We start from the raw sequence: 114,424 nt of genomic DNA on the forward strand, positions 1-114,424 counted from the left end.
CGATCACCGTACTTGTTGTGCCAGGCCATCCACTCATCGGTGTAGACCTTGGACGGGGAGCCCCCGGAGGTGATGTACGTGTACTTTTTTGTCGGCTCTGGAGGAATCGAGTCCAGTTCCATCTGATACCGGCCGTGCGTTTCGGCGAGAATCGTGTGATTGGCCTCGTCGCGCACCTCCGATGGCAGCCCGTTCAGGGCACCGATTGTGTCAGGGTGGACAGCGAGGTACGCCGAGCGTTCCTCTTCACTGAGCGAATTCCACCACTCCGCATTCTGCTTCGGGGTGCCATGTTTCGGCGGTTCCGTGATGGAGTGAAGGTAGTTGTCTGCGGCCTTGACGACGCCTCGCGTGTCCGATTGGGCATCCACCCAGTCCCGGTCGGAGACCGTCATGTCGTCGTCTGCCACAAGGGCCTGCACCTTGGGAGCCCACTTCGTGTCGGCTTCCGTTGCTTCCTTCAACGCCTCGGCAATGCGGTCCGCGCACTCCTGTGCCAGGCGGTAGTGCGGATTGGGATCGAAGTTGGCCGCCTGCCGATTGAGTCCCTGGGCAGTGGGGTCGGTCTCGCCGGTCGCCTTGCCGCCAGGGGCGGGCGAAGGGGCGTCTCCCTTAGTGCCGGCCGGGTAGCTGACGGAGCCGTCGGAGTTCACCGTGAGCTGGCTGGCCTCCGCATCAGAGACCGCCGCGTCCAGCTTCCTCTTGGCCGCCTCGATGTCATACGCGAACCCATTGAGAGCGGCGCTGATCAGCCCGCATTCAGTCTGTGTGTAGTGGAAGTTCTCCACCAGCTTCTGGATGTGTTCGACCGCGGTGGTCGCGGCCGCACCCTTGAGCGTCTGATGCATGCCGGGGACGACGCGATTGGTCAGGTCGTCCATGGAAGCGCCAGCTCGGTCGCTCATCGCTCTGTAGCCGTCCGCAGCATCTGCGAATTCGGACGGCTTGAGCTTGCGCAGTGTCGCGAGGTCCATGGCTGCCGATCACCGGCTCCCCGAGTCGCCGCCGACGGCGGGCGTGTCCTTGTACTTGCTCTGGACCTTCTCGAACGCGGCCCTGACCTCGTCGTCGGTCAGCAGAAGATCGTGGCCCGTCTGATTCAGAACCCTTCTCAGCGCCCCGCATTTCTCGCTGAGGTCATGCGCATAACGTGCCCACGACGTGTGCACCTTGCTTTGCGCCGTCGCGGTCAGAAAGCCTTCGGTCTCGCCAAGGCCTTTCTGTCCGTCGTTCAACCGGGACAGCGCCTTGCCGAGCCCTTCGCGCTGGTCGCCAACGCCCTCGCCGGCCTTCGCCCAAGCGGCCTTGGTCGACTTCAGTCCGCCGGTGACGTCATTGTGGACGGGCCCGTAGCCTCCATCCGGCGAGGCGCTGTTGAGCTGCATGTGGGCCGGGCCACCGCGCGCTGCAGCCTCGGCTTTGAGCTGTTCCCACTCATCCCACGCCATGCGCGGTCTCCTCCCCGTGGCCCCGGTCTCCCGCCGGGAAGCTCCTCGCTGACGTTGCTGGTGCACACGTTACGAGATGATTGTTCTGTGTCTCGACCGTGTGACTACTCAAATCCGCGCCTGAGTATCTTTACCTAGCCCCGGTCAGGCCGAGCCCGACGCGCGGCTGGATTGTGCGCGTCTCATTCCGGTCGCCCGAATCCGTGCTGTTCCGAAGAGCCCGCGCTGTTCGGACCGTAGTTAGGCGGCTGCGGAATCTGCGGATTCGCATAGGCAACTTGGCTTGAAGTGTCTGGAGTGACCTATGAGGCCGCCGCTGCCCGTCGCCGTCGGCGAGTGAGAACGAGTGCCGCCCCAGCGCCTACGAGCACGACTACTCCGATGCCCAGGCCGATCCACAACGGTGTGCCGCTGTCTTCCTTCGCCGAACTCGCCGACGCACTCTGACCTGATTCCCCGCTTGCGCCCTTGGGAGCGGCAGGTGCGGTAGATGGAGTGCGCTCGCCTGTATAGGCAAGGTCGGGGAGCGGGTACTCGTCCGCGGGACCGGGATCACCCGGGTTGGTCAAAGCGACGCGGGGTCGCACGATCCCGTAGCCGATGGCGTCGGTTCGCTTGGAGCCGTCGACCGGGGCGCCAATGGTGTTGAGCATGACGCGCAGCACCTGGTTGTTGGTCCATTCCGGATGGGCGGACCAGATCAGTGCGGCACTGGCTGATGCAAGGGCGGTGGCATCGCTGGTGCCGTGCGAGTCACACAGGCCCGACTTGGCGACGCAGGCCGCAACCATCTCCTCCCCTGGAGCAGCCACGTCGACCTGTGGACCGTACGTCGACTCGTCTGTCTTGCGAAGGTCCTTGCCTACCGCTGCCACGCCGACCACTCCGGGAGTTGCTGCCGGGTACTGCACTTCGTTGCCGTCTGCCCCGCTGTTGCCGACGGCGGCGAAGATCAACGCCCCCTTGCCCAGGGCGTATTTCACAGCCTCGGCCAACTGCGGGGTGCCCACGGGCGAGCCCTGGGAGATGTTGATGACCTTGGCGCCCTGATCAGCCGCGTACCGGATCGCCTCGGCGGCGGCCTTGTTGAACCGCTTGTCTCCCTCGGCCTGGCTGGTCACGCCGGAGCGGGGCAGCCGGACAGGGAGAATCTCCGCGCCGGGGGCGAGGCCGTAGGCTCCGTTGCCGCCAGCGCGAGCGCCTGTTCCGGAGATCAGGCTGGCCATGATCGTGCCGTGACCGTCGTAGTCGCTCTGCTCATCGCCTTGTTCATCCGGAGCGAGGTTCCTTCCGTGCAGTACGCGGCCGTGCAAGTCGGGGTGGAGTGCCTTGACCCCTGTATCGATCACGGCCACGGTGACGCCCTTGCCGGTGCTGGTCTGCCACATCTGATCGGCCTTCATGGCATCCAGAAACCATTCCTGCTCGCGCACCGACTCCGCGTGCGCCGGGGTGCCAGCGGCTCCTACCAGCAGTAGTCCCAGAGCAGTGGCTACCGCTGCTGATCTGCGACGTGAGCGCGCGCGGGTGGTGAGCATAAGAGATCGGTCCGTTTTCTCCGAAGGGTCAGTCGATGGTCGGTGGAACGATACGACGCCGGTCCGGCAGCCAGGTCTCCTCGTCCTCGGAGGCACGGCCCGGGCGGTCGTTCCTGCGCTTGTCCTGCCGCCTGAGTGATGCTTGCGACGCAGGTGAGGCTGCGGGGTTGGCGGTGCGGGAATTGGCCGGGCGACTCGCCTCGGACGGCGTTCCGCCCGCGATTCCATCGCGCGAGGGCGTCGCGCTGCCAGGCACGGCACGGCCCACGACACCGGACCGCCGGGGCTGCGAAGGGTTCGACCCGACAACACCGCCGTTCTGCGCAGGGGAGCGCCGACCAGCGGAGGCTCCCTGCTGAGGCCCCAGCGGCCTCTGGCGCATGGCGGGTTGACCTGCACCCGTGGTCCTGCCCAGTGGGGTACGCGCGGTGCCCCCTTCGGCCCCGACGACAGTCCCCCGGTAGGACGTTGTCGGAGGCGTGCGTCCCCCCGAGGGGAGAGCGGGGCGACCTCCATAGATCCCGCTGGAGCTGCCCGGCGCGCGCCCGGGCATGGCCCCCGCGGGACCGCGCCCCGAGACCGGGGACGGGCGCCCTTGCACGTACCCGTTGCCGCCGGGCGCTCCTCGGCCGGACGTAGGCTCAGCCGTCGAGCCGAATTGCCGTCCGGTGACCGGATTCCTACCCGGAGCTGTCGCACCGGTCGCGGGCGTCCTCGTGGCGCCGCTTCCGAATCCACTGCGACCGCCGAGTCCCGTAGTCGTTGGCGGAAATGGCACCACTGGAGCCGACATACCGCCCGGGGCTGGGACGGAAACTGGAGGCGTGCTGCTCGTGGCACCTCGTGCGGGCTGGGCGGATTCGGGCAAAGTCGCTACGGAATCGACGTCCATGCGCGCGGGCAGGTTCGCGTCCGGGACCACTGGGGGCGCGGAAGCTCCAGTGGCGGCGTGGGACGAGGACAAGCTGCCTGAAGACTGTGCAGGGGTTTCGGCCGGGCCCACTGGGTGGCCTGCTCCTGAACTCGCGGGAGCTGTGACTCTCCTTGCGGGGAAGGCCTTTTCGGTGGCACTGCCGTGCGGCTTCGCTACCTCGGGCACGATCGCGTCCGGCGGCGGCGGAACCTTCGGCGGCTTCAACGCCGTCAGCCGCTCCGCCGACTGCTGGTATGCCTGACCCAGCTTGGTCATCTCGTCGGCCGCCTGCTGGCGCACGGCTTCCTTCTGCGCGGTCGCCTTGGCAAGGACGTCCGCCGCATCAGGGTCGTTCGGGGCAGACTTCGCCGCATCGATATTGGCCTGCGCGCCACTGTCATCACGCGGGATGGACGACTTCGTACGGGCAATCGCGTCGGCGGCGTGGGAGAGGGAGTTCCCCGAGTCAGCGCTGTAGTCGGCGATGCGCAGCGTGGCGTTGGCCAAGTCCCCGCCCCAGGCGCGGAAGGAGTCGGCACCCTGCCCCTTCCACTCCACATACTGCGGGCGGGTCTTCAGCTCTTCCGCGATCTTCTCGATCTCCTTGGCCGCGGCCAGGAGCTTGTCCGCGCCCGCCTGAACGATGGCGGGGTTGGCCCTGTCGAGCCAGGCCAGCATCTCCTCGTGGGACATGTCGGCGAACGGGTCGTTGCCCATCAGATCGCTCCCGCTGTCTCGCCGCCCGAGTCCTCCGGCGTCGGCTGCGCGTTCTGCCCGCGTTGCTCGTCGGCGGACTGGTGCTTGGGCAGATCGGGGACGTACTTCCCGCCGAAGTTCTTCGTCGTCTCCGCGGAAATGACGTGCAGCCGGTCGCGCACGTCCGCGTCCACGTTCTCGTAACCCTTGTGCGAGGCGAGCACCGCGAGGCCCATGCCCTCGATGGAGTCAGAGAGCAGCTTGGACAGCTTCTCCAACTCGCCGATCACCTTCTCGTGCGCGTTACCCATCGCATCGGCTGCACTCCAGGCACCCGCGCCACCCCCGAAGTGCGTACGCGTGGGCTGATCCGTGCCGACTTGGTGGGCGCTGGCCGGTGACTCTTTGAGGTCTCGGATGAGCTCAGCGATGCGCTTCTGGAACTTCGTGAACGACGAAAGCTCCGTCATCACGTCCGCGGCGGCATCCTTGGCCGATTCGAAGACGCCCGACACCCACGAGCCGCTGTCCCCCGTGGCCACATGCCCTCCCTCAAACACATCTGCGGCGCTACAGCCAACTACCGTGACATTAGTAGCGAACCGCCGACGATGCCTGAGTAGGCATACCTAGGCCACGCCCAAGCACTGGGATTGGTGTGAAGCGAGCGGTTCCGGCGCGCGCACTCCCCTGCCTTCGCCTTCGCGCACCCGCGCCATCCGCGCACAACAACCGAGAGGCGCCCGGAGCCTGCACTCCGAGCGCCTCTCGCCCGCCGCCTAAACCCACTCCACTGCAGAGACGACTTTCTTGGCTTCCCGAGGAGCCGGGAGCGACCCTCGTCTCGCTGGGCGCTGCCCGTGTCCACGCTCCCTCGTCCCGAGCGCCCGGGGGACCTGCACGCGCTCCGCCTCGGTCATGGCCGCACGTCGCTCAGCCATCCCCCGGACGGCAGCGCCACCACTACGGCTTCTTGACGCTGAGCGGCAGGAGCTTCTTGCCGGTCGGGCCGATCTGGATGCTGGTGTCCATCTGCGGGCAGACGCCGCAGTCGAAGCACGGCGTCCAGCGGCAGTCCTCGACCTCGGTCTCGTCGAGCGAGTCCTGCCAGTCCTCCCAGAGCCAGTCCTTGTCGAGACCGGAGTCCAGGTGGTCCCAGGGCAGGACCTCCTCGTACGTCCGCTCCCGGGTGGTGTACCAGTCGACGTCCACGCCGTACTCGGGCAGCGTCTTCTCGGCGGCGGTCATCCAGCGGTCGTAGCTGAAGTGCTCGCGCCAGCCGTCGAAACGGCCGCCGGACTCGTAGACCGCGCGGATGACGGACCCGACGCGGCGGTCGCCGCGTGAGAGCAGACCCTCGACGATGCCGGGCTTGCCGTCGTGGTAGCGGAAGCCGATGGAGCGGCCGTACTTCTTGTCGCCGCGGATCTTGTCGCGGAGCTTGGCCAGCCGGGCGTCGGTCTCCTCGGCGCCGAGCTGCGGGGCCCACTGGAACGGCGTGTGCGGCTTGGGCACGAAGCCGCCGATGGAGACGGTGCAGCGGATGTCGTTCTGGCCGGAGACCTCGCGGCCCTTGGCGATCACATTGACCGCCATGTCGCCGATCTGGAGGACGTCCTCGTCGGTCTCGGTGGGCAGACCGCACATGAAGTACAGCTTCACCTGGCGCCAGCCGTTGCCGTACGCGGTGGCGACGGTACGGATGAGGTCCTCTTCCGAGACCATCTTGTTGATGACCTTGCGCATCCGCTCGGAGCCGCCCTCGGGGGCGAAGGTGAGCCCGGAGCGGCGGCCGTTGCGGGTCAGCTCGTTGGCCAGGTCCACATTGAACGCGTCGACGCGGGTGGAGGGCAGCGAGAGGCCGATCTTGTCCTCGGTGTACCGGTCGGCGAGGCCCTTGGCGATGTCGCCGATCTCGGAGTGGTCCGCGGAGGAGAGCGAGAGCAGGCCGACCTCTTCGAAGCCGGTCGCCTTGAGACCCTTCTCGACCATCTCGCCGATGCCGGTGATGCTTCGCTCCCGCACGGGGCGCGTGATCATGCCGGCCTGGCAGAAACGGCAGCCGCGGGTGCAGCCGCGGAAGATCTCGACGGACATCCGCTCGTGGACGGTCTCGGCGAGGGGCACGAGGGGCTGCTTCGGGTACGGCCACTCGTCGAGGTCCATCACGGTGTGCTTGGACACCCGCCACGGCACGCCCGACTTGTTGGGTACGACACGGCCGATGCGCCCGTCCGGGAGGTACTCGACGTCGTAGAAGCCCGGGACGTAGACGCCGCCGGTCTTCGCGAGCCGGAACAGCACCTCTTCGCGGCCGCCGGGGCGGCCCTCGGCCTTCCAGGCGCGGATGATCTCGGTGATCTCCAGGACGGCCTGCTCGCCGTCGCCGATGACCGCGCAGTCGATGAACTCCGCGATGGGCTCGGGGTTGAACGCCGCATGGCCGCCGGCCAGCACGATCGGGTCGTCGACGGTGCGGTCCGCGGCGTTCAGCGGGATGCCCGCGAGGTCCAGGGCGGTGAGCATGTTGGTGTAGCCGAGCTCGGTGGAGAAGCTCAGCCCGAAGACGTCGAACGCCTTGACCGGGCGGTGGCTGTCCACGGTGAACTGCGGGACCTGGTGCTCGCGCATCAGCTCTTCGAGGTCCGGCCACACGCTGTAGGTGCGCTCGGCGAGGACGCCCTGGCGCTCGTTGAGCACCTCGTACAGGATCATGACGCCCTGGTTGGGCAGTCCGACCTCGTACGCGTCCGGGTACATCAGCGCCCAGCGGACGTCGCATTCGTCCCACGGCTTGACGGTGGAGTTCAGCTCACCGCCGACGTACTGGATGGGCTTCTGCACATGCGGGAGCAGAGCTTCGAGCTGTGGGAAGACCGAATCGACAGACATCGCGAACTTTCGAGAGCCGGCAAGGGTGACCATCAAGCGTACCCCGGTGCTCAGCCTTCCAGCGCCGCCCGCAACCGCGGCCGCGACGCCCGCTTCCACACCTTTGGCAGCTCCCGTTCCCCGGCGGCGGCACTCGCCTCCTCCCGCCCGTACAGCAGTCCCCAGGTGAACGCCGACTCCCCCGCCGCGTGTGCCTGGACGGCCAGGGTGCGCAGGGCGTCGCGGGCCACCACGCTGTCCTGGTGGTCGCCGAGGAGGGTCTGGAGGGCCTTCATCCGTTCGGCGAACCGCTTGGCCGGCTTCCCGAGCGCGGACCGGGCCGCCTCCGCCGCGTAGCGGGCGCGCTTGGCCGCCTTGCGGGCGTCGTGCATGGCGAGATTCCGGTCCTCGCCGGGCGGGAGTTCCAGGGCGCGGCCGACGCGGGCCGCGAGGCGCTCGTACTCCTTCAGTACGGCGCGGGGCAGTGCGCGGTCGGGGGCGCTGGACGCGGCGGGCAGCAGCGGCGGGGCGTCCAGCAGGGCGTCGAGGCTGTCCAGGAGTGCCAGGTACCGCGTTCCGTCGAGTACGCCGACGGTCCGGCTCCGGGAGCCGCCCCGGCCGGCCACCGACCAGATCTGGAGCCTGCTGCGGACGGGGCCGAGCATCAGGGTGCGGGGCACGTCGTCGAAGCGGGCGCGCAGCCGGGCGTCGAGGACTTCCTGGTCACGGTCGATACCGAGCTCGGCGGCCAGCCACTTCAGCTCGTCGCCGACCGGGTCGGTGACGCCACGATCGAGGATCTTCCGGAAGGTCCGCAGCGCGCTGCGGAGTCTGCGGGTGGCGACCCGCATCTGGTGCACGGAGTCGGGGAGGTCACGGCGTACGGCGGGGTCGAGGGCGACGATCGCCTCGGTCTGGTGGCGGATGTACGTGAGGACGTGGTCGCCCGCGGTGGGGGGCGCCCCCTTCCGGCCGGGGGCCTTCTTCGGCTTCGGCGCGGTCTCGGCGAGCGCCCTGGCCAGTTTGGACGGGGCGGCGGACGGGCGGACTCCGGCCTTGCGCAGCCTCCGCTCGACGGCGTCGAGGAAGGCGGGATCGCCGTCGTCGGCGAGTTCGACCTCGATCTCCGTCCAGGCGGCCGTACCGCTGCCGCCGGTCAGCCGTTCGGCCCGCACGGTGTCGGTGCTGACCTCGGCGAGCAGCGCGTCCTCGGCGTCGAGGAGGTGGTGGACGTCGCGGGCGGAGCGCAGCCGGACGACGGGGACGAGCTCCCTGTCCCGGACCCGGGAGCGGAGCAGCCCGGCGAGGGAGGGCGGCAGGGTGTCGGAGAGCGGTTCGCGCAGCTCGTCCCGGATGCCGGAGGCGACCGGGAATTTGAGGTGCCACCCGGCGTCGCTCCCGCCGGTGCGGCGGCGCAGGGTGAGGGAGTCCGCCGCGAGCCGGAGGCCCTCGGTGTCGTAGTAGACGGCGTCGAGTTCGGTGACGCCGCGGTGGTCGACGGCCGAGACCCCGGCCACCCGGCTCAGGTCGGGGAGCCGGGTTTCCGCGGTGGCTTCGTACTTCCGCTCGATCTCACGCTTCGAGTCCGCCATGAACCGAATCTAGACGTGTTGTACGCGAATGGGCAGTGCTCACGCATCGGCTCACGCGCTTATCGGCCGTTGCACCCTGATCGACTGGAGCAGTCCGACGGCCACCCAGACGGCGAACATCGAGGATCCTCCGTACGACACGAACGGCAGTGGCAGCCCGGCGACCGGCATGATGCCGAGCGTCATCCCGATGTTCTCGAAGGCCTGGAAGGCGAACCACGCGATGATTCCGGCGGCGACGATCGTGCCGTACAGCTCGGTCGTCTCGCGGGCGATCCGGCAGGCGCGCCACAGGACGATGCCGAGCAGGACGAGGATCAGCCCGGCGCCGAGGAAGCCGAGCTCCTCGCCGGCGACGGTGAAGACGAAGTCGGTCTGCTGCTCGGGGACGAACTGGCCGGTGGTCTGGGTGCCGTGGAAGAGGCCTGTTCCGGTGAGGCCGCCGGAGCCGATCGCGATGCGGGCCTGGTTGGTGTTGTAGCCGACGCCCGCCGGGTCGAGCGCGGGGTTGGCGAAGGCGGCGAAGCGGGCGATCTGGTACTCGTCGAGCAGGCCGAGCTGCCAGACCGCGATCGCGCCGGCCACGCCCGCGCCGAGCAGGCCGAAGATCCAGCGGTTCGACGCGCCGGAGGCGAGGAGCACGCCGAGCACGATGACGGCCATGACCATCACGGAGCCGAGGTCCGGCATCCCCATGACGACCGCCATCGGCACGGCCGCCAGGCCCAGCGCCTTGGCGACGGTCCGGTGGTCGGGGTGGAGCTGGTCGCCCGCGTCGACGCGCTCGGCGAGCAGCATCGCCATGATCAGGATGATGGTGATCTTGGTGAACTCGGACGGCTGGAGCGAGAAGCCGCCACCGATGACGATCCAGGCGTGGGCTCCGTTGATGGTGGCGCCGAGCGGGGTGAGGACCGCCAGTACGAGGATCACCGAGAGGCCGTAGAGGATCGGGACGGCGCCGCGCAGGGTGCGGTGGCCGAGCCAGATCGTGCCGATCATCAGAGCGAAGCCGATGCCGGTGTTCAGGACGTGCCGGAAGAGGAAGTAGTACGGGTCGCCGTGGGTGAGCGAGTCGCGGCCCCGGGTCGCCGAGTAGACCAGCAGCGAGCCGATGAAGGAGAGCGCGATCGCGGACCCCAGCAGCGGCCAGTCGAGTTTGCGCACGACGGAGCCGCGGGCGATGAGTTTGCCCCAGGCCGAGCGCTCGGGGGCGTACCGGGAGACGGAGAAGCCGGCCATCAGTCGCGCCTCCCCAGGACCGCGGCGAGGGTCTGCTCCTCGGGGGTCTTCTGCGAGGCGGGGTTGTACGGCTTGATCTCCGGGGCGTCGATCGTGCCGTCCTGCTGGATCTTCGGCAGGGACTTCTGCGGGGTGGGCAGCAGCGCCTTCTTCAGGTCCTGCTTGCCGGAGTCGTCGAGGCCGTAGAGGGCGTCGTAGATGTTGCGCACGGCGGGCCCGGACGCACCGGAACCCGTGCCGCCCTGAGAGATCGTCATGACGACCGAGTAGTCCTTGGTGTACGTGGCGAACCAGGAGGTCGTCTGCTTGCCGTAGACCTCGGCCGTACCCGTCTTGGCGTGCATCGGGATCTTGCCCTGCGGCCAGCCGCCGAATCGCCAGGCGGCGGTGCCGCGGGTCGCGACGCCCGCCAGCGCCTCCTCCATCTGCTTCAGGGTCTTGGCGCTGGCCGGCAGCTTGCCGTGCGAATGGGGCTCGACCATGCGGACGTTCTTGCCGTCGGGGCTGATGATCGCCTTGCCGACGGTCGGGTCGTAGAGCGTGCCGCCGTTGCTGATCGCGGCGTAGATGGTCGCCATCTGGATCGGGGTGACGAGGGTGTCGCCCTGGCCGATGGAGTAGTTGATCGCGTCATAGGCGTGCAGCTTCATGCCCTCGAGGCAGTTCTCATGGGCGAGCACGGTGCCGAAGTCCTTCTTCTTGGGCCATTGCTTGCCCTGTTCGCACCAGGCGTCCTTGTTGGCCTTCCAGAAGTCCTTCTTCCACTGGCGGTCGGGGACGCGGCCGGTGACCTCGTTGGGGAGGTCGATGCCGGTCTCCTTGCCGAGACCGAACTGGTGGGCGGTCTTGAAGAACCAGTCCTTGGCGTTCTTCTTGGGCTTCAGCCCGCCGTCCTTCTGCCACTGCTGGTGGCCGAGGGCGTAGAAGACGGTGTCGCAGGAGACCTCGAGCGCCTGGCCCAGGGTGATCGGGCCGTGGCTCTGCGATTCGAAGTTCATGTAGGTCTGGCCGTCGGCGGTGTACGAACTGCCGCAGTTGTAGTGACCGTCGAACGGGTAGCCCGCCTTGACGGAGGCCGCGGTCGAGACGACCTTGAAGATCGACCCCGGTGCGGCCTGGCCCTGGATGGCCCGGTTGAGCAGCGGATAGTTGGACTTCTTGCTGGTCATCCGGGCGTAGTCCTTGCCCGAGATGCCGCCGACCCAGGCGTTGGGGTCGTAGTCGGGGTTGGACGCCATCGCGACGACCCGGCCGGTCTTGGCCTCCATGACGACGACGGCGCCGGAGTCGGCCTTGTAGTTCTCGCCGGTGTTCTTGTCGAACGACTGACGGGCCGTCTTCATGGCCTCGTTGAGCTCGTACTCGGCGACGGCCTGGACTCGGGCGTCGATGGAGGTGATGACGCTGGAGCCGGGCTCCGCCTCGTCGTTCTTCGCCTGGCCGATGACCCGGCCGAGGTTGTCGACCTCGTAGCGGGTGACACCGGCCTTGCCGCGCAGTTCCTTGTCGTAGGTGCGCTCCAGGCCGGAGCGGCCGACCTGGTCGGAACGGAGGTACGGCGAGTCGGTGTCCTGGGCCTTGATGATCTCTTTGTCAGTGACGGGCGAGAGATAGCCGAGGACTTGGGCGGTGTTGGCCTTGCCGGGTGCGGCGTAGCGGCGTACGGCGGTGGGTTCGGCGGTGATGCCGGGGAAGTCCTCGGCGCGTTCACGGATCGTGAGGGCCTGCTGGGTGGTGGCCTCGTCGGTGACCGGGATCGGCTGGTACGGCGAACCGTTCCAGCAGGGCTGCGGGGTCTTCGCGTCGCAGAGCCGGACCTTGTCGAAAACTTCCTGGGGCTTCATGCCGAGGACACCGGCGAGCCGGGTCAGGACGCTCTTGCCGTCGTCCTTCGCCTTCAACAGCTCGGTGCGGCTGGCGGAGACGACCAGTCGGGTCTCGTTGTCGGCGAGCGGCACGCCGCGCGCGTCAAGGATGGAGCCGCGGACGGCGGGCTGGACGACCTGCTGGACGTGGTTGTTCCTCGCCTCGTCGCTGTACTCCTTGCCGTTGCGGATCTGGAGGTACCAGAGGCGCCCGCCGAGGGTGAGCAGCAGGGAGAGGACGAGGACCTGGATGACGACGAGTCGGATCTGGACCCGCTGGGTCCGGCCGGTCTCGGGGATGTTGCTCACGGGGCGCCCCCGGTGGTGGTCGGGCCGGAGGTGCGGGGGTTGTCCCCGCTGTGGTGCGGCCTCACAGTCGCTTGACTCCCTTGATCCGTCCGGCGCGTGCCGCGCGGTTTCGGGAGGCCTTGGCGCGCAGTCCGCCGCGCTGGCCGCCGATCCGCAGTCCGGTGCCGGAGGCCAGCCAGCCAGCGGCGACGTCGCCGCTGGACGCGTCGGCGACCGGATCGTTCACCGTGCGTCTGGCGATCGCCATGATCAGCGGCACGACGAACGGTGCGAGGAGCAGGTCGTAGACGGCGGCGGTGAACAGCAGGCTGCCCAGGCCCACGTGACGGGCCGCCGTGTCTCCGACGAGCGCGCCGACGAGCGCGTACAGCAGGGTCGAGCCGATCGCCGCGGCGACGACCCCGACCATCGGGACGGCCGCCGACTTGAGCGGCCCGGTCTCCGGCTTGGCCAGTCCGGCGAAATAGCCGATGACGCACAGGACCAGCGCGTAGCGCCCGGCGGCGTGGTCGGCGGGCGGCGCCAGGTCCGCGAGGAGTCCCGCGCCGAAGCCGATGAGGGCGCCGCTGACATGCCCGTACACGAAGGCGAGAGAGAGGACGACGAGGAGGAGCAGGTCGGGCACGGCGCCGGGGAGCTGGAGCCGGGCGAGGACGGAGACCTGGACGACGAGGGCGACGACGACCAGGAAGACGGAGAGCAGAGTCCGGTTCAAGCGCATGGGGATCAGCTCTACCTCTGCTCGTTTACCGCGGTGTCGGCGTTCGGACTGCTGCTGGGGTCCGGGCTCTCGTGGATGTTCCCGACGACGTTGCCTCCGGTGTCGACGATGTCGCCGTTGGGAGAGATCGTCACGGTGACGGTCGGGGTGGGCTTGGGCTTGGCGGGTTTGGCGGGCGCCTTGGGCAGGACCATGTCGCGGGGGTCCTCGCGCGGCGCCTGCACGACGACGCCGACGATGTCGAGCTTGGTGAACCCGACGTACGGACGGACGTAGACGGTACGGGTCAGGCCACCGCCGGACGGGTCGACGCGGACGACCTCGCCCACCGGGACGCCGGGCACGAACGGCTTGTCCTTGCTGGAACCGAAGGTGACCAGGCGGTCGCCCTTCTTCACCGTGGCCTTGCCGTTGAGGAACTGGACGGACAGCGGCTGGGAGCCCTGGCCGGTGGCGAAGCCCAGTTCGTCGGTCTTCTCCATACGGGTGCCGACGGTGAAGTCGGGGTCGTTGGCCAGGAGCACCGTGGCGGTGTCCGGGCCGACGGTGGTGACCCGGCCGACCAGTCCGTCGCCGTTGATGACGGTCATGTCGCGCTTGATGCCGTCGTCGGAGCCGGCGTCGATGGTGACCGTCCAGGAGAAGCCCTGGGCCGCTCCTATGGCGACGACCTCGGCGGCCTTGATGCCGTACTGTCCGGCGGCCGACTTCTTCAGCATCCGGTCCAGCTCGCGCACCCGGTTGCGGTTCTGGTCGTCGCTGCCGAGCTTCGTCTTCAGCGCGGTGTTCTGCTGCTCCAGTTCAGCGATCCGGTTGTGCCGGGTGCCGGAGTCGCGTACCGCTCCTATGGCGTTGCCCACCGGGTCGACGGCTGCCGCCACGCCGTTCTCGACCGGCCCGAAGACCGTGGCGGCGGCCCGCCGGGCGCCGTCCACCGGTGACTCCTCGCCGCCCCGGATGTCCACCGTGATCAATGCGAATGCGATGGCGATCAGCAGCACCAGGAGCAGCCGGCTCTCTCGTGTGTCCCTCACGTGCGGCGGCCGTGCCTTCCTCGTCGGAATGTTCGTGCCTGTATATCAACGATCGACCGTACGGAGCGGCAGCGGTCCGCGCAGCAGACCACTGTGTTGTCCGTCCGCGGGCCGGGCCCGCCGTCTACCGGCGGGGCTGGGCGTCCAGCACCTGCTGGAGTGCCTCGAACTCCTCGACGCACTTGCCGGATCCGAGCGCCACCGAGTCCAGCGGGTCCTCGGCGATGTGGATCGGCATGCCGGTCTCACGGCGCAGCCGCTCGTCCAGCCCGCGCAGCAGCGCACCGCCGCCGGTGAGGACGATGCCGCGGTCCATGACGTCGCCGGAGAGCTCCGGCGGGCACTTGTCGAGCGTGGTCTTCACGGCGTCGACGATCGCGTTGACCGGCTCCTCGATGGCCTTGCGGACCTCGCCGGCCGAGATGACCACGGTCTTGGGCAGCCCGGAGACCAGGTCGCGGCCGCGGATCTCGGTGTGCTCGTCCTTGTCCAGGTCGTACGCCGAGCCGATCGTGATCTTGATCTGTTCGGCGGAGCGCTCACCGAGAAGGAGCGAGTACTCCTTCTTGATGTGCTGGATGATCGCGTTGTCCAGTTCGTCACCGGCGACCCGGATCGACTGGGCGGTGACGATTCCGCCGAGCGAGATGACCGCGACCTCGGTGGTGCCGCCGCCGATGTCGACGACCATGTTGCCGGTGGCCTCGTGAACCGGCAGTCCGGAGCCGATGGCCGCCGCCATGGGCTCCTCGATGATGTGCACCTGGCGCGCGCCGGCCTGCGTCGACGCCTCGATGACGGCGCGTCGCTCGACGCCGGTGATGCCGGAGGGCACGCAGACGACGACCCGCGGGCGGGCCAGGTAGCGGCGCTTGTGAATCTTCAGGATGAAGTAGCGGAGCATCCGCTCGGTGATCTCGAAGTCGGCGATCACGCCGTCCTTCAGGGGCCGTACGGCAACGATGTTGCCCGGTGTACGCCCGATCATCTTCTTGGCCTCGGAGCCGACCGCCAGGATGCCGCCGGTGTTGGTGTTGATGGCCACGACGGACGGCTCGTTCAGAACGATGCCGCGCCCCCTGACGTACACCAGCGTGTTGGCAGTCCCGAGGTCGATAGCCATGTCACGGCCGATGAACGACATTGAGTTCCCCTTGTTCCCCATGAGGATGCGTCGGGCCTTCCGAGAAAGCGATGATGGCTTGTTCTGGTCGGCGAGCTGAGCGCTGCGGGCGTGGAAGATTCCATCGTAGTGCCGTGTGCACGGACACTGCGCGAGGGTCCTTCGCCTTTGTAGGCGGAACGGGTGGCCGTTCCACTCATGGTGACGTTACGTCGGAGTGATGCGTTCCCGCGATCCGGGACCCTATGCCGAAGGGCGACCGAATTAATTCGGTCGCCCCAGGTCATGAGCGCTGTTCGGCTGATCCGAAGTCAGAAGAGTCCCGGAAAGAAAAGCTTCAGTTCCCGCTCTGCGGACTCCTCGGAGTCCGAGGCGTGGATGAGGTTCTCGCGGGTGATCGTGCCGAAGTCACCACGGATGGAGCCGGGCGCGGCGGCGATCGGGTCGGTGGGGCCGGCCAGCGTACGGATGCCCTCGATGACCCGCTCGCCCTCGGCGACCAGCGCCACGACCGGGCCGGACTGCATGAACTCGACGAGCGGCTCGTAGAACGGGCGGCCGACGTGCTCGGCGTAGTGCTGCTCCAGCGTGGCGCGGTCGAGGGTGCGCAGCTCCAGCGCGGTGATCCGCCAGTCGGCCTTGCGCTCGATCCGCCCGACGATCTCGCCGACCAGTCCGCGCCGGACCGCGTCGGGCTTGAGCAGGACGAGGGTGCGCTGGGTCATGGTGTGCGGCTCCTTGCAGGCATGCGGGTGCGGTGAAGCGAGGCTACAGGGGTACGGGAACGGGCCTGCGGCCGGGTTTGGCCGCGGGGCGCGGGATCAGCCACCGGCCGGGGCCTCGGCGGCCTCCTCCGCGGCCGCCCAGCGGGCCTTCGCCTCGTCGATCTTGCGGCCGTAGTGCACCGAGGCCCACCACAGGGCGCCGAAGATCAGGCCGAGGATGAACATCATCGGGACGACGAAGCCGCTCAGCACCAGGGCGATCTGCAGCGCCCAGCCGAGCTGTATCCCGCCGGGGCGGGTGATCATCCCGCAGAGCAGTACGGAGAGCAGCATGCCGATGCCGCACACCGTCCAGACCGTGGTGTTCGAGAGGTCGTCGGACTTCATCGCGACGAGTCCGGCGAAGCCGATCACGAAGAACTCGCCGATCAGCGTCGATGCACAGAGCGTACGCACGTCGGTCAGTGCCTTCCCAGGAGCAGTCGGGCCTCGCCGACCGTGATCACGGAACCGGTCACCAGGACGCCGGCGCCCGCGTACTCGTCCTCTTCCTCGGCGAGGGTGATCGCCGCCTCCAGCGCGTCGTCGAGGCGCGGCTCGACCTGGACGCGGTCGCCGCCGAAGACCTCGACCGCGACGGCGGCCAGTTCGTCGGCGTCCATCGCGCGGCCGCTGGAGTTCTGGGTGATGACGACCTCGGCGAAGATCGGCTCGAAGGCTTCGAGGAGCCCCTTGACGTCCTTGTCGTCGCTGGCGCCGACCACACCGATCAGCCGGGAGAAGCCGAACGCCTCGGAGAGCCCGTCAGCGGTGGCGCGGGCGCCCGCCGGGTTGTGGGCCGCGTCCAGGACGACGGTCGGGCTGGAGCGGACCACTTCGAGACGGCCCGGCGAGACCACCGAGGCGAAGGCCTGGCGGACCGTGTCGATGTCGAGCGCACCGGGCTGCTCGGCGCCGATCCCGAAGAACGCCTCCACGGCGCAGAGGGCCACCGCCGCGTTGTGCGCCTGGTGGGCGCCGTACAGCGGGAGGAAGACCTCCGAGTACTCGCCGCCGAGGCCGCGCAGCGTCAGCAACTGGCCGCCGACGGCGATCTCGCGGGAGACGACGCCGAACTCCATGCCTTCGCGGGCGACCGTGGCGTCGACCTCGACGGCCTTCTTCAGCATGACCTGCGCGGCGTCGACGGGCTGCTGCGCCAGGATGACCGTGGCGTCCTGCTTGATGATCCCGGCCTTCTCGCCGGCGATCTCGGCGGGCGTACTACCGAGCCGGTCGGTGTGGTCCAGCGAGATGGGGGTGACGACGGCGACCGAGGCGTCGATGACGTTCGTCGCGTCCCAGCTGCCGCCCATGCCGACCTCCACGACGGCGACGTCGACCGGCGCGTCGGCGAACGCCGCGTACGCCATGCCCGTCAGCACCTCGAAGAAGGAGAGCCGGTAGGGCTGCTGGGCGTCGACCATTTCCACGTACGGCTTGATGTCCTGGTACGCCTCGATGAACCGCTCGGGGTCCATCGGCGAGCCGTCCAGGCTGATCCGCTCGGTGATCGACTGGACGTGCGGCGAGGTGTAACGGCCGGTCCGCAGGTCGAAGGCGCCGAGCAGGGCTTCGATCATGCGGGCCGTGCTCGTCTTGCCGTTGGTCCCGGTGATGTGGATCGAGGGGTAGGCGCGCTGCGGTTCGCCGAGCACGTCCATCAGCGCGGCGATGCGCGTGACGGACGGCTCCAGCTTGGTCTCGCCCCAGCGCCCTGCGAGCTCCTGCTCCACGGCACGCAACGCCTTGTCCACCTCGGGATCGGCGGGGCGGGCGGGGGCGTCCTGACCCTGCGGCGGCCCCGAGCGGGTGCGCAGCGTGCGGCTCCCGGCCTCGATCACCGCCAGGTCGGGGTCGCGCTGGGTCGCTTCGTCGACGATCTCCGCGAAGGTGTCGTCGGGATCGGAGGCGTCGTGCCGGTCGGAAGGGCGGGGCTCACTCACGAGGCCAGTCTACGGATGAGCACGGACATCGTGCGCAGCGCCCGGTGACACCGGAGTCCGGCTTCGGGCGCGGGACGGGCGAAGCCCCCGTATCTCCCGGCAGCGGGGGTACGGGGGCCTCGCCGTCAGCGGGTGATCAGCCCTTCGGCAGGTTCGCCAGCTGGTTGGTGATCCGCTCGATGTCCGCCTCGGCCTTGGCGAGCCGGCCGCGGATCTTGTCGACCACGTTGTCCGGGGCCTTGCCGAGGAACGCCTCGTTGGAGAGCTTGCCGTTGGCCTGGGCCTTCTCCTTCTCGGCGGCGCCCAGGTCCTTCGTCAGGCGCTTGCGCTCGGCCGCGACGTCGATCGTGCCGGACAGGTCGAGGGCGACCGTGGCCCCGGCGACCGGCAGCGACGCGGTGGCGTGGAAGCCGTCGCCGGCCGGCTGCAGGCGCAGCACCTGGCGGATGGCCGCCTCGTGCGGGGCGAGCGCGGTGCCGGTCAGGCCGAGCTCGGCCGGGACCTTCTGACCGGGCTGCAGGCCCTGGTCGGAGCGGAACCGGCGGACCTCGGTGACGACCTGTTGGACGAGCGCGATCTCCTGCTCGGCGGCGTCGTCGCGGAAGCCGCCCGGGGCATCGGCCCCGGGAACGGACACAGCGGCCGGCCAGTCGGCGATGACGACGGACTCCTTGCCGGTGAGCGTGGTCCAGAGCGTCTCGGTGACGAACGGGACGACCGGGTGCAGCAGACGCAGCATCACATCGAGGACCTCGCCGAGGACCCGGCCGGAGACCTTGGCCTGCTCACCGCCGGCGAAGAACGTGGTCTTGGACAGCTCGACGTACCAGTCGAAGACCTCGTCCCACGCGAAGTGGTAGAGCGCCTCGCTGAGCTTGGCGAACTGGAAGTCGTCGTAGAACGCGTCGACTTCGGCGACCGTCTTGTTGAGCCGCGACAGGATCCACCGGTCGGTCACCGACAACTGCTCGGCGGGCGGCAGTTCACCCTCGACGGTGGCGCCGTTCATCAGCGCGAACCGCGTCGCGTTCCAGATCTTGTTGGCGAAGTTCCGGGAGCCCTGGACCCAGTCCTCGCCGATCGGGACGTCGACACCCGGGTTGGCGCCGCGTGCCAGCGTGAAGCGCAGCGCGTCGGAGCCGTACTTGTCCATCCAGTCCAGCGGGTTGACGACGTTGCCGAAGGACTTCGACATCTTCTTGCCGTGCTCGTCGCGGACCATGCCGTGCAGGACGATGGTGTGGAACGGCGGGACGCCGTCGTTGACGTACAGGCCGAACATCATCATCCGGGCGACCCAGAAGAAGAGGATGTCGTAGCCGGTGACCAGGACGGAGTTCGGGTAGAACTTCGCGAGGCTGTCGGTCCGCTCCGGCCAGCCGAGCGTGGAGAACGGCCACAGGCCGGAGGAGAACCAGGTGTCCAGGACGTCGTGGTCCTGCGTCCAGCCCTCGCCCGTGGGGGCCTCGTCGTCCGGTCCGACGCAGACGACCTCGCCGTTCGGGCCGTACCAGACGGGGATGCGGTGACCCCACCAGAGCTGGCGCGAGATCGTCCAGTCGTGGAGGTTGTCGACCCAGTCGAAGTAGCGCTTCTCCATCTCCTGCGGGTGGATCTTGACCTTGCCGTCGCGGACGGCGTCACCGGCCGCCTTGGCGAGCGGGGCGACCTTGACCCACCACTGGAGCGACAGCCGCGGCTCGACGGTGGTCTTGCAGCGCGAGCAGTGGCCGACGGAGTGGATGTACGGGCGCTTCTCGGTGACGATCCGGCCCTCGGCGCGCAGTGCGCCGACGATCGCGGACCGGGCCTCCAGGCGGTCGAGTCCCTCGAACGGGCCGGGGACGGTGATGACGGCGCGCTCGTCCATGACCGTGAGGAACGGCAGGTCGTGGCGCTTGCCGATCTCGAAGTCGTTCGGGTCGTGGGCGGGCGTGACCTTCACGGCACCGGTGCCGAACTCCGGGTCGACGTGGTGGTCGGCGACGACGGGGATCGTACGGTCGGTCAGCGGCAGCTTGATCTGCCTGCCGACGAGGTGCTTGTAGCGCTCGTCGTCGGGGTGGACGGCGACCGCGGTGTCACCGAGCATCGTCTCGGCGCGGGTCGTGGCGACGACGATGGTGTCGTCGCCCTCCCCGTACGTCATGGAGACGAGCTCGCCGTCGTCGTCCTGGTACTCGACCTCGATGTCCGAGATCGCGGTCAGGCAGCGCGGGCACCAGTTGATGATGCGCTCGGCGCGGTAGATCAGCCCGTCGTCGTACATCTGCTTGAAGACGGTCTGGACGGCGGTGGACAGACCCTCGTCCATGGTGAAGCGCTCACGGGACCAGGCGACGCCCTCGCCGAGGCGGCGCATCTGTCCGGAGATCTGGCCGCCGGACTCGTTCTTCCACTGCCAGACGCGCTCGACGAACGCCTCGCGGCCCAGGTCGTGGCGGGACTTGCCCTCCTTGCCGAGCTCGCGCTCGACGACGTTCTGGGTGGCGATGCCGGCGTGGTCCATGCCGGGCTGGTACAGCGCCTCGAAGCCCTGCATGCGCTTGCGGCGGACGAGGGCGTCGATCAGCGTGTGCTCGAAGGCATGCCCCAGGTGCAGGCTGCCCGTGACGTTCGGCGGCGGGATGACGATGGAGTACGGCGGCTTCTCGCTGTGCTCGTCGGCCTCGAAGTAACCACGTTCTACCCAGCGCTCATACAGCTTCCCCTCTACCTCGGCCGGTGCGTACTGGGTCGGCAGTTCGGGGTTGCTGGCTGGCGTCTGCTGAGGGTTCTCGGTCACGGGGGACAGTTTAGGGCCGTCACAGTCGTGCATTGAAACGGGATTGTTGAGTAACGGTGTGACTCCCGGTGGTCCACGCGGGTGGACCTTCCGTCAGGATGTTCGGAACGCATAAGCATTCCGATGAGCACTTCCGAACAGGGGACACCGCAGATGAGCCACAACCAGCCGGGCCCGTACGGCGGCCAGCCTCCGCAGGGCCAGCCCGGACCGTACGGCCAGCAGCCGCCCCAGGGCCAGCCCGGACCGTACGGTGGCCAGCCGCCCCAGGGCCAGCCCGGCCCGTACGGCCAGCAGCCCGGACCGTACGGTCAGCAGCCGCCGCAGGGCCAGCCCGGTTACGGGTACCCGCAGCAGGCCCCGCAGGGTGTCCCGCCGCAGGGCCAGCCCGGCTACGGCTACCCCCAGGCCCAGCAGCCCGGCCCGTACGGCCAGCAGCCGCCCACGCCCCCGTACGGCGGCCCGCAGTACGGCGGCCAGATGCCGATGCCCCCGGCTCAGCCGAAGAAGAAGACCGGTCTGATCATCGGCGGTGCGGTCGTGGCGTTGGCGGTCATCGCGGGCGGGGTGTACCTCCTGACGTCGGGCGGGGGCAGTTCGGTCGCCGACGACGGCAAGACGTACAAGCTGACGACGCCGGAGACAGTGCTCGACGGCGCGTACAAGAAGAGCCCCAGTCAGGGGGACGAGGACAAGATGACGGCGAAGGACGTCAAGGAGGCCGAGGGCTGGGGGGTGCACAACGCCAAGGGCGCCGGGGCCAGTTACACCTCCGGCGAGGCGGCCACCCAGAAAATGCTGTCGTTCAACGGCGTCTACGGTGACATCGAGGACCCCGAGAAGGTCGTCGACGCCATGTTCGCCAAGATGAAGTCCGAGGCTGCGAAGGACCCGGACCCCGAGGACAGGACCAAGAGCGAGTTCGTCGGCAGCCCGAAGGCCTTCACCCCGGCCGGGTTCGAGAACGGTGTCCTGAAGTGCCAGGAAGCGAAAGTCACGGACATCAGCAGCACCGGGGGCGGTAAGGAAACCACCATGCCCTTCTGCATCTGGGGCGACCACAGCACCGTGGTGTACGTCATGGACCTGGACATGGCGGGCATGATGACCGGCAAGAGCATCTCCCTGGACGACGCAGCCAACGATGCGGCCAAGCTCCGCAACGACGTCCGCGTCGAGGTCAAGTAGCACACACGGAACGACGGAAGGGGCGCCCCGCCAGTTCAACCGGCCGGGCGCCCCTTCCGTTCGGGTTCACATACCGCTACCGCTACGCGGACTTCTCGTGCCGCCCGTCGTCGCCCTTGCCGATCGTGCGCGGTTCGCGCGGGACCAGCGTCGGGTTCACGTTGTTGCGGACGACGTCCGCCGTGATGACGACGCGGGCGACGTCCTTGCGGGACGGCACCTCGTACATCACGGACTGGAGGACCTCCTCCATGATGGCCCGCAGGCCACGCGCCCCGGTGCCGCGCAGGATCGCCTGGTCGGCGATGGCCTCCAGGGCCGGGCGGTCGAAGTCCAGCTCGACACCGTCGAGTTCGAACAGTCGTTGATACTGCTTCACCAGCGCGTTGCGCGGCTCGACGAGGATCTGCAGCAGTGCCTCGCGGTCCAGGTTGTGGACCGAGGTGAGGACGGGCAGCCGGCCGATGAACTCCGGGATCATCCCGAACTTCACCAGGTCCTCCGGCATGACCTCCTGGAACTGGTCGCTCGCCTCGATCTCGCGCTTGGAACGGATCGTCGCGCCGAAGCCGATGCCCTTGGCACCCGCCCGCGACTCGATGATCTTCTCCAGCCCGGAGAAGGCACCGCCCACGATGAACAGCACGTTCGTCGTGTCGATCTGGATGAATTCCTGGTGCGGGTGCTTCCGGCCGCCCTGCGGCGGTACGGAGGCGGTGGTGCCCTCCAGGATCTTCAACAGGGCCTGCTGGACACCCTCGCCGGAGACATCGCGGGTGATCGACGGGTTCTCGCTCTTGCGGGCGACCTTGTCGATCTCGTCGATGTAGATGATCCCGGTCTCGGCCTTCTTGACGTCGTAGTCCGCGGCCTGGATCAGCTTCAGCAGGATGTTCTCGACGTCCTCGCCGACATAGCCGGCCTCCGTCAGCGCCGTCGCGTCGGCGATGGCGAACGGGACGTTGAGCATACGGGCCAGGGTCTGCGCGAGCAGCGTCTTGCCGGAGCCCGTGGGGCCCAGCAGCAGGATGTTGGACTTGGCCAGTTCGATGCCGTCGTCCCGGCCCTGGGCGCCGCCGTTCTCGCCCGCCTGGACCCGCTTGTAGTGGTTGTACACAGCGACCGAGAGGGCCTTCTTCGCGGGCTCCTGCCCGACGACGTACCCCTCGAGGAACTCGTAGATCTCGCGCGGCTTGGGGAGTTCCTCCCACCGCACCTCGGAGGTCTCCGCGAGCTCCTCCTCGATGATCTCGTTGCAGAGATCGATGCACTCGTCGCAGATGTACACACCGGGTCCCGCGATGAGCTTCTTCACCTGCTTCTGGCTCTTTCCGCAGAACGAGCACTTGAGCAGATCGCCGCCATCACCGATGCGTGCCACGAGGTGCTTCCCCTTCGCCTGGGAGCAGCCTGGTTCAGCGGCTCCTGGTGCCTCTATCCGACGGTACCTTGCCTTGCCCCCCGTTCGGGCCCCCCTTGGCACGGTTCACACAGCCGATGCGGTGCGAACTCGCCGCGCCAAGGGGTGAAGGCCGACGTCAGACGGCCGTGGCCGCCTGCTTGCGGGTCGACACGATCTGGTCGACGAGACCGTAGGCGAGGGCGTCCTCGGCGGTCAGGATCTTGTCGCGCTCGATGTCGTCGCGGATCTTCTCCAGCGGCGTGGTGGAGTGCTTGGCCAGCATCTCCTCCAGCTGGGTGCGCATCCGCAGGATCTCGTTGGCCGCGATCTCCAGGTCGGAGAGCTGCTCCCGGCCGGTCTGCGAGGACGGCTGGTGGATCAGTACACGGGCGTTGGGCAGCGCCATCCGCTTGCCGGGCGTACCCGCGGCGAGCAGCACGGCCGCGGCGGAGGCCGCCTGGCCCATGCAGACCGTCTGGATGTCCGGCTTCACGAACTGCATCGTGTCGTAGATCGCGGTGAGCGCGGTGAACGAGCCGCCGGGGCTGTTGATGTAGATCGAGATGTCCCGGTCCGGGTCCATCGACTCCAGGCACAGCAGCTGCGCCATGACGTCGTTGGCGGAGGCGTCGTCGATCTGCACGCCGAGGAAGATCACGCGCTCCTCGAAGAGCTTCGCGTACGGGTCGTACTCACGCACGCCCTGCGAGGTGCGCTCCACGAAGCGCGGCACGATGTATCGGTTGTCCACCTGCGGGCCGGTGTAGAGGCCGCTCGCGGAGGCGCCGGGGAAGTTGTTCATGTGGGTGTTCACCATCCTGGTGGCGTTCTGTGGCTGGGTGTCTCGGCGTACGAGAGGTGCGCGGGGCGGTGGGGCCTGATCCGGTGGGTGACCGGATCAGGCGCCGGTGCCGCCGCCGCCCGGAACGCCCGATGCGACCGTGATGATCTCGTCGATGAGGCCGTACTCCTTGGCCTCCTCCGCGGTGTACCAGCGGTCGCGGTCGCCGTCGCGGATGATCGTCTCGACCGTCTGGCCGGAGTGGCGGGCGGTGATCTCGGCCATCCGCTGCTTGGTGCGCAGCAGGTACTGGGCCTGGATCTTGATGTCCGAGGCCGTACCGCCGATGCCGGCCGAGCCCTGGTGCATGAGGATGTCGGTGTTCGGGAGCGCGAAGCGCTTGCCCGCGCTGCCACCGGTGAGCAGGAACTGACCCATCGAGGCCGCCATGCCCATGCCGATGGTGACCACGTCGTTCGGGATGTACTGCATGGTGTCGTAGACCGCCATGCCGGCCGTCACCGAGCCGCCGGGGCTGTTGATGTAGAGGTAGATGTCCTTGTCCGGATCGGCGGCAAGGAGAAGCATCTGCGCCGTGATCTTGTTGGCGATCTCATCGTCGACCTGCTGACCGAGGAAGATGATGCGTTCGCCGAGCAGTCGGCTGTAGACCTGGTCACCGAGGCCTCCACCGAGGGACGGCTCTCCGGCGGCGTAGGGCATCAGATTCGTCACGTATCCACCTGCTCGTCTCTGACGGCTCCGGCCGTCTCAGCGTCTTCGTACCGGTGGGCGGGGGCTCCCCTGCCCTTCCTACTAATGGACCCTAACGCGCAGGTAGGACAACGCCATCCCGCTTCCGCAACTGTTCGCTGGGAGCGCAAGGTCCGCAGTCCGCACAAGGGTTGTGGGGCACCGTACGCCATAAGACCGACCGGCAAATGGGGGGGTGGGAGAAGGAGCGGGGCTGGGTGTAAGGCGGAGGAAGGAGTCAACGCGGAGCGTTGGTGACCGACGATAACGCGGCAGATGTGCGTGCCCAGCCCCGCGACGCCGCCCCCCATTTGCCGGTCGGTCCAAGACGACGGGCTCCGGACGCTGCGCGTCCGGAGCCCGTCGAGGGTCAGCGCGAGGCTCAGGCCTCGGTCTTCTCCTCGGTGGCCTTGGCGGCCTCTTCGGCGGCGTCGGCGACGGCCTCGGCGGAGCCGTCGGCGGCTTCGACCGTCTCGATGGCCTCCTCGTCGTCCTCCAGGTCGACGACCTCACCGTTGGTGTCGACGACCTTGGCGGCCTCGACGACCACGGCCAGCGCCTTGCCGCGGGCGACCTCGCCGACGAGCATCGGCACCTGGCCGCCCTCGACGACGGCCTGGGCGAACTGGTCGGGGCTCATGCCGGAGGAAGCGGCACGCCGCATGAGGTGCTCGGTGAGCTCCTCCTGGTTGACGTTCAGCTTCTCCTTGTTGACGATCTCGTCCAGGAGGAACTGGGTCTTGATGCCCTTGACCGCCTGCTCGGAGGTCTCGGCCTCGAACTCCTCGGCCGTCTTGCCCTGGATCTCCAGGTACTTGTCGAGGGTCAGACCCATCTGACCGAGCTGGTGGTGCTCCAGGTTGTGCTTGCGGGTCTGGACCTCGTCCGCGAGCAGCTTCTCCGGGATCGGGACCTCGGCCAGCTTCAGCAGCTCGTCCAGGACGCGCTCCTGGGCCTGGGTGGCCTGCTCGTACTGCTTGGTGTCCTCAAGGCGCTTGCGGCTGTCCGCCTTCAGCTCGTCGAGGGTGTCGAACTCGCTCGCCATCTGGGCGAACTCGTCGTCCAGCTCGGGGAGCTCACGGGCGGCGACGGCGGTGACCTTGACGGTGACCTCGGCCTCCTTGCCCTCGGCCGAGCCGCCCTTCAGCTCGGAGGCGAAGGTGGCCTCGCCACCCGCCTCCAGGCCGGTGACCGCGGCGTCGATGCCGTCGAGGAGCTCGCCGGAACCGATGGTGTACGAGACACCCTCGGCCACGCCGTCCTCCAGGACCTCGCCGTCGACCTTGGCCTGCAGGTCGATCGTGACGACATCGCCCTCGGCGGCGGCGCGCTCGACCGGGTTGGTGGAGGCGAAGCGCTCGCGGAGCTGCTCCACGGCCTTCTCGACGTCCTCGTCGCTGACCTCGAGGGCGTCGACGGTGACCTCGATGCCGGAGTAGTCCGGAATCTCGATCTCGGGGCGTACGTCAACCTCGGCGGTGAAGGCCAGCAGTTCGCCGTCCTTCAGCTCGGTGATGTCGACCTCGGGCTGGCCGAGGACGTTGAGCTCACCCTCGTTGACGGCCTCGGTGTAGAACTTCGGGAGCGCGTCGTTGACGGCCTCCTCCAGCACCGCACCGCGGCCGAACCGCTGGTCGATGACCCGGGCGGGGATCTTGCCCTTGCGGAAGCCCTTCACCGTGACCTGCTGGTTGATCTTCTTGTACGCCGCGTCGAGGCTGTCCTTGAGCTCCTCGAAGGGCACCTCGACAGTGAGCCGAACCCGGGTCGGGTTCAGGGTCTCCACGGCGCTCTTCACGGTTCGGTCTCCTTGTGGCTGACTTCTTGGGGTTCTGCTCCGCCGCACGGTTGGCGACTTCGCGGACCGAGCCCGGCAGATCAGACACACGGGCACGCATTTTGCATAGTAACGGCAAGAAGACGGACTCCCACAATGCGATCCCGCCGGTGGTCTGCGATCTTGCCGATGGTCGGGGTGGCCGGATTCGAACCGACGACCTTCCGCTCCCAAAGCGGACGCGCTACCAAGCTGCGCCACACCCCGCCGGTGCGACACGTAGGGTACATGCAGACAGGCAGTCCATCCGCCGCTTTGCGCGGGCCGCACGGAACGCGACACCGGGTGACCGCAATCGGGTGTGCGGACAGCGCCCGCGACCCGCTACGATGCTTCTCGTGCCGTCGGCCCCCGGACCTGCGGTGCAGTGCTTGCGGGCGTAGCTCAATGGTAGAGCCCTAGTCTTCCAAACTAGCTACGCGGGTTCGATTCCCGTCGCCCGCTCCATGCTTGGGCCCGGTTCGACGAATTGCTCGTCGGACCGGGCCCTTTGCGTTCCGCTCACGCCTCCCGCCCGCTGCACGCCGGAGCGCGCGGCAGGCAGCAGCGGAACCGGACCGGGACCGGGTCAGAAAGTGATCTGGTTGATGCTCTCCGCTATGGAGTTCATGAACTTGCTGATCGACGGCGCCAGGCCGGTCGATGCCAGGAAGAAGCCGAAGAGCACCGCGACGATCGCGGGTCCTGCCTTGATGGAGCCGCCTCGGATCAGGACCACCAGGATGATCGCCAACAGAAGCACCACAGACAGTGAAATGGCCACGACTGATCACACCCTTGGTCGGTCCGCCTTGCCGGCCCGGAGATGTGCGGCCGAGCACTTCTCCGTTCCGTCCATCGTGCCACCAACTTCCCCGTGCTGGCTGCCAGGTGACGGACCGAAGTGACGGGATCGCGCCATCCTTGCGCCCCGCGTGCGCCTGGGGGCGCACGGCCGCACAGGGGTCGTCACCGGTCCCGCGCCCCCGCTCCGCGCACCTGTGAGCGATCTGTGAATAAAACAATCACAACAGCGTACGACTGTGACGGTTTCCATATCCGCACACTTCATTCACACGCAATTCCAAGGTCTCCGCGCAATGAAATCCACCCCTCCCAATCGCCCACCGATACGCCCCATTCAATGGGGATGAATCCGGGCATAGCGGTCAGTTCGTGGCGGTTTCGCTTTTGATTGGACGCGAACACGCAATATCCGTGCACGGTTTTACGCATGGCAATGGAGGCGTCTAAGGTGCTTTAGATGTTCCACGCTCCGAACGTATTTCAGAGGGCCCCGCTCCCATCGGCGACCCGGGAGTCGGAGCCCAGACGCCGAGGGACGACGACCGCCACCGCGGCGCCCCCCGCACCGGTGGCGAACAAGCCTCCGGCGGGTACGCCGGCGAAGAAGCGTGACGCCTATTTCGACAACGTCAAATATCTGGCCATCGTGCTCGTCGCGGTGGCGCACGCGTGGGAACCGGTGATGGATGGCAGCCGGACCGCCCGTGCGCTGTACATGGTGGCGTACACCTTTCACATGCCGGCGTTCATCATCGTCTCCGGCTATTTCTCCCGCTCGTTCGATCTGTCCGCACCCAAGGTGAAACGCCTGGTCACCGGCGTCGCCGTGCCCTATGTGGTGTTCGAGACGGCGTATTCGCTGTTCAAGCGGTACGCGGACAACTCGCCGGATCAGCCGATCAGCCTGCTCGACCCCTGGTATCTCACCTGGTTCCTGGCCGCGCTGTTCATCTGGCGGATCACCACACCGCTGTGGCAGGCCCTGCGCCATCCGCTGCTGGTGGCGCTCGTCATCGCCGTACTCGCCTCGTTCTCCCCGACGATCGGCGACGATCTCGATCTCCAGCGGGTTCTGCAGTTCCTGCCGTTCTTCGTGCTGGGACTCCAGTTGAAACCCGAGCATTTCCAGCTGATCCGCCGGCGTGAGGTACGGATGCTCGCGCTGCCTTTGTTCGCCGGGGCCCTGGTCTTCGCGTACTGGGCGGCGCCGCGGATGCAGCTGGGCTGGTTCTACCGCAGCAACAGCGCGCAGGAGATGGGCGCCCCGTGGTGGTCCGGTGCCGTGATGACGCTGGCGATGTTCGGCTGCGCGCTGCTGCTCACCATCGGGTTCCTGTCCTGGGTGCCGCGCCGCCACATGTGGTTCACCGTGCTCGGCGCCGGGACGATCTGCGGCTATCTGCTGCACGGATTCCTGATCAAGGGCGCCAAATACGCCGGGGTGTTCGACAAGTACGACTGGCTCTCGACGCCCGCCGGTCTGGTCCTCGTCTCACTGGTCGCGGCCGGTGCGGTGACGCTGATGTGTACGCCACCGGTACGGAGAGTGCTGCGCGTGGTGACCGAGCCGGAGATGAACTGGGCGTTCCGGCGGGACGCGACCGGACGCTGATCCGGGTGGTTCAGTCCGTCGCCGTGTTGGCTTGAACCGATTGCTCGGCAGGCGGTTCACCTGGGGTGAGCCCGAGCAACCGCCGTACCTGCGCATACTTCTCGGCCAGTCGGGTACGGGTCGCCGGTTCCAGTACGGCGAGGCGGGCCGGATCGGCGTTGTGTGCCAGGTCGGACTCCTTGACCAGCAGGGCGCCCGGGGTCTCGAGGATGCGCCGGGTGTACGAACCGAGGTCCTCGCCGTCACGTCTGGTGACGGCGAGGACCATGTCCTTGACCTGTTGCGGCAGCGCTGCATCGGCCAGCCACCGTGCCGACAGCGCGTCGTCCTCGACGGCGTCGTGCAACCAGGCCGCGGCGATCTGTTCGTCGCTGCCGCCCCTGGTCCGTACGCCTTCGGCGACGGCGGCGAGGTGCTCGGTGTACGGGCGTCCCGCCTTGTCCCGCTGGTCGGCGTGGGCCCCGCGGGCGATCGCCTCTACTTCGGCCAGGGTCAGCTGTGCGTGTGGTGTGGGCATGGCCCGACTCTACGGACGGGCGACCGTCCGGCGCAGGGCCGCGCGGGCCGGGACCGTCGCGGCGGCGAGGCCGAGCCCGACGGTGGCGGCGACGAAGGAGCCGTACAACACCGGTGGGATGTACGGCGGTTCGCCCGTCAGCCCCTTCATCATCGGGACGAGTGTGGCCAGTGCGATGGCGGTGCCGAGCGCGGCCCCGGCCACCGTGACAAGGAGCGCCTCCCAGCGGATCATGCCCATGACCTGGCGGCGGGTGGAGCCGACGAGGCGGAGCATGGCCAGTTCACGGCGGCGGTCGAGGACGGTCATCACCAGGGTGTTGACGGCGGCGACGGCGGCGAATCCGCCGAGGACCGCGGCCATGACGGTGTTGGCCCAGGCGTTGATCTCACGGTCCTGGTCCTGCGCGGCGGCGTAGCCGGAGCGGTCGGTGACGGTGCCGAGGGCGGTGAGCCTCTGTGCGGCGGCGGGGGTGGCCCGTACCAGCACGTCGGAGGCGTACGGGGACGTGACATGGGTCTTCAGGTCGGTGGCGGGCAGGGTGACGAGGCTGGTGCCCAGGCCGCGGCCGTAGACGGCGACGATCTTCGGTGACGCCTCGGTGCCGTCCGGGAGGCGCAGGGCCAGCCGGTCGCCGGTGGCGCGCTTCGTGGAGTCGGCGAGGGTGGTGTCGATGGCGACGGTGCCGGAGCGCAGGCCGGTCAGCGATCCGGTCCGGACGTCGAGGTCCTGGACCTTGGTGAGGTCGCTGCCGGAGCCGATGATCCCCTGGGCGGAGGTGGTCTGGAGCCTCCGGTCCCCGCCCGATCCGGTGGGCACCAGGACGGAGCCGCGGAGCAGGCCGACGGCGGTGGAGACGCCGGGGGTGGCCGCCGCCCGTGCGGTGGCGTCGGAGGCGAGGGCCGCCGGGGCGGAGACGATGTGGTCGGCGGTGACGGCTTCGCGCTGCTGGTGTGCGATCACCCGTTCTTCGCTCGTGTGCATGAAGACGAGCGTGCAGGAGAAGGCCATGGCGAGCACGATCGGGGTGATCGCGGAGGCCAGCCGGCGGGAGTTCGTAAGGGAGTTGGCGGCGGCCAGCGACCCCGACGCGCCGGCGGCGCGCAGCGGGAGGCCGATGACGGCGGCGCAGAGCCGGGCGATCAGCGGGCCGAGAAGGCCGACCGCGAGCATGAAGAACATCACGACGCCGAGTGCGGCGTTCGCCGCGTCCTCGCCGCTCGTGGACGCGGCGACGCCCGCGAAGGCTCCGCCGCCGACGAGTGCGGCGATGCCGAGCGGGGTGCGGATCCAGCCGAACGGGGGGCGTTCCACCGCGGACTGGGCGAGGGCCAGCCCCGGCTTGATCTTCGACGGCCGGCGGGCGGCGAAGTATCCGGCGCTCAGCGCGGTGAGGATGGTGGCGGCCGTGGCGATGGTCAGCGGCAGCCAGGACACCCGCAGCGCGACGGCTTCGGGGATGGCGCCCCTGTCCTGGAGCTGACCGAACCACCAGCGGGCCAGGGCGATTCCGGGCAGACAGCCGAGCGCTCCGGCGAGCGGGGCGATGAGCAGGGACTCGGTGGCGATGGTGCGGCGCAGTTGGCGCGGGGTGGCGCCGATGGCGCGCAGCAGGGCGAACTCGCGGCTGCGCTGCCCGACGGAGAGGGCGACCGTACCCGCGGCGGTGAAGACGGCGACCATGGTGGCGACGCCGCCGAAGGAGCCGCCCAGACCGGCGAGGAGTTCCTTGGCACCCGCGAGTTCCGCGTCCTCGACGGCGCCCCGGCCGTCACCGGTGTGGACCTCGGCGTGGGCGGTGTGGCCGACGGCCTCGCGTACCTGGTCGGCGAGGGTGGCGGTGGGGGTGGAACGGGCGGCGAGCACGGCGATGGCGTCGACCCGGCCGGGGTGGCCGGAGAGCTGTACGGCCTGCCGGTCGGCGAACCAGACGGTGGCGTCGGTGGCGGTGGTGCCCGCGACGCGGAACTCCCCTATGCCGGCGGGCGTATCGAGGGTGATGTTCTCGCCGGTGCGGTGCTTGGCGCCCGCGGGGACGACGACTTCGCCGGCCCGGGGCGCCTCTCCGGTGAGCAGCCGCGTACCGGTCAGGGCGGTGGAGCCCCAGCCGTGGGCGGTGAGGAGGGTGCCGTCCTGCCGTACGGGGTAGCTGACGTCCCCGATCGCGGCTGCGGCGCCGGGGGCCGAGGCGACCTTGCCCACCAAGGATTCGGGGAGCCGTGCGGTGTCCGGTACGGGGGTAGCGGCGTCGTACGCGCCCTCGCCGCTGCCGACCGTCATGTGGACCCGCTGGTCGGCGGCGACGACCACAGGCGCCTTGGCGTAGCGCTCCGCGGGTACGGAGGCGCGCAGGCCGGTCTCCAGCAGGATGCCGCAGGCGGAGACGATCGCCGCGGCCAGCAGGAGCGCGACGAAGGTCCCGGCGAACGACGCGGGTTTGAAGCGGACGGCCGCGCGGGCGAGGCCGTTCGGGACGTGCGGGGTGAACATCAGGCTGCTGCTCCTGCGTGGGCGGAGGCATGGGCGGGCGAGCAGGCGGAGGCGTGGGCGGTCAGCGCGGTCATCCGGGCCGCGATCTGTGCGGCCCCGGCGCGCGGCAGGCTGTCCGCGATCGCGCCGTCGGCGAGGAAGAGCACCCGGTCCGCGTAGGCGGCGGCCGCCGGGTCGTGGGTGACCATGACGACGGTGGCGCCGAGAGTGTCCACCGCATGCCGGAGCAGGGTGAGGATCTCGGCGGCGGTGGTGGTGTCGAGGGCGCCGGTCGGTTCGTCGGCGAAGACCACATCGGGGCGGGTGACCAGGGCGCGGGCGACGGCGACGCGCTGCTGCTGGCCGCCGGAGAGCTGGCCGGGGCGGCGGTCGCCCTTGTCGCCGAGGCCGACGCGGGTGAGCATCTCGGCGGCTTCGCGGCGGCCGCGGGCGGAGCCGGTGCGCTGTCCGGCCAGGCGCATGGGCAGGACGACGTTCTGCTCGACCGTGAGGGACGGGAGCAGGTTGAAGGCCTGGAAGACGAAGCCGAGGCGGGTGCGGCGCAGCTCGGTGAGCCGGTTCTCGCTCATCCCGGTGATCTCGGTGCCGCCGAGGCGTACGGAGCCCTCGGTGGGGCGGTCGAGTCCGGCCGCGCACTGCAGGAAGGTCGACTTGCCGGAGCCGGACGGGCCCATGACGGCGGTGAAACTGGCGCGCGGCAGGGCGAGGTCGATGCCTCGCAGGGCGTGGACGGCGGAGCCGCCGCGGCCGTACTGCCGACGGACACCGCGCAGCTCGACGGCGAGGTCCGGGGAACCGGGGCCCGGTCGGGCGTCCGCCGGGTACTGCCTGTCCTGCGCGCCCTGCCTGCTGCGTCGCAGCCCCATGATGTCCGCCTTCCATCGCTCGCCGGACGGTTCTCCGCCAGGCCCCTCGAACGTACGGATCACGGACGGGTCCGGACCATGGCGGCTGCTGGCGGATCTCGGGTGGGGCAAACCCCCGGGTGCTGCCGGGGGTAGCCATAGTTGCAACGTCAATCGTTCGGTAAACTAATTACTGACGATTTCTTGACGCTCTCTTGACCGACTGAAGGATCAGGCTCATCGGACACGCAGACACGCTCATCGCCATGGGCGGCGCCTTCCTCGCCGCCGCCGTTCTCGCCCGCGTCGGCAGCCGCATCGGACTGCCGACCATCCCCCTGTTCATCCTGGCCGGAATCCTGCTCGGCCCGCACACGCCCGGCATCGTGCTCGTCGCCGACCCGCACGACCTGGAGATGCTCTCCGCACTCGGCCTGGTGCTGCTGCTCTTCTACCTCGGCCTGGAATTCCATCTCGACGACCTCAAGGCCGGCGGTCGCAAGATGCTCGTCGCGGGCTCCGTCTATCTGGCGCTGAACGTCGGCGCCGGGCTCGCCTTCGGCTTCGTGCTGGGCTGGGGCACCTCGGAGGCCCTCGTCCTGGCCGGAGTCATCGGCATCTCGTCGTCGGCCATCGTGACCAAGATCCTGGTCGACACGAAGCGCCTGGCCAGCCCCGAGACCAAGACGATCCTCGGCATCATCGTCGTCGACGACGTCTTCCTCGCCCTCTACCTCGCCGCGCTGCAACCGATCCTGTCGCGCTCGGACAGCCTCTCCGCCGCGGTGCTCGACGGGGGCAAGGCGTTCGGCTTCCTGCTGCTGCTGGCGCTCACCGCCCGGTTCGGCACCAAGCTCATCAGCAAGCTGATCCACACCCCGGACGACGAACTGCTCGTCATCTCCTTCCTCGGCGCCGCCGTGTTCGTGGCGGGGGTCTCCGAGTGGTTCGGGGTCGCGGACGCGATCGGCGCCTTCATGGTGGGCCTGATGCTCGGCAGCACGACGTCGGGCGGGCGCATCCTCAAGCTGGTCCATCCGCTGCGCGATGCCTTCGGCGCGATCTTCTTCTTCGCCTTCGGGCTCTCCATCAACCCCGGCGATCTGCCGGGCGTGATGTGGCCGGTGCTGGCCGCCGTCGCGCTGACCGCGGCGATGAACATCCTCTCCGGCATGGTCTCCGCACGGGTCTACGGCTTCGGCCCGCAGGCCGCGGCGAACATCTCCACCACCCTGACGGCCCGCGGCGAATTCGCGCTGATCCTCGCCACGATGGCGGCCGGCGCCGGGCTGGACGAGCGGCTCCCGCCGTTCATCGCCGGCTACGTACTCGTCCTCGCGGTCCTCTCCCCACTGGCGGCCGGACGGTCGCACCGGCTGGCCCGCGTCCTGCCGGGCGGGCGGGGCCGGGGCGGGGACAGTGACAGCGACAGCGGCGCCGGGAAACTCCCGGTGCCGGCCTGAGCCGGCGACCGGCATGTCCGGGCCAGGGGTCCGCCGCGGCTGCGCCCGTCCCCGGACCTGCCGACGGCCTCGTTCCGGTGATGAACCGACTCCCGTTGACGTACGCACGGTTCAGGCCGGTTTGCGTACGGCTCAGGATGCGCGCGACAACAGCAGCAGCGCCCGGTCGTCGTTCACGTCCTTGGCGCACGCCTCGATCAGATGCCAGGCCGCGCCCTCGAAGCCGGTGGCGACATAGCGGTCGGCCTCACCGGTGAGCCGGTCGATGCCCTCCGCGATATCGCGGTCGGACGCCTCCACCAGACCGTCCGTGAACAGCATCAGTACGTCGCCGGGGGCCAGCGAGCCCTTCACCGCGTCGAACTGTGCCCCGTCGTACACCCCGAGCAGCGGGCCCTCCGCGGCCTTCTCCTCCCAGTTGCCACTGCCCGAGTGGAGCTGCAGGGCCGGCGGGTGACCCGCAGAGAAGAGTTCGTAGTCGCCCGAATCGAGGTCCAGGACCAGATGGATCGAGGTGGCGAAGCCCTCGTCCCAGTCCTGGCGCAGCAGATAGCCGTTGGCCGCCGGGAGGAAGCCGTGCGGAGGCAGCGAGCCGAGGAGGCCGCCGAAGGCGCCGGACAGCAGCAGGGCGCGGGAGCCCGCGTCCATGCCCTTGCCGGAGACATCGGTGAGTACGGCCTCCAGGGTCCGTCCGCCGTTGGTACGGGCGGCGACGACGAAGTCACCGGAGAAGGACTGGCCGCCCGCCGGGCGCAGCGCCATCTCCCGGTGCCAGCCCTGCGGCAGCCGGGGCAGGGCGCTCTGCACCCTGATGCGTTCGCGCAGGTCGAAGAGCATGGTGCCGCCGCGCCGCCACGGCACGCCGACCCTGGCCCGGAACTGGGCGAGGATCAGCCCGAAGAAGCCGCAGGCCGCGACCACCAGGACGATGCCGGGCGTCACCCGGGCCGGGCCGTCCTCGTACGGTCCGAGTCCGAGCGACTCCACGATCAGGGCGGTGGCGGCGGTCGCGTAGAGCCCCAGCAGGCTCGCGGGCCGAAGCAGCAGACCGCCGGCGACGATCGGCAGGACGAGCGCGGCCGGTGAGAACCACACCGGGTTGAGCAGCGTGGCACAGGTGATCGCCGGAACGGTGAGCAGCAGTCCGGCCAGCGCGATCCAGTCCGATCCGTCGCCGCGGAAGTAGTCGACGCCGGACTTGCGCAGCGCGATGCGTGCCCGGTGCGCCGATTTCCGCAATCGGGCCGGGTACGAGTCTGCTCCTGCGCGTCGTGCCATTGCGGGGACCTTATCCACCCGATGGCCTCCGGTGCAGGGGGACCCCGTGACAATGCGTTCGAAATCGGGTCGACCAGCCGTCGAGCCCCTGATAGGGATGGCCCATGACTACAGAGCTTCGCGTGTTGCGTCCGTCCGAATGGAACGAATGGTTCGAGTGTCTGGAGCTGGCGTTCGGCGGTGTCGCGGAGCCTCCCGAGCAGCGCGAGCTGGACGAGCAGCTGACCGAGCACGAGCGGTCGATCGGGATCTGGGACGGCACCGATGTCGTCGCCACGGCCGGGGCGTTCAGCTTCCGGGTCGCCGTGCCGGGCGGGGCGCTGGTGCCGGCCGCCGGGGTCACGATGGTGAGCGTCGCGTCCACCCACCGCAGGCGCGGGCTGCTGACCTCGATGATGCGCCGGCAGCTCGACGACGTCCGGGCACTGGGTGAGCCGATCGCCGTCCTGACGGCGTCGGAGCCGGTGATCTACGGCCGGTTCGGATACGGCGCGGCCTCGCGGCAGATGTCCGTGACGATCGACACGGACCGGGTGCGGCTTACCGTGCCGGAGGGCACGGAGGAGGTACGGCTGCGTCACGCGAAGCCGGACGAGGCGATGACCGCGTGCGAGGGCGTGTACGAGCAGTTGGTGGCCGGCCGGCCCGGCACACCGGCCCATGGGCCCGGCTGGGAGCGGAAGCCGATGGTCGACCCGGTGAGTTCCCGGCAGGGTGGTTCGGCGCAGCAGTGCGTGCTGGCGGAGCGGGACGGGGAGATCGTCGGCTATGTGACGTATCGCATAAAGCCGGAGTGGGAGCCGTCCGGCCCCAAGGGCACGGTCACGGTGAACGATCTTGCCGCGCTGGACCCGGCGGCGTACGCGGCGTTGTGGCGGTTCGTCTTCGAGATCGACCTGACGTCGACGGTCGAGGCACGGAACCGGCCCGTCGACGACGCCCTGCTGCACCTGGTGTCGGACGTGCGGCGGTGCAACATCCTGGTCCGGGATTCGCTCTATGTGCGGCTGGTGGAGCTGGGGGCGGCGCTGGAGGCACGGACGTACCGGGCGCCGCTGGATGTGGTGTTCGAGGTCGAGGACGCGTTCTGCCCCTGGAACGCGGGGCGTTGGCGGCTCACGGCCGACGCGAAGGGGGTGGCGTCGTGCCGGCGGACGGATGACGCGGCCGATCTCGCGCTTTCGGTACGGGAGTTGGGCTCGGCGTACCTGGGCGGCGAGTCGCTGAGCGCGTTGGCCCTGGCCGGGCGGGTACGGGAGCTGCGGGCGGGTGCGCTGGCGGAGGCGTCGTCGGCGTTCTCGTCGGACGCGGCGCCGTGGTTGCCTCAGGGGTTCTAGTGCCGGGAGAGACACCAGTGCCAAGCTACGCGCGCTGGCAGCCCGGGCACCAGAAGAGGTTGCGGGCGGCGAGGTCGGCGGTGCGGATCTCGCCGCCACAGATGTGGCAGGCCTGCCGGGCCCTGCGGTACACGTACACCTCGCCGCCGTGGTCGTCGACCCGCGGCGGACGCCCCATCGCCTCCGGCATGTGCTCGGGGCGGACCGTGTCGATCCGGTTGTTCCGTACGCCCTCGCGCATCAGCTCCACCAGGTCGGCCCAGATCGCGTCCCACTCCGCGCGCGTGAGGTCCTTGCCGAGCCGGTACGGGTCGATGCCGTGCCGGAACAGCACCTCCGCGCGGTAGACGTTGCCGACCCCCGCGATGACCTTCTGGTCCATCAGCAGGGCCGCGACGGTGATACGGCTGCGGGAGATCCGCCGCCACGCCCGCTCGCCGTCCTCGTCCATCCGCAGCGGGTCCGGGCCGAGGCGGTCGTGTATCGCGAGCTTCTCGGGGCCGGTGATCAGCGCGCACGTGGTGGGGCCGCGCAGATCCGCGTGGTGGTCGTCGTTCGCCAGGCGCAGCCGGACCGTGTCGGTGGGTGGCGGGGCCGGGGTCGTACCGAAGCCCAGCTTCCCGAAGAGGCCCAGGTGGATGTGGACCCAGCCGACGTCCTCGAAACCGAGGAAGAGGTGCTTGCCGTGAGCGTCGACGCCGGTGAACGTCCGGCCGTCGAGCAGCGCGGCGCTGTCGGAGAACTTGCCCTGCGGGCTGCTCACCCGCACCGGCCGCCCGGTGAACCTGTCCAGGTGGTCCGCCGCGAGGCGGTGGATCGTGTGTCCCTCGGGCACGACGGCGGCTCTCCTCGGTGACGGCGCCGCGGTGACGCGACGGTGTGACGGCCTGGGGAAATGGCTGTGCCGCCGGTAGCACCGGCGGCACAGGGGCGGAAGTCGGTCAGCCCTGCTGCGGGTGGTGGGCCGGGATCGGGGGGAGCTCGCCGGTCGTCTCGTACGCCGTCAGCATCTCGATCCGGCGGGTGTGCCGCTCCTCGCCCGAGTAAGGCGTGGCGAGGAAGATCTCGACGAACTTGGTGGACTCGTCCACCGAGTGCATCCGGCCACCGATGGCGACCACGTTGGCGTTGTTGTGCTCGCGGCCCAGCGCGGCGGTCTGCTCGCTCCAGGCGAGCGCGGCACGCACGCCCTTGACCTTGTTGGCGGCGATCTGCTCGCCGTTGCCGGAACCGCCGATCACGATGCCGAGGCTGTCCGGGTCCGCGGCCGTCTTCTCGGCGGCCCGCAGGCAGAACGGCGGGTAGTCGTCCTGGGCGTCGTAGATGTGGGGGCCGCAGTCGACGGCCTCGTGGCCCTGGGCCGTGAGCCACTCGACGAGGTGGTTCTTGAGTTCATAGCCGGCATGGTCCGAGCCGAGGTACACGCGCATGTTCCGAGTGTGGCACGAGCGTCGCCGGGTAGCTCTCATCGGGGTCGGGACCCTCCGGCCCGGTCCGCCCCGGTCCGGCGGCGACTACCTGTGGGCTCGATGTGCAGGCCCTGTGTGCGCAACGTCACTGAGGCAACGATCCGGCCAAGAATTCGGAAGGAAGGGTTCCGTTTCTGGGGTCCGGCAGGCTTGAATGCATCACTCGCTGCCGGACCCCACTTCGGCGGCCGGGCACGCACCAAGCGTGACCCGAGAACGTAAGGATTCGCTCCATGACGTCGCAGACGACTCTGGCCGGGCCGGGCCAGCAGCCCGGCAGGCCGGACCGGTCGACCGGGCCGGACGCTCCGAACTCCTCCGACGGACTCCAGGCCGGCCTCAAGAACCGCCACCTCTCGATGATCGCCATCGGCGGAGTGATCGGCGCGGGCCTCTTCGTGGGCTCCGGCGCCGGTATCGCAGCCGCGGGACCGGCCATCCTCCTGTCGTACGCCCTGGTCGGCCTGATGGTCGTCTTCGTGATGCGGATGCTCGGCGAGATGGCCGCGGCCCGTCCCAATTCGGGCTCCTTCTCCGCCTACGCCGACCAGGCGCTGGGCCGCTGGGCCGGTTTCTCGATCGGCTGGCTGTACTGGTTCTTCTGGGTCGTGGTGCTCGCCGTCGAAGCCACGGCGGGTGCCAAGATCCTGGAGGGCTGGGTGCCGGGCGTCCCGCAGTGGGCCTGGGCGCTGATCGTGATGGTGGTACTCACCGCGACGAACCTGGTCTCGGTCGGGTCGTACGGCGAGTTCGAGTTCTGGTTCGCCGGGATCAAGGTCGTGGCCATCGGGGCGTTCGTGGTCGTCGGACTGCTCGCCGTCTTCGGGATCCTGCCCGGCTCGGACAACCCCGGCGCGGGACTCGCGCATCTCACCGACACCGGCGGGTTCTTCCCCAAGGGGCCCGGCGCCATCCTCACCGGCGTACTGATGGTCGTGTTCTCCTTCATGGGCAGCGAGATCGTCACGCTGGCGGCCGGCGAGTCCGAGAACCCGCAGCGCGCCGTCCAGAAGGCCACCAACAGCGTGATCTGGCGGATCGCCGTCTTCTACCTGGGCTCGATCTTCGTCGTACTCACCCTGCTGCCGTGGAACGACAAGTCGATCGTGGAGGACGGCAGCTACGTCGCCGCCCTCAACTCCATCGGCATTCCGCACGCCGGCCAAGTGATGAACGTCATCGTCCTCACCGCCGTGCTGTCCTGCCTCAACTCCGGCCTCTACACCGCCTCGCGGATGGCCTTCTCGCTCGGTGGCCGCGGGGACGCGCCCAAGGCCTTCGCCCGGGTGAACAAGCGGGGCGTGCCGCAGGCGGCGATCCTGTCGTCCGTCGTGTTCGGCTTCGTCGCCGTGTTCTTCAACTACCGGTGGCCCGACACCGTCTTCCAGTTCCTGCTGAACTCCTCCGGTGCGGTCGCGCTGTTCGTCTGGCTGGTCATCTGCTTCACCCAGCTGCGGATGCGGGGCATGATCCTGCGCGAGCAGCCGGAGAAGCTGGTCGTACGGATGTGGCTCTTCCCGTATCTGACCTGGGCGACGATCGCGATGATCTCGTTCGTCCTGGTCTACATGCTGACCGACGACAGCGGACGCGAGCAGGTGCTGCTGTCGCTGCTCGTCGCGGCCCTGGTGGTGGCGATAGCGCTGGTGCGTGAGGTGCGGCAGCGCAAGGTCCGCGCCTGAGCGCCTGAGCGCCTGTCGGCGCGCGGACGCGGAAGAGGCTCGCCGGTCGGTGTCACGACCGGCGAGCCTCTTCGGAGGGAGTTGTGGCAGGAACTACGGCATCAGCCGCGACGGCCGATGAGCTTCCAGGCCGCGGGCAGCGCGCCCATCGCCAGCGCCGCCTTCAGCGCGTCACCGAGCAGGAACGGCACCAGGCCGGCCGCTATCGCGGCGCTCGCCGACATGCCGGTGGACAGCGCCAGGTACGGGACGCCGACCGCGTAGATGACCGCGGAGCCCAGCACCATCGTGCCCGCGGTACGCAGCACGGAGCGGTCGCCGCCGCGGCGGGCGAGGCCACCGACCACGGTGGCGGCGAGCAGCATGCCGAGGACGTAGCCGAACGAAGCACCGCCCGCACCGGAGCTGCCACCCGCGAACCACGGCATCCCCGCCATGCCGATGAGCGCGTACACGGCGAGGGAGAGGAAGCCCCGACGGGCGCCGAGCGCGGTGCCGACGAGGAGCGCGGCGAAGGTCTGGCCGGTGACCGGGACCGGGGAGCCGGGCACCGGGACGGCGATCTGGGCGGCGATGCCGGTGAGCGCGGCGCCACCGAGGACCAGGGCCGTGTCGACGGCGTAACGGTGCCTGGCGGCGGGCAGCAGGTCGGCGAGGACCGCTCCGGTGCGGGCAGGGGCGGCGGCAGCAGTGCTCATCGGGACTCCGCGGGGTGAGGGCAAGTGAGGACAGGTGGGACAGACTGAGGCTGACGTTAGCCCAGGGGTTAACGCTCGATCACCATCTGTGGCCCACAAAGCGGCAACTGACGCATTGGTGGGGTTCACACAAAGGGGCTTGCGCAATCATGCGGCGGCGTGACGCTCGTCACTGAGGTGGGAGCCGATCGGCTCATATTCTGCCGGGGGTGCCCTCCGGGAGACACTGTAGGTTTTCGCCAAATCCGACCGACCGGCGATCAACCGGCCCCCGCCTCGTACCCGGGTGTGCACTTTGTGTGAGCGTCGTGCCCGTATAGCGGACAGCGGTTCCGTGTGAACGGGGCACGTGCTCAGACTGTGGCCGCACGTACCCCCACGTCCCCCGTGTCTCACCTACCGAACAGAGCTCGTCCATGTCTCGGATTTCCGCGTCTCCCCCCACCGGTTCCCCGGCCGCCGTCTCCGATGCCGGGGCCGATTCCGCGCTCACCCACGGACTCAAGCAGCGCCATCTGTCGATGATCGCCCTCGGCGGCGTCATCGGCGCAGGGCTCTTCGTCGGCTCGGGTGCGGGTATCGCCGCCGCCGGTCCGTCGATCGTCATCGCGTACGCCGTCTCCGGGCTGCTGGTCATGCTCGTGATGCGGATGCTCGGCGAGATGTCGGCCGCGAACCCGGCCTCCGGTTCGTTCTCCGTCCACGCGGAGCGGGCGATCGGGCCGTGGGCGGGCTTCACCGTGGGCTGGGCGTTCTGGGTGCTGCTCTGTGTCGCCGTCGGCCTGGAGGGCATCGGTGCCGCGAAGATCGTCACCGGCTGGCTGCCCGGTACGCCGGAGTGGGCCTGGGTCGCGCTGTTCATGGTGGTCTTCCTGGGCACGAACCTGGCCTCGGTGAAGAAGTTCGGCGAGTTCGAGTTCTGGTTCGCCACCCTCAAGGTCATTGCAATCACGCTCTTCCTGGTCCTGGGTGTGCTGGCGATCCTCGGCGTGCTGCCCGGCACGGACGCCCCCGGCGCCGCCAACCTCAAGGGCGAGGGCGGCTTCATGCCGAACGGCGCCGAGGGCCTGGTGATCGGACTGCTCGCCTCCGTCTTCGCCTACGGCGGTCTGGAAACCGTGACCATCGCGGCAGCCGAGTCCGAGAACCCCGTGCGAGGTGTCGCCAAGGCCGTGCGGACGGCGATGTGGCGGATCGCGCTCTTCTACGTCGGCTCGATGGCCGTCGTCGTCACGCTGGTCCCGTGGGACGACCCGAAGGTCGTGGAGGTCGGCCCGTTCTACGCGGCCCTGAACCACCTCGGCATCAGCGGCGCCGCCGAGATCATGAACGTGGTCATCCTGGTCGCCCTGCTCTCCGCGATGAACGCCAACATCTACGGCGCCTCGCGCATGGCCTGTTCGCTGGTCGCCCGCGGCCAGGGCCCGAAGCGGCTCGGCCGGATCTCCTCGGGCGTGCCGCGCGCCGCCGTGCTGATCTCGTCCGTGTTCGGCTTCCTGTGCGTGCTGCTCAGCTACTGGCGCCCCGACGACGTGTTCCCGTGGCTGCTCAACATGATCGGCGCGGTGATCCTGGTGGTCTGGATCTTCATCGGCGTCTCCCAGTTGGTGCTGCGGGGCCGGCTGGAGCGCGAGACCCCGGAGAAGCTCGTCGTACGGATGTGGCTCTTCCCGGTCCTGACGGTGCTGGCGCTCCTGGCGATGCTCGGCATCTTCATCCTGATGCTGCTCCAGCCCGACACCCGTGACCAGTTGGTGGCGACCGGCGCCCTGACCGTCGTACTGGCGGCCATCGGTGTCGTACGGCAGCGGCGGGCCGTGGCCGTCGAGGAATTTTGAGGCTGAGGCCCGGTACACGGGGCCGCCGAGGACGTCCTGCGAGCAGGGCAGGTCGAGGACGCCCTACGCGCAGGGCACGTTGAGGGAGAGCAGCGCGCCGCCCTCCTCCCCGATCCGCACCTCGCTGACCGCCCCGTTCCGCAGCCGCGGGAAGACCCTGCGGTAGGTGCCCAGCGGAATCGACAGCAGCTCGCACAGCACGAGCCGCAGCAGGGTGTTGTGCGCGACCACGAGCACCCGCTGCCCCGGGTGCCCGTCCGCGATCCGGCGCAGCGCCATCGCCCCCCGGGCCGCCGCCGCCGCGGGGTCCTCGGCCCCGGGAAAGGGGTGGGCCACCGGGTCGGCGCGGTACTCCCGGGCCCGCTCCGGGTGCTCGGCCGCGAACTCCGCCAGGGTCCGCCCCTCCACCTCGCCGAAGTCGCATTCGCGCAGGTCGTGCTCGCGGCGGGGGACGAGGCCGAGCGCCCGACAGGCGGGCTCCGCCGTCTCGATGGCACGCGTGAGTGTCGACGTCCGGATCGCGTCGACCGGGTGCCGGGCCGCCCATTCGCCCAGCTGCCGTGCCTGGCGCCGGCCCTCGTCGGTGAGGGCGATGTCGCTGACCCCGGCGTAACGGTTCTCCGCGTGCCAGACGGTCTGACCGTGGCGGACGAGCAGCAGGGTGGCACTCGGACGGGCGGTCATGGATTCTCCGTTCGGGTACGGGCATGCGCGGCGACCGGGCCGGGGAGCCAGCCGCGTCGCTCCAGTTCGTTCACCAGCGTGAGGTACGGCTCGGTGTACCACGCGGTACGCACCGGGTGCGGGTGCAGCACGTGCCGCAGCCGCACCATCCGGCCCGCCGCCCGCTGCAGGGTGTCCGTGGCGCCCGCACCGTATGCGGCGAGCACGGCCATGCCGAGCGCGGGTTCGCTGTACCGCGGGATGCATACGGGCCGGCCCAGGACGTCGGCGCGCAGCCGGCTCCAGTAGCCGCTGCGGACCGCGCCGCCGGTGAACGTGAGCCGGCCGTACAGCTGGGCGCCGAGCAGGTCGAGGTAGTCGAGGCAGAGCCGTTCGACCAGGCCCACCCCGGTCAGCAGCGCCGCCCAGTGCTCGGCGTCCGTGGCGGGCTCGCCGAGCAGGAAGCCGGTGGCCCCGGGCGCGACGAAGGGGAAGCGTTCGCCCGGCGCGGCGAGGGGGTACGCCACCACGCGCGCGGGCTCGTGGGCCCGGGCCAGCGCGTCCATCCGCGCCGGGTCCACGCCCGGGAAGGCGGCGGTCAGCGCCCCGCCACCGACCCCCGAGGCGCCGCCCGGCAGCCAGCGTCCGTCCGGGGCACGGTGGTTGTAGACCACCCCGGCCCGGTCCACGAGCGGCGACGAGGTGACCCCCTTGAGGACCAGCGTCGTGCCGAGCACCGAATTCCAGGAGCCCACGGTGAGCGCCCCGGAAGCGATCTGCGCCGCGCACCCGTCCGTCATCCCGGCCACCAGGAGCGTGCCCGCCGGAATCCCGGTCTCCTCGGCCGCCGCCCGCCCCACCTCGCCGATCCGCCGGCCGGGCCGCACCACCTCCGGGAACAGCCCGTCCGGCAGGCCCAGCTTCCCGAACTTCCGGTACGGCCAGGCGTCCCGCTCCAGGTCGTAGCCGGTCTTCAGCGCGTGGCTGGAGTCGGTGGGCAGAGGGGTTCCGGCGAGCCGTGCCAGCACCAGATCGGCCTGATGCATGACCCGTACGGCGCCGCCCGCCCCTCCCCCGTACTCCCGCAGCAGCCACATCACCTTGGGCAGCGCCCAGGTCGGCGCGGTCCGGGACCGGGCCGCCTCGGCGACCGCGCGCCCGTCGTCGTACATCACCCCCGGGGTCAGCGGCCGGCCTGCCCGGTCGCCGAGCAGGACGGTGCCGGAGGTGGCGCAGACGGCGAGCGCACGCGGGGCGGGGCAGTCGCGCAGCGCCTGGCGGCTGGCTCTGCACACGGCCGTCCACCAGTCGAGGGGCCGTTGCTCGTGCCGTACGCCGTCGCGTCTGCCCGCGAGCGGGGCGGAGCCGCTGCCGAGGATCTCGCCGCGGTCTCCTGCCACCACCGCACGGACGCTCTGCGTGCCGAGATCGATGCCCATCCACATATCGGCCCTCTCTGTGAAGTTCTCACTCTGCACCGAGAATTTCCGTTGCGCGAGGGATTGACGGCCAAGTTCCGTTGTTCCAAGCTCTGTTAACCAGTCGACTCAACGTGTGAATGGGCACCGCCCCCACTCGTCTCCGGCCGGACCGTGGAGGTCACGGATGGACATGCACGCGCACGACCGGCGACGGTTCCTCGCCCTCGGTGCGGCGGCGGCCGCGTCCGCCGCGCCGCTGCTCACCGCCTGCGGCGCGGGTTTCGGTGACGACAACGGGAACGGCAAGGGCGGCGGCTCCGCGGCCGACGACATCACCGGGTCCTTCGACTGGAAGCGGGCCGAGGGCAGAACCGTCAAGGCGCTGCTCAACAAGCATCCGTACACCGATGCCCTGATCGCCGATCTGAAGGCGTTCACCGAGAAGACCGGCATCAAGGTCGAGTACGACGTCTTCCCCGAGGACAACTACTTCGACAAGCTCACCGTCGACCTCTCCAGTGGACGCGCCTCCTACGACGTGTTCATGCTCGGCGCGTACATGGTGTGGCAGTACGGTCCGCCGGGCTGGCTGGAGGACCTCGGCCCGTGGATGCGCAACTCCTCGGCGACCGGGGCCGAATGGGACCGGGCCGACTTCTTCCCCAATCTCCTCTCGGCGGACCAGTGGTCGCTGAAGGCGGGCGCCCCGCTCGGGCAGGGCGGACAGTACGCGCTGCCGTGGGGCTGGGAGACCAATGTCGTCGCGTACAACACCGAGGTCTTCAAGAAGCTCGGCCTGAAGCCCGCCGAGACCTTCGACGAGCTGCGCGAGGTCGCCGGGGCCATCACCCGCAGGGCGCCCGGAGCGGGCTTCGACGGGATGTACGGGGTCGCGGTGCGCGGCTCGCGCAGCTGGGCGACGATCCACCCGGGCTTCATGACGATGTACGCCCGCAACGGGCTGAAGGACTTCACCGTCGAGGGCGGGAAGGTGAAACCCGCGATGAACTCCCCGGAGGCGATCGCGTTCACCCGGGACTGGGCGGAGATGGTCAAGAAGGGCGGCCCGCCGTCCTGGACCTCGTACACCTGGTACCAGTGCTCCAGCGACCTCGGCGCGAAGAAGGCGGGGATGCTCTTCGACGCCGACACCGCCGCCTATTTCCAGGCGGTGAAGGGGGCCTCCCCGGCGTCCGGGAAGATCGCCTTCCACCCCGGCCCCAAGGGCCCCGACGGCTCGCTCGCCACGAACATGTGGATCTGGTCGCTCGGCATGAACGCCAGGAGCCGCAACAAGTCCGCGGCCTGGCTGTTCCTCCAGTGGGCGACCGGCAAGGAGCATCTGCGCAAGGGTGCGATCGAGTACAACCACATCGACCCGGTCCGCAAGTCGGTCAGCCAGGACCCCGCGTACAAGGACAAGATGCGGGCCATCCCCGGCTTCATCGAGACGTTCGAGACGGTCGTCGACCGGACGGAGATCCAGTTCACCCCGCAGGAACAGTTCTTCGACGCGACGACCAGCTGGGCCGCCGCGCTCCAGGAGATCTACGGCGGGAAGAACGCCTCGTCCGTACTGAACTCCCTGGCCGGCGATCTGGCGTCGAAGGTCGGCTGACCGATGTCCGCACGCGTGGCGCCCGTGCCGGAGACCGGCCACGGGGCGGCCTCCGGCACGGGGGCCGGGAAGCGGATGGCACGGCCGGTGCCCGCGTGGCGCCGCTCGCTGCGGCCGTACCTGCTGATCGTGCCCGCGCTGCTGCTGACCGGCGGCATCCTCTACCCGTTCGGACTCGGCCTCTACTACACGCTGTTCGACTTCGCGGCGAGCAGACCGCGGCCGGACATGGTCGGCATCGAGAACTACCGGCGGATCTTCACCCAGCCCGCGTTCTGGGACTCGGCGCGGGTGACGGTGGCGTACGCGGTCGGCGCCGCGGCCGTCGAGACGGTGCTCGGGGTGGCCGTGGCGCTGCTGCTGCACCGGGCGAGCTTCGTCGGGCGGATGCTGGAGAAGATCCTGATCCTGCCGCTGATGATCGCGCCGGTGATCGCCGCGATCATGTGGAAGCTGATGCTCCAGCCGTCGGTCGGCGTCGTCAACCACCTCCTGAAACCGTTCGGTCTCGGCGGTGTGCAGTGGACGGACACGCCGACGGGCGCCCTGCTGTCGTCGATCGCGGTGGACGTGTGGGTCTACACCCCGTTCGTCGCGATCCTCGCGCTGGCCGGTCTGCGCTCGCTGCCCGCCTCGCCGTTCGAGGCGGCGGCGGTCGACGGGGCGGGCTGGTGGTTCACCTTCCGGCGCCTCACGCTGCCGATGCTGTGGCCGTACGTCCTGGTCGCCGTGATCTTCCGGTTCATGGACTCGCTGAAGGTCTTCGACATCATCTACGCGCTGACCGAGGGCGGCCCCGGCGACTCGACGATGGTGCTCCAGATCCGGGCCTATCTGGAGGCGATCCGCTTCCAGCGCTACTCGTTCGGGATCAGCTACATGGTGGTGCTGTGGGCCGTGGTGTATCTGGTCACGATGGTGCTGGTGCGCTATCTGGGCCGGATCCAGAACCGGGCTGCGGAGGTGCCGGGATGAAGCTCGCCGGGATGAAGCGCAGGGTGCTCGCCGTCGCCGCCGATCTGGCGCTGATCGTCTACTTCCTCTTCGCGCTGTTCCCGGTCGCCTGGATGGTGATCCTGTCGCTGAAGCCCACGAACGAGCTGTTCAGTACGTACTTCTCGTTCACCCCGACCTTCGACTCCTACCGCACGGTCCTCGGCGCCGGGGACGACCAGGGCGTGCCGTTCGTGCGGTTCTTCGTGAACAGCCTGGTCGTGTCGCTGGGCGCGGTCGCGCTGTCGCTGGTGATCGGGCTGCCCGCGGCGTACGCCGCCGCGCGGTGGCGGTTCCGCGGCTCGGAGAATCTGATGTTCACCCTGCTCTCGTTCCGCTTCGCGCCCGAACTCACCGTCATCATCCCGCTGTTCGTGCTCTATCAGAAGCTGGGGCTCTTCGATACGTATGTCGGCATGGTGTGGGTGCTGCAACTGGTGACCCTCCCGCTGATCGTCTGGATCATGCGGTCGTACTTCTCCGACCTCTCTCCCGAGCTGGAGCAGGCGGCGCTGCTGGACGGCTACACCCGCAAGCAGGCGTTCTTCAGGGTTGCGCTGCCGCTGGTGAAGCCGGGGATCGCGGCCGTATCGCTGCTGGCGTTCATCTTCGCGTGGAACAACTTCGTCTTCCCGCTGATCCTGACCTCGTCGAACGCGCAGACGGTGACGGTCGGCGCGTTGTCCTTCCTCGGCGGTGACCGGCCCAAGTACAACCTGACGGCCGCCGCCGCCCTCGTCTCGGTGATCCCGCCGCTGCTGCTGGCGCTCACCATCCAGCGGTATCTGGTGCGCGGACTGTCGTTCGGGGCGGTGAAGTCGTGACCGCGACGGGCCCGGCGGCCATCGCGCTGCGCGGCGTGCACAAGCGGTACGGGAAGAACACCGCGCTCGACGGCCTGGACCTGGAGGTGGCCGAGGGCGAGTTCTTCTGCCTGCTCGGCCCGTCCGGCGCCGGGAAGACGACCACGCTCAAGACCGTCGCGGGCCTGGAGGCGCCGAACGCCGGGGCGGTCGAGCTGGGCGGGGCGGACATGGCGGGCGTGGAGCCGTACGACCGGGGCGTGGCCATGTGCTTCGAGTCGTACGCCCTCTATCCGCACCGCACCGCGTACGACAATCTCGCTTCCCCGCTCCGCTCGCCGCGCCACCGCCTCCCCGCGCACGAGGCGCGCGAGCGGATCGGGGAGGTCGCGGAACTCCTCGGGATCGGGGCCCTGTTGGACCGCCCGGTGGGCCGGCTCTCCAACGGGCAGCGGCAGCGGGTGGCGCTCGGCCGGGTGCTGGTGCGGCCGGCCCGCGCGTTCCTGCTCGACGAGCCGCTCTCGCACCTGGACGCGAAGCTGCGGCAGGCGATGCGCGCGGAGCTGCGGGCGATCGGCTCGGTCCGGCGTACGACCACGCTGTACGTCACCCACGACTCGGTGGAGGCGTTGGCGCTCGGGGACCGGATCGGGGTGATCAGGGACGGCCGCATGGTGCAGACGGGCACCCGCGAGGAGTTGTGGCACCGCCCGTACGACACCTTCGTCGCCCGGTCCTTCGGCAGACCCCGGATCAATCTGCTGCCGGGAACGGTGACGGTCGAGGGCCGCTTCCGGTCATCCGACGGGGCGTTCGAGCTGCCGCTGACGGTGCCCGCACCGCCGGGGACAACGGTCCAACTGGGCGTACGGCCGAGGGACATCGGACTCCGGGGCAGCGTCCCCTCGCATCCGCCGGTGCCGACCACGACCGGAACCGGCTCGAAGCCGGCCGGCACGAGCAGACGCCCCGCCCTGGAGCTGACCGGCACCGTCCACGTCACCGAGCTGCTGGGCCGGACCACCGAAGTCACCGTCCGGATCGGGGGGCAGCAGCTCTCCCTCGTCGCCCCGCGCGCCGACGCGGCGGGCCTGAGCCCCGACCATCCGGTGCGGCTCTCCGTACCGCCTGAGAGTCTGCTGCTGTTCGAGGCCGACCGGCCGGCACGTCCAGGACGAAGGATCAGCACGTGAGCAATGTTCCGCAGCGGGGCCCCGCCCCCCGCCAGGCATCCATAGCCGAGTACGTCCTCGCGCAGGGCGAGGTGAGCGCCGCCGAGCTGGCGGAGCGCTTCGACGTCAGCCTGATGACCATCCACCGTGACCTGGACGAGCTGGAACGACAGGGCATCGTCCGCAAATTCCGTGGCGGCGTCACCGCCCAGCCGTCCGGCGTCTTCGAGTCGAACGTCTCCTACCGGCTGAAGACGATGCGCGCCGAGAAGGCCGCCGTCGCGGAACGGGCCCTGAAGCTCATAGAACCGGGCATGGCGGTGATGCTCGACGATTCGACGTCCACGCTGGAGATCGCGCGCAGACTGCGCTCCATCACCCCGCTGACCGTCGTCACCAACTTCCTGGAGGCGATCAATCTGCTGTCGCAGGAGCGCGGCATCCATCTGATGGGCCTCGGCGGCGACTTCGACCCGCTGCACTCCTCCTTCCTCGGGGTCTCGTGCGTGGAGGCGGTGCAGTCGCTCCAGGTCGACATCTGCTTCACCTCCACCTCGGCCGTGTCCGGCGGCTACGCCTACCACCAGGAGCAGCACATCGTCTCCGTGAAGCGGGCGATGCTCGATTCGGCGAGCCGCAACGTGCTGCTGCTCGACCACTCCAAGCTGGGCCGGGTCGCCCTGCACCGGCTCGCCCCGCTCTCCCGCTTCGATCTGCTGCTGGTCGACGACGGGGCGTCGAGACGGGCACTGCGCGAACTCGACGAGCACAAGGTGCCCTACGAGGTCTGCGGCACCGGCCGGGAAGCGGAAACGGGAAGCGGGGACGACGGATGAACGGGGGCGGCGATGACGGATGACTGAACTGGCCCTGCGCGCACTGCGCAAGACCTACACCGGACGCGGCCGAACCGCCGTCGAAGCCGTCCGCTCCCTCGACATCGAGCTGCGCTCGGGCGAGCTGCTGGGGCTGCTCGGCCCGTCCGGCTGCGGCAAGTCCACCACCCTGCGGATGATCGCCGGACTGGAGACGGTCACCGGCGGCGACATCCTGATCGGCGGCTCGTCCGTGGTGGGGCTCCCGGCCCAGCGGCGCAACATCGGCGTGGCGTTCGAGAACTACGCGCTGTATCCGCCGCTGACCGTCGCGGAGAACCTCGGCTTCCCACTCGCCGCCCGGCGCCGGTACGGACGGGCCGAGATCCGCCGCCGGGTCGCCGACATGGCCGGGCGCATCGGGATCGCGGACCTCCTGGACGCCCGCCCCGCCGGACTCTCCAGCGGCCAGAAGCAGCGCGTCGCCCTGGCCCGCGCCCTGATCCGCACCCCCGACGTACTGCTCCTCGACGAGCCGCTCTCCCATCTGGACGCCGCCCAACGGGACACCACCCGGCGTGAGTTGAAGCGGATCCAGCGGGACAGCGGCCACACCACGATCCTCGTCACGCACGACCAGGAGGAGGCGTTGTCGCTCGCCGACCGGATCGCCGTGATGCGGGACGGCGAGATCCAGCAGCTGGGCACCCCCGAGGAGATCTACGACGCCCCGGTGAACCTGTTCGTCGCCGACTTCGTCGGGGAACCGGCGATCAATCTGCTGCCGGGAACGGCGGACAGTGCGGGCGGCGTGCGCCTCTCCGACACGGTGCGCCTCCCCGTACCGCACCGCCCGGCGGCGGGACGCGCGGTGGTGCTCGGCATCCGCCCGGAGGACCTGCGCCTGGACGACACTGGTGTACGGGCCCGGGTCGCCGCCCATGAACCCCTGCTGGAATCCGGCATCGCCACGCTCTCGCTCGACGGGGTGGCGAAGCCGCTGGTCGTCGTGACCGGTCCGGAGATACGGCTCGACCGGGACGACACCGTACGCATCACCGCCGATCCCCGGCACATCCATGTCTTCGACGCCCAGACAGGAGACGCTCTGCGATGACCCGCCCCGCGACGGTCCGCCCCGCGACGAGGATTCTGGTCGCCGGTGACCACTTCGTCCGCAACTCCCTGATCGCCGAGGCCCTGCACCACGCCCTCGGCCCTCTCGGCAGGGAGCCCCACCTCACCGAAGTCACTCTCCCCTGGCCCCTGGAACCCTTCGGCAAGGTCGCCGAGGTCGACGAGGCCAGCGACGCCGAGGACGCGCTGATCCGTGCCCTGGACGGGGTCGAGGTGTGCGTGACGCAGATGGGCCCGTTCACGGAGCGGGTCCTGGCCGCCGCGCCCGATCTGCGGCTGGTCGTCGTCTGCCGGGGCGGCCCCGTCAATGTGAACGCGGCCGCGGCGCGGGCCCGGGGAGTGCGGGTGTGCTTCGCGCCCGGACGCAACGCGGCGGCGACCGCGGAGTTCACCGTCGGGCTGATGCTCGCCGCGCTGCGCCGCATCCCCGAGGCCCACCGCTCCCTCGCGGCGGACGGCCGCTGGGACGCATCCCACTACACGTACGAGAACTGCGGCCTGGAGCTGGAGGACACCTCCGTCGGCCTGATCGGTTACGGGGCGGTCGGCAGCCGGGTGGCCCGGGTGCTCGCCGCGTTCGGCGCCGAGGTCGAGGTGTACGACCCGTATGTGCGCGGCGACGTCCACGGCATGCGCGCCGCCTCGCTGCAGGCGCTCCTGGGCCGCTCCCGCGTCCTCACCCTGCACGCCAGGCTCACCCCGGAGACCCGGCATCTCATCGGCGCCCGCGAACTGGCCCTGCTGCCGCGCGACGCGGTCCTGGTGAACGCGGCCCGGGGCGGGCTGCTGGACACCGACGCGCTGTGCGACGCCCTGGACTCGGGCCGGTTGCGGGCCGCGGCGCTCGACACGTACGAGCAGGAACCGCCCCCGCCCACGTCCCGCCTCTTCCGCACCCCGCGGCTGCTGATGACCCCGCACGTGGCGGGCGCCAGCCGGGCCGTCGCGCGGAAGGCGGCCCGGATCGCGGCGGCCGAGGTGGCGCGCTATGTGCGGGACGAACCGCTCGCCCACGCGCTGTGAGGGGAGCCGGAGCCATGACGCGATACATCGGCATCGATGTCGGCACATCCATGGTGAAGGCCGCGGCCTTCGACCCGCGGGGCCGCGCCCTGGCCGTCGAGTCCCGTCCGGTGGAGCTCACGTTCCGCGGCGGATTCGTGGAGCAGGACATGGACGAGGTGTACGGGGCGGTCCGCGAGGTCCTGGCCGCGCTGGGCCCGGACGGGGTCGCGTTCGCCGGTCTCACCGGTCAGGGCGACGGAGTCTGGCTGGTCGACGCGGAGGGCCGCCCGGTCCGTACGGCGATCTCCTGGATGGACGGCCGGGCCCACGAACTGGTCGACGCCTGGCTGGAGTCCGGCGTCTTCGGAGCCGTGTACCGACGCACCGGCAGCGCGATGTTCCCGGGCTGTCCGGGCCCGGTTCTGGCCTGGCTCGACCGTCACGACCCGGCCTCGCTCGACGCGGCGACGACCGCGCTGTACTGCAAGGACATGGTGTTCCAGCGGCTGACGGGGGTCCGGGCCACAGACGTCTCCGACGCGTCGATGCCGTTCCTGGACCCGAGGACCCGTACGTACTCCTCCGATGTCCTGGCCGCGCTCGGCCTCGGCCACCGCGCCGCGCTCCTCGCCCCGGTCAGCGACCCGGTCGCCACCGCAACACTCCCCTCCGGGTTACGGATCTCCAACGGACCGTACGACCTGCCGGCCTGCGCCCTCGGCGCGGGCGTCACGCGCCCCGGTGACGGTCTGCTGATCGTCGGCACCTGCCTGGCCGCGCTGGTGGCCACGGAACAGCTCGACCTGAACGGCGAACCGGCGGGTCTGCACATCTCCACCGACCGCCCCGGCCACTGGCTGCGCGCCATGCCCGCGATGGTCGGCACCGCCGCCCTCGACTGGATCCTCACCACCACCGGCGTACGCCACACGGAGGTCGACGCGCTCCTCGCCGCCACCCCGCCCGGCGCGAACGGTGTCCGCGTACTCCCCTACTTCGCCCCGTCCGGCGAACGCGCCCCGTTCGTCGAGCCGCGGCTGCGCGCCGAACTCACCGGTGTGTCCCTGGAGACCACCCCGGCGGATCTGATCCGCGCGGTCTGCGAGGGCATCGGCTTCGCCGCCCGCCACTGCCTGGCGGCCGCGGGCCTCACCGGCACCCTCGCCCTGTGCGGCGGCGGCACCCGCTCCCCCGCCTGGATGCGCCTGTTCGCCGATGTGCTGGGCCGCCCGGTCCGGATCGTGGAGGGCGAGGTCGGTGCGCGGGGCGCGGTGCTCGCGGCGGCGCAGCGGTTCGGCGCGGAGCTGGACACGGCCACGTGGACGGCCCCGACGGAGGTCGTCGAACCGGACCCGGCGCGTTCGGAGTTCTACGCGAAGGCGTACGACGACCATCTGACCCGGCTCGCCGAGGCCCGCGCGCGGGCTCGCGCGTGACGCGTTCCGGGACCACGAAGACGTTCCGAGACCACGAAGGCCGACATGGCAGGACCTAGCCGTGGTTGAAGGCGGCACTCGCGGGCACGGAGCCGTCCGGGTTGAGCAGCCGCAGGCCGGTGATCGGCGAGCTGCCGGCCCGGTAGGGCGCACCCCAGGAGCCATAGCCCTCGGCGCCGAGAGCGAAGGAGCCGACCTTGACGGTGGAGCCGTCGGCACGCTGCAACTGGCAGCGGACGGTGCCGGAGTGCCCCTCGGCGTCCACCGACATGTACAACCAGGGCGAGGCCCCGGTGTAGAGGTAGACCTGTCCGAACGACTGGCCCGCATGGGTGAGTTGGGCGGTGAGCAGCCGCGGTTGCACGGGGGAGACGATCGGCGCGACCGGGACCGGACGGCCGGCGGACGCGCCGAGCACCCAGCCACCTCCACCGAGGGCCAGGCCCGCTGCCACTGCCGCCGCGGCGAGGACGAACCGCCGCCGCAGTTCGCGCCTGCGCGGCCGGCGCCCGGGCGAGAGTCCGAGCCGGTCGATCACCCGGTCCTCGAAGCCGACCGGCGGTTCGCTGCCCGGGACGAGATCCAGCAGCGCGTCCGACGTGGCCGCCAGCTCATCGACGTATTCGCGGCAGGCGGGGCAGTGCTCCAGGTGGTCCATCGCCACGGCCCGGTCCTCGGCGGGCAGCACGCCGAGCGCCAACTCCGCGCCGATCTCCCGGAGCTGCTCACAGCTGAACCCGCTGTTGTCAGTCATGGTCCGCCCGGACGGACACCTCTACTCACGCCGCCGGCACCCGCGACCCGGCTCGATCCGAGCCGACGTGGCAGCGATGGCCGCCGGACACGCCATCGGAAAGGACGCACAGTGAACGCCGACGAGCTGGACGAGCTCTACTCCGAGATCTGCCACCGCACGACCACCGCCGGCGAGGACGGAGCCCTGCTCTACCTGGGGCGCCTCGCACTGCTGCTCGCCCACGAGGTGGACGACGCCGAGCGCGTCCGTACCGCCGTACGGGCGGCTGCCGCACCCGCGGACGAGGCGTTCCCGGCGGGCGCCCCCACCGCTTGACGCACGCCGCATCCGGCAGCCGTCAGCTTCTCCACCCTTCTCCTGGAGCACCCTTGCGCATCGACAAAGTGATCGACAGCGCCGCGTCCCCGCTTGCCGCGATGCGGGCGGGCGCGACGCTGCTGCAGGGCGCCTGACTGGAGTTGCACGCCACATGAAATGAGGGCCCTGGTCAGCGGTCCTCATTCCAGCACGGCCGCCTCAGCGGCTCTCCTGGACCGGCTGGAGTACTAGGGCGATGGGCTGATCACTTTCGATCCTTCCTACTGTTAGCCTGCTCTTGCATATAGGTTGCAATAACAACAGGACAGCAGCTGGAGGGTTCGACCACATGGCCACGTACACGCTCCCGGAACTCCCGTACGACTACGCGGCGCTCGAACCGGTCATCAATCCGCAGATCATCGAGCTCCACCACGACAAGCACCACGCCGCCTATGTGAAGGGCGCGAACGACACCCTGGAGCAGCTGGCGGAGGCGCGCGACAAGGAGGCCTGGGGAGCGATCAACGGGCTCCAGAAGAACCTCGCGTTCCACTTGTCCGGCCACATCCTGCACTCGATCTACTGGCACAACATGACCGGCGACGGCGGCGGCGAGCCCCTCGCGGCGGACGGTGTCGGTGACCTCGCGGACGCGATCACGGAGTCCTTCGGCTCGTTCGCCGGCTTCAAGTCCCAGCTGACGAAGGCCGCGGCCACCACGCAGGGCTCCGGCTGGGGCGTCCTCGCGTACGAACCGGTCAGCGGCAAGCTGATCGTCGAGCAGGTCTACGACCACCAGGGCAATGTCGGCCAGGGCTCCGTTCCGGTCCTGGTCTTCGACGCCTGGGAGCACGCCTTCTACCTCCAGTACAAGAACCAGAAGGTCGACTTCATCGAGGCGATGTGGGCCGTCGTCAACTGGCAGGACGTGGCGAAGCGTTACGCGGCCGCCAAGGAGCGCGCCGACGTGCTGCTGCTCGCCCCCTGACCGGGAGGCGCATGAACGTCCTGCCTCGTGATCGTCTTCTCAACCTTCACCGGGCAGGCGGAAGAAGGGGACCCCCGCCTGGACGTGACAGGTGGGGGTCCTTCTGGTCATGTTGCGCGGCAGGGGACGGGGTCAGGAGACGGGGGCATGCTTCAGCAGAGTGCTCAGAACCTGCTCGGAATGCGTCCAGAGCACCGCCCCGCCCGCGTCCGGCACCAAGTGCCGGACGGCGCCCGGGATGCGCGAGGCCAGTTGGGCCCCCTGGTCGGGCGAGTGGCCGGTGTCCTTCTCCCCGTACCAGAGGTCCACCGGTACGTCGATGTCCGACAGTGCGATCCCCCAACAGCCCATGGCCAGGACGGTGTCCCGGGCATAGCCGCCGGGCCCCTGCGCGAAGGCTTCGTCGAGCGCGCGCTGGTAGGCGGCCGCGAACGCGGGCTGCTGGTAGACGGCGAGGTCGCACTCCGGACTCCCGGACATGACCATGTCCCACATCGCCTGCGGGGTGAACCCGGCGAAGACCTTCTCGGCCGCGACCGGGTCGGACACCGCCAGATCGACGAGGCGCCGCAGTTCACCCGGCAGCGCGTCGGCGAAACACGGCGCGGCGATCTCGTCCGCGCCGGAGACCACCGCGAGCCCGCCGACCACTCCGGCAGCCGCGCACGCGAGGGCGAAGGGCGCCCCCTGCGAGTTGCCGACCATCAGGGGCCGCTCCAGGCCGCGCAGGTCATCGAACGCGCGGATGTCGTCGGCGAAGTCCCCGAAGGTGCGGCCGGGCAGGGGCGAGGAGGCGCCCAGTCCCGGACGGTCGAGCGAGATCAGCCGCACCCCGAGACCGTCCGCCACCTCACCGCTGAACCCGAGATGCCTGCTGGTGGCCGCCCCCGGCGACAGCAGCACCGGCACCCCGTCCACCGGCCCCCACTCGGCCCAGCCCAGCAGCCTCCCTCCCGGCAGCTGTTCCGTACCGATACGAACCGGATCAATTACATCCAAAGTCATGTGTCTGATCATGACCGGATCCGCTGCCCGAGTCGAAGGATTTTCCGCCGACGCCCGGACCGGACCGCTTCAGGAGGTGGCGCTGTCCGGTCCTGGCGGCGCGTCACTCGACCCGCAGGCCTGCCGACGGCCCCGGCGGCGCTGTTGAGGTCTTGCCTCGCCAAAATCGGGGGCGGTGGCACGCCCGGGGGTGGATGGGGGCGGAGATGCCTCGGGGCAAGTCTGCTTGGGCCGGGTCGGTGGTGGCCTTGCTGCTGGTGGCCGGGTGCGGGGGAGGCAGCGGGAGCCAGTCCGGCTCCCCGGTGGCCAAGGCGCTGACCAAGGGTGTGAACAAGCTGACCAAGGGTGTGAACAAGCGGTGCGGCCACTACCTGAAGCCGGAAACGGACGCCACAGCGCTCGGTGACAACACGTTCGCCGGCGTCACCGGGCAGTTTCAGCACGGTAAGGGCTCGTGCCTGGTGGGCATCTCGGTCACGGAGGCGGGCCGCGGCACGAGCGGGCCGCACCACACCGTTACGAAGCTCACGCTGGAGACCACCGAAGAATGAGGCGCGAGGCTCGGCGCCCGTTGCGCGGCCCGAGCCCGCGGGACTCGGTAAGTCTCCAAACGGAACTTACATGGTGCGAGGCGAATGCAATGATGGGCGCCATGAGTGCCCTCCCCGCCGACCCCACCGTCCTGCACCCGATGCCGGGCCGGCCCCGGGTCGTCCAGCTGAAGCCTCTGGTGAAGTCCGACCTCCATGGTGATGCCGGGCGTATGGGCACGGCGCGATCATCGGCGACGGCGCGGTCGTCACCGGTGACGTACCCGACCACGGCATCGTCGGCGGCAATCCGGCCAAGCTGATCCGCACCCGGTACGACGAGAAGACCATTGCCCGGCTCCTCGCCGTCGCCTGGTGGGACTGGCCCGTCGACCACCTCACCCGACACATCCGCACCATCATGTCCGGCAGCGTCGACGACCTCGAAGCGGCTGCCCCGGAGGAGACTTCGTGACAATCACCGTTCGAGAACTCACCTACTACCCGGTCAAGGGCTGCGCCGGCACCACGGTCGATTCCGCACAGGTGCTGGGAACCGGCCTCGAACACGACCGGACGTTCATGGTGGTGGACGCGGCCGACGGCGCCTTCCGCAGCCAGCGCACGCACCCGTCGATGGCCGCGATCAGGGTCGAAGTCCTTGACTCCGGGGCGGCGTTGGCCCTGTCCGCCGAGGACGTCGAGCCGCTCCGCCTGAAGGTCGACCGGGACGGCCCGCGCCGCGAGGTCAGCATGTTCGACCGCCCGCTCGGCTCGGCCGCAGACCAGGGGGACGAGGTCGCGGAATGGTTCTCCGACGCGCTCGGCGCGAAGTCCCGCCTGGTACGGGTGGCCCCCGGCTTCGACCGGGACGGCTGGGGCGACACGCCGGGCAAGGTCAACTTCGCCGACGCACACGCGGTGCTGGTCGCCTCGACGGCCTCCCTGGACGACCTCAACGCCCGCATCACCGCCCGGGGCGACGCCGCACCCGTACCGATGGACCGCTTCCGCCCCAACATCGTCCTGACCGGCAACGACGAACCGCACTTCGAGGACCGGGTCCGCCGGATGCTCCTCGGTTCCGTGGAACTCGCCTATTCGGTGAGGGCGATGCGGTGCAACGTCCCGCTCGTCGACCAGCGCACCGGCCGCCGCGCGGGCCCGGAACCGGTCCGGACCCTCGCGACGTACCGGCGCGAGCCGGAGTACAAGAACAAGGTGAGCTTCGGCGCGAAGAACGCGGTGGTCTGCGAGGGCGTGGTGAGCGTCGGGGACGTGGTCGAGGTCGCGGAGTGGCTCAGCCCGTGAAGGCCCCGGCCTTCACCGGCTGGACCGCGCGCGCACCTACCGCCCGGCTCGACCACGTGCGCGCGCCCCGTGCGGGCCTGCCCGTGGGCACGGTCACCGCGATCGCGTGTCGAGGGACTCCGCGATGTGGGACATGACGGCCCAGGTGATCGCCTTCCGGCAGGGGCTCAGATCCTTGGCCTCCAGGTACAGGGTGTTGTCCCCGCCGACCCGGTAGTTCTCCCGGCGGCCGTCCGCCTTGAGTTTGATGCCTTCCATGCGGCGCCGCAGATGAGGAACGGCGATGCCGACCTGATGGTCGTCCACGGTCACCCGGGTGACGTCGTCCCACGGGATCTCGTCCGCAGCGCCCTTGACGTACAGGAAGACGCCGCCGATCTCGAAGGCCCCGTACCGGACCACGCCGCCCTCGGTGGCCAGTTCGCGCACGTCGTGCCGCACACGCGCCTCGACGACGCGGTCGATGATCCCGCCGAACATCGGCGTCAGGTTGCCCGGGGACCGCAGGAACGTGTGCAGGAAGACGCCGCCGAGGTCGGGGATGAAGTAGTTGCCGGACAGTTCGCGGGCCCCCTTCCCGTTGGCCGTCCACAGGCGCGCGACGATCTTGTCCGACAGCGGTCGTGACGACCCGCCGACGTACGTGACCTCGTGGGACAGGGTGACGTCGTGGAACTCCTCCCACGCGTGCGCCCACCGCACCTTGCGCCGGCCCCGGTAGACGATCCCGCCCTCGTACAGATCCACCCAGGAGACGAAGGAACGGATCAGCCTGCACAGCCCCCAGACCGACAGCAGAAGGCAGACTGCGTCGAATATGAGGTGCCCGATGCCGTGCGTGGAGAGGGATTCGTCCAGGAACAGATAGAACGCGGCCGCCGGAACGACGGTCATGGCCAGCTTGCCCATCGTCGGACGTTCCCGGTAGCGGGCGAGGACCGGGCCCAGTTCGGCTGGATCGGCCTTCCGGCTCCGTTCATCACTCCCGTTGCCCCGACCCGTCGCCATGAGTCCTCCCCGAGGGTCCGTCATATACATGTGTTTCGCCGGGAGTTGGAAGGCTCACCGGCGCTCGCCACCGCATGACTCCGATGCTCTGCCCGCAGCCTATGCCCGGCCTGCGACAAAAGGAGCGCCCGCGCCCCTCAGCCGTCCCGGCCCCCGGCCGGCTCCGCCCCCGGCCGCTCCGGCCGACTCAGCCGTCCCGTTGGGCACCCACCAGCGCGTCGCCCACGTCCGTACGAAAGTACAGCACCGAACGGCCGGCCCTGCGACGGTCGGCCAGGCCGGAGTCCAGCAGGATCTTGAGGTGGCGGCCCACCGAACCCAGCCCCTGGCCCGTCAGGGCCACCAGCTGGGTGGTGCTCTTGGGGTCGGCGAGGAGGACCAGGACCGCCGCCCGCGCGGGGCCGAGCAACCGGCCCAGGCTGTCGGGCGCCCGCACCCGCCCCGTATCGGCAAGGGCGCCCGAGCACGGGTAGACGACCGCGTACCGCTCGGCGTCGTCGTCCCAGGAGACCCAGCCCGCGCGCTGGGTGACGGGGACGAAGAGCAGTCGCACACCGCACAGTTGCTTCGGCGGGTAGTCGTGCGCGTTGATCTGGAGCCGGCTTCCGCCGAGCCACCGCATTCCCGGGCGCAGACCGCTCAGGGCGGCGGCCCAGCCGCCGTGGCTCAGCTGGCCGGTGCGCGCGACGATGTCCGCCTCGATGATCCGGCGGCGGCGCGGCCAGTCCGACAGCACGGTCCGGTGCCATACCCAGTGCAGTACGTCAGCGGCGCGTTGCGCCAGGTCCTCGCGGTCCAGGAGGGCCGGAAGCGGAGCGCCGCCGAGGGACACCGCCAGATCCGCTCGGGCGCGCTCGGACGTGGCCGCCCGGACGGGGGCCAGTTCCTCCTCGAAGGACGGCGCGCCCTCGCCCGTCGGTGTGGGCGTGATGAAGTCCGCGTTCCAACTGCCGCCGAGCGCCGCCGGTACGAGGCGGGCAGCGACCGGGTCGGCGGCCTGCCGGGCCCGGTAGGCGGGCAGATGGGCTTCGAGCCAGGCCCGTTCGCCGGGGTGGTCGGCGCGTCCCCGCTCCAGGGCGTTCAGGGCGGAGATGGTCTCGGCGAGCGGCGAGACGACGAACCGGCTCCCCGCGAGCGTGTCCGTGTTTATCTGCCACATGCCCATGACGTTTCGCCTCCGCGCGAAACTTTAACGATCGCCGTGGGCGGCCACCGAAACTCCCCGCATGCGTACCTACCGGGAACTCTTCCGGGCGCCGCAGTTCGGACCGCTCTTCGCGACCAGCGCCGTTCAGGTGGCCGGGTCGACGATGAGCGGGCTGGCCCTCGGCACCCTCGTCTATGCCGCGACCGATTCGCCGCTGCTCGCGGCCCTGTCCATGTTCGGCTCCTCCCTCGCCCAGGTGATCGGGGCGACCGTGCTGATGTCGGCGGCGGACCGCCTGCCGCCACGGGCCGCGATGACCGGCATGGCACTCGTCTTCGGGCTGGCCACCGCCGTCCTCGCCGTTCCCGGGCTTCCGTTGCCGGTGGTCTTCGCGATCATCCTGATCGAGGGCGTGATCGCCGCCGTGGGTGGCGGGGTGCGGTACGGCCTGCTCAATGAGGTGCTGCCCAAGGACGGTTATCTGCTGGGGCGTTCGGTACTGAACATGTGCGTCGGCCTGATGCAGATCGGCGGTTTCGCGCTCGGCGGTCTCCTGGTGACGACGCTGTCCGCGCGCGGCACGCTGCTGGTCGCGGCCGCCTTGTATCTGACCGGTGCGGCCGTCGCCCGGTTCGGCCTGGCCCGCCGTCCGCCGCGCGCCTCGGGGCGGCCGTCGGTCGCCGAGACGTGGCGGACCAATGCCGTCCTGTGGTCGTCCCGGTCCCGGCGCCGGGTCTACCTCGCGCTCTGGGTGCCGAACGGGCTGATCGTCGGCTGCGAGTCGCTGTTCGTCCCGTACGCCCCCGAGCACGCGGGGCTCCTCTTCGCCTGTGCCGCGCTGGGGATGCTCATCGGGGACACCGTGGCGGGCCGGTTCATCGCACAGCACTGGCGGGGGCGGCTGGCCACGCCGATGCAACTGCTTCTGGCCGCCCCGTATCTGCTCTTCGCCGCGCGTCCGGCGCTGCCGCTCACGTTCGTCCTGGCCGCGCTCGCCTCGGTCGGGTTCTCGGCGAGTCTGCTGTTCCAGGAGCGGCTGATGACCCTGACTCCGCACGAGATCACCGGTCAGGCGCTCGGGCTGCACTCCTCCGGCATGCTCACCATGCAGGGCGTCGCGGCAGCGCTCGCGGGCGCCGTCGCCCAGTGGACCTCGCCGGGGACGGCGATGACCGTGATGGCGGCGGCCTCGCTCGCGGTCACCCTGGCGCTGGCGACGGCCGGGCGGTGGGCTGCGGGAGCGGTGGACAACGTGGAGCCCCGCGGGACTTCGGAAGCGGTGGACGTCACGGGTTCTGCTGGTCGACAAGCGTGACCGGCTCCTGCTGCTGTGCGGCAGGGACCCGAGGCGGGACGATGCCCGGTGGTGGTCGTTCGGAACCAACTCGGGTGCGCCGTCGGGCCATCGCTCGGTAGTTTCGGCTGCGTCTTGACGGAGCATCCGCGCTCCTGACCGGTCTCGGTAAACCCCGAATGGGCAAAGGAAAACATGTTAAAGACGTATCGCGCTGTGCAGTTCACGGAGTACGGCGGACCCGAGGTATTGCACGTTGTGGATTGCGAGGTGCCGGGCCCAGGTCCTGGGGAGGTGCTGGTCGAGGTCCGGGCCGCAGGGGTGAACCCGCTGGACTGGCAGCTGCGCAGCGGGGCCGTCGCGGCGATGATGCCGGTGGAGCTTCCCGCCGTGCCCGGGGGCGACGTCGCCGGTGTCGTGCGGGACGTCGGCGAAGGCGTGAGCGACTTCGTGGCGGGTGACGAGGTCTTCGGTTCGATCGGTACGGGCGGCTGCGCCGAGTTCGTGTCGGCGCCCGCGGCTCAGCTCGCGCGCAAGCCCGCGAGCGTGCCGTGGGAGGTAGCGGCCGGACTGCCGGTTGCGGTCAACACGGCCTACCAGGCGCTCGACGACCTCGGCGTGAAGACCGGGGAGACGCTGGTGGTGGACGGGGCCGCCGGTGGTGTCGGGGCCGTGGCCGTGCAGATCGCCAGGCATCTCGGCGCAACCGTGATCGGTACGGCGAGCGAGCGCAACCATGCCTACCTGCGCTCGCTCGGCACCGAGCCGGTGACCTACGGGAAAGGTCTCGCCGAGCGGGTCCGTTCCCTCGCACCGAACGGCGTGGACGCGGCATTCGACACGGCGGGAAAGGGCTCGTTGCCGGAACTCGTCGAGATGGCCGGCGGGCCGGAACGCGTGGTCACCATCGCCGACCACCGGGCGGAGGAACACGGCGTGCGCTTTGTGTTCGCCGGCGCCGGTGAGATCCGGGAGCGCCTTGAGCGGGCAGCCGCGCTGGTCGTGGCCGGCGAACTCACCCTGTCGGTGGCACGGACGTACCCGCTGTCCCGGACGGCCGACGCCCACCGGGAGAGCGAGGGCGGCCACGTACGCGGCAAGCTGATCATCGTGCCGGACCGACGCGATGTCCGCCCCGGGAACGCCTGAAGGCGCCGACCCGGTCACCGGCGGATTTCAGCGCGGTATGAGGCCGACCTCCAGCAGCGGCAGTTCGCGGCCGGGGATCGAGCCCGACGGGGTCGCCCCGATCCGTACTGCGCCCATCGCGAGGTAGAACGGCTCCGCGTTCGGGTCGGCGTCGATGGTGAGGCGTTCGAAGCCGAGGCGACGGGCCTCCGTCATGGTGTGCTCGAACAGGAGCCGGCCGATGCCCCGGCCCAGGGCGTCCGGGGCGACGAACATCATGCCGAGGGCGCCGACGGGCGGGATGCCGTCCAAGGTGGTGAAGCCCAGGACGCGGCCGTCCTCCTCGGCGACCGTCGTGCGGCGGTGTTCGATGTCGGCCGGGTACATGGTCAGTTCGTCGCGGCAGGAGGCGAGGAACGCCTCGTCGTAGCCCCAGTGGGCCTTCGATGCCAGGGCCAGCTCGGTCAGCGCCCCGGCCTCGGACCGTCGTGCCGGTCGTACGTTCATGTCCGCCCGATCCCCTTCCCTCATCCCTCGGCAGCCCGCCGCACCCGAGACTGTCAGACCTCCCCGGCATGCTGCACCGTATGGACACGACGGACTTCTGGAATCTGATCGACGACGCCCGCGCCCGGGTCACCGACCCGGCGGATGCGGAGGCCGTCGCCGAGCGGGCCGCCGCGCTGCTCGGCGCCCGGTCCGTGGCCGACATCGTCACCGCGCAGCAGCTGCTCTGGGACCTGATGGCCGCCTCCTACCGGGCGCCGCTCTGGGCCGCGGCGTACACGATCAACGGCGGCTGTTCGGACGACGGCTTCGACTACTTCCGGGGCTGGCTGATAGCGCAGGGGCGTGCGGTGTTCGAGCGGGTCGTCGCCGATGCGGACACGCTGGCCGAGCTGCCGGAGATCAGGGCCGCGGCGCCCGAGGGCATGGAGATGGAGTGCGAGCGAATGCTCGGGGTGGCCTGGGATGCGCACCGGGCGGCGACGGGCGAGAATCTGCCCGCCGGCTCGTTCACGATCGACTACCCCGCCCTGGACCCGGAGTGGGACTTCGACTTCGACGACGCTGAGCGGGTGGCGCTGCGGCTGCCGAAGCTGGACGCGTTGTACGCGTGACGGAGCGGGCTACGGGCCCCGGCAGTCCGTGACTGGCGGGGCCCGCTCTCGTTGCGCCCGGCGCGCGGCCCTGCGCATCCGGGGATGATCCGATCGGGTCCTGCGTCCCCGTCCGGTCGACGAACTGCTCCCCGCTCGTGCGGGGCTACTCGAAGCTGGGCCCGGCGGTCCGGGTCCGCTTGATCTCGTAGAAGCCGGGGATCGACGCCACCATCAGCGTGCCGTCCCACAGCTTCGCCGCCTCCTCGCCCTTCGGGGCGGGGGTGACGACCGGGCCGAAGAAGGCGATCTGCTCGCCGTTCGCGCCCGGCACGGCGATGACCGGGGTGCCGACGTCCTGGCCGACCTTGTCGATGCCCTCCTTGTGGGAGGCGCGCAGCTCGGCGTCGTACGCGTCCGAGTCCGCGAAGTCAGCCAGCTCGGCCGGCAGGCCCACATCCTGGAGCGCGCCCACGATCGCCTCACGGGTGGGGCCCTCGCCCTGGTTGTGGAAGCGGGTGCCGAGCGCGGTGTAGAGCGGGCCGACGATGTCGTCGCCGTGCTTCTGCTGAGCGGCGATGACGACGCGGACCGGACCCCAGGCCTTCTCCAGCAGGTCGCGGTACTCCTCGGGGAGCTCGTCGAGCCTGTCCTCGTTGAGAACGGCAAGGCTCATCACATGCCAGCGGACCTCGACGTCGCGGACCTTCTCCACCTCCAGCATCCAGCGGGAGGTCATCCAGGCCCAGGGGCAGAGCGGGTCGAACCAGAAATCGGCAGGGGTCTTGCCGGCAGCCGTGCTGTTGTCAGACATCTCTCTCCTCGTAAGGGCATGCGCACCTGTGCCCGAGAACGCCTCAGGGCGCACCGGCCATTCCCCTATGCCGGGCCGAGTGGCGACATGGGAGGATCAAACCTATTCGAACGTGACACAAAGGAGTGTGCCCGTGCCTGGTGAGAACCTGTCCCGCGACGAGGCCCGCGTCCGGGCCGAGCTGCTGAGCGTCGACGGATACGAGGTCGCTCTCGATCTGCGTTCCGCCGTCGGCGGGGCCGACAAAGACGGCGACGAGACCGCCGGGCCGCGGACCTTCCGCTCGGTGACCACGATCCGGTTCCGTGCCGCGCGGGCGGGGGCGTCGACCTTCGTGGATCTGGTGGCTCCGAGCGTGAACGCGGTGACGCTGAACGGGCGCCCGCTGGACCCCGCCGCCGTCTTCAACGGGACGCGGGTGGCGCTGGAGGACCTGCCGGAGGGCGAGAATCTCCTGGTGGTCGACGCGCAGTGCGCGTACAGCCGGACCGGTGAGGGCATGCACCGGTTCGTCGACCCGGAGGACGGCGAGGTCTACCTCTACACGCAGTACGAGCCGGCCGACTCGCGCCGGGTCTTCGCGAACTTCGAGCAGCCCGACCTGAAGGCTCCATACCGCTTCGAGGTGGCGGCGCCCGAGGGCTGGACGGTCTGGAGCAACGGGGCCGTCGAGTCGCGGGACGGCGTGGTGTGGCGGTTCGCCGAGACGAAGCCGATCTCGACGTACATCACGGCGATCGTGGCCGGTCCGTACCACTACGTCACCGACTCCTACAGCCGTACGTTCGACGACGGTACGAAGCTGGAGATCCCGCTCGGCGCGCTGTGCCGCAAGGGGCTGGCCCGGCATTTCGACGCAGACGACGTCTTCCTCGTCACCAAACAGGGTCTGGACTTCTTCCACGACAACTTCGACTACCCGTATCCGTTCGGGAAGTACGACCAGGCGTTCGTGCCGGAGTACAACCTCGGCGCGATGGAGAACCCGGGCTGTGTCACGTTCCGCGAGGAGTACATCTTCCGCGGCAAGGTGACGCAGGCGGCGTACGAGAGCCGGGCCAACGTCATCCTGCACGAGATGGCGCACATGTGGTTCGGTGACCTCGTCACCATGCAGTGGTGGGACGACCTGTGGCTGAAGGAGTCGTTCGCCGACTTCATGGGCGTCTTCGCGATGGTCGAGTCGACCCGTTTCGAGGACGGCTGGATCACCTTCGCCAACAACCGCAAGTCCTGGGCGTACCGGGCCGATCAGCTGCCGTCCACGCACCCGATCACGGCCGACATCCGTGACCTGGAGGACGCCAAGCTCAACTTCGACGGGATCACGTACGCCAAGGGCGCCTCGGTGCTGAAGCAGCTGGTGGCGTACGTGGGGCGAGAGGCGTTCCTGGAGGGCGCCCGGCGCTACTTCAAGAAGCACGCCTACGGCAACACGCAGCTGGGCGATCTGCTGTCCGTCCTGGCCGAGACGTCCGGGCGTGACATGACCGCCTGGTCGCGGTCGTGGCTGCAGACCGCGGGCGTCAACTCGCTGACCCCGGTGGTGGCATACGACTCGGCGGACCGGATCACGGAGCTGGCGGTGCTCCAGGAGGCGGCCGAATCCCACCCGGAACTGCGGCCGCACCGGGTCGCGGTCGGCCTGTACCGGCGCGCCGCCGACGGCGACCTGGTGCGGTACGCGCGCGCCGAGGTCGATGTGGCGGGGCCGCGCACGGTGGTCGGGGAGCTGGCGGGGGCCGAGCGGCCCGAGCTGATCCTGGTCAACGACGACGACCTCACGTACTGCAAGGTCCGCTTCGACGAGGTGTCCCTGGCCACGCTGCGGGCGCACCTCGGTGACATGACCGACCCGCTGGCTCGGGCGCTGTGCTGGTCCGCGCTGTGGAACCTGACCCGGGACGGGCTGATGCCGGCCCGCGATTTCGTCTCGCTCGTGCTGGCCTTCTCCGGCCGGGAGTCCGACATCGGCGTGCTCCAGATGCTGCACACCTGGACGCGGACCGCGCTCACGCACTACGTGGCGCCCGGGGGGCGCGAGGAGGGCGGCCGGGCGCTGGCAGAGGGGGCGCTGCGGGAGCTGCGGGTCGCCGAACCGGGCAGCGAGCACCAGTTGGCGTGGGCGCGGTTCTTCGCGTCGGTCGCCGACTCGGACTCCGACTTCCAGCTGTTGTCCGGGCTGCTGGACGGCTCGGCCCGGATCGACGGGCTGGACGTCGACCAGGAGCTGCGGTGGGCGTTGCTGTCCCCGTTGGCGGCGCACGGGGTGGCCGACGAGTCGGTCATCGATGCCGAACTGGCCCGCGACGACACGGCGTCCGGGAAGCGGCACCAGGTGCGGTGCCTGGCCTCGCGGCCGTCGGCTGCGGTGAAGGCGCAGGCGTGGGCCGGGGTCGTGGAGTCGGACGCACTGTCCAACGCGTTGGTGGAGGCGACGATCACGGGCTTCGAGCAGTCGTCGCAGCGGGAGTTGCTGGCGCCGTACGCGGACAAGTACTTCGCCGCGATCGAGCGGGTGTGGGCCGAGCGGTCGATCCAGATCGGCGTGATCGTGGTCAAGGGCCTGTTCCCGGCGCTTCAGGACGATCCGTCGACGCTGGCGGCGACGGACGCGTGGCTGACCGCGCACGAGGACGCGGCGCCGGCGCTGCGGAGGCTGGTGCTGGAGGCGCGGGACGATCTGGCCCGGGCGTTGCGGGCGCAGGGGTGTGACGCGGAGGCGGCTGCGGGGGCCGGGATCTGACGGGTGCGCCCCGGCCGGGCGCCCCGGCTCCGTCCTCGATCGCCGGACGGGCCGGGGGCCGGGCCGGGGGTGCCCGGGTGGGTGGACGATCCGCACTGGTCAGGTCTTTTCGATTGTCGAACACGCGCGCTTTAGGGCGGCGTTGTCCTGAATTGTCGACGGGTGTGTAACAGGGGTTAACACCGCGACCGCGTGCGGGATACCCCGGAGCATGACCCAGAACACTCCTCTCTCCCCCGGTCACCTCCGCATCGCCGACGATGCCCGTCAACGGGTGCTGTCCGCAGCACAGTTGAGGACCCACGGCGTGTCCGTCGCGGCGGCCGCCGCGCAATGCAGGACCGGTGGGCCGTGGCAGCAGCCGCTGCCCGGCGTGTATGTCCTGCACCCGGAGCCGCCCACCGGCGAGGAACTGCTGCGTGCCGCCCTGCTGTACGCCGGACGACCACTGGCCTCCGATGGTCGCCGACGGGATGCGGGCGCGGAGTCCGGGTACGGCGAGGCCATGATCACCGGGCTTGCCGCGCTCGCCCTGCACGGGTTCGCCGCCGCGCCGCCGTCCGCTTCGGCGACCAGGATCGATGTGCTGGTGCCGCGCACCCGGCGGCTGCGCTCGGTCCGGTACGTGCGCCTGGTGCGGGCCGCCGAACCGCCCCGCCCCGAGGAGGTGCGGGGCCTGCCCGTGGCTCCGGTGGAGCGGGCGCTCACGGACGCGGTCGCCGGGCTGGAGGACGCCTCGGCCGTACGCCGCCTGCTCACCGAGGCGGTCCGCGGCGAGCACTGCGAACCGGCCACCGTCGTACGCGAGTTGAACCGGGCCGAACTGCTGGGCCACCCCCATGTGATGGACGCCGTCGACGCGTTGCTCGCCGAGGGCCGGGCACTGGCGGAGAAGCGGCTGTACGACACGGTGCGGTCGTACGGCCTGCCGGAGCCGCTGTGGAACGTGGACCTGCGGTTGCCCGGCGGCCCGCATCTGGGCGGGGTCGACGCCTACTGGCCCGAGGAGGCCGTCGCCGTGGTTCTCGACACCAGGGCACCCCTGCACAGCAGGCTCGGCGACGACCGGCGCCAGGAGGAGCACGACGCGCAGTGGTCCGCGTACACCGCCGAGCGGGAGCATCTGGAGCGGCTCGGCGTCACCGTCGTCCATCTCTCGCCGAAGAACCTTCGCGACGCGAAGGAACAACAGGCGGTCGCGGTACAGACCGCGTTGATGGCGGCGGCCGATCGCGAACCGGCCGCGTACGTGATGATCCTCCCTCGCTGAAAGCCGGGCCGCACAGGCCACTTATGCACCACATCATCCCTGATGGCACATCAGCCACAGTGGCGGGATTCCGCCATGTCACCATCTCGCGCACCCCAACTCTCCACAACCCCTGTCATTTACGAAAGGGTGAGCGGTCATCCGGTACCGAATTCCGGACTCTCTCTTTCACTTCAGGGATGCTGATGACCACCGAGTCCCCCAGTTCCATACCCGGGGCGAGACGCGCGGCCCGAGTCGCTGCCGCCGCCGGTCTGGTGGCCGCGCTGGCCGCCACCGGCGCCGCCCCGGTCTTTGCCGCCGACGACCCCGCCCCCGCACCAGTCAAGTCCGCCGCGAAGGGCGCCACGAGCGACAAGCTCGGCGCGACCGACGCCGACGTTCTGGCCAAGGCCAAGGCCAAGGGCGAGAAGAACATCACCATGATGGTCGCCACCGCTCCCGGTGCGACCGCGCAGGTCGCCAAGCAACTGGACGCCGTCGAGGGGTCCGTGCTGGGACGTACGTACGACAAGCTCGGCTACGTACGGGCCACCGTGCCCACCGCGTCGGCCGACGCGACCATCAAGGCGGCCGCCAAGCTGTCGTCCGTCCAGGGCATCGATCTCAAGCAGGAGATCAAGCTGGACGACCCGACGCCCGCCGCCGACCGGGCAGCCGGTTCCACGGCCGGGGTCAAGTCGACCGGCAGCTATCCGGCGCCTGGCAAGAAGACCCCGGCGAAGAACCCGTACAACCCGTCCTTCGAGACGGGCGCGGTCGACTTCGTCGCGCAGCACCCGAAGGCCGACGGCCGCGGGGTGACCATCGGCATCCTCGACTCCGGTGTCGACCTCGGCCACCCGGCGCTGCAGAAGACGACCACGGGCGCCCGCAAGATCGTCGACTGGGTGACCGCCACGGACCCGGTCAGCGACGGCGACGGCACCTGGCTGCGGATGACGGACGCCGTGTCCGGCCCGACGTTCACGTACCAGGGCCGTACGTACAAGGCGCCGGACGGCGACTACAAGATCAAGATGTTCGCCGAGGCCGCCACCAAGGGCGGCGACATGGCGGGCGACCTGAACCGCGACGGTGACACCACCGACACGTGGGCCGTGCTCTACGACCCGGTCACCGGCACCACGCGCGTCGACCTGAACAACAACGGCGACTTCACCGACGACACCGCTCTGAAGCCGTACAAGGAGAACCACCAGGTCTCCTACTTCGGCACGGACGACCCGCGGACCGACGTCGTCGAGCGCATCCCGTTCGTCGTGGAGACGCGCAAGAACGTCGTCTACAACGCGGCCGGCGCCACGTCCGACTACGTGAACATCGGCGTCATCGAGAGCGAGCACGGCACCCACGTCGCGGGCATCACCTCCGCGAACGGTCTGTTCGGCGGCAAGATGAACGGCGCCGCGCCCGGCGCGCAGATCGTCTCCTCGCGCGCCTGCACCTGGTCCGGCGGCTGCACCAACATCGCGCTCACCGAGGGCATGATCGACCTCGTCGTGAACCGCGGTGTCGATGTCGTCAACATGTCGATCGGTGGCCTGCCGCCGCTCAACGACGGCGAGAACGCCCGCGCGAGGCTGTACAAGCGGCTCATCGACATGTACGGCGTCCAGCTGGTCATCTCGGCCGGCAACGACGGTCCGGGTGTGAACACCATCGGCGACCCCGGCCTCGCCGACCACGTCATCTCCGTCGGCGCGTCCATCTCCAAGGAGACGTGGGCCGCCAACTACGGCTCGAACGTCACCAAGAAGTACGACATGCTGCCGTTCTCCTCGCGCGGCCCGCGTGAGGACGGTGGCTTCACGCCGACCCTGACGGCCCCGGGTGCCGCGATCAACAGCACCCAGACCTGGCTGCCCGGTGGCCCGGTCAAGGAGGCGGGCTACGACCTGCCGGCCGGTTACTCCATGCTGCAGGGCACCTCGATGGCCTCGCCCCAGGCCGCCGGTGCTACCGCGCTGCTGCTGTCGGCCGCGAAGCAGAAGCACATCGAGCTGCCGCCCGCCGACCTGCGCACCGCGCTGACCAGCACCGCCACCCACATCGAGGACGTGCCCGCGCACGCCCAGGGCTCCGGTCTGATCAACATCGTCGACGCCTGGAAGCTCATCGAGAAGCAGGGTGCCCCGGCGCACGAGTACGCGGTGAAGGCCCCGGTCGACACGAGCCTCTCCGACCGGCTCAAGACCCCGGGCTTCGGCACCGGCCTCTACGACCGCAACGGCGGCCTGAAGGTCGGCCAGAAGAAGTCGTACGACATCACGATCACCCGGACCACGGGTCCGGACACGGCCGTCAAGCACCAGCTGTCCTGGAAGAACAACGACGGCACCTTCGAGCTGACCGGTCCCGGCACGGTCTCCCTGCCGCTCGGCAAGCCGGTCACCGTCAAGGTCCAGGCGAAGCCGGGCAGCGCGGGCGTCCACAGCGCGATCCTGCAGGTGGACGACAACAAGACCGCCGGCGTGGACCAGCAGATCCTGACCACGGTGGTCGTCTCCAAGGAGCTCGTGAAGCCCGGCTACGCGTTCAATGCGTCCGGCTCGGTGCAGCGCAACAGCAGCACGTCGTACTTCGTGACCGTGCCGGAGGGCGCCAAGACCCTTGAGGTCGCGATGAGCGCGCTGCGCTCGGGCAGCCAGACCCGCTTCATCTCGATCCACCCGTACGGGGTGCAGATGGAGAGCAGCTCCACGATCTTCTGCTACCCGAACTACGAGAGCCCGACCAACACCTGCCGCCCCGACGTGCGCTCCTACAAGGACCCGCAGGCGGGCGTCTGGGAGATCGAGGTCGAGGCACGGCGTACGTCGCCGCTGCTGGACAACCCGTACAAGCTGGACGTCTCGCTGCTCGGTGCGACCTTCGACCCGGCGGTGCAGACCATCGCCGAGGCGAAGATCGGCACGCCCGCCCCGGTGACCTGGAAGGCCACCAACAACGCGGGTGACCTGGTGGGCTCGCTCAAGGGCGGCTCGCTGGGCTCGGCCAAGGTCGCCAAGCCGTCGATCAAGACGGGCGACGAGCAGGAGTTCGAGGTCACCATCGGTGAGGGCGTCGAGAAGCTGGACGTCGCCATCGGCGGTACGTCGGACGCCAACGCGGACCTGGACCTGTACGTCTTCCGGGGCAACACCCAGGTCGGCAAGTCCACCACGGCCGGCTCCGAGGAGTCGGTCAGCCTGCTGAAGCCCGCCGCCGGTACGTACACCGTCGTGATCGACGGCTACAGCGTTCCGGCCGGGACCACCACGTACGACTACCGCGATGTGTACTACGCGCCGTCGCTCGGCACGATCAAGGTCGACGAGTCGAAGGCCGTGAACCTGGCCAACGGCGCCTCCGCCCAGGTCGGTGCCGAGGTATCCGTCGCCGGAGCGGCCCCCGAGGGCCGGCAGTTCTTCGGCGAGGTCCACCTGGTGAACGGCCGCGGGACCGCGGCGGGCACCGGCAGCGTCGTGATCGAGAAGGTCACGCCGTAACGACCGCCGTGTCCAGTATGTGATCCGTACGACAGTGGGGCGGGGGCTCGGCGGAGCTCCCGCCCCACTGCCATGTGCGCGGGTGCGACGTTGCGTCGCAGTTGGCCAAAGTGTTGCGGAGTACGGGCACTCCGGGCCGGACCGCCGCACCGGGCGGAACCTGTCCACACCACGGACAATGAATTGGACAAGGAAGCCGTGGACATACGCATGATGGATGCGGCAACCGTGCCAGTTCGTACGTTCGAAGGAGTTCCCGTGAAGGTCGGAATCGTCGGCGCCACCGGTCAGGTCGGCACAGTCATGCGCGGGATCCTGGCCGAGCGGAAGTTCCCGGTCGGCGAGCTGCGACTGTTCGCCTCCGCGCGCTCCGCGGGCTCCACCATCGAGTGGGAGGGCCGGGAGATCACCGTCGAGGACGCCTCGACGGCCGACTACTCCGGGCTGGACATCGTGTTGTTCTCGGCCGGTGGCGCCACGTCGAAGGCGCTCGCCGAGAAGGTCGCCGCGCAGGGCGCCGTCGTGATCGACAACTCCTCCGCCTGGCGCAAGGACCCCGAGGTCCCGCTGGTCGTCTCCGAGGTCAACGCGCACGCGATCACGAACCGGCCCAAGGGCATCATCGCCAACCCGAACTGCACCACGATGGCCGCCATGCCCGTGCTGCGCCCGCTGCACGACGAGGCCGGTCTCCAGACGCTGACCGTCGCCACCTACCAGGCGGTGTCCGGCTCCGGGCTGGCCGGTGTCGCCGAGCTGCACGGCCAGGCGTCCAAGGTCGTCGCCGAGGCCGACAAGCTCACCCACGACGGCGACGCCGTCGACTTTCCCGAGCCGGGCGTCTACAAGCGTCCGATCGCCTTCAACGTGCTCCCGCTGGCCGGCTCGATCGTCGACGACGGCTCCTTCGAGACCGACGAGGAGCAGAAGCTCCGCAACGAGTCCCGCAAGATCCTGGAGATCCCGGAGCTGAAGGTGTCCGGCACCTGTGTCCGGGTGCCGGTCTTCTCCGGCCACTCGTTGCAGGTCAACGCACGTTTCGCCCGTCCGATCAGCGTCGAGCGCGCCTACGAGCTGCTGAAGGACGCCCCGGGCGTCGAGATCTCCGAGATCCCCACCCCGCTCCAGGCCGCCGGCAAGGACGCCTCGTTCGTCGGCCGGATCCGGGTCGACGAGACCGTGGAGAACGGCCTCGCGCTCTTCGTCTCCAACGACAACCTGCGCAAGGGCGCGGCGCTGAACGCGGTCCAGATCGCGGAGCTGGTGGCGGCGGAGCTGAACGGCTGACGCCTCACGCGTGGAAGGGCGGCCACCGGGCACCGGTGGCCGCCCTTTCGTATCCGTCAGAGGGCGAGGTGCCGTCGCAGGGCGGCGTCGATCTCGGCCATACGCCGGCGCGGGACGACCCCGATCCGCTTCAGGACACGGTCCGGGGTGATGGCCCGGACCTGCTCGCACTGGACCTTCGAGTCCCTGGGCAGGCGGCACTCGTCAGCCCTGAGAAGGACCTGGAACGTGAGAACGCGGGCGGTGTTCGATGTCAGAGGCACGACGGTGATCACGCCTTTGCCGTTGAGCTCGACCGACTGGTTGGCGGCGTTGTTGGACACAATCACGGCCGGCCTGACCTTGTTGGCCTCACTGCCCCTGGCCGGATCCAGATCGACCAGATGGATGTCACCCCTGCGCATCGGCGATTCCGTCCCCGACCGTACGGTCCCAGAGCGCGGCGTCCTCGCTGGCGTCCCACTCCTCGAACGCCTCCGTGTACTCCGCCTCCAGACCGGCGGCGCGCAACAGCTCAATGGCGGCATGAATCACCGCGGACCGGGAATCGGCCTCCGTCTTCATGGCGTACTCGTCGACGAAGGCAACATCCTCCTGTGGCAAGCTCACACTGATCTTCATACCGTTGATGCTACCGCAGTAGTACACCTGAGGCTACTTCGCTCCGACATGCGGCATGCGCCATGCGACGTGGAAGGATGACCAAAACGTCACATACCAAGGAGATGACCGCGTGCCTGGCACCAATCTGACCCGCGAAGAGGCACAGGAGCGGGCGCGCCTGCTGACCGTGGACGCGTACGAGATCGATCTCGACCTCTCCGGAGCGCAGGAGGGCGGCACCTACCGGTCCGTCACCACCGTGCGCTTCGACTCCGCCGAGGCCGGTGCGGAGACCTTCATCGACCTGGTCGCCCCGGCCGTGCACGAGGTCGAGCTGAACGGCCGGGCGCTGGACGTCGCGGCCGTGTTCCGCGATTCACGCATCGCGCTCCCGCACCTGGCCGCGGGCTCCAACGAGCTGAAGGTCGTCGCCGACTGCTCGTACACCAACACGGGCGAGGGTCTGCACCGCTTCGTCGACCCGGTCGACGAGCAGGCGTACCTCTACACCCAGTTCGAGGTGCCGGACGCGCGCCGCGTCTTCGCCAGCTTCGAACAGCCCGACCTGAAGGCCACGTTCCGGTTCACCGTGAAGGCCCCGTCCGGCTGGACCGTGATCTCCAACTCGCCGACACCCGAGCCGCAGGACGACGTCTGGTCCTTCGAGCCGACGCCGCGCATCTCGACGTACATCACGGCGCTGATCGCCGGCCCGTACCACGCGGTGCACAGCAGCTACGAGAGGGACGGCCAGTCCGTTCCGCTCGGCATCTACTGCCGTCCGTCGCTGGCCGAGTTCCTCGACGCGGACGCGATCTTCGACGTGACGCGGCAGGGCTTCGACTGGTTCCAGGAGAAGTTCGACTACGCCTACCCGTTCGCCAAGTACGACCAGCTCTTCGTCCCCGAGTTCAACGCGGGCGCGATGGAGAACGCGGGCGCGGTCACCATCCGCGACCAGTACGTATTCCGTTCGAAGGTGACGGACGCGGCGTACGAGCGGCGCGCGGAGACCATCCTGCACGAGCTGGCGCACATGTGGTTCGGCGACCTCGTCACCATGGAGTGGTGGAACGACCTGTGGCTGAACGAGTCGTTCGCCACGTACACCTCGGTCGCCTGCCAGGCGTACGCGGAGGGCTCGAAGTGGCCGAACTCCTGGACCACGTTCGCCAACACCGAGAAGACCTGGGCCTACCGCCAGGACCAGCTGCCGTCCACGCACCCGATCATGGCGGACATCAGTGACCTGGACGACGTACTGGTCAACTTCGACGGGATCACGTACGCCAAGGGCGCCTCGGTCCTGAAGCAGCTGGTGGCGTACGTCGGCATGGACGCGTTCTTCACGGGCGTCCAGGCGTACTTCAAGGCGCACGCGTTCGGCAACACCCGGCTGTCCGACCTGCTGGGCGCGCTGGAGAAGACCTCCGGCCGCGACCTGAAGACCTGGTCGAAGGCGTGGCTGGAGACGGCGGGCATCAACATCCTGCGCCCGGAGATCGTCACGGACGAGAACGGTCACGTCACGTCGTTCACCGTCCTCCAGGAGGCCCCGGCCCTGCCCGCCGGCGCGAAGGGCGAGCCGACGCTGCGGCCGCACCGCATCGCGATCGGCTGCTACGACCTCGACGCCAACGGCAAGCTGGTCCGTACGAACCGGATCGAGCTGGACGTCGACGGCGCGCGCACGACGGTGCCGTTCCCGGCCGGCACCGCCCGCCCCGCCGTGATCCTGCTCAACGACGACGACCTGTCGTACGCGAAGGTCCGGCTCGACGAGGAGTCGCTGCGCGTCGTCACCGAACACCTCGGCGACTTCACCGAGTCCCTTCCCCGCGCGCTGTGCTGGGCCTCCGCGTGGGACATGACCCGTGACGGCGAGCTGGTGACCCGGGACTACCTCTCCCTGGTGCTCTCCGGCATCGGCAAGGAGTCGGACATCGGCGTCGTCCAGTCGCTGCACCGTCAGGTGAAGCTGGCGCTGGACCTGTACGCGGCGCCGCAGTGGCGCGAGGCCGGGCTGACGCGGTGGACCGAGGCCACGCTCGCGCACCTGCGCGCGGCGGAGCCGAGCAGCGACCACCAGCTGGCCTGGGCCCGCGCCTTCGCGGCGACGGCTCGCACCCCGCAGCAGCTGGACCTGCTGCAGTCGCTGCTCGACGGCAAGGAGACGGTCGAGGGTCTGGCCGTCGACACGGAGCTGCGCTGGGCGTTCGTCGAGCGGCTTGCCGCGACCGGTGTGTTCGAAGAGGACGAGATCGCCGGCGAGTACGAGCGCGACAGGACGGCGGCGGGCGAGCGCCACGCGGCGACCGCCCGCGCGGCACGCCCCACCGAGGAGGCGAAGGCGGAGGCGTGGGCCTCGGTCGTCGAGTCCGACAAGCTGCCGAACGCCGTCCAGGAGGCGGTCATCGCCGGCTTCGTCCAGACCGACCAGCGCGAGCTGCTCGCCCCGTACACGGAGAAGTACTTCGCGGCGGTCAAGGGCGTCTGGGAGTCGCGCAGCCACGAGATGGCGCAGCAGATCGCCGTCGGCCTCTACCCGGCCGTCCAGGTCTCGCAGGCCACCCTGGACGCCACGGACGCCTGGCTGTCCTCGGCGGAGCCGTCCGCGGCCCTGCGCCGCCTGATGTCCGAGTCCCGCGCGGGCGTGGAACGCGCGCTCAAGGCCCAGGCCGCGGACGCGGCGGCGGCTGTCGCGTAGGGCGGGTTCCGGGTTGCCGGGGCGGGTACGGTGCATGGCCCTGCGGGGCCGGGCACGGTACCCGCCCCTTCTCGTCCGTCACCTCGTGGACGCGTATGGAAACCGCCCGTCGGGCGGGCGCCGGAGCGCAGCCGTCCGACGGGCGGGGGCACAGGGGGGGTGCGGGCAGGTTTCCTACGCGCCCGACTCCTCGTAGCGCCGGGCCAGTTCGGCCGCACCCGACTCCGTCAGGCTGCCGTGCAGGCGCATGCGGGCGACTCCGCCGTCCGGGAAGGCGTCGAGGCGGACGTGGGTGACGATCGCCTGGGCGCGGAGGGGGAAGCGGTGGAGGGTGTCGGGCTGGAGCCTGGTGCGGGGGATGATCTCGAACCATTCGCCGGTCTCGCCGTTGCGGCCGTGGAGGGCGACCCAGCCGGCGGCGTTGCCCTTGAGGTAGGCAGTGTCGATCTCGACCGCGCGGACCGCGCCCTGGGCGGGGAGACGGAAGCGGACCCAGTCGTTCGTATCGCGGACCCGGCGGCGGCGGTTCTCCCAGCCGTCGTCCATCTTGCGGGAGGTGCCGGGCAGGATGATCTGGGTCGGTGAGGAGTAGAAGCGGTCGGAGGCGTCCTCGTAGCTGCCGCCGTTCAGGACCGAGATCAGGTCGAACGTGCCGAGCGTGGCGAGCCAGGACGGGTCGGGGAGGACCTCGCCGTGGACGCGGAGGCGGGCGATGCCGCCGTCGGGGTGCTGGCAGAGGCGGACGTGGGTGTAACGGCGGCCGCCGTTGATCTCGAAGCCGTTGGCGGCGTGGCCGCGTACGGGGGTCGGCGGGACGATCTCCTCCCACTTCACGTCGTCCGCGAGGAGTTCGGCGGGGCTCGGCGAGCCCTCGACCGCCGTCGCCTGGATCGAGACGCGCTGCGGGTAGTTGCCGCGGAAGTGGGCCGTGTCGACGACGATGCCGCGGATGATGCCGGGGGCGCCGAGGCGGATCAGCGCCCAGTCGTGCTCCTCTTGGGCCGGGAACGGGTGGGCCGCGTCCGCACCGCGTCGGCGGCGGGTCTCCCAGCCGTCCATGATCTTGCCCTTGTGGCCGAAGTGCTCGGGGTCGAAGACCGCGCGCTCCCGGACCAGGAGGTTCTCTCGCTGGGCGAAGAACTCGTCGTTGGCGGCGATCACGCCCGCGCCGAGGCGGCGGTCGGCGAGGTCGACGAGGTCGGTGAAGGGGAGGTCTGTGGTGCGGTAGTCGGCGTACGGGTCGCCACCGCCGTAGGGGGCCGCGTCGTTGGCGTGGGGGTCCTCGTGCTGGTTCTCATTCTGGTCGAAGGTCATGCGTCCACTGTCGCGGCGAACAACCCATTAGGTCTATCGAAAGTTTTTGCACTGTTTATTCAGTTGAGGTGAACGACGCCGCTGTTTCGGTGAGCGCCGCGAGGACCCGGGCCACCGCCGGGCCCTGCTCGGCCCCCTGCCGTACCGCCGCCACCACATGACGGCGCGGCTGGTCGGCTTCGAGTGCGCGCATCACCACGCCGTCCCGGCCGTGCCGTTCCGCCGATGCCATGCGCGGAATCAGGGCGACCCCCATGCCCGCCTCGACCATGGCCAGGATCGCCGTCCAGCCGGAGGCGCTGTGTGCCTGCTCCGGTACGAATCCGGCGGCCTCGCACGCGGCCGTCGTGATCTGTGACCAGGGGCCCGATCCGCCGAAGATCCAGGGGTCGCCCGAGAGGTCCGCGAGGCGGAGGGCGGGCGCCGCCGCGAGGTGGTGGTCCGCGGGCAGGGCCACGTCCAGGGGGTCGGCCAGCAGGGGCAGCACGACGAACCGGGGGTCACGGGCCGTCGGAGCGTGCGCGGCGAGGGAAAGGGCGAGGTCCACGTCACCGGCGACCAGGAGTTCGTAGGCCTGCGCGGCCTCCGTCTCCCGCACCCGTACGTCCGGGCCCGGGCGTTCTTCGGCACGCAGCCGCTGGATCGCGGGGACGACGAGGGCGGGCACCGCCGTGGAGAACGCCGCGATCCGCACCTGTCCGGCCTCGCCGCGCAGATAGCCGGTCAGTTCGGCGTCGGCGCGCTCCAGTTCCGCGAAGACCGCCTCGGCGTGGCGCAGCACGAGGTGCGCGGCGTCGGTGAGGCGGACCCGTCGGCCCTGGGCCTCCAGAAGCGGTGCGCCGAGTTGCTTGGACAGGTTGGACAGTTGCTGCGAGACCGCGGACGGGGTCATCCGCAGGGCCTCGGCGGTCGCGGTGACCGTGCCCCGGTCGCGCAGGGTGCGCAGGATGCGGAGCTTCTTGACGTCCCACTCGATCATGGCCGCAACCTACCCGCCGCATTTCCCGGTCCGGGCACGCGTGCGCACCGCACGGTACGGGGTACCTGCGGTGCACTCGCCCGGAGCGTAGGTGCTAGGCCTGCTTCTTGGACTTGTCGAAGATCATGACCAGGCCGGCGATGACCACGAACAGGGCGATGGGGGCCACCACGTACAGACCGATGGTCTCCATCGCGCTCAGGCCCGGACCGGGGTCGTCACCGGCGTCGCGGGTGAGCGCGAGCGCGGGGGACGACATGAGCAGCATCATCAGCGTCGTTCCGGCCGCGACGGCGCCGGCGCGCATAGCGTTCTTCTTGTCCACGGTGCAAACGTAGCGAACGCCCCGGACGGGCGCGAGCCCGGGGGGTGCCGTACGGGGTCACGGGTGGTCTTCGTGGGACCTGAAGATCTCCATCAGCCGGTGCAGGCGGGGGGCGGCGGCCAGCTCCTCCAGGGTGACCGGATGCCCCTCCGCGTCGGCGACGGGCAAGCGCCAGTTGGGGTACTGGTCCCAGGTGCCGGGGAGATTCTGCGGGCGGCGGTCGCCGAGCGTGTCGGGCAGCCAGACGCCGACCATGCGGGCGGGGGTGCGCAGCAGGAAGCGGTGCACGGCGCGGACGGCGCCCTCCTCGTCGCCCGCGCCCTCCGGGAGCAGGCCGAGCCTGATGAGGTACCCCAGCCACTCGGTGGTGTCGGTCGCGTCCGCGGTCAGCTCCTCCGTCAGGCCCCGGGTGAGCAGGCCGAGGCGGTGGCGGAGCGTGACGTGGTCGCCGGTCAGCCGGGCGGCGGTGGAGGGCAGATCGTGCGTGGTGACGGTGGCCAGGCAGCCCTCGCGCCACTCCTCGGGGGCCAGCGGGCGGCCGGTGCCCGCCCAGTCCCGTTCGAACCAGAGCACGGAGGTGCCGAGCACGCCGCGCCGGGCCAGCGCCTCGCGGACCCCCGGTTCGACGGTTCCGAGGTCCTCCCCCATGACGACCGCGCCCGCCCGGTGTGCTTCCAGGACGAGGACGGCGAGCATCGCCTCGGCGTCGTGGCTGACGTAGGTGCCGTCGGTGGGCGGGCGCCCCTCGGGCACCCACCAGAGCCGGAACAGGCCCATGACGTGGTCGATGCGCAGGGCGCCCGCGTGGGCGAGGAGCCCCCGCAGCAGCCCGCGGTACGGGGCGTAGCCGGATGCGGCGAGGGCGTCGGGGCGCCAGGGCGGCAGGCCCCAGTCCTGGCCGCGGGCGTTGAAGGCGTCCGGGGGTGCGCCGACGGACATGCCGTGGGCGAAGGCGTCCTGCTGGGCCCAGGTGTCGGCACCGCCGGGGTGCACGCCGACGGCGAGGTCGTGGACGATGCCGACCGCCATCCCGGCGTCCAGGGCGGTGCGCTGGGCGGCGGCGAGCTGGTTGTCGGTCAGCCAGGCGAGCCGGCAGTGGAAGTCGACCCGGTCCAGCAGGGCGCGGCGGGCGCGGGCGGTCTCCGTGGAGCGGGGGTCGCGGAGCGCGACCGGCCAGTCGTGCCAGTCGGAGCCGTGCACCTCGGCGAGGGCGCACCACAGGGCGTGGTCCTCCAGGGCCTGTCCCTGCTCGGCCAGGAAGTCGCAGTATGCGGCGCGGCGGCCGGGGGCGAGGGGGACGTCCCGGACGAGTTCGAGGGCCTGGCGCTTGAGTTCCCAGACGGCGTCCCGGTCGATCAGGGCGCCCTTGTTCAGGACGGTGTCGCGGAGCGCCGCAGCGTCCTGCCGCAGATCGTCGAGGGTGGCCCGGTCCGGCACGTGCCCGTACTCGGGGACGGACTCGATGTGCAGATGGACGGGGTCGGGGAAGCGCCGTGACGACGGGCGGTACGGGGACGGGTCGGTGGGGTCGCCGAGCACGGCGGCGTGCAGCGGGTTGACCTGGACGAATCCGGCGCCGAGGGTCCGCCCGGACCAGGCGGCGAGGTCGGCGAGGTCCCCGAGGTCGCCCATACCCCAGGAGCGGGCGGAGAGCAGGGAGTAGAGCTGGACGAGGAAGCCGTGGCTGCGGGTGGGCGGCCGGGGCACGTGGGGCGGGGCGACGACGAGGGTGCAGCTCGCGCTCCGGCCGCCCGGCGCGCGTACGGTCAGCCGGTGCACCCCGAGCGGCGGTTCGAGCCACCAGGCGGGGGCCGGGGACGCGGCCGTCGCGGTGCCACCCCCGGCGCCGGCCACCGCGCCCGTGCCCGCTCCTGCGTCCATGCCCGTGCCCGTGCCCGCTCCTGCGTCCATGCCCGCGACGGCCGCCGCCCGCCCCGAAACGGCCGGATCAGGTCGGCCGGCCGGAACACACACCCGCGGGAGAGGGCGCGATCCGGGGTCTTCGAGTCCGATGTCCAGCGTGGTGCCGGGCGGCAGGGCGGTCAGGGCCGGGGGCAGCGGCTCCCCGGTCCACACCACCAGCGTCGGCGGGAGCAGCCGGGACCGGGCCGAGGACCCGGCGGCGGCAAGTGATTCCCGTACCGCTTCGGGCGTGGCGGCGTCCACACCGAGCGCAGCGAGCACGGCGACGACCGTGTCGTCGGGGACGGACACCGTGACGTCGGCGGACGGGGAGTAGGAGGTGGCGACGCCGTGCAGTGCTGCAAGCCGGGACAAGCCCATTCAGACTCCTGGGGACTCCATGCCCCATGCGGTGCCGGAGGTGGCCGGCTCGCTGGTCAGCGGGGCGTTGACGGCGAGCGGGGGTTCGCTGGTGAGCGGTGTGGCGTCGGCGAGCGGCGGCTCGCTGGTGAGGGGTACGGCATCGGCGAGGGGCGGCTCGCTCGTCAGCGGACCGGGGCCGGGCGCGGGGGCCGGAAGCACGCCGGGCAGCGGGGCGGGGCCGGGTTCCTGTTTGGAGAGGGCGGAGAGCAGGAGTTGCGCGGCAGCGGGCATGGTGGCCTCCTGGCCATGGCGGAACAGGACACAGCAGACCTACCCAGCGGGCTCGACCGCAGACGTAGGCGTTATCACAACGAGTTCAACGTGCCCTGGGTCACATTCCGTTCCCCGGAGGCCGGTTCTCCGCAAGTCGTCCGCCGATTTCGGCCATTCGGCGTCATCTTTGGCGTCCGGTGTCGATTGCCGATCGCTCCTCACCTCACCTGCCACATCGGGCATTTGCGGCACAACAACCACCCGCATTGACACCCTGCGCGCGCGGGTGGTGGGCTCGGAGTCCACCGGCGGAAGCGAGGGAGAACAGCGATGCGGCTCAGGCGCAGAAAGCAGGCAACGGCCGTCGCGGTAGCCGTGCTCGGCGGGCTGCTCTCCGCGGGTGCTCCGGCCGCCGTCGCGGCCCCTTCGGCGCCCGGCTCCCCCGCCGTCGCCACTCCCGACCGCACGGACGACGGCACGGTGCCGGCCGTGTGGCCGCGGCCCCAGTCCATCAAGGCGTCCGGGCCGCCCGTACCGCTCACCGCCTCCGCCGACATCACCCTCGTGGCCGACGCGCACGCGGATCCGTACGCCGTCGACGCGCTCCGGCAGATCCTGCGGGACGCGGGCGTACGGACCGTCCACGAGGCGTTGCCGGGCCGCGGACCCGTCGTCCGGCTCGGTGGCGACGGCGCCCGGGACGCCCTGCGTACGCTGCACGTTCCCGACCGCGGCGACCTGCCCTCCGGCGGCTACCGGATCGCGGTCGGCCCGGTCGCGGGCCGGGACACCGTCGCCGTGGACGGCCTCGGCGAGGACGGCCTCTTCCACGGCGTGCAGACGCTGCGTCAGCTGATCCGGAACGGCAGCGTCGCCGGAGTCACCGTCAGGGACTGGCCGGGAACCGCCGTACGCGGGATGACCGAGGGCTTCTACGGGCAGCCGTGGACCCGGGCGGAGCGGCTGGCGCAGATCGGCTTCATGGGGCGCACGAAGCAGAACAGGTATCTGTACGCGGCGGGCGACGACCCGTACCGGCAGGCCCGTTGGCGCGACCCGTACCCCGCCGACCGGCGCGACGACTTCCGGGCCCTGGCCGAGCGGGCCCGCGCCGAGCATGTGACGCTCGGCTGGGCCGTCGCCCCCGGCCAGGCCATGTGCATGTCGTCGGAGAACGATGTGAAGGCGCTGACGAAGAAGCTCGACGCCATGTGGGCGCTGGGCGTGCGGGCCTTCCAGCTCCAGTTCCAGGACGTCAGCTACAGCGAGTGGCACTGCGACAGCGACGTCGACACCTTCGGCAGCGGCCCCGAGGCGGCGGCCAGGGCCCAGGCGCGGGTGGCGAGCAAGGTGGCCCGGCATCTCGCGGAGCGTCATCCGGGTGCGGAGCCGCTGTCGGTGATGCCGACGGAGTTCTACCAGGACGGCGCGACGGACTACCGCACGGCGCTCGCCGAGGAGCTGGACGACCGGGTCCAGATCGCCTGGACCGGGGTCGGGGTCGTACCGCGGACCATCACCGGCGGGGAACTGGCCGGTGCGCGTGCCGCGTTCCGGCATCCGCTGGTCACGATGGACAACTACCCGGTCAACGACTACGCGCAGGACCGCATCTTCCTCGGCCCGTACACCGGCCGGGATCCGGCGGTGGCGATCGGTTCCGCGGCACTGCTCGCCAATGCGATGGAGCAGCCGTCCGCGTCGCGCATTCCACTGTTCACCGCCGCCGACTTCGCGTGGAACCCGAAGGGGTACCGGCCGCAGGAGTCCTGGCAGGCGGCGATCGACGATCTGGCGGGCGGCGACGCCCGCACCGGGGACGCGCTGCGCGCGCTGGCCGGGAACAGCGCGACGTCCGTGCTGGGCGGCGACGAGTCGGCCTATCTGCGGCCGCTGCTGGATGAGTTCTGGAAGTCCCGTACGACCACCGACGCCACGGCGCAGGCCGATGCGGCGCGCAGGCTGCGGGCGGCGTTCACCGTGATGCGGGAGACCCCGCAGCGGCTGAAGGGCCTGGCCGACGGGCGCCTCGACGACGAAGTGCGGCCGTGGACCGAGCAGTTGTCCCGGTACGGCCGGGCGGGCGAGCTGGCCGTGGATCTGCTGCGGGCCCAGTCGCGCGGCGACGGCGCCGCCGCGTGGCAGGCGTCGCTGGCGCTGGATCCGGTGCGCGAGGCCGCGAAGGCGAGCGGCGCGACGGTCGGCAAGGGCGTCCTCGGCCCGTTCCTGGACCGGGTGCGCCGGGAGGCGGACGCCTGGACGGGCGCGGACCGCGACGCCGGTACGGTGACGGAGGCTCCGGGCAGCTATACGGTCCGGCTGAACCGGTCCCGCCCGGTGGAGACCGTGACGGCGATGACCGTGCCCGGCGGCCCGGTGCCCGGTGCGACGCTGGAGGCCCATGTGCCCGGCGAGGGCTGGCGCGGCCTCGGCCCGGTGTCGGCGACCGGCTGGACCCAGGCCCCGGCCAGGGGGCTGCGGGCCGACGCGATCCGGATCAGCTGGCCCACGGGCGGTCCGGCCACGCCCCCGGTGCTCACTGGCACGTTGCCGCCCATCGTCCCGCAGGGCCGGGCGGAGAACCGGCTGGACGGTGGCACGGGAACCGGTGCCTCCGTCTCCGGGAGCGCCCCGGACCGGGCTCCGCGGGTGCGGGCGCTCGTGCCGTGGTTCGGCGACGAGCCCGCCGCCCGGCTCGATCTGGCACGCGGCGTGACGGACGCCGAGATCGGCGGCGGGCCGCAGCGGGTCGAGGCGCGGCTGGCCGCCCGCCGCCCCGCCGAGGTGCGGGGCACGCTCACCGCACGGGCTCCCCGGGGCATCGAGGTGAGCGTCCCGAAACAGACGAGGGTGCCGCGCGGCTCGCGTACCGACGTCCCCGTCGAGATCACGGTCCCGGCGGGCACCCCGGCCGGTGAGTACGAGGTGCCGATCGGCTTCGGCGACGAGAGCAGCACGCTCACCGTCCGGGCCTACCCGCGCACCGCGGGCCCCGACCTGGTGCGTACCGCCACCGCCTCCTCGTCCGGCGACGAGACCCCGGACTTCCCGGCGGTGGCGGCCTCCGACGGCGACCCGGAGACCCGCTGGTCCTCGCCGGCCGAGGACGGCGCCTGGTGGCAGGCGGAACTGCCGCAGCCGGCCCGGATCGGCCAGGTGGTGCTGCACTGGCAGGACGCGTACGCCTCCCGCTACCGCATCCAGGTCTCCGCCGACGGTCGCAGCTGGCGCACGGCGGCGACCGTGCGGGACGGCAGGGGCGGGCGCGAATCGGTCCGGATGGACGCGAAGGACACCCGCTTCCTCAGGGTTCAGGGCGATGCCCGGGCCACCGGGTTCGGCTACTCGCTCTGGTCGGTGGAGGCGTACGCCGTCGCCGCGACGGAGTGACGCCGGGGCCTCCGGCGCGCCCCCGGAGGCCCCCGTCCGGCCCCGCGGACGACGAAGGCCCGGATCTCTCAGGCGGAAATGCCATCGATCCGGGCCATCGCGTCGTCCGCGCCGAACGGTTGCAGGTACGGCAGCCAGCGCGGGTCGCGGTGTCCCGTCCCGATGATGCGCCACGCGAGGCCCGTCGGCGGGGCGGGCTGCTGGTGCAGCCGCCAGCCGAGCTCCGGCAGGTGCCGGTCCGCCTTGACATGGTTGCAGCGGCGGCAGGCCGCCACGACGTTGTCCCAGGCGTGCTGTCCGCCGCGGCTACGCGGAATGACGTGGTCGACGCTGGTCGCGGCGGCGCCGCAGTACATGCAGCGGCCTCCGTCCCGGGCGAAGAGCGCCCTGCGGGTGAGCGGTACGGGCCCCCGGTAGGGGACCCGTACGAACCGCTTCAGGCGGACGACGCTGGGGGCCGGGACGGCCCGGGTGGCACTGTGCATGAAGGCGCCCGACTCCTCAAGACAGATGGCCTTGTTTTCGAGCACGAGGACGAGCGCGCGGCGGAGCGGTACGACGCCGAGCGGCTCGTACGACGCGTTGAGAACCAGGACATGCGGCACGGTGGATGCCTCCTTGTACGCCGGCGGCGCGTGGCTCGCGCCGGGACGATCCGATCTCAGTTTCTCCTCACGCCTGGTCGAAGCGCCACCACGTGCAGGTAACGGGCCGGAAGGATTTTTCTCCACCGCCGGCCGCCAGGACCGCCGCCGCAGGCCGGAACAGGCGCTTCCGGGCCGTTGCCGCGGCGACCGCGGCGGCGATGTGCGATCGGCCACATGCCGCCCGTGCGGGCTCCGTCCCGTGCCCTCCGTACTTTCCCGGTATCCCCCCCGTGAGGCGCGTCTCTCCCCCGGGTCGCGGCAACCGAGCACCCCGGATGCCCCGTTAGTGTGGTTGGTCTGCCGATCGCCCACCTGGAGGTTCCACCGTGTTCCTGTCCGCCCTGTTGGCCGCAGCTCCGTCGCCCGGGCCGGGTGGCTCGCTGGACGAGGCCGCCGAGCAGGCCGGAAACGCCGCGAGCTGGGTGGAGCAGAACTGGTCCACCTGGCTGAACACCGGTCTGCGCATCGTGCTCATCGCCGCGATCGCGATCGTGTTGCGCACCGCGATCCGCCGTGCTCTCACCAAGCTCATCGACCGGATGAACCGCAGCGCTCAGGCGGTGGAAGGCACCGCGCTGGGCGGGCTGCTGGTCAATGCGGAACGCCGCCGTCAGCGCTCCGAGGCGATCGGTTCCGTACTCCGCTCGGTCACTTCGTTCCTGATCCTCGGCACGGCCGCGCTGATGATCCTGGGCGCCTTCCAGATCGATCTGGCCCCGCTGCTCGCATCCGCCGGTGTGGCCGGCGTGGCGCTCGGTTTCGGCGCGCGCAACCTCGTCACCGACTTCCTCTCCGGCGTCTTCATGATCCTCGAGGATCAGTACGGCGTGGGCGACACCATAGACGCGGGCGTCGCCTCCGGTGAGGTCATCGAGGTCGGTCTGCGGGTCACCAAGCTGCGCGGCGACAACGGTGAGATCTGGTACGTCCGCAACGGCGAGGTGAAGCGGATCGGCAACCTCAGCCAGGGCTGGTCCACGGCCGGCGTCGATGTGACCGTGCGCCCCACGGAGGACCTGGACAAGGTCCGTACGCTGATCACCGAGGCCGCGGCGGCGATGGCCAAGGAGGACCCGTGGAACGAGCGGCTGTGGGGTCCCGTGGAGGTCCTGGGCCTGGACGCCGTGCTGCTGGACTCGATGACGGTCCGGGTGACGGCGAAGACGATGCCGGGCAAGGCGCTGGGGGTGGAGCGCGAGCTGCGCTGGCGGATCAAGCAGGCCTTCGACGAGTCGGGCATCCGGATGGTCGGCGCCGTCCCGCCCCAGGCGGACGAGCCGTCCGCGGCCGACCCGACGGCCGCCATGGCCGCCCCCTCGGCGTACGCGTCGGCGACGTCACCGCAGTCCCTGGCCGCGACACCGATCACCCCGCCGCCGAACATGTCGAAATGACGTTCGGCCTCCCGGGGTACTGACCACGCATCAGGAGAACAGACGCACCGTCGTGCCAACGAGTGCCCAGACGCCCCCGGCGATCAGCACGACGCCGATCAGCCTCTGCTGTGCGTAGGAGGACGAGAAACCCCGGTCCTCACGCCCTCCGAAGCTCTCATGCCATTTCCTCGGAATTCCACGGAAATTCATCGCGACGAACACACCGACGAGAAGCGTGAGAACACCGAGTGGGAACATCACCCAGGCAGGCGCGGGCGACCGCTCGGCCGATGCGGACATCATGCCGAAGAATTCCATTCACTGACCCCCACCACGTCGATCACCGGGTGATCCCTCGACCGCTGCCAAAGATAGCAGCAGGCGTCACGCATGTCGACGGCTTCCCCGCACCGGACCATGAATTCGATGCGGAGAGGCCGTCGGTCATTTGATGGAATAAAAGGGCGGAGCAGCACTCTCCCTTTCCGGCAGCTTTTCTAGGTGCCCGGAATCGGAATGGATATGCTCAAGCCAACAAACCATCCTATTCCTGGAGCCACGGAACCCCCGTACCAGTAATCGCCCGTGCTGGATTGATCCGTGGACCACGTCGGCGCGTTCGGGTCCGACCACGTCCCGATGGTTCCGCACACGCCGGGCCCCAGGCTCGCACAGCCTTGCACGCTGAACCAGGACTGATCACCGCTCATGGCCGTCGCGGCCCCGCCGGTGACGGCCCTGCCGCCGAATCCGACCGCACCGACGGTGATATAGGCGTGCCCATCGCCAGCCTCTGTCACCCCGAGGCAGATCACGAAGCAGTAGGCGACTCCGACGAATCCGTGCCCCACGGCCTTGCCCAGCCAGGGCGGTCCGATTTCCCCGGACAGATTGCCCTTGTCTCCGCAGCGTGTGGCCTGATGCCCGTAGGACGTGCAGGCGTTGAAGACGCCGTTCTCGTCCGTGAACATCTCATCCCATTCCTCTTCCTCTTTCTCGAATGCGAGGTCGATGCACTGCTTCGTCCTCCAGTTTTTTTCGCACCGCGCTTCCAACTCCTGCTGCGCCTTTGCCACCTTGAACATTTCGGCAAGCTTCTGGAAGAGGGTGCCGAGGTCCGATTTCGTCGTGCACGCAGAGGTCTGGTAGCACGGCAGGGCGGTATCGGGTGCGGGGCCGAGCAGGAGCGGTGGAGTGCTGCTGCCGGCAGGGGTCCCACCCAGCCGTGCGGTGCCACCCGATCCGCCCGAACGGCCGCTTCCGCTGCCCCTGTCGCTGTGCGTGCTGCCGGGGAGTGCGCCTCCCTGTCCGTTGGGGTTGCAGCTGGCCGAGTGATTGCCGCCGTAGCAGTTGTCGCTTCCCGGGAGATCGCCGCCCTGACCGTTCGGGTTGCAGCTTGCGGAGTGGTTTCCCCCGTAGCAGGCAAGTCCGGTGGGGTCACTGTTGGTGGCAGGGCTCTGGTTGGCGTAGCCGTAGCCGTTGAGGGACTGGTGCTGGTCGACGTTCAGCACCGGGTCGACGCTGAGGAACTGGCCGATGCCCGGGTCGTACTCACGGGCGCCGATGTGCGTGAGTCCGGTCGTCGTGTCGGCCGGTTTGCCGAGGAATGCCTTGTCGTCCGGCCAGCCAGTTGGTTCGGTGCCACGTGGGTCACCGAAGGGCGTGGTGTGCCGCTTGGTCACCGCTTGAGTAGTCGCGTCGACGGCCAAGCTGCTGGTGCCGTGGTGGTCCGCGGCGAGATAACAGAGATTACTGCCCGCCGCTCCGGCTCTGGCGGTGCGTACGGCGAGGGTCTGGCCCGCCGCGGCGTAGTAGCGCGTTCCGGCGAGGGACGTGGAAGCACCCTTGGTGGTGAGACGCACCTCGGTGCTGCCGAGGTAGAGGACCGTGTCGCCGTCGCCGCTCGTGTCACGGCGGATGAGGAGTTGCCCCTCGGCGTCGTACAGGTAGCTGGTGGCGCGTGCCGGCTTGCCGTCCGCCCCCGGTTCGGTGGCCGTGGCCAGCTTGCCCTCGGTGTTCCAGGTCAGGGTCTGCCGGGATTGGGTGCGGTCGCAAGCAGTCATCACTGGGCGACCCGCAAGCAACGTGATGCACGTCACACGCCGACCGGGGCGTGGGACGCCTCGCGCACCGTCCCGCGACGACGCCCCAGCCACACCACAGGCAGCCACTCAAGTAACGCTTTGGTCGCCACCGCGATGCAGGCCATTGACGCCCCAGCAACCGCGCCTTACGGTCCTCTCACCGAATAGGAAACTTTCCTAACAGAGGGCAGGTGCAGTGCTCATGGCCGGAACCACACCGGGCACCCCCCGCGTTCTGCGGGCCATGAACGACCGGGCCGCCCTCGATCTGCTGCTGGAGCACGGGCCCCTCTCGCGGACCAGGATCGGGAAGCTGACCGGGCTGTCCAAGCCCACCGCTTCGCAGCTGCTGGCGCGGCTGGAGGCGGCCGGGCTGGTCGTCGCCACCGGGACCGTGGCGGGACGGCCGGGGCCCAACGCCCAGCTGTACGCGGTGAACGCGCGGGCCGCGCATGTCGCGGGGCTGGATGTGAACGCCCAGCGGATCGTCGCCGCCGTTGCCGATGTGACGGGTGAGACGGTCGGGGAGTTCGAACTGCGCACCCCGGGGCGGCGCGCCGACTCCGTGGTGCGGCAGGTGGCGGACGCCCTGGACGGGGCGGTCAAGGACGCCGGGCTCATCCGCTCCGATGTGCACCGGGTCGTCATCGGCACCCCGGGCGCCTTCGACCCCGGGACCGGGCGGCTGCGGTATGCCTCGCATCTGCCCGGCTGGCACTCCCCCACCCTGCTGGACGAGCTGGCCGCGTTCCTGCCGATGCCGGTCGAGTACGAGAACGACGTGAACCTGGTCGCGGTGGCCGAGCAGCGGCTCGGTGCGGCGCGCGGGCACGACGACTTCGTCCTGCTGTGGAACGAGGAGGGGCTCGGTGCCGCTCTCGTCATCAACGGGCGGCTGCACCGGGGCTTCACCGGTGGTGCCGGTGAGGTCGGCTTCCTGCCGGTGCCGGGCGCCCCGCTGGTCCGCCAGGTCACCAAGGCGAACTCGGGCGGCTTCCAGGAACTGGCGGGCGCGCAGGTGCTGGCCCGGTTGGCCCGGGAGCTCGGCATCGACGACGCGCCGGTCCGCGGCTCGGGCACCCATCACGAGGTCGCGGCCGGCCTGATCACCCGGGCCGCGGAGGCCGCAAAGGCGGGCGAGGACGGCCCGTACGCCCGGCTCCTCGATCTTTTCGCCACAGGCCTCGCGACCGGCCTCGCCTCGATGGTCGCCGTACTTGACCCGGAAGTCGTCGTACTGTCCGGCGAGCTGATCGCGGCCGGCGGGGAGCCGCTGCGCGGCCGGATCGAGTCCGAGCTCGCCGAGCTGGCGGCCTCCCGGCCCCGGCTGATCGCCGGGGCCGTGACGCATCGCCCCGTCCTGCGCGGCGCGCTGGAGAGCGCACTCGCCACCACTCGTGACGAAGTCTTCGACACGTCGCGCTGATCCCCTTTTCCGCCTTCGTCCTTCATCCTCCACCGGGAGTCACCGCCATGTCCGGAAACCGCCGGAAGACGGCCGCCGCGCTCGCCGCGACCGCCGCGATATCGCTGTTCGCCTCCGCCTGTACGGGACAGAGCAACTCCGGTGCCAGTGATGACGCGTCCAAGGACACGACCATCAACTTCTGGCACGGCTGGAGTGCCCCGAACGAGGTCGCGGGAATCAAGGCCACGGTCGACGCCTTCACGAAGGCGCACCCCAACATCCATGTGAAGATCGTCGGCAACATGACCGACGACAAGATCAACCAGGCGCTGCGGGCAGGCGGTTCGAACGCCCCGGACGTCGTCTCGTCGTTCACCACGAACAATGTCGGAAAATTCTGCTCGTCGAAGGCCTTCGTCGATCTGAACCCCTTCCTGAGGAAGGACGGGATCGACGCGGACAAGACCTTCCCCAAGGCGATGAACGAGTACACGCAGTTCGACGGTGTGCGCTGCTCCGTACCGCTGCTCGGTGACGCGTACGGCCTCTACTACAACAAGGACGCGTTCAAGGCCGCCGGCATCACCGCTCCGCCGAAGACCTGGTCGGAATTGGCCACGGACGCCAAGAAACTGACGAAGGCCAAGGGCGATTCGTACGAGCAGCTCGGTTTCATGCCGAACTACCACGGCTACGAGTCGACGACCGAGCACTACCTCGGCAGCTGGAACCCGAAGTACTTCGACGCGGACGGCAAGTCGAACATCGCCAAGGACCCGGCGTTCGCCGCGATGCTCACCGCACAGAAGAAGCTGGTCGACGACCTGGGCGGCTACGAGAAGCTGGAGAAGTACCGTACGGCGCTCGGTGACGAGTGGGGCGCCAAGCACCCCTTCCACACGGGCCAGGTGGCCATGCAGCTGGACGGCGAGTGGCGGCTCGGGATGGCCGAGGAGACCAAGCCGAAGTTCGAGATCGGGGTGGCCCCGATGCCCGTCGCCGACGACGAGGCCGACACCTACGGCAAGGGCTATCTGACCGGCACCATCGCCGGCATCGCCGCCACCTCGCAGAAGCAGAACGCGGCCTGGGAGCTGGTGAAGTTCATGACGACCGACACCGACGCGGTGGTCGACTTCGCCAATGCCATCCACAATGTGCCGTCCACGCTGGAGGCGTTGAAGTCGCCGAGGCTGAAGTACGACCCGCGGTTCAAGACGTTCCTGGACATCGCCGCGAACCCGGAGAGCACCACCACCCCGCCCTCGGTGAACGGCGGCGCGTACCTGATGTCCCTGCAGAACCTCGGTTTCGACATCGAGAAGGGCAAGCAGACGGACATCAAGGCAGGTCTGGAGAAAACCGCCGAGGAAATCGACGCGGCGATCGCACAGGCGAAGTAGCACCGCGATGAGCACGAGTACGCGTACGAGTACGGGCACGTACACACTCCGTTCGAAGCGCAGGAGAACGGCACTGCGGACGGCGGCCTTCATGTCGCCGTGGCTGATCGGGTTCTGCGTCTTCTTCGCCTACCCGCTGATCTCCACGCTCTATTTCTCCTTCACCAGCTACGACGGTTTCGCGGCCCCGGAATTCAGCGGGCTGAAGAACTGGTCGTACGTCTTCAACGAATACCCGTTGTTCTGGCCCGCACTGCGCAACACGCTCTGGCTGGTCGTGGTCATGGTGACGTGCCGGGTGGTGTACGGCCTCGGTGTCGGGCTGCTGATCACCAAGATCAAGACGGGCACCGGGGTCTTCCGCACCCTGTTCTACCTGCCGTACCTGGCCCCGCCGGTCGCGGCGACCCTCGGCTTCGTCTTCCTGCTCAACCCGGGTACGGGGCCTGTCAATTCGATCCTCGGCGATCTGGGACTGCCCACGCCGGGCTGGTTCACCGACGCCACGTGGTCCAAGCCGGCCCTGACCGCGCTCGCGGTGTGGGGGGTGGGCGACCTGATGGTGATCTTCATGGCCGCGCTGCTCGACGTACCGAAGGAGCAGTACGAGGCGGCGGAGCTGGACGGGGCGTCCGCGTTCCAGCGGTTCCGCTTCGTCACCCTGCCGAACATCGCGCCGATCGTGATGTTCGCCGTGGTCACCGGGATCATCCAGACGATGCAGTACTACACCCAGCCACTCGTGGCGGGGAAGGTCGCCTCGGGGGTGATGGGCGGGTCCGGGCAGCCGTTCGAACCGGGCTATCCCGACAAGTCGACACTGACGCTTCCGCAGCTCGTCTACAACCTCGGCTTCCAGCGCTTCGACTACGGCTCCGCCTGCGTGGTCGCGCTCGTTCTCTTCGTACTCGCCATGGCGTTCACCGCACTGCTGATGCGGCGCCGCAGCGGACTGATCCAGGCAGGTGAGTGACGTGGCGCAGGCTCTCGACACCCGCAAGGCAGCCGACCGGGCGACCGGATCGGCCACCCCGACCGAGCACACGGCACGCCGCAAGGCGCTGCTGAACTGGATCGCCGTGCACGCGCTCGGCGTCGCGGCCGCGCTCTTCTTCGTGCTGCCGTTCGTCTTCCTGCTGCTCACCTCGCTGATGAGCGACCAGCAGGCGCTGACCCGCGATCTGTGGCCGCATCCCTTCGAGTGGAGCAACTACAAGAAGGTGTTCGACACCCCGGGCTTCCTGACCTGGTGGAAGAACACCCTGCTGTACGCGGGGCTCGGCACCGTCCTCACCGTCGTGTCGTCGCTGCCCGTGGCGTACGCGCTCGCCAAGTTCCGCTTCCGCGGGCGGCATCTGTCGCTGATGCTCGTCATCTCGATGATGATGCTGCCGCCGCAGGTCGTCGTCATCCCGATGTATCTGTTCTGGGCGAAGCAGCTGGACATGTCCGGCACGCTCTGGCCGCTGATCATCCCGATGGCCTTCGGCGACGCGTTCTCCATCTTCCTGCTGCGGCAGTTCCTGCTGACCATCCCGAACGAGTACCTCGACGCGGCGAAGGTCGACGGCTGCGGTGAGTTGCGCACGCTGATGAAGGTCGTCGTGCCGATGGCCAGGCCGGGCATCGCCGCCGTCGCGCTGTTCCAGTTCTTCTACGCCTGGAACGACTACTTCGGCCCGCAGATCTACGCCTCCGAGAACCCCGCCGCCTGGACGCTCAGTTACGGCCTGGAATCCTTCAAGGACGCACACCACACCGACTGGAACCTGACCATGGCCGCGACCGTACTGGTCATGGCCCCCGTGATCCTCGTCTTCTTCTTCGCCCAAAAGGCTTTCGTCGAGGGCGTCACACTGACCGGAGTAAAGGGCTGACCTATGAAGCTCGCAGTAGTTGGTGGCGGGTCCACCTACACACCTGAACTGATCGACGGTTTCGCCCGGCTGCGGGACACGCTACCCATCGAGGAGCTCGTGCTCGTCGACCCGGCGGCCGACCGTCTCGACCTCGTCGGCGGCCTCGCCCGGCGGATCTTCGCCAAGCAGGGCCATCCGGGAAGGATCGTCACCACCTCGGACCTCGACGCGGGCGTCGCCGACGCCGACGCGGTCCTGCTCCAGCTGCGCGTCGGCGGCCAGGCCGCCCGCAACCAGGACGAGACATGGCCGCTGGAGTGCGGCTGCATCGGCCAGGAGACCACCGGGGCCGGCGGCCTCGCCAAGGCGCTGCGCACCGTCCCGGTCGTCCTGGACATCGCCGAGCGGGTCCGCCGCACCAACCCGGACGCCTGGATCATCGACTTCACCAACCCGGTCGGCATCGTCACCCGGGCGCTGCTCCAGGCCGGGCACAAGGCCGTCGGCCTGTGCAACGTGGCGATCGGCCTCCAGCGCAAGTTCGCCCGGCTCCTCGATGTCGCCCCCGGCGAGGTGCACCTCGACCACGTCGGGCTCAACCACCTGACCTGGGAGCTCGGGGTCCGCCTCGGCGGCCCGGCCGGCGAGAACGCCCTGCCGAGGCTGCTCGCCGAGCACGGTGACGCCATCGCGGACGATCTGCGCATGCCCCGGGCGATCGTCGACCGGCTCGGCGTCGTCCCCTCGTACTACCTGCGCTACTTCTACGCGCACGACGAGGTCGTACGGGAGCTCGGCACCAAGCCGTCCCGGGCGGCCGAGGTCGCCGCGATGGAGAAGGAACTGCTCGCCATGTACGGCGACCCGGCGCTGGACGAGAAGCCCGCGCTGCTCGCCAAGCGCGGCGGCGCCTTCTACTCGGAGGCGGCGGTGGACCTGGCGTCCTCGCTGCTCGGCTCGGGTGGCAGCCCGGTGCAGGTGGTGAACACGTACAACAAGGGGACGCTGCCGTTCCTGCCGGACGACGCGGTGATCGAGGTGCAGGCCAGGGTCGACGGGACGGGCGCGACACCGCTCGCCGTGCCGGAGCTGGACCCGCTGTACGCGGGTCTGATCGCCCACGTGACGGCGTACGAGGACCTCGCCCTGGAGGCGGCGCTGCGCGGAGGCCGCGACCGGGTGTTCAAGGCGCTGCTCGCGCACCCGTTGATCGGCCAGTTCGAGTACGCCGAGGCGCTCACCGACAAGCTCATCGCGCACAACCGGGAGCACCTGGCGTGGGCGTGAACGCTTCGGTCCTCGCGATCGATGCGGGGAACAGCAAGACCGATGTGGCGCTGATCGGTGAGGACGGAACAGTGCTGGCGACGGCCCGCGGCGGTGGCTTCCAGCCGCCGGTCGTCGGCGTGGGGACGGCGTTGGACGTCCTCGCCTCGTTGCTCGGACAGGTCCTGGCCATGTCCGAGCAGCGCGTCGACAGCGTGGAGCATGTGTCGGCGTGCCTGGCCAACGTCGATCTCCCGGTGGAGGAGGCCGAGTTGACCGAGGCCCTGGTCCGCAGGCAGTGGGGCCGCACGGTCGAGGTGCGCAACGACACGTTCGCGATACTGCGCGCCGGGGTGGACGAGCCCCGGGGCGTGGCCGTGGTCTGCGGAGCGGGGATCAACTGTGTCGGCATGGTCCCGGACGGGCGTACCGCGCGCTTCCCCGCCATAGGCCGGATGTCCGGTGACTGGGGCGGCGGTTCGGGGCTGGCCGAGGAGGCCATGTGGTTCGCCTCGCGGGCCGAGGACGGCCGCGGTGAGCCGACCGAGCTGGCACGCACGCTGCCCGCGCACTTCGGGCTCGACTCGATGTACGCGCTGATCGAGGCGCTGCATCTGGGCCGGGTCGGGCTCGGGCGCCGGCACGAGCTGACTCCGGTGCTCTTCGCGACCGCGGCGGCCGGGGACCCGGTGGCGGGCGCGCTGGTGGACCGGCTGGCGGAGGAGGTCGTCGCGATGGCGTCGGTCGCGCTGGGCAGGCTGGACCTGCTGGGCGAGGAGGCGCCGGTGGTGCTGGGCGGCGGCGTGCTGGCGGCCCGCCATCCGCGGTTGGACGGCAGGATCGCCGAACTCCTCGCGGTACGTGCCCCGAAGGCGGTCGTCCGGGTGGTCACGGAGCCGCCGGTGCTGGGGGCCGCGCTGCTCGGCCTGGACCACACGGGGGCGGCGGCCGGGGTGCACGAGAGGCTGCGTGCACAGTACAGCTGATCCGGCCGTTCTCTTCCTGGGGGCGTTCCGCGGCGATTCGCGTCGTAGGACGCCCCCCTCGCGTACGGGAACCGATCAGTTGTCCCGGACGTGTTCATGAGTAGGGAGATCGGTCCGCTTCGGGGATTGGTCCGCCGAAGCGGCTTGATCGGCGGCTCAGGCCTTGATCGAATGCGTGTGATCGCGTCCGGGTGCGTGTGATCGCGTCCGTGGATCGATGCAGGATCCGGGCATTCGTGGTGTGGATGTCGGTCCCTGCGGCCATACTTCTGGCCGGGCACCATCCCCCGACCGGCCGGGGGCCGGGCCACCGTCAGTGACCGAGGGGGAGGTCGAGTGACACACCCGCCGAATGTACGCACCGCGCCGGAACACACGCGGGCGCAGCCGCCCGCGCCCGCGACCGTCCCCGTTCCGCCGCAGCGCGGTGCCTGGTCCGCGACGGCGGAACGGCTGCGGGCCGCGGCGACGACCGAACCGGGCAGGCTCCGGATCGTCGGGGCCGTACTGGCCCTGCTCGTGGTCGCGTTCGGTGCCGTGACGGCCTTCGAGATCGCCGACCGGGCGGCCGCCGCGGACGACGTGGTGAGCCGCAGCCAGCCACTGAGCGCCGACGCGGCGGACATCTACCGCTCGCTGGCCGATGCCGACACCGCGGCGGCGAGCGGCTTCCTGGCCGGGGCGCAGGAGCCGCGCGATGTCCACGACCAGTACGACAGGGACATCAAGGAGGCGGCCCGGCTGCTGGTGAAGGCCGCGGCCAACACCGACGCGTCGACGGAGTCCGGGCACGAGATCACCACGCTCAACGAGGAACTCCCCCGGTACACGGGCCTGATCGAGCGGGCCCGCGCCAACAACCGGCAGGGCCTGCCACTGGGCGGCGCCTATCTCCGGTACGCGAACCAGAAGATGACCAACGTCCTGCTGCCGGCCGCCGAGCGGCTGTACGCGGCGGAGACCGGCAGGCTCGGCCGGGACAACGACGCGGCCAGGGCCTGGCCGTTCGTCTCGCTCGGGCTCGGAATCGTGGCACTGGCCGCCCTGTTCTGGGCGCAGCGGCGCAACTACCGCAGGACGAACCGGGTCTTCAACCACGGTCTGCTCGTCGCGACCGCCGCGTCCACCGTGGTGCTGCTGTGGCTCGCCGTGGGGCACACGGTTGCACGGTCCCAACTGCTGAACGCCGATGTGCACGGGCAACAGTCCCTCGATGTCCTCAACCATGCGCGGATCGACTCGCTGAAAGCGCGCGCCAATGAGAACCTCACTCTGGTCGCCCGGGGCGCGGTTCTCACTCCGGACGGCAGGAACGACAAGTACGAGACCGACTACAACACGGGCATGAAGGCCCTCGGTGAAGAGCTGAGGAAAGCCAGGAAGCTCGCCGACGACTCCCAGGGGAGCGGGCCGGTGGCGAACGCCATCAACGGTGTCTCCGAGTGGCAGGGCCGCCACCGGACCGCCCGCACGACCGACGACAACGGCGACTACGAGGGCGCCCTGAAGCAGATCACCGGCCCGAAGGACTCGACGGGTGAGTCCTTCAACCGGGTGGACGACGCGCTGAAGCAGGCGCTCGCCCATGAGCAGCGCGAGTTCACCCGGTCCGCGAAGGACGGGCGCGGGGCGCTGGGCGGGCTGCCGGTAGGGGCCGCGGCGCTGGCCGCGCTGGGTGCCGTCGCGGCGATCGTCGGGGTCAACCGCAGGCTCTCGGAGTACCGGTGAGAGGGGGAGCGATGACCAGGGAGCGCACTGGGTCCACCCGCGGCGGGCTGCGCGGCTGGGGCGGGGTGACGGGCATGGCCGTGGCCTGCGCGGTGACGGCCTCGCTCACCCTGCTGCCGCTCTCCCACGGCGGCGCCGACGCCTTCGGCGGTGACGCCTCGGGGCCGGGTACGGCACAGGCGGTGCAGGTCCGGGCCGGCGACTGCACGGACCCGGAGGCGAGCCTGCCGCCGTCCGGCGCGGACGGGCCGAGCATCGCGAAGATCAAGGCGCGCGGAAAGCTGATCGCGGGCGTCGACCAGAACAGCTTCCGCTGGGGGTACCGCAATCCGGCGACCGGCAGGCTCGAAGGGTTCGACATCGATCTGGTGCGGGCCATCGCCAAGAACATCCTGAACGATCCGGATGCGGTGATCTTCCGGGCCATCCCCACCAACCAGCGGATCGCGGCCCTGGAGAACGACAAGGTCGACGTCGTCGTCCGGACGATGACCATCAACTGCAGCCGCCTGGCCCAGGTCTCCTTCTCCACGGCCTACTTCCAGGCCGGGCAGCAGGTCCTCGCGCCGAAGGACTCGCCGATCACCGGGTTCGACAAGTCCCTGGCCGGGAAGCGGATCTGCACCGCCGAGGGCTCCACCGCCTACGAGGCGCTGGAGAAGCGGTCGTTCGGCTCGGTCTTCAAGGACGAGCACGACGGCACTGAGGCGGACGAGGACCGGCTCACCGTCCCCAACCAGCTGGACTGCCTGGTGCGGCTGCAGCTGGGCGAGGTCGACGCGATCGTCACGGACAACGCGCTGGCGGCCGGCCAGGCCGCCCAGGACCCGGCGGTCGAGCTCAAGGGCGACAAGCCGTTCACCACCGAGTACTACGGCGTGGCGACGAAGCACGGTGCGAACGATCTGGTGGCCCGGGTCAATCAGGTCCTGGTCGACTACCGCAGGGGTGGTGCGGACAGCCCCTGGATGGTGTCGTACCGGAATTGGCTGGAGGCCGGACTGCCGGGGATATCGGGCCCGCCGGCCCCCAAGTACCGGAGCAACTAGCGCCGGACCGGCCGGGTGTGCGCGAGGGCGCGGACCGGACCGGCGAGGCAGTGGCACTGATCCTGCCGGGCCCGTCCCGGCAGGAAGAGCGGAGAGGTGATCGATGGGCGTCGCGGGCCCCTTCCCCGGCTACGCGGGGAGGCCACCCGGCCCGGTCATGGACCGGGACGAGGTGGACCGTGCGCTGGCCCGGCTGGGCGCGGAGCACGAGGCGATCGAGACCTCGCTCCTCGCCCTGCAGGACCACGCGGGCCGCCGGCTCCTGGAGGGCGCCGATCTGACCGGTGTCACCAAGGAGCGCTGGGCCACCACCGAGCAGTCGATCACGCTGCTGTGGGGATACTTCGACGCCTACGCGGCGGCGCTGGCCGAGGCCCGCACGGTGCGGGCGCGCCGGCGGTACCCCAGCCGGGACGATCTGCTGGCCCTCACCGAACTGCTGCGCGGCCAGGGCATCGCCGTGGCGCACGCGGCGGGCCGCCCCGATCCGTCGATCACGGGCCCGGCCAAGCTCTCCGAGCGGTTCACGCTGGAGGAGCTGGTCGCCCGGATGAACGAGCTGTACGCGCGTTCGCTGGACATGGTCGTCGCGTCGGACGCCGTGTGGTCCGCGCTGCCCGCCCGGATCGATCTGCTCGCCGCCGAGCTGCACCGCACCCGCTCGCTGGCGCACTCCGTCGGCGTACGCCCGGGTGAGCACCCGGCGGGCGACGACCTGGCGGCGATCACGCATGAGCTGACCACGCTGCGGGTGCAGGTGATCTCCGATCCGCTCGCCTTCTGGCTGTCGGGGCCCGGGAGCTCGGCGCCCGGCGGCGGACGCCCGGACACGACGCGCTACGACCGGGCGGCCCGCGCCCTGGACGACGTGCGCCGCGAGATCGAGGCCGTCCTCGCGGTCCGGCAGGACGCCGAGCAGCGGCTGGTCCATCTGCGTGACGTCCTCTCCCGCGCGGACCGCACCCTGACCGAGGCCCGGTCGGCGCGCGGCGAGGTGCTGGCGAAGATCGCCGCGTCCGAGGTGCCGGCGGTGAGCGGTCCGGCGACGGCGCTCCAGGAGCGGCTGGCCGCCGCTTCGGAGTACCGCAGGCATGCCCAGTGGCACCGGCTCTCCCCGCTCCTGGAGACGCTGGAGCGGGAGGCCGAGGAGGAATTGCTGCGGGCCCGTGAGTCGTTGACCGCGGTCACGGCCCCGCTGGCGGTACGGGCGGAGCTGCGCGGCAGGCTCGACGCGTACAAGGCGAAGGTCGCCCGGCACGGTCTGGCCGAGGACCCGCTGCTCATCGAGCGGTACGACGCGGCGCGCCGAATGCTGTGGAGCGCACCGTGCGATCTGCGGGTCGCCGCGCAGGCGGTGCTGCGCTACCAGGAGACGGTGGCCGAACTGCTGTCCCAGCGCCGGGCCTCGGGACCGGAGGACCGGCGATGAGCACGTATACGTACACGGTGGAAGGGCCACCGCGGCGGCGGGGCGAACAGGGGGACGGACCATGAGTACGCAGTGCCAGCGCCCCGCGTGCGAGGGCAGTTACGAGGACATGGGCGGCGGTGAGCTGTACTGCGACACCTGTGGTCTGGCTCCGGTCGTCTCGCCGACGGGCATGGTGAGTTCGCCGCCGACCGGGATCGCGGGCGGTGGTGGGGCGAGCAGTCGGGGCAGCAGCAGTTCGCGGTCCTCGTCCCGGGCCTCTTCGCGTTCCTCGTCCCGCTCGTCGACCTCACGGCGTTCCGTTTCCGGGCGGCTCTCGCGCTCGTTGTCCGGTGGCGCCACGTCCCGTTCGGTTTCGGTGCGTTCCTCCGGTTCGTCCACGGGCGCGTCCGGCCGGGGCAGGCTGGGCGCGGGTCTGGTGCAGGTACCGGACGTGCCGCGTCCGGACCCGCGCTCGGCGGTGATGGAGAACCCGGAAGTACCGGAGCGCAAGCGCTTCTGTTCGCGCTCCGACTGCGGGGCGCCGGTGGGCCGGGCCCGGGGCGAACGGGCAGGCCGTACGGAGGGGTTCTGCACCAAGTGCGGTCACCCGTACTCCTTCGTGCCCAAGCTCGGCGAGGGCGACATCGTGCATGGCCAGTACGAGGTCGCGGGCTGTCTGGCGCACGGCGGACTCGGCTGGGTCTATCTCGCGGTCGACCGTGCGGTGTCCGACCGCTGGGTGGTCCTCAAGGGCCTGCTCGACACCGGTGACCAGGACGCCATGGCGGCCGCCATCTCGGAGCGCCGCTTCCTCGCCGAGATCGAGCACTCCAACATCGTCCGGATCTACAACTTCGTCGAGCATCTCGACCAGCGCACGGGCTCGCTCGACGGCTACATAGTGATGGAGTACGTCGGCGGCAAGGCGCTCAAGGAGATCGCGAACGAGCGCCGCACCCCGGCCGGGAAGCGTGATCCGCTGCCGGTCGAGCAGGCGTGCGCGTACGGCATCGAGGCGCTGGAGGCGCTCGGTCATCTGCACAGCCGCAACCTGCTGTACTGCGACTTCAAGGTCGACAACGCGATCCAGACCGAGGACCAGCTGAAGCTGATCGACATGGGCGCGGTCCGCAGGATGGACGACGACGAGTCGGCCATCTACGGCACGGTGGGGTACCAGGCGCCGGAGGTCGCGGAGGCCGGCCCGTCGGTCGCGTCCGATCTGTACACGGTCGCGCGGACGCTCGCGGTGCTCACCTTCGACTTCCAGGGCTACACCAACGTCTTCGTGGACTCGCTGCCGGACCCGGACAACATCGAGGTGTTCCGGACCTATGAGTCGTTCTACCGGCTGCTGGTGCGGGCCACCGATCCGGACCCGGCGCGGCGATTCGCCTCGGCTGCCGAGATGGCGGAGCAGCTGACGGGTGTGCTGCGCGAGGTGGTGTCACTGCAGACGGGACGGCCGCGACCGGCGCTGTCGACACTGTTCGGTACGGAAGTCCGGGTCACGGACACGCAGTTGTTCGCCGAGCTGACGGACGATGTGTCCCGGCTGGGTGCACGGGCTGCCGCTCCGGCGCCGTCCGGGCGCTTCGGTCGTCGGCGCACCAAGGCGGGGGCCGCTGCCGGGGGCGCGGCGCCGGTCCTGCCCGCGGTGCCGCCCGCCGGACCGGGGCCGGGCGCACTGCCCGTGGGTGCGCCGCCCATGGCCGGTTACGCCGCGCCGGGTGCCGGTCCGCTGACCGCACCGCCCACGCACGTCCGGGCCGGCGGCGCCACGGGGCCGATGGGCGCGGCCCTCCGGAGCGGCGCGGCGTTCTCGTACGCACAGCCCCAGGCCGCGATTCCGGCCCCCCGGGCCCCGGTCGGCGATCCCGGTGCGCCGTCGGGTCCGTACGCCGCCCAAGGCCCCCGGCTGGCCAGGCTCGACGTGCCGTCCACCTCGCTCGCGCTGCCCGTGCCCCGGGTCGATGCGGGCGATCCCAACGCGGGCTTCCTCGCCGGGCTGATGGCCACCGCCCCCGCCGAACTGATCAGCGCGCTGCAGGCCGCACCCGCGCCGTCGCTGGAGACCCGGCTGCGGGAGCTGCGCGCCGGCCTGGAGATGCGCGAACTCGGCGCCGCGGGGCAGGCCCTGACGGAGCTGGAGGGCACGTACCCGGACGACTGGCGGGTCGTCTGGTACCGCGGCGTCACCTCGCTGGTGACCGGCGACAACGAGAACGCGGCGCTCTCCTTCGACGCGGTGTACGACGCGTTCCCCGGTGAACCGGCGCCCAAGCTGGCGCTGGGGATCTGTGCGGAGGTCCTGGGCCAGCTGGACAACGCCGCCGAGTACTACCGGCTGGTGTGGACGACCGACCCGAGCTTCGTCAGCGCCGCGTTCGGCCTGGCCCGGGTGCGGATCGCCGCCGGGGACCGGGCCGGGGCCGTCAGGGCGCTGGAGTCCGTGCCGGAGGCGTCGATCCACTACACGGCGGCCCGGGTCGCCGCGGTGCGGGCCCGGCTGCGTGAACGGGCGCCGGACGAGCCGCTGATCGCCGATCTGATGGCCGCCTCGGCCCAGGTATCGGGGCTGGTCGGCTTCGGTCTGGACGCGGTGCGCCGGGAGCAGTTGTCCACAGAGGTGCTGGGGACGGCGCTCGACTGGGTACTCTCCGGTAGTCCCACGGCTTCGTCCTCGGTCCCGCAGTCGCACGCGACTGCCGGGGCGGACAGGCCGAAGACACTGCTCGGCAGTGAGTTGGACGAGCGTGGCCTGCGTTTCGGGCTGGAGCGTTCGTACCGGATGCTCGCCCGGCTTGCGGAGCCCGGCGACGAGAGGATCGATCTGGTGGAGCGGGCCAACCGTTTCCGCCCCCGGACGTGGGTGTGAAAATGTCGCAGAAGCCCCAGGAGACGGCCTTGTCGAAATGCCCCGGCTGCGAGGAGCCGCTGGAGTCGGGGGACCTGTTCTGCGGTGCGTGCGGGTACGACCTGTCGGCCGTGCCCGAACCGCCGCGGGACCATCCGACGATCGCCATGGCCGCGCCTGCGGAGAACGGCGCGGCGTCCGCCGCCCACACTCCGGCGGGACACCCGACAGCGGTCCGGTTCGACGGTCCGGCCGGGTCGAGCGGGTCGAGCGGGTCGGGCAGATCGGAGGACTTCGAGCTGGCCGCGCCGGGGACCGTACCCGGAACCGGCGCGGGGGCCGCGCCCGCATCCGCGCCGTCGGCCGGGGCATCGGTGCCGGCACCCGATCCGCGTACCCCCGCCGCCGAGCTGTCCGCCACGCCGCCGGCCGGCACCAAGCTGTGTGTGGCCTGCCGGGCCGGCCGGGTCGACACCGACGGCTACTGCGAGAACTGCGGTCACGCCCAGCCGCGCGAGCGCGACCACATGGAGCAGGAGCTCGAATCGGTGGCCGCCGTCAGCGACCGGGGCCTGCGCCACCACCGCAACGAGGACTCGTTCGCGGTGTCGACCACCGCCCTGCCCGATGGTTCGCCGGCCGTCGTCGCGATCGTCTGCGACGGTGTCTCCTCGGCGAGCCGCCCCGACGAGGCTTCGGCGGCTGCCGCGAGCACCGCCAACGAAACGCTTCTGGAGTCGCTGCCGCGCGGCACCCATCCGCAGCAGGCGATGCACGAGGCGATCGTCGCTGCCGCCGAGTCGGTCAACTCCCTGGCCCAGGAACCGGGCAGGGCCATGGAGCACGATCCGCACCGTCACCAGAACGCCCCGGCGTGCACCCTGGTCGGCGCGGTCATGGCGGGCGGCCTGCTGGTCGTCGGCTGGGTCGGCGACAGCCGCGTCTACTGGGTGCCCGACGACCGCAGCAACCCGCCCGCCCGGCTGACCGAGGACGACTCCTGGGCCGCGCAGATGGTGGCGGCGGGCCTGATGAACGAGGCCGAGGCGTACGCGGACGAGCGCGCCCACGCCATCACGGGGTGGCTCGGCGCCGACGCGTACGAACTGGAGCCGCACACCGCGTCCTTCAAACCGGACCGGTCCGGTCTCGTGGTGGTGTGCACGGACGGCCTGTGGAATTACGCGGAGTCGGCGGCCGAGATGGCCGCGGCGGTGCCGGCCGACGCGCACCTGCGGCCGCTGCGCGGCGCCCAGCTGCTGGTGGGTCACGCGCTCGACGGTGGGGGCCACGACAACGTAACAGTGGCTCTGCTGCCGTTCGCGGTACCGCCGCAGGGGGCAGGATCGGCGTGCGGCGACACCTGAGTCCCGTTCCGTAACGCTTGATTCCGATTCCGCCCGCCCATTCCACGCACTACGCACACTCCACCCGTTCCGCCGACTCCGCACACTCCACCCACCCCGTCCCGACGCCGTCGCCCGTGCTCACCCGCCTTCGCCGCACTCAACGCCTTCGCCCGCTTTTCTTCCCTCACAGCTGTCTTCATCCGACACCTGGAGCCTCAAGGAGCCGATCAGATGGCCAACTTCTCCAAGTCGAACGTGCCGCGGTTCTCCGTCGAGGTGTACCAGAACGAATATCTGCCGGAGGGCGGTCGCGAGGTCAACGCCATCGTCACGGTCACCTCGACCGGAGGAGGCACCACCGGCGGCGTCCCGCTGTCCGGTGCGGCTGCGACGCCTCCGCGCGTGCCGGGGCAGGCGCCGGGCGCCGCCGTGGTGATCATGGTCGATTGCTCCGGTTCCATGGACTGTCCGCCGACGAAGATGCGCCATGCCCGCGATGCGACGGCCGCCGCGATCGACACCCTGCGCGACGGCACCTCGTTCGCCGTGGTCGGCGGCACGCACGTCGCCAAGGAGGTCTACCCGGGCAACGGGCGGCTGGCCGTCGCCGATGCGCGGACGAAGGCCCAGGCTAAGGAGGCGCTGCGCGCGCTCAGCGCCGGTGGCGGTACGGCGATCGGCACCTGGCTGCGGCTGGCCGACCGGCTGCTCGGCGCCGCCGATGTGGAGATCCGGCACGGCATCCTGCTCACCGACGGCCGCAACGAGCACGAGGCGCCGGAGGATCTGCGGGCCGCGCTGGAATCCTGCGCGGGCCGCTTCACTTGTGACGCCCGCGGTGTCGGCACCGGCTGGAAGGTGAAAGAGGTCACAGCCGTCGCCGCCGCGCTGCTCGGCACGGTTGACATCGTCGCCGACCCGGCAGGACTGGCCGCGGACTTCACGCAGATGATGGAGAACGCGATGGGCAAGGAGGTCGCGGATGTCGCGCTGCGGCTCTGGACGCCCGTCGGGGTCGAGATCAAGTTCGTGAAACAGGTCGCACCGACCGTCGTCGATCTGACCGGCCGCCGCACCGGGGCGGGTCCCCGTGCCGGTGACTATCCCACGGGTTCCTGGGGCGACGAATCCCGCGACTACCACGTGTGCGTACAGGTGCCGGAGGCCGGGATCGGGCAGGAGATGCTGGCGTCCCGGGTCTCGCTGATCCTCCCCGACCCGTCGGGCGGCGCGCCGCAGACGCTTTCGCAGGGCCTGGTACGGGCGGTGTGGACGGAGGACATGGTGGCGTCCACCTCGATAAACCCGCAGGTCGCGCACTACACAGGTCAGGCGGAACTGGCACAAGTCATCCAGCAGGGGCTCGATGCCCGCAAGTCGGGAGACTTCGACGGCGCGACCGCGAAACTGGGCCGTGCGGTGCAGCTGGCATCGGCGTCCGGGAACGAGGAAACTGCGAAACTGCTTTCGAAGGTGGTGGACGTCGTCGACGCGGCGACCGGTACTGTGCGACTGAAGGCGAAGGTCGCGGAAGCGGACTCGATGACACTCGAAACCCGCTCCACCAAGACCGTGCGCGTCAAGAAATAACCACGCGGAGTCGGGCCGTCCGGCCGGAGCGATCCGGCGCCGGGTGGCGAAGAGCAGCAGAAAATCACGGCCCCCGGGGGCCGGACGAGGAGAGGAGGAAGCGCCGACATGCCGACCTGCCCGAACGGACACCAGTCGGGTTCCGATGACTGGTGCGAGGTCTGCGGACATCGCATGACCGGGGCGGGCGCGCCTGCGGGTGCAGTCCCCCCGCCGCCTCCCCCGCCGCCCGCTCCCGGTTACGGCTACCCGCAGGGCCCCGGCCCGGACGCGACCCAGCAGGCCGAGCTCTGCCCGCAGTGCCGCACGCCGCGTGAGGCGATGGCGCCGTTCTGCGAGGAGTGCCGCTGGAACTTCCTCACGAACACCGCGACGTCGTACACGCCGCTGGCGCCGCACGCCGTTCCCGGCCCTCCGCCGGGTCTCAACCTGCCGCCGGGCTTCCAGGCGCAGCAGCCGCCGAGCCCCCAGCAGCAGCGCGACCCGTTCGAGTACCAGAGCTCGCGGCCCTCGCAGGTGAACCGCCCGGCCGAGCCGCTCTCCCCCGACCAGGGCAGCCGCCCCGGGCCGCCCCCGCCCCCGGCTCCGGGGCCCCAGTCACCGCAGCCGCCGCAGCCATTCCAGCAGCAGGGGCCGCCGCCGTCCTTCCAGCAGCAGTCGGCGCCGCCCGCGCCGTTCCAGCAGCAGTCCGCACCGCCGCCGTTCCAGCAGCAGTCGGCGCCGCCCGCGTTCGAGCGGCCCGGTCCGCCCGGTCCGCCGGCCCCGCCTGCGCCGCAGCAGTCGCAGCCGCCGCAGTCCGGCGATGACGACGACTGGATGCTGTCGCCGCCGTCCCGGACCCAGCCTCCGCAGCCGCAGGCCGCACAGCAGCAACAACCGCAGTTCCCGGGCCAGAACCAGCCGCCCGCGAGCTGGACCGCGGTCATCGCTCCGGACCGTGAGTACTTCCTGGCGATGATGCAGCGCAGCGGCCCCGAAGCGACCGGGCTCAACCTGCCCGCGTACTCCCCGGAGCAGCAGCTTCCGCTGATGGGCAACCAGATCACCATCGGCCGCCGCAGGCAGAGCACCGGCGAGTCCCCGGACATCGATCTGTCCGTGCCGCCGGAGGACCCGGGCGTCTCGCACCAGCACGCGGTGCTGGTGCAGCAGCCCGACGGCAGCTGGGCCGTGGTCGACCAGAACTCCACCAACGGCACCACGCTCAACGGCGCCGAGGACCCGATCCAGCCGTACGTCCCCGTGCCGCTCCAGGACGGCGACCAGGTGCATGTCGGGGCGTGGACGACGATCACGATCCGCCGGGACTGACCGCGGACCGGCCGCGGACCGGTCCGCGCTACCCGCTCGGCAGTGGCCAGACGTACGGCCCCTCGGGGTCGTCCAGCCAGGCCCACTGCCGCCCGTCCCGGACCGTGATGCCGAACCTCTCCCGTTCGGGACGGCGTTCGCGCTGCCAGAGGGAGAGGGCCTCGCGCGGGTCGAGGCTGGCCCCGGTCAGCGTCAGCAGGAACCGGAAGAGCTGGTTCTCACTGACGCGCCTGGGGAGGGTGCCGAGATGTGGGCGCCGCACGGGCTGCGGCAGTGTGCCGCGCAGCGGTACGAAGAACGCGGGCGTGTGCAGGAACCGGCCCTCGGCGTACCTTCCGTGTTCCCCTTCGCTCACCCGTAGCGCGATCAGGCCGGTGGCGAACGGCGCCAGTATCCGCGCGTCCGTCACGCACTGGTCCAGCCAGGCCTGCGGTACGCACGGCAGGGCGCAGGTCGCGATGATCCGGTGGTACGGGCCGCGCGGGGGCCAGCCCCGAGTCCCGTCCCCGGTGATCACCGCCGGGCGGTATCCGGCCGCAGCCAGATGCCGGCGGGCCGATTCGGTGATCTCCGGGTCGAGGTCGACGGTGGTCACGGCGTCGGCGCCGAGCCGATGCGAGAGCAGCGCCGCGTTGTAGCCGCTGCCCGCGCCGATCTCCAGGACCCGCTGCCCGTCCCGTACGTCCAGCTCTTCGAGCATCCGGGCCATCAGCGACGGCTGGCTGCACGAGGAGATCAGCTCGCCGTCCCGGATCCGGGTGGCCAGGGCTCCGTCCGCGTACGCCCCGCGCAGCCACTGGGCCCGCCTGACCGGGTCGGAGTCCTCGCACCACAGGCGGTCCGCTCCGCCGCCGACGTAGTAGTACGGCACGAACAGATGCCGCGGCACCTCTTCGAACGCGGCCCGCCATGCCGGGTCCGTCAGGGCCCCGCCGGCCACGATCCCGCGCACCATCGCCGACCGCTCCTCGGCGGCGGCCGTGGCGAAGGGATCGGGGTGTGCGTCGTCCATACCTCCACCTTCCTGCGCCCGGGGCCCCGGGGCCAGGACCCGGGCCGGGTTCCGATGGCGGAGGTCCCATGGCCGGAGTCCGGAGTCCTAGGACCTGGGTCCTCGGCCGGTGCGTCTGCGACGATGGACGGGTGACTGAGATTCCGCGCGACACGCTGCAGGAGCAGACCTTCTACGAGCAGGTCGGCGGCGAGGAGACTTTCCGACGCCTGGTGCACCGCTTCTACCAGGGGGTTGCCGAGGACCCGCTGCTCCGACCGATGTACCCGGAGGAGGATCTGGGCCCGGCCGAGGAGCGGTTCAGGCTGTTCCTGACGCAGTACTGGGGTGGGCCCCGTACCTACAACGAGCAGCGCGGACATCCGCGGCTGCGGATGCGGCACGTCCCGTTCCGGGTGGACCGGGCGGCGCACGACGCGTGGCTGCGCCACATGCGGGTCGCCCTCGACGAGCTCGGACTGGCGCCGGAGCACGAGCGGCAGTTGTGGGACTACCTCACGTATGCCGCCGCCTCGATGGTGAACAGCGAGGGCTGAGGTCGCGTTCCGGTTCGAGCACCGCGTGATGCTCGAACCGGAGCAGGACCACATCGGCCCCGCACCGTAGCCGCCTTCGTGGGGCCGGTGTTCAGCCCGCGCCCACCGACACGGCGAGCGTGCCGAGCCCGGTGCCCGGGCCGCGCAGGGCGATCGAGCCGAACGGGGTGCGCAGCCGCAGCCAGGATCCGGCCGCAAGCAGGGCGACCGGGAAGTCGGGCGAGGGTCGGAGGAAGCCGAGGGACTGGGCGGCGTGGACGGCCCGCAGCGGAAGCTCGGTGCGCCCGACCGCGCGTGACCAGATCTCGCGGCCGATCACGTCCCGCTCCGCCCGGGTACGGCGCTCCTCGGGCAGCGCCTGGTCGCGGGAGCGGAACTCCGCCACCGCGGCGGCGACCGCCGTGCGCAGGGAGACGGGACCGGGCAGGCCCGGCAGTTCGCGCCAGCCGCCACGGGGCGGCAGGACACCCGTCCACGGCGGCCCGGTGACGGATGCGGGCAGGGCGCCCGAACCGGCTGCCGCCGCGCCCTCGACGTCGAGGGACTCGAGGAGTTCACCGGCGGACACCGTGACGTCGAAGTCGTGCGATCCGGCCAGTTGCGCCGCCCGGATCGCCAGAACCTCGAACGACGGCGGCCTGCCGAACACGGCCAGCGCGCTGCCGCCCGCCTGCATCCGCACCGCTGCGGCCCGGTCGTAGTGGAGCAGCCGCCCGAGGAAGGCCGCGAGATCCGCGGCCTCCCTCGCGTCGGCGAACTCCAGCGACCGTACGGGCACCGTCATGCTGCGGCGGTTTCCTCGGCCAGGTACTGCTGGAGGAAGAGCTTCTCCTCGGCGGAGATCCGCCGAGGCCGCTCCTCGGCCAGGTTGTACGGCACGACGACGGTCGAGGCCCGGACGTACACCTGTTCCGGGTCCTTGATCTCGTACGCGATCGTCAGCGACGCGGCACCGATCTTCGTGACCCACGACTCGACGGTCACCGGCTCGTGCCGGTGGACCAGCGGACGCACGTAGTCGATCTCGTGCCGGGCCACGACGGACCCGCCCGAGAAGGACGGCGAACCGTCCCCCGGCGCCAGCCGGAACATGAAGTCGATGCGCGCCTCCTCCAGATAGCGGAGGAAGACCACGTTGTTGACGTGGCCGAAGGCATCCATGTCCGACCAGCGCAGCGGGCAGTTGTAGATGTGGCGTGCCAAGACGATCAGCCTCGCGTGAGCTTCTTGTACGTGGCACGGTGCGGGCGGGCGGCGTCCGCACCGAGGCGGTCGACCTTGTTCTTCTCGTACGACTCGAAGTTGCCCTCGAACCAGTACCACTTGGAGTCGCCCTCGTACGCCAGGATGTGCGTGGCGACGCGGTCCAGGAACCAGCGGTCGTGGGAGATGACCACCGCGGCGCCCGGGAACTCCAGCAGGGCGTTCTCCAGCGAGGACAGGGTCTCGACGTCGAGGTCGTTGGTGGGCTCGTCGAGGAGCAGCAGGTTGCCGCCCTCCTTGAGCGTCAGCGCCAGGTTGAGGCGGTTGCGCTCACCACCGGAGAGGACACCGGCCGGCTTCTGCTGGTCCGGGCCCTTGAAGCCGAATGCGGAGACGTACGCCCGCGAGGGCATCTCGACCTGGCCGACGTTGATGTAGTCCAGCTCGTCCGAGACGACGGCCCAGAGGGTCTTCTTGGCGTCGATGTTGGCGCGGGACTGGTCGACATAGGAGATCTTGACCGTGTCACCGATCTTGATGGAGCCGGTGTCCGGGGTCTCCAGGCCCTGGATCATCTTGAACAGCGTGGTCTTGCCCGCGCCGTTCGGACCGATGACGCCGACGATGCCGTTGCGCGGCAGCGTGAACGACAGGTCGTCGATGAGGACCTTGTCGCCGAAGGCCTTCGAGAGGTTCTCGACCTCGACGACGATGGAACCGAGCCGCGGGCCCGGCGGAATCTGGATCTCCTCGAAGTCCAGCTTCCGCATCTTGTCCGCCTCGGCCGCCATCTCCTCGTAACGAGCCAGACGCGCCTTGGACTTGGTCTGCCGGCCCTTGGCGTTGGAGCGGACCCACTCCAGCTCTTCCTTGAGCCGCTTGGCGCGCTTCTCGTCCTTGCGGCCCTCGACCTTGAGGCGGGTGGCCTTCTTGTCGAGGTAGGTGGAGTAGTTGCCCTCGTACGGCAGTGCGCGGCCGCGGTCGAGCTCGAGGATCCACTCGGCGACGTTGTTCAGGAAGTAACGGTCGTGTGTGACCGCCACCACGGCGCCCGAGTACTTCGAGAGGTGCTGCTCCAGCCAGTTGACCGACTCGGCGTCGAGGTGGTTGGTGGGCTCGTCGAGGAGCAGCAGGTCGGGGGCCTCGATCAGCAGCTTGCAGAGCGCGACGCGGCGCTTCTCGCCACCGGAGAGGTTGACGACCGGCCAGTCGCCGGGCGGGCAGCCCAGGGCGTCCATGGCCTGCTCCAGCTGAGCGTCCAGGTCCCAGGCGTTGGCATGGTCCAGGTCCTCCTGGAGCTTGCCCATCTCCTCCATCAGCGCGTCGGAGTAGTCGGTCGCCATGAGCTCGGCGACCTCGTTGAAGCGCTTGAGCTTGCCCATGATCTCGGCGGCGCCGTCCTGGACGTTCTCCAGGACCGTCTTCGTCTCGTCGAGCTGCGGCTCCTGCATGAGGATGCCGACGCTGAAACCGGGCGACAGGAACGCGTCACCGTTGGACGGCTGCTCCAGGCCCGCCATGATCTTCAGCACCGTGGACTTGCCGGCGCCGTTGGGACCCACGACACCGATCTTCGCGCCGGGCAGGAAGTTCAGGGTGACGTCATCGAGGATCACCTTGTCGCCGTGCGCTTTGCGCGTCTTGCGCATGGTGTAGATGTACTCAGCCAAGAGAAACCGTCCGGCTATCGATGTGTGGGCAGATACACCCCATCTTGCCTGACGTCCATCCCGGGACGGAAACCAGTCTCATCAGGGGCCCGTCACCTGCCCCTTCGCCGTCCGCACCCGTAGCCGACCTGTCACTGGTTGTCGCCGTCGACCGCTGCCGGGCGCCCTCGCACGGCCGAGGGACGGCCCGGGGACGATCACTCGGCACATCCGCCGCGCAGCGATCACCCGGACGCGGTCGACCGCATTTGCGGACGGCGGCACCCTTCCCTGCTATCGCCCGGTGGGAATCTCGTAAACGATCTCGCACATCCTCGGCACTGCCGGGGAGCAACCAGGCCACGCTGGCCACGTCACCGTGCCAAGGACGCTGGGCCGCGAGTGGAGGAGCGCCGTCCGCGTCGCCGCCTCTTCCGTGTCACTCGTCTGCACCGTCGGACGCGACGGCGAGCAGTCGTCCGCTGAGGCTGGGACCTGACACAGGTGCGGCGCGCTGCCTCTTCGGGAGCCGACCGGCCGGATGGGATCGCGGCACGGCGGACACGCCCTGCCGAGGGAAGGAGTAGGTGTCTCCGCATGTCAGACCGCACCGCGATGGCGCCGGAGGCCACCTGGGTGGCCAGGTGGGCGGGAGCTCTGCTGTGTCTCGTGGTGGCCGCCATCCATGTCGTGGACCAAGGCGGCATCACGACGACAAGAGACCCCTACTATGTCGGCGTCGCCTACCACGTCCTGGAGATCGCGGCCGTGGTCGCCGCCGTGCTGCTCCTCATCGGCCTCGTCCGACTGGGATGGCTGCTGGCAGCCGGGGTCGCCGTCGGCCCCCTGCTGGGCTACATCCTCTCCAGGGGGACGGGACTCCCCGACTACAGCGACGACATCGGCAATTGGACCGAACCGCTCGGGCTGGTCAGCCTGGCCGCCGAAGGAGCCCTGCTCCTGTTGTCGGTGCCGCTCTTCGTGCGAAGCCTGGGCCGCAGAACCCACTGAAGCTGCGCCGAGCATCTCGTACACGCTCGCGCCCGGCCTGCGGGCGCGACCCACGACAAAGGGTCAGCCCCGGAGAAAGCCCTCCCGAATCAGCCCTTCATCCTGTGCCCCCGACAGGATTCGCCCCTGTGACACCCGCTTCAGGAGTTCGATCAGCGCTCGGTCCGGCCGCAGAGTCCCACGGTGGCGTAGTCCACGCTGGGACACGCAACGGCGTTGGCGTCTGGCGCCGTTGATGTCACTCGTGGATGTCAGCCTGGGCTGGCGCTTCCCCGCCTTGGCTTCCGTCAGCGTTCCCGCATCCCGCTGAACTCGCGTACTGCGCTGGGGAGGTGCCTACCGAGGCGGTGAAGTCGCGGGTGAAGTGGGCTTGATCGGCGTAGCCGAGTTCGGCGGCGAGAGCGGCCCAGTCCTGCGGTTCGGTGGCCGCGCGTGTGGCGGCCTCCTGCATGCGAGCTCGCCTGATCACCCACTTGGGTCCGATGCCGACGTACTCGGCGAACAGTCTCTGCAACCGGCGTGCACTCATGTCGGCGATCACGGCGAGCTGGGACACCCGTAGAACGGAAGGGTCGTTGCTGATCGTTTCGATCAACCGGGCCACTTTGTCGGTGGCAGGGTCGGGAGTAGGCCGGAAGCCGCGCAGAAGCGTGGCCGCGAGTTCGAGCGCGGTGGGCACGCTGGGTTCGGCGATGATGGCGTCCGCCGCCGTCCGCGCGGCAGGGCCGAAGATGTCTTCGATGTCCAGGACTCGGTTGGTGAGGGTGGACA

At 70.2% G+C, this 114,424-nt stretch carries 95 protein-coding genes, 2 tRNA genes and 1 pseudogene (2 of these 98 cut by a window edge); 46 read left to right on the forward strand and 52 right to left on the reverse strand.

Going from position 1 to position 114,424, the window contains the following annotated elements:
- From ACZ7L9_RS04265 to mycP, 3 genes are all read right to left on the reverse strand, one after another.
- Window positions 1-974: the 5' portion of an alpha/beta hydrolase gene (locus tag ACZ7L9_RS04265; protein WP_471412347.1), read on the reverse strand. Its footprint begins 847 nt before the window's first position; the window shows 974 of its 1,821 coding nt (coding positions 1-974); the start codon lies at window positions 972-974; its stop codon lies off the left edge, out of view.
- A 9-nt stretch (window positions 975-983) separates the two neighbouring features.
- Complete coding sequence (locus ACZ7L9_RS04270; protein WP_471412348.1) at window positions 984-1,448, reverse strand: hypothetical protein; 465 nt, start codon at window positions 1,446-1,448, stop codon at window positions 984-986.
- Window positions 1,449-1,750: 302 nt separating this feature from the next.
- On the reverse strand, window positions 1,751-2,881 hold the full coding sequence (gene mycP, locus ACZ7L9_RS04275) for a type VII secretion-associated serine protease mycosin (RefSeq protein WP_471412350.1): 1,131 nt from the start codon (window positions 2,879-2,881) through the stop codon (window positions 1,751-1,753).
- Window positions 2,882-4,020: 1,139 nt separating this feature from the next.
- Here mycP and ACZ7L9_RS04280 point away from each other — a divergent pair.
- Complete coding sequence (locus ACZ7L9_RS04280; RefSeq protein ID WP_471412352.1) at window positions 4,021-4,161, forward strand: hypothetical protein; 141 nt, start codon at window positions 4,021-4,023, stop codon at window positions 4,159-4,161.
- Between the two features lie 454 nt (window positions 4,162-4,615).
- On the opposite strand, the gene ACZ7L9_RS04285 is transcribed toward ACZ7L9_RS04280, so the two are convergent.
- The 12 genes from ACZ7L9_RS04285 to ACZ7L9_RS04340 all read right to left on the reverse strand — a co-directional run bounded on the left by ACZ7L9_RS04285 (window position 4,616) and on the right by ACZ7L9_RS04340 (window position 20,847).
- Complete coding sequence (locus ACZ7L9_RS04285; protein WP_471412353.1) at window positions 4,616-5,137, reverse strand: hypothetical protein; 522 nt, start codon at window positions 5,135-5,137, stop codon at window positions 4,616-4,618.
- Window positions 5,138-5,558: 421 nt separating this feature from the next.
- The gene (locus ACZ7L9_RS04290; RefSeq protein ID WP_471412355.1) at window positions 5,559-7,487 is read right to left on the reverse strand and encodes a TIGR03960 family B12-binding radical SAM protein; all 1,929 of its coding nucleotides are present in this window, start codon (window positions 7,485-7,487) and stop codon (window positions 5,559-5,561) included.
- Window positions 7,488-7,537: 50 nt separating this feature from the next.
- Window positions 7,538-9,058: a CYTH and CHAD domain-containing protein gene (locus ACZ7L9_RS04295; RefSeq protein WP_471412357.1), complete on the reverse strand. Its 1,521-nt coding sequence runs from the start codon at window positions 9,056-9,058 to the stop codon at window positions 7,538-7,540.
- A 51-nt stretch (window positions 9,059-9,109) separates the two neighbouring features.
- Window positions 9,110-10,300 (reverse strand): rod shape-determining protein RodA, encoded by a 1,191-nt coding sequence (rodA, locus tag ACZ7L9_RS04300; protein ID WP_471412359.1) that lies wholly within the window; start codon window positions 10,298-10,300, stop codon window positions 9,110-9,112.
- On the reverse strand, window positions 10,300-12,474 hold the full coding sequence (gene mrdA, locus ACZ7L9_RS04305; RefSeq protein WP_471412360.1) for a penicillin-binding protein 2: 2,175 nt from the start codon (window positions 12,472-12,474) through the stop codon (window positions 10,300-10,302). Before mrdA ends, rodA begins: the two co-directional genes overlap by 1 nt.
- 61 nt (window positions 12,475-12,535) lie before the next feature.
- Complete coding sequence (gene mreD / locus ACZ7L9_RS04310; protein ID WP_471412362.1) at window positions 12,536-13,195, reverse strand: rod shape-determining protein MreD; 660 nt, start codon at window positions 13,193-13,195, stop codon at window positions 12,536-12,538.
- Between the two features lie 11 nt (window positions 13,196-13,206).
- Window positions 13,207-14,229, reverse strand: a complete 1,023-nt coding sequence (gene mreC / locus ACZ7L9_RS04315) for a rod shape-determining protein MreC (RefSeq protein WP_471412364.1) — start codon at window positions 14,227-14,229, stop codon at window positions 13,207-13,209.
- 124 nt (window positions 14,230-14,353) lie between these two features.
- The gene (locus ACZ7L9_RS04320; RefSeq protein ID WP_266746179.1) at window positions 14,354-15,373 is read right to left on the reverse strand and encodes a rod shape-determining protein; all 1,020 of its coding nucleotides are present in this window, start codon (window positions 15,371-15,373) and stop codon (window positions 14,354-14,356) included.
- Window positions 15,374-15,663: 290 nt separating this feature from the next.
- Window positions 15,664-16,077 carry a nucleoside-diphosphate kinase gene (gene ndk, locus ACZ7L9_RS04325; protein ID WP_384457142.1) on the reverse strand — a complete coding sequence of 138 codons (414 nt, stop codon included), beginning with the start codon at window positions 16,075-16,077 and terminating at the stop codon, window positions 15,664-15,666.
- Between the two features lie 96 nt (window positions 16,078-16,173).
- Entirely contained in the window at window positions 16,174-16,533 is a 360-nt protein-coding gene (locus ACZ7L9_RS04330) for a DUF4233 domain-containing protein (protein WP_471412366.1), read from the reverse strand.
- Window positions 16,534-16,538: 5 nt separating this feature from the next.
- Window positions 16,539-18,062, reverse strand: coding sequence for a bifunctional tetrahydrofolate synthase/dihydrofolate synthase (folC, locus tag ACZ7L9_RS04335; protein ID WP_471412368.1), 1,524 nt, complete (start codon window positions 18,060-18,062; stop codon window positions 16,539-16,541).
- Between the two features lie 136 nt (window positions 18,063-18,198).
- Window positions 18,199-20,847: a valine--tRNA ligase gene (locus ACZ7L9_RS04340; RefSeq protein WP_471412369.1), complete on the reverse strand. Its 2,649-nt coding sequence runs from the start codon at window positions 20,845-20,847 to the stop codon at window positions 18,199-18,201.
- 153 nt (window positions 20,848-21,000) lie between these two features.
- Here ACZ7L9_RS04340 and ACZ7L9_RS04345 point away from each other — a divergent pair, with 153 nt between their 5' ends.
- Window positions 21,001-22,035 (forward strand): hypothetical protein, encoded by a 1,035-nt coding sequence (locus ACZ7L9_RS04345; RefSeq protein WP_471412782.1) that lies wholly within the window; start codon window positions 21,001-21,003, stop codon window positions 22,033-22,035.
- 82 nt (window positions 22,036-22,117) lie between these two features.
- Here the strand turns inward: ACZ7L9_RS04345 and clpX are convergent, their stop codons facing one another.
- The 5 genes from clpX to ACZ7L9_RS04370 all read right to left on the reverse strand — a co-directional run bounded on the left by clpX (window position 22,118) and on the right by ACZ7L9_RS04370 (window position 27,015).
- A complete protein-coding gene (gene clpX / locus ACZ7L9_RS04350) occupies window positions 22,118-23,416 on the reverse strand; it encodes an ATP-dependent Clp protease ATP-binding subunit ClpX (RefSeq protein WP_471412371.1) in 1,299 nt (432 codons plus the stop codon).
- 157 nt (window positions 23,417-23,573) lie between these two features.
- Complete coding sequence (locus tag ACZ7L9_RS04355) at window positions 23,574-24,254, reverse strand: ATP-dependent Clp protease proteolytic subunit (RefSeq protein ID WP_351078414.1); 681 nt, start codon at window positions 24,252-24,254, stop codon at window positions 23,574-23,576.
- Window positions 24,255-24,335: 81 nt separating this feature from the next.
- On the reverse strand, window positions 24,336-24,941 hold the full coding sequence (locus ACZ7L9_RS04360) for an ATP-dependent Clp protease proteolytic subunit (protein WP_471412784.1): 606 nt from the start codon (window positions 24,939-24,941) through the stop codon (window positions 24,336-24,338).
- A gap of 412 nt (window positions 24,942-25,353) precedes the next feature.
- Window positions 25,354-26,769: a trigger factor gene (tig, locus tag ACZ7L9_RS04365; protein WP_471412373.1), complete on the reverse strand. Its 1,416-nt coding sequence runs from the start codon at window positions 26,767-26,769 to the stop codon at window positions 25,354-25,356.
- A gap of 169 nt (window positions 26,770-26,938) precedes the next feature.
- A tRNA-Pro gene (locus ACZ7L9_RS04370) sits at window positions 26,939-27,015 on the reverse strand.
- Window positions 27,016-27,181: 166 nt separating this feature from the next.
- Here ACZ7L9_RS04370 and ACZ7L9_RS04375 point away from each other — a divergent pair.
- Window positions 27,182-27,255, forward strand: a tRNA-Gly gene (locus tag ACZ7L9_RS04375).
- A gap of 121 nt (window positions 27,256-27,376) precedes the next feature.
- Here ACZ7L9_RS04375 and ACZ7L9_RS04380 read toward each other — a convergent pair.
- Window positions 27,377-27,571: a hypothetical protein gene (locus ACZ7L9_RS04380; RefSeq protein WP_471412374.1), complete on the reverse strand. Its 195-nt coding sequence runs from the start codon at window positions 27,569-27,571 to the stop codon at window positions 27,377-27,379.
- A 480-nt stretch (window positions 27,572-28,051) separates the two neighbouring features.
- On the opposite strand from ACZ7L9_RS04380, the gene ACZ7L9_RS04385 reads away from it, so the two are divergent.
- On the forward strand, window positions 28,052-29,206 hold the full coding sequence (locus tag ACZ7L9_RS04385) for an acyltransferase family protein (protein WP_471412375.1): 1,155 nt from the start codon (window positions 28,052-28,054) through the stop codon (window positions 29,204-29,206).
- A gap of 10 nt (window positions 29,207-29,216) precedes the next feature.
- On the opposite strand, the gene ACZ7L9_RS04390 is transcribed toward ACZ7L9_RS04385, so the two are convergent.
- The 3 genes from ACZ7L9_RS04390 to ACZ7L9_RS04400 are packed head-to-tail and all read right to left on the reverse strand — an operon-like array spanning window position 29,217 to window position 33,079.
- Window positions 29,217-29,723 (reverse strand): HD domain-containing protein, encoded by a 507-nt coding sequence (locus ACZ7L9_RS04390; RefSeq protein WP_471412376.1) that lies wholly within the window; start codon window positions 29,721-29,723, stop codon window positions 29,217-29,219.
- 9 nt (window positions 29,724-29,732) lie between these two features.
- Window positions 29,733-32,213, reverse strand: a complete 2,481-nt coding sequence (locus tag ACZ7L9_RS04395; RefSeq protein ID WP_471412378.1) for an ABC transporter permease — start codon at window positions 32,211-32,213, stop codon at window positions 29,733-29,735.
- A complete protein-coding gene (locus ACZ7L9_RS04400) occupies window positions 32,213-33,079 on the reverse strand; it encodes an ABC transporter ATP-binding protein (protein ID WP_471412379.1) in 867 nt (288 codons plus the stop codon). The genes ACZ7L9_RS04395 and ACZ7L9_RS04400 overlap by 1 nt, the downstream gene beginning before the upstream one ends.
- A 245-nt stretch (window positions 33,080-33,324) precedes the next feature.
- On the opposite strand from ACZ7L9_RS04400, the gene ACZ7L9_RS04405 reads away from it, so the two are divergent.
- Window positions 33,325-34,521, forward strand: coding sequence for a cation:proton antiporter (locus ACZ7L9_RS04405; RefSeq protein WP_471412380.1), 1,197 nt, complete (start codon window positions 33,325-33,327; stop codon window positions 34,519-34,521).
- A gap of 132 nt (window positions 34,522-34,653) precedes the next feature.
- On the opposite strand, the gene ACZ7L9_RS04410 is transcribed toward ACZ7L9_RS04405, so the two are convergent.
- Entirely contained in the window at window positions 34,654-35,799 is a 1,146-nt protein-coding gene (locus ACZ7L9_RS04410) for a SpoIIE family protein phosphatase (RefSeq protein ID WP_471412382.1), read from the reverse strand.
- A 104-nt stretch (window positions 35,800-35,903) separates the two neighbouring features.
- Here ACZ7L9_RS04410 and ACZ7L9_RS04415 point away from each other — a divergent pair, with 104 nt between their 5' ends.
- On the forward strand, window positions 35,904-37,136 hold the full coding sequence (locus ACZ7L9_RS04415; RefSeq protein WP_471412383.1) for a GNAT family N-acetyltransferase: 1,233 nt from the start codon (window positions 35,904-35,906) through the stop codon (window positions 37,134-37,136).
- Between the two features lie 25 nt (window positions 37,137-37,161).
- Here ACZ7L9_RS04415 and ACZ7L9_RS04420 read toward each other — a convergent pair whose 3' ends face one another.
- Window positions 37,162-37,971 carry an Fpg/Nei family DNA glycosylase gene (locus ACZ7L9_RS04420; protein WP_471412384.1) on the reverse strand — a complete coding sequence of 270 codons (810 nt, stop codon included), beginning with the start codon at window positions 37,969-37,971 and terminating at the stop codon, window positions 37,162-37,164.
- A gap of 106 nt (window positions 37,972-38,077) precedes the next feature.
- Window positions 38,078-38,566 (reverse strand): ribose-5-phosphate isomerase, encoded by a 489-nt coding sequence (locus tag ACZ7L9_RS04425; RefSeq protein ID WP_093898231.1) that lies wholly within the window; start codon window positions 38,564-38,566, stop codon window positions 38,078-38,080.
- 272 nt (window positions 38,567-38,838) lie between these two features.
- Between ACZ7L9_RS04425 and ACZ7L9_RS04430 the strand changes: the two genes are divergently transcribed.
- Window positions 38,839-40,287: an amino acid permease gene (locus ACZ7L9_RS04430; protein ID WP_471412386.1), complete on the forward strand. Its 1,449-nt coding sequence runs from the start codon at window positions 38,839-38,841 to the stop codon at window positions 40,285-40,287.
- 101 nt (window positions 40,288-40,388) lie between these two features.
- Here ACZ7L9_RS04430 and ACZ7L9_RS04435 read toward each other — a convergent pair whose 3' ends face one another.
- Complete coding sequence (locus ACZ7L9_RS04435; protein WP_471412388.1) at window positions 40,389-40,985, reverse strand: biotin transporter BioY; 597 nt, start codon at window positions 40,983-40,985, stop codon at window positions 40,389-40,391.
- Between the two features lie 416 nt (window positions 40,986-41,401).
- Between ACZ7L9_RS04435 and ACZ7L9_RS04440 the strand changes: the two genes are divergently transcribed.
- Window positions 41,402-42,823 carry an amino acid permease gene (locus ACZ7L9_RS04440; protein ID WP_471412390.1) on the forward strand — a complete coding sequence of 474 codons (1,422 nt, stop codon included), beginning with the start codon at window positions 41,402-41,404 and terminating at the stop codon, window positions 42,821-42,823.
- A gap of 63 nt (window positions 42,824-42,886) precedes the next feature.
- On the opposite strand, the gene ACZ7L9_RS04445 is transcribed toward ACZ7L9_RS04440, so the two are convergent.
- Both ACZ7L9_RS04445 and ACZ7L9_RS04450 read right to left on the reverse strand, forming a co-directional pair.
- Window positions 42,887-43,507: a histidine phosphatase family protein gene (locus tag ACZ7L9_RS04445; RefSeq protein WP_471412392.1), complete on the reverse strand. Its 621-nt coding sequence runs from the start codon at window positions 43,505-43,507 to the stop codon at window positions 42,887-42,889.
- Window positions 43,504-44,931 (reverse strand): FGGY-family carbohydrate kinase, encoded by a 1,428-nt coding sequence (locus ACZ7L9_RS04450; protein WP_471412785.1) that lies wholly within the window; start codon window positions 44,929-44,931, stop codon window positions 43,504-43,506. Before ACZ7L9_RS04450 ends, ACZ7L9_RS04445 begins: the two co-directional genes overlap by 4 nt.
- 160 nt (window positions 44,932-45,091) lie before the next feature.
- On the opposite strand from ACZ7L9_RS04450, the gene ACZ7L9_RS04455 reads away from it, so the two are divergent.
- From ACZ7L9_RS04455 to ACZ7L9_RS04490, 8 genes are read left to right on the forward strand one after another with little or no spacing between them, the layout of a single operon-like run.
- Window positions 45,092-46,525 (forward strand): ABC transporter substrate-binding protein, encoded by a 1,434-nt coding sequence (locus ACZ7L9_RS04455; protein ID WP_471412393.1) that lies wholly within the window; start codon window positions 45,092-45,094, stop codon window positions 46,523-46,525.
- A 3-nt stretch (window positions 46,526-46,528) separates the two neighbouring features.
- Entirely contained in the window at window positions 46,529-47,500 is a 972-nt protein-coding gene (locus tag ACZ7L9_RS04460; protein WP_471412394.1) for a carbohydrate ABC transporter permease, read from the forward strand.
- A complete protein-coding gene (locus ACZ7L9_RS04465) occupies window positions 47,497-48,342 on the forward strand; it encodes a carbohydrate ABC transporter permease (RefSeq protein WP_471412396.1) in 846 nt (281 codons plus the stop codon). Before ACZ7L9_RS04460 ends, ACZ7L9_RS04465 begins: the two co-directional genes overlap by 4 nt.
- A complete protein-coding gene (locus tag ACZ7L9_RS04470) occupies window positions 48,339-49,514 on the forward strand; it encodes an ABC transporter ATP-binding protein (protein WP_471412397.1) in 1,176 nt (391 codons plus the stop codon). The genes ACZ7L9_RS04465 and ACZ7L9_RS04470 overlap by 4 nt, the downstream gene beginning before the upstream one ends.
- Window positions 49,511-50,329, forward strand: a complete 819-nt coding sequence (locus tag ACZ7L9_RS04475; protein ID WP_471412399.1) for a DeoR/GlpR family DNA-binding transcription regulator — start codon at window positions 49,511-49,513, stop codon at window positions 50,327-50,329. The genes ACZ7L9_RS04470 and ACZ7L9_RS04475 overlap by 4 nt, the downstream gene beginning before the upstream one ends.
- A 19-nt stretch (window positions 50,330-50,348) precedes the next feature.
- Window positions 50,349-51,425: an ABC transporter ATP-binding protein gene (locus ACZ7L9_RS04480; RefSeq protein WP_471412401.1), complete on the forward strand. Its 1,077-nt coding sequence runs from the start codon at window positions 50,349-50,351 to the stop codon at window positions 51,423-51,425.
- Entirely contained in the window at window positions 51,422-52,468 is a 1,047-nt protein-coding gene (locus ACZ7L9_RS04485; RefSeq protein ID WP_471412402.1) for an NAD(P)-dependent oxidoreductase, read from the forward strand. Before ACZ7L9_RS04480 ends, ACZ7L9_RS04485 begins: the two co-directional genes overlap by 4 nt.
- A 14-nt stretch (window positions 52,469-52,482) precedes the next feature.
- On the forward strand, window positions 52,483-53,886 hold the full coding sequence (locus tag ACZ7L9_RS04490) for an FGGY family carbohydrate kinase (protein ID WP_471412404.1): 1,404 nt from the start codon (window positions 52,483-52,485) through the stop codon (window positions 53,884-53,886).
- Between the two features lie 55 nt (window positions 53,887-53,941).
- On the opposite strand, the gene ACZ7L9_RS04495 is transcribed toward ACZ7L9_RS04490, so the two are convergent.
- On the reverse strand, window positions 53,942-54,640 hold the full coding sequence (locus ACZ7L9_RS04495) for an anti-sigma factor family protein (protein ID WP_471412406.1): 699 nt from the start codon (window positions 54,638-54,640) through the stop codon (window positions 53,942-53,944).
- Window positions 54,641-54,751: 111 nt separating this feature from the next.
- On the opposite strand from ACZ7L9_RS04495, the gene ACZ7L9_RS04500 reads away from it, so the two are divergent.
- The gene (locus ACZ7L9_RS04500) at window positions 54,752-54,958 is read left to right on the forward strand and encodes a hypothetical protein (protein ID WP_471412408.1); all 207 of its coding nucleotides are present in this window, start codon (window positions 54,752-54,754) and stop codon (window positions 54,956-54,958) included.
- Between the two features lie 331 nt (window positions 54,959-55,289).
- Window positions 55,290-55,931 carry a superoxide dismutase gene (locus tag ACZ7L9_RS04505; protein WP_266419200.1) on the forward strand — a complete coding sequence of 214 codons (642 nt, stop codon included), beginning with the start codon at window positions 55,290-55,292 and terminating at the stop codon, window positions 55,929-55,931.
- A gap of 132 nt (window positions 55,932-56,063) precedes the next feature.
- Here the strand turns inward: ACZ7L9_RS04505 and ACZ7L9_RS04510 are convergent, their stop codons facing one another.
- Window positions 56,064-56,936 carry an alpha/beta fold hydrolase gene (locus tag ACZ7L9_RS04510; RefSeq protein WP_471412409.1) on the reverse strand — a complete coding sequence of 291 codons (873 nt, stop codon included), beginning with the start codon at window positions 56,934-56,936 and terminating at the stop codon, window positions 56,064-56,066.
- A gap of 302 nt (window positions 56,937-57,238) precedes the next feature.
- Here ACZ7L9_RS04510 and ACZ7L9_RS04515 point away from each other — a divergent pair, with 302 nt between their 5' ends.
- The 3 genes and pseudogenes from ACZ7L9_RS04515 to ACZ7L9_RS04525 all read left to right on the forward strand — a co-directional run bounded on the left by ACZ7L9_RS04515 (window position 57,239) and on the right by ACZ7L9_RS04525 (window position 58,777).
- On the forward strand, window positions 57,239-57,487 hold the full coding sequence (locus ACZ7L9_RS04515; RefSeq protein ID WP_471412411.1) for a hypothetical protein: 249 nt from the start codon (window positions 57,239-57,241) through the stop codon (window positions 57,485-57,487).
- 214 nt (window positions 57,488-57,701) lie between these two features.
- Window positions 57,702-57,941 (forward strand): annotated as a pseudogene (locus tag ACZ7L9_RS04520) (LbetaH domain-containing protein); the annotation flags it as partial.
- Window positions 57,938-58,777, forward strand: a complete 840-nt coding sequence (locus ACZ7L9_RS04525) for an MOSC domain-containing protein (RefSeq protein ID WP_471412412.1) — start codon at window positions 57,938-57,940, stop codon at window positions 58,775-58,777. The pseudogene ACZ7L9_RS04520 and the gene ACZ7L9_RS04525, both read left to right, overlap by 4 nt.
- A 93-nt stretch (window positions 58,778-58,870) precedes the next feature.
- Here ACZ7L9_RS04525 and ACZ7L9_RS04530 read toward each other — a convergent pair whose 3' ends face one another.
- Window positions 58,871-59,785 (reverse strand): hypothetical protein, encoded by a 915-nt coding sequence (locus ACZ7L9_RS04530; protein ID WP_471412414.1) that lies wholly within the window; start codon window positions 59,783-59,785, stop codon window positions 58,871-58,873.
- 187 nt (window positions 59,786-59,972) lie between these two features.
- Entirely contained in the window at window positions 59,973-60,950 is a 978-nt protein-coding gene (locus ACZ7L9_RS04535) for an ArsR/SmtB family transcription factor (protein WP_471412415.1), read from the reverse strand.
- Window positions 60,951-61,011: 61 nt separating this feature from the next.
- Here ACZ7L9_RS04535 and ACZ7L9_RS04540 point away from each other — a divergent pair, with 61 nt between their 5' ends.
- Window positions 61,012-62,247 (forward strand): MFS transporter, encoded by a 1,236-nt coding sequence (locus ACZ7L9_RS04540; RefSeq protein WP_471412417.1) that lies wholly within the window; start codon window positions 61,012-61,014, stop codon window positions 62,245-62,247.
- Window positions 62,248-62,421: 174 nt separating this feature from the next.
- Window positions 62,422-63,375 carry an NADP-dependent oxidoreductase gene (locus tag ACZ7L9_RS04545; RefSeq protein WP_471412418.1) on the forward strand — a complete coding sequence of 318 codons (954 nt, stop codon included), beginning with the start codon at window positions 62,422-62,424 and terminating at the stop codon, window positions 63,373-63,375.
- Between the two features lie 27 nt (window positions 63,376-63,402).
- Here the strand turns inward: ACZ7L9_RS04545 and ACZ7L9_RS04550 are convergent, their stop codons facing one another.
- On the reverse strand, window positions 63,403-63,861 hold the full coding sequence (locus ACZ7L9_RS04550; protein ID WP_471412419.1) for a GNAT family N-acetyltransferase: 459 nt from the start codon (window positions 63,859-63,861) through the stop codon (window positions 63,403-63,405).
- A gap of 80 nt (window positions 63,862-63,941) precedes the next feature.
- Here ACZ7L9_RS04550 and ACZ7L9_RS04555 point away from each other — a divergent pair, with 80 nt between their 5' ends.
- Window positions 63,942-64,475, forward strand: a complete 534-nt coding sequence (locus ACZ7L9_RS04555; RefSeq protein WP_471412421.1) for a DUF4240 domain-containing protein — start codon at window positions 63,942-63,944, stop codon at window positions 64,473-64,475.
- Window positions 64,476-64,620: 145 nt separating this feature from the next.
- Here the strand turns inward: ACZ7L9_RS04555 and ACZ7L9_RS04560 are convergent, their stop codons facing one another.
- On the reverse strand, window positions 64,621-65,268 hold the full coding sequence (locus ACZ7L9_RS04560) for a mycothiol-dependent nitroreductase Rv2466c family protein (RefSeq protein WP_471412422.1): 648 nt from the start codon (window positions 65,266-65,268) through the stop codon (window positions 64,621-64,623).
- 133 nt (window positions 65,269-65,401) lie between these two features.
- Between ACZ7L9_RS04560 and pepN (ACZ7L9_RS04565) the strand changes: the two genes are divergently transcribed.
- The 4 genes from pepN (ACZ7L9_RS04565) to ACZ7L9_RS04580 all read left to right on the forward strand — a co-directional run bounded on the left by pepN (ACZ7L9_RS04565) (window position 65,402) and on the right by ACZ7L9_RS04580 (window position 74,062).
- Window positions 65,402-68,014 (forward strand): aminopeptidase N, encoded by a 2,613-nt coding sequence (gene pepN / locus ACZ7L9_RS04565; RefSeq protein WP_471412424.1) that lies wholly within the window; start codon window positions 65,402-65,404, stop codon window positions 68,012-68,014.
- A gap of 211 nt (window positions 68,015-68,225) precedes the next feature.
- Window positions 68,226-69,284, forward strand: coding sequence for a hypothetical protein (locus ACZ7L9_RS04570; RefSeq protein ID WP_471412425.1), 1,059 nt, complete (start codon window positions 68,226-68,228; stop codon window positions 69,282-69,284).
- A gap of 179 nt (window positions 69,285-69,463) precedes the next feature.
- Window positions 69,464-72,775, forward strand: a complete 3,312-nt coding sequence (locus ACZ7L9_RS04575; protein WP_471412427.1) for a S8 family serine peptidase — start codon at window positions 69,464-69,466, stop codon at window positions 72,773-72,775.
- A 258-nt stretch (window positions 72,776-73,033) separates the two neighbouring features.
- Complete coding sequence (locus ACZ7L9_RS04580) at window positions 73,034-74,062, forward strand: aspartate-semialdehyde dehydrogenase (protein ID WP_471412429.1); 1,029 nt, start codon at window positions 73,034-73,036, stop codon at window positions 74,060-74,062.
- 56 nt (window positions 74,063-74,118) lie between these two features.
- On the opposite strand, the gene ACZ7L9_RS04585 is transcribed toward ACZ7L9_RS04580, so the two are convergent.
- The gene (locus tag ACZ7L9_RS04585; protein ID WP_471412431.1) at window positions 74,119-74,466 is read right to left on the reverse strand and encodes a type II toxin-antitoxin system PemK/MazF family toxin; all 348 of its coding nucleotides are present in this window, start codon (window positions 74,464-74,466) and stop codon (window positions 74,119-74,121) included.
- Complete coding sequence (locus tag ACZ7L9_RS04590; protein WP_471412433.1) at window positions 74,453-74,683, reverse strand: ribbon-helix-helix domain-containing protein; 231 nt, start codon at window positions 74,681-74,683, stop codon at window positions 74,453-74,455. Before ACZ7L9_RS04590 ends, ACZ7L9_RS04585 begins: the two co-directional genes overlap by 14 nt.
- A 112-nt stretch (window positions 74,684-74,795) precedes the next feature.
- Between ACZ7L9_RS04590 and pepN (ACZ7L9_RS04595) the strand changes: the two genes are divergently transcribed.
- Window positions 74,796-77,372, forward strand: coding sequence for an aminopeptidase N (gene pepN / locus ACZ7L9_RS04595; RefSeq protein WP_471412434.1), 2,577 nt, complete (start codon window positions 74,796-74,798; stop codon window positions 77,370-77,372).
- A 174-nt stretch (window positions 77,373-77,546) separates the two neighbouring features.
- Here the strand turns inward: pepN (ACZ7L9_RS04595) and alc are convergent, their stop codons facing one another.
- The 5 genes from alc to ACZ7L9_RS04620 all read right to left on the reverse strand — a co-directional run bounded on the left by alc (window position 77,547) and on the right by ACZ7L9_RS04620 (window position 82,546).
- Window positions 77,547-78,686: an allantoicase gene (alc, locus tag ACZ7L9_RS04600; protein WP_471412436.1), complete on the reverse strand. Its 1,140-nt coding sequence runs from the start codon at window positions 78,684-78,686 to the stop codon at window positions 77,547-77,549.
- Window positions 78,687-78,741: 55 nt separating this feature from the next.
- Window positions 78,742-79,665: a LysR family transcriptional regulator gene (locus tag ACZ7L9_RS04605; RefSeq protein WP_471412437.1), complete on the reverse strand. Its 924-nt coding sequence runs from the start codon at window positions 79,663-79,665 to the stop codon at window positions 78,742-78,744.
- Between the two features lie 94 nt (window positions 79,666-79,759).
- Window positions 79,760-79,990 carry a hypothetical protein gene (locus ACZ7L9_RS04610; RefSeq protein ID WP_351078307.1) on the reverse strand — a complete coding sequence of 77 codons (231 nt, stop codon included), beginning with the start codon at window positions 79,988-79,990 and terminating at the stop codon, window positions 79,760-79,762.
- Window positions 79,991-80,047: 57 nt separating this feature from the next.
- Window positions 80,048-82,273 (reverse strand): 4-alpha-glucanotransferase, encoded by a 2,226-nt coding sequence (malQ, locus tag ACZ7L9_RS04615; RefSeq protein ID WP_471412438.1) that lies wholly within the window; start codon window positions 82,271-82,273, stop codon window positions 80,048-80,050.
- Window positions 82,274-82,546: a hypothetical protein gene (locus ACZ7L9_RS04620; protein WP_471412440.1), complete on the reverse strand. Its 273-nt coding sequence runs from the start codon at window positions 82,544-82,546 to the stop codon at window positions 82,274-82,276.
- A gap of 312 nt (window positions 82,547-82,858) precedes the next feature.
- On the opposite strand from ACZ7L9_RS04620, the gene ACZ7L9_RS04625 reads away from it, so the two are divergent.
- On the forward strand, window positions 82,859-85,918 hold the full coding sequence (locus tag ACZ7L9_RS04625; protein WP_471412441.1) for a beta-N-acetylglucosaminidase domain-containing protein: 3,060 nt from the start codon (window positions 82,859-82,861) through the stop codon (window positions 85,916-85,918).
- Between the two features lie 68 nt (window positions 85,919-85,986).
- Here the strand turns inward: ACZ7L9_RS04625 and ACZ7L9_RS04630 are convergent, their stop codons facing one another.
- The gene (locus tag ACZ7L9_RS04630; RefSeq protein WP_018552807.1) at window positions 85,987-86,523 is read right to left on the reverse strand and encodes an HNH endonuclease; all 537 of its coding nucleotides are present in this window, start codon (window positions 86,521-86,523) and stop codon (window positions 85,987-85,989) included.
- 368 nt (window positions 86,524-86,891) lie between these two features.
- Here ACZ7L9_RS04630 and ACZ7L9_RS04635 point away from each other — a divergent pair, with 368 nt between their 5' ends.
- On the forward strand, window positions 86,892-87,959 hold the full coding sequence (locus tag ACZ7L9_RS04635; RefSeq protein WP_471412442.1) for a mechanosensitive ion channel family protein: 1,068 nt from the start codon (window positions 86,892-86,894) through the stop codon (window positions 87,957-87,959).
- Between the two features lie 30 nt (window positions 87,960-87,989).
- Here ACZ7L9_RS04635 and ACZ7L9_RS04640 read toward each other — a convergent pair whose 3' ends face one another.
- The gene (locus ACZ7L9_RS04640) at window positions 87,990-88,259 is read right to left on the reverse strand and encodes a hypothetical protein (protein WP_471412443.1); all 270 of its coding nucleotides are present in this window, start codon (window positions 88,257-88,259) and stop codon (window positions 87,990-87,992) included.
- Window positions 88,260-88,438: 179 nt separating this feature from the next.
- On the reverse strand, window positions 88,439-90,004 hold the full coding sequence (locus ACZ7L9_RS04645; RefSeq protein ID WP_471412445.1) for an RHS repeat domain-containing protein: 1,566 nt from the start codon (window positions 90,002-90,004) through the stop codon (window positions 88,439-88,441).
- A 223-nt stretch (window positions 90,005-90,227) separates the two neighbouring features.
- On the opposite strand from ACZ7L9_RS04645, the gene ACZ7L9_RS04650 reads away from it, so the two are divergent.
- The 9 genes from ACZ7L9_RS04650 (at window position 90,228) to ACZ7L9_RS04690 (ending at window position 101,153) form a co-directional block, all read left to right on the forward strand.
- Window positions 90,228-91,451 (forward strand): ROK family transcriptional regulator, encoded by a 1,224-nt coding sequence (locus ACZ7L9_RS04650; RefSeq protein WP_471412447.1) that lies wholly within the window; start codon window positions 90,228-90,230, stop codon window positions 91,449-91,451.
- 47 nt (window positions 91,452-91,498) lie between these two features.
- Window positions 91,499-92,836 (forward strand): ABC transporter substrate-binding protein, encoded by a 1,338-nt coding sequence (locus ACZ7L9_RS04655; protein WP_471412449.1) that lies wholly within the window; start codon window positions 91,499-91,501, stop codon window positions 92,834-92,836.
- A 91-nt stretch (window positions 92,837-92,927) separates the two neighbouring features.
- Window positions 92,928-93,809, forward strand: a complete 882-nt coding sequence (locus ACZ7L9_RS04660) for a carbohydrate ABC transporter permease (protein WP_471412787.1) — start codon at window positions 92,928-92,930, stop codon at window positions 93,807-93,809.
- Between the two features lies 1 nt (window position 93,810).
- The gene (locus tag ACZ7L9_RS04665; protein ID WP_471412451.1) at window positions 93,811-94,713 is read left to right on the forward strand and encodes a carbohydrate ABC transporter permease; all 903 of its coding nucleotides are present in this window, start codon (window positions 93,811-93,813) and stop codon (window positions 94,711-94,713) included.
- Between the two features lie 3 nt (window positions 94,714-94,716).
- On the forward strand, window positions 94,717-95,982 hold the full coding sequence (locus tag ACZ7L9_RS04670) for a 6-phospho-beta-glucosidase (RefSeq protein ID WP_471412452.1): 1,266 nt from the start codon (window positions 94,717-94,719) through the stop codon (window positions 95,980-95,982).
- The gene (locus tag ACZ7L9_RS04675; protein WP_471412453.1) at window positions 95,973-96,947 is read left to right on the forward strand and encodes an N-acetylglucosamine kinase; all 975 of its coding nucleotides are present in this window, start codon (window positions 95,973-95,975) and stop codon (window positions 96,945-96,947) included. The genes ACZ7L9_RS04670 and ACZ7L9_RS04675 overlap by 10 nt, the downstream gene beginning before the upstream one ends.
- Window positions 96,948-97,283: 336 nt before the next feature.
- Window positions 97,284-98,675 (forward strand): hypothetical protein, encoded by a 1,392-nt coding sequence (locus tag ACZ7L9_RS04680; RefSeq protein WP_471412454.1) that lies wholly within the window; start codon window positions 97,284-97,286, stop codon window positions 98,673-98,675.
- An 11-nt stretch (window positions 98,676-98,686) separates the two neighbouring features.
- Window positions 98,687-99,724, forward strand: a complete 1,038-nt coding sequence (locus ACZ7L9_RS04685) for a glutamate ABC transporter substrate-binding protein (RefSeq protein WP_471412456.1) — start codon at window positions 98,687-98,689, stop codon at window positions 99,722-99,724.
- 103 nt (window positions 99,725-99,827) lie between these two features.
- The gene (locus ACZ7L9_RS04690) at window positions 99,828-101,153 is read left to right on the forward strand and encodes a hypothetical protein (RefSeq protein ID WP_471412458.1); all 1,326 of its coding nucleotides are present in this window, start codon (window positions 99,828-99,830) and stop codon (window positions 101,151-101,153) included.
- 99 nt (window positions 101,154-101,252) lie between these two features.
- On the opposite strand, the gene ACZ7L9_RS04695 is transcribed toward ACZ7L9_RS04690, so the two are convergent.
- On the reverse strand, window positions 101,253-101,534 hold the full coding sequence (locus tag ACZ7L9_RS04695) for a hypothetical protein (RefSeq protein WP_471412460.1): 282 nt from the start codon (window positions 101,532-101,534) through the stop codon (window positions 101,253-101,255).
- Here ACZ7L9_RS04695 and ACZ7L9_RS04700 point away from each other — a divergent pair.
- The 4 genes from ACZ7L9_RS04700 to ACZ7L9_RS04715 all read left to right on the forward strand — a co-directional run bounded on the left by ACZ7L9_RS04700 (window position 101,512) and on the right by ACZ7L9_RS04715 (window position 108,242).
- Entirely contained in the window at window positions 101,512-104,013 is a 2,502-nt protein-coding gene (locus ACZ7L9_RS04700; protein WP_471412462.1) for a serine/threonine-protein kinase, read from the forward strand. The genes ACZ7L9_RS04695 and ACZ7L9_RS04700 overlap by 23 nt on opposite strands.
- 2 nt (window positions 104,014-104,015) lie before the next feature.
- A complete protein-coding gene (locus ACZ7L9_RS04705) occupies window positions 104,016-105,359 on the forward strand; it encodes a protein phosphatase 2C domain-containing protein (RefSeq protein ID WP_471412464.1) in 1,344 nt (447 codons plus the stop codon).
- Between the two features lie 213 nt (window positions 105,360-105,572).
- Entirely contained in the window at window positions 105,573-106,931 is a 1,359-nt protein-coding gene (locus ACZ7L9_RS04710; protein WP_471412465.1) for a vWA domain-containing protein, read from the forward strand.
- Window positions 106,932-107,039: 108 nt separating this feature from the next.
- A complete protein-coding gene (locus tag ACZ7L9_RS04715) occupies window positions 107,040-108,242 on the forward strand; it encodes an FHA domain-containing protein (RefSeq protein WP_471412467.1) in 1,203 nt (400 codons plus the stop codon).
- Window positions 108,243-108,270: 28 nt separating this feature from the next.
- Here ACZ7L9_RS04715 and ACZ7L9_RS04720 read toward each other — a convergent pair whose 3' ends face one another.
- Entirely contained in the window at window positions 108,271-109,254 is a 984-nt protein-coding gene (locus ACZ7L9_RS04720) for a methyltransferase domain-containing protein (RefSeq protein WP_471412469.1), read from the reverse strand.
- Window positions 109,255-109,385: 131 nt separating this feature from the next.
- Here ACZ7L9_RS04720 and ACZ7L9_RS04725 point away from each other — a divergent pair, with 131 nt between their 5' ends.
- Window positions 109,386-109,790, forward strand: coding sequence for a globin (locus tag ACZ7L9_RS04725; RefSeq protein WP_471412470.1), 405 nt, complete (start codon window positions 109,386-109,388; stop codon window positions 109,788-109,790).
- Between the two features lie 91 nt (window positions 109,791-109,881).
- On the opposite strand, the gene ACZ7L9_RS04730 is transcribed toward ACZ7L9_RS04725, so the two are convergent.
- The 3 genes from ACZ7L9_RS04730 to ettA are packed head-to-tail and all read right to left on the reverse strand — an operon-like array spanning window position 109,882 to window position 112,663.
- The gene (locus ACZ7L9_RS04730; protein WP_471412472.1) at window positions 109,882-110,574 is read right to left on the reverse strand and encodes a DUF8185 domain-containing protein; all 693 of its coding nucleotides are present in this window, start codon (window positions 110,572-110,574) and stop codon (window positions 109,882-109,884) included.
- Window positions 110,571-110,993 carry an acyl-CoA thioesterase gene (locus tag ACZ7L9_RS04735; protein WP_471412474.1) on the reverse strand — a complete coding sequence of 141 codons (423 nt, stop codon included), beginning with the start codon at window positions 110,991-110,993 and terminating at the stop codon, window positions 110,571-110,573. The genes ACZ7L9_RS04730 and ACZ7L9_RS04735 overlap by 4 nt, the downstream gene beginning before the upstream one ends.
- A gap of 5 nt (window positions 110,994-110,998) precedes the next feature.
- Window positions 110,999-112,663, reverse strand: coding sequence for an energy-dependent translational throttle protein EttA (gene ettA, locus ACZ7L9_RS04740; RefSeq protein WP_471412475.1), 1,665 nt, complete (start codon window positions 112,661-112,663; stop codon window positions 110,999-111,001).
- A 576-nt stretch (window positions 112,664-113,239) separates the two neighbouring features.
- Between ettA and ACZ7L9_RS04745 the strand changes: the two genes are divergently transcribed.
- Window positions 113,240-113,653 (forward strand): hypothetical protein, encoded by a 414-nt coding sequence (locus tag ACZ7L9_RS04745; protein WP_471412477.1) that lies wholly within the window; start codon window positions 113,240-113,242, stop codon window positions 113,651-113,653.
- A gap of 238 nt (window positions 113,654-113,891) precedes the next feature.
- On the opposite strand, the gene ACZ7L9_RS04750 is transcribed toward ACZ7L9_RS04745, so the two are convergent.
- On the reverse strand, window positions 113,892-114,424 hold the 3' portion of the coding sequence (locus tag ACZ7L9_RS04750) for a DUF6597 domain-containing transcriptional factor (protein ID WP_471412478.1). It continues 325 nt past the right edge of the window; the window shows 533 of its 858 coding nt (coding positions 326-858); its start codon lies beyond the right edge, outside the window; the stop codon is at window positions 113,892-113,894.

The organism is Streptomyces sp. NPDC111516 (assembly GCF_055635345.1).

Excerpts from the sequence above, each read along its gene's own strand:
- ACZ7L9_RS04270 (WP_471412348.1), bottom strand. The coding sequence starts at position 1,448 with ATGGCGTGGGATGAGTGGGAACAGCTCAAAGCCGAGGCTGCAGCGCGC.
- ACZ7L9_RS04290 (WP_471412355.1), bottom strand. The coding sequence starts at position 7,487 with ATGTCTGTCGATTCGGTCTTCCCACAGCTCGAAGCTCTGCTCCCGCAT.
- ACZ7L9_RS04295 (WP_471412357.1), bottom strand. The coding sequence starts at position 9,058 with ATGGCGGACTCGAAGCGTGAGATCGAGCGGAAGTACGAAGCCACCGCG.
- rodA (WP_471412359.1), bottom strand. The coding sequence starts at position 10,300 with ATGGCCGGCTTCTCCGTCTCCCGGTACGCCCCCGAGCGCTCGGCCTGG.
- mreD (WP_471412362.1), bottom strand. The coding sequence starts at position 13,195 with ATGCGCTTGAACCGGACTCTGCTCTCCGTCTTCCTGGTCGTCGTCGCC.
- ACZ7L9_RS04320 (WP_266746179.1), bottom strand. The coding sequence starts at position 15,373 with ATGTCGTTCATCGGCCGTGACATGGCTATCGACCTCGGGACTGCCAAC.
- ndk (WP_384457142.1), bottom strand. The coding sequence starts at position 16,077 with ATGACCCAGCGCACCCTCGTCCTGCTCAAGCCCGACGCGGTCCGGCGC.
- ACZ7L9_RS04345 (WP_471412782.1), top strand. The coding sequence starts at position 21,001 with ATGAGCCACAACCAGCCGGGCCCGTACGGCGGCCAGCCTCCGCAGGGC.
- ACZ7L9_RS04355 (WP_351078414.1), bottom strand. The coding sequence starts at position 24,254 with ATGGTGAACACCCACATGAACAACTTCCCCGGCGCCTCCGCGAGCGGC.
- ACZ7L9_RS04360 (WP_471412784.1), bottom strand. The coding sequence starts at position 24,941 with ATGCCCTACGCCGCCGGAGAGCCGTCCCTCGGTGGAGGCCTCGGTGAC.
- ACZ7L9_RS04385 (WP_471412375.1), top strand. The coding sequence starts at position 28,052 with ATGTTCCACGCTCCGAACGTATTTCAGAGGGCCCCGCTCCCATCGGCG.
- ACZ7L9_RS04390 (WP_471412376.1), bottom strand. The coding sequence starts at position 29,723 with ATGCCCACACCACACGCACAGCTGACCCTGGCCGAAGTAGAGGCGATC.
- ACZ7L9_RS04395 (WP_471412378.1), bottom strand. The coding sequence starts at position 32,213 with ATGTTCACCCCGCACGTCCCGAACGGCCTCGCCCGCGCGGCCGTCCGC.
- ACZ7L9_RS04400 (WP_471412379.1), bottom strand. The coding sequence starts at position 33,079 with ATGGGGCTGCGACGCAGCAGGCAGGGCGCGCAGGACAGGCAGTACCCG.
- ACZ7L9_RS04405 (WP_471412380.1), top strand. The coding sequence starts at position 33,325 with ATGGGCGGCGCCTTCCTCGCCGCCGCCGTTCTCGCCCGCGTCGGCAGC.
- ACZ7L9_RS04410 (WP_471412382.1), bottom strand. The coding sequence starts at position 35,799 with ATGGCACGACGCGCAGGAGCAGACTCGTACCCGGCCCGATTGCGGAAA.
- ACZ7L9_RS04415 (WP_471412383.1), top strand. The coding sequence starts at position 35,904 with ATGACTACAGAGCTTCGCGTGTTGCGTCCGTCCGAATGGAACGAATGG.
- ACZ7L9_RS04425 (WP_093898231.1), bottom strand. The coding sequence starts at position 38,566 with ATGCGCGTGTACCTCGGCTCGGACCATGCCGGCTATGAACTCAAGAAC.
- ACZ7L9_RS04430 (WP_471412386.1), top strand. The coding sequence starts at position 38,839 with ATGACGTCGCAGACGACTCTGGCCGGGCCGGGCCAGCAGCCCGGCAGG.
- ACZ7L9_RS04435 (WP_471412388.1), bottom strand. The coding sequence starts at position 40,985 with ATGAGCACTGCTGCCGCCGCCCCTGCCCGCACCGGAGCGGTCCTCGCC.
- ACZ7L9_RS04440 (WP_471412390.1), top strand. The coding sequence starts at position 41,402 with ATGTCTCGGATTTCCGCGTCTCCCCCCACCGGTTCCCCGGCCGCCGTC.
- ACZ7L9_RS04445 (WP_471412392.1), bottom strand. The coding sequence starts at position 43,507 with ATGACCGCCCGTCCGAGTGCCACCCTGCTGCTCGTCCGCCACGGTCAG.
- ACZ7L9_RS04450 (WP_471412785.1), bottom strand. The coding sequence starts at position 44,931 with ATGTGGATGGGCATCGATCTCGGCACGCAGAGCGTCCGTGCGGTGGTG.
- ACZ7L9_RS04455 (WP_471412393.1), top strand. The coding sequence starts at position 45,092 with ATGGACATGCACGCGCACGACCGGCGACGGTTCCTCGCCCTCGGTGCG.
- ACZ7L9_RS04460 (WP_471412394.1), top strand. The coding sequence starts at position 46,529 with ATGTCCGCACGCGTGGCGCCCGTGCCGGAGACCGGCCACGGGGCGGCC.
- ACZ7L9_RS04465 (WP_471412396.1), top strand. The coding sequence starts at position 47,497 with ATGAAGCTCGCCGGGATGAAGCGCAGGGTGCTCGCCGTCGCCGCCGAT.
- ACZ7L9_RS04480 (WP_471412401.1), top strand. The coding sequence starts at position 50,349 with ATGACTGAACTGGCCCTGCGCGCACTGCGCAAGACCTACACCGGACGC.
- ACZ7L9_RS04485 (WP_471412402.1), top strand. The coding sequence starts at position 51,422 with ATGACCCGCCCCGCGACGGTCCGCCCCGCGACGAGGATTCTGGTCGCC.
- ACZ7L9_RS04490 (WP_471412404.1), top strand. The coding sequence starts at position 52,483 with ATGACGCGATACATCGGCATCGATGTCGGCACATCCATGGTGAAGGCC.
- ACZ7L9_RS04495 (WP_471412406.1), bottom strand. The coding sequence starts at position 54,640 with ATGACTGACAACAGCGGGTTCAGCTGTGAGCAGCTCCGGGAGATCGGC.
- ACZ7L9_RS04505 (WP_266419200.1), top strand. The coding sequence starts at position 55,290 with ATGGCCACGTACACGCTCCCGGAACTCCCGTACGACTACGCGGCGCTC.
- ACZ7L9_RS04510 (WP_471412409.1), bottom strand. The coding sequence starts at position 56,936 with ATGACTTTGGATGTAATTGATCCGGTTCGTATCGGTACGGAACAGCTG.
- ACZ7L9_RS04530 (WP_471412414.1), bottom strand. The coding sequence starts at position 59,785 with ATGGCGACGGGTCGGGGCAACGGGAGTGATGAACGGAGCCGGAAGGCC.
- ACZ7L9_RS04535 (WP_471412415.1), bottom strand. The coding sequence starts at position 60,950 with ATGGGCATGTGGCAGATAAACACGGACACGCTCGCGGGGAGCCGGTTC.
- ACZ7L9_RS04540 (WP_471412417.1), top strand. The coding sequence starts at position 61,012 with ATGCGTACCTACCGGGAACTCTTCCGGGCGCCGCAGTTCGGACCGCTC.
- ACZ7L9_RS04545 (WP_471412418.1), top strand. The coding sequence starts at position 62,422 with ATGTTAAAGACGTATCGCGCTGTGCAGTTCACGGAGTACGGCGGACCC.
- ACZ7L9_RS04550 (WP_471412419.1), bottom strand. The coding sequence starts at position 63,861 with ATGAACGTACGACCGGCACGACGGTCCGAGGCCGGGGCGCTGACCGAG.
- ACZ7L9_RS04555 (WP_471412421.1), top strand. The coding sequence starts at position 63,942 with ATGGACACGACGGACTTCTGGAATCTGATCGACGACGCCCGCGCCCGG.
- ACZ7L9_RS04560 (WP_471412422.1), bottom strand. The coding sequence starts at position 65,268 with ATGTCTGACAACAGCACGGCTGCCGGCAAGACCCCTGCCGATTTCTGG.
- ACZ7L9_RS04570 (WP_471412425.1), top strand. The coding sequence starts at position 68,226 with ATGACCCAGAACACTCCTCTCTCCCCCGGTCACCTCCGCATCGCCGAC.
- ACZ7L9_RS04575 (WP_471412427.1), top strand. The coding sequence starts at position 69,464 with ATGCTGATGACCACCGAGTCCCCCAGTTCCATACCCGGGGCGAGACGC.
- ACZ7L9_RS04585 (WP_471412431.1), bottom strand. The coding sequence starts at position 74,466 with ATGCGCAGGGGTGACATCCATCTGGTCGATCTGGATCCGGCCAGGGGC.
- ACZ7L9_RS04590 (WP_471412433.1), bottom strand. The coding sequence starts at position 74,683 with ATGAAGATCAGTGTGAGCTTGCCACAGGAGGATGTTGCCTTCGTCGAC.
- alc (WP_471412436.1), bottom strand. The coding sequence starts at position 78,686 with ATGACCTTCGACCAGAATGAGAACCAGCACGAGGACCCCCACGCCAAC.
- ACZ7L9_RS04605 (WP_471412437.1), bottom strand. The coding sequence starts at position 79,665 with ATGATCGAGTGGGACGTCAAGAAGCTCCGCATCCTGCGCACCCTGCGC.
- malQ (WP_471412438.1), bottom strand. The coding sequence starts at position 82,273 with ATGGGCTTGTCCCGGCTTGCAGCACTGCACGGCGTCGCCACCTCCTAC.
- ACZ7L9_RS04620 (WP_471412440.1), bottom strand. The coding sequence starts at position 82,546 with ATGCCCGCTGCCGCGCAACTCCTGCTCTCCGCCCTCTCCAAACAGGAA.
- ACZ7L9_RS04625 (WP_471412441.1), top strand. The coding sequence starts at position 82,859 with ATGCGGCTCAGGCGCAGAAAGCAGGCAACGGCCGTCGCGGTAGCCGTG.
- ACZ7L9_RS04640 (WP_471412443.1), bottom strand. The coding sequence starts at position 88,259 with ATGGAATTCTTCGGCATGATGTCCGCATCGGCCGAGCGGTCGCCCGCG.
- ACZ7L9_RS04645 (WP_471412445.1), bottom strand. The coding sequence starts at position 90,004 with ATGACTGCTTGCGACCGCACCCAATCCCGGCAGACCCTGACCTGGAAC.
- ACZ7L9_RS04650 (WP_471412447.1), top strand. The coding sequence starts at position 90,228 with ATGGCCGGAACCACACCGGGCACCCCCCGCGTTCTGCGGGCCATGAAC.
- ACZ7L9_RS04655 (WP_471412449.1), top strand. The coding sequence starts at position 91,499 with ATGTCCGGAAACCGCCGGAAGACGGCCGCCGCGCTCGCCGCGACCGCC.
- ACZ7L9_RS04660 (WP_471412787.1), top strand. The coding sequence starts at position 92,928 with ATGTCGCCGTGGCTGATCGGGTTCTGCGTCTTCTTCGCCTACCCGCTG.
- ACZ7L9_RS04670 (WP_471412452.1), top strand. The coding sequence starts at position 94,717 with ATGAAGCTCGCAGTAGTTGGTGGCGGGTCCACCTACACACCTGAACTG.
- ACZ7L9_RS04685 (WP_471412456.1), top strand. The coding sequence starts at position 98,687 with ATGACCAGGGAGCGCACTGGGTCCACCCGCGGCGGGCTGCGCGGCTGG.
- ACZ7L9_RS04690 (WP_471412458.1), top strand. The coding sequence starts at position 99,828 with ATGGGCGTCGCGGGCCCCTTCCCCGGCTACGCGGGGAGGCCACCCGGC.
- ACZ7L9_RS04705 (WP_471412464.1), top strand. The coding sequence starts at position 104,016 with ATGTCGCAGAAGCCCCAGGAGACGGCCTTGTCGAAATGCCCCGGCTGC.
- ACZ7L9_RS04710 (WP_471412465.1), top strand. The coding sequence starts at position 105,573 with ATGGCCAACTTCTCCAAGTCGAACGTGCCGCGGTTCTCCGTCGAGGTG.
- ACZ7L9_RS04715 (WP_471412467.1), top strand. The coding sequence starts at position 107,040 with ATGCCGACCTGCCCGAACGGACACCAGTCGGGTTCCGATGACTGGTGC.
- ACZ7L9_RS04720 (WP_471412469.1), bottom strand. The coding sequence starts at position 109,254 with ATGGACGACGCACACCCCGATCCCTTCGCCACGGCCGCCGCCGAGGAG.
- ACZ7L9_RS04730 (WP_471412472.1), bottom strand. The coding sequence starts at position 110,574 with ATGACGGTGCCCGTACGGTCGCTGGAGTTCGCCGACGCGAGGGAGGCC.
- ACZ7L9_RS04745 (WP_471412477.1), top strand. The coding sequence starts at position 113,240 with ATGTCAGACCGCACCGCGATGGCGCCGGAGGCCACCTGGGTGGCCAGG.